Raw genomic sequence first — 115343 nt, forward strand, 5'->3', positions numbered from 1 at the left:
TAAAGGATCCTACCCCAAAAAGGGCAGTAAGCGCTAGCATAGTTACATTATATCCCAGCATTTTTCCTCCTGTCAAGAAAAAGGCCCGTTGCCACTTATCCACATCTTTGTTAAGATAATTTTGCCCCCTATCCACAGGCAAGGAGGTTTTCACCTTTGCCACCCATGAACTTACATGCCGCGTGGCAACAAGCTCTTCAGCTGCTAGAACAGCAGCTTCCGCCTCGAACCATAGAAGTATGGTTCCGCCAGGCGCGCCCTTTAGCTTTAAAGCAACACACATTTATCTTGGGCGTGCCCAATGAATTCGCCCGGGATTACATCCAGAGCCGTTTTTCTCCTTTACTCCAGGCCACCCTGGAAAGAATATTCCAGCGCTACGTCAACGTGCAGCTTATAGCCCTGCCCCCTGGAGAAGAGGAAACCTCCTTTTTCTTAGGGGCGACGGCGGTACCCGATAACGAAGAACTTTGCTATCTTAATCCTAAATACACCTTTGACACCTTTGTAGTAGGGAATAGTAACCGCTTCGCCCACGCAGCCTGCCTAGCCGTGGCCCAAGCCCCAGCTAAAGCTTATAACCCCTTATTTATCTATGGAGGGGTAGGGCTAGGGAAAACCCACCTCATGCAGGCCATCGGCCATTATGTACGCCAGCATATGCCCCATTACCGGGTCATGTACGTTTCTTCGGAAAAGTTCACGAACGAACTTATTAATGCCATCCACGATAATGATACGGTGGCCTTCCGTAATAAATACCGTAATATTGATGTTCTGCTCATCGACGATATACAGTTTTTAGCTGGTAAAGAGCGAACCCAAGAAGAGTTTTTCCATACCTTTAACGCCCTGTACGAGGCTAGCAAACAGATCATAATATCCAGCGACCGGCCACCTAAAGAGATCCCTACCCTAGAGGAAAGACTCCGCTCCCGCTTTGAATGGGGATTAATCACCGATATCCAACCTCCCGATCTAGAAACCAGGGTGGCTATTTTAAGAAAAAAAGCTTCCTTAGAAAATCTATACCTTCCCGACGAGATTATGCTTTTTATCGCCCAAAAAGTAGATTCTAACATCCGGGAACTAGAGGGGGCCTTCATCCGGGTAGCCGCTTATGCTGCCTTCACGGAACAGGAACTCACTTTGGAAACTGTGGAAAAGATCCTTAAGGAAGCCCTGAACCTAGCTAAACCTAAACCTATAACCGTCCATCTTATCCAAGAAAAAGTCGCTGCCTACTTTAATCTCAAAGTGGAAGATTTTAAATCGAAAAGGAGAACGCGGGACCTAGCTTATCCCCGCCAGATAGCCATGTACCTGGCCCGGGAACTTACAGATACCTCTTTACCCAAGATCGGTGAAGCCTTCGGTGGCCGGGACCATACTACAGTTCTTCATGCCTGGGAAAAAATTAGCCAGGATCTCCAAGAAGATCCTGAGTTACAACAGACTATAGAGCACCTGATACAGCAAATAAAGCAAGGATAAATAAACACCATTACTCACAGCCCTCTCTCTATTCTTAACAAGCCTTTAGGAGCTATCATCCACATCTCCACAAGTTTATATTACGATCACTACTAGAAACAATATCACTAATAATGAGGAGAAGAAAAACATAGAGGAGGTCTAAAACCCTGTGCGGGTAACTTGTCCCCAACCTTTACTTCTTAGCGCTGTACAAAAAGTTCATCGGGCTATAACTCAAAACAGCCCCCTACCTGCTCTAAGCGGAATACTTATTAAAGCACAAGCTGGACGTTTATCCTTCCACGCTACAGATTTAGAGATAGGGATTCTTTTCAATGTAGAGGCCGAAGTAGAAGAAGAGGGAGAACTTTTAATACCTGCGCGGCTGCTTACGGATATAGTACGGCATCTTCCTCCCGTAACTGTACACATTGACGGTGTAGCTGGTGGAGTGGTGACCCTTTCTTATCAGCAATCGCGGGTAGAGCTTTATAGTCTGGACCCAGGGCAATTTCCAGCCCTTCCAGAAAAAGAAGGAAGTATTTCCTTCCGTTTACCTATAGAAACTTTTAAAGAAGCCATAAAAAGGGTAGGTATAGCTACGGGAAGCGAAGATCTCCGGAGCATTTATCATGGCATTTTATGGGAGATAGACCCGGCTTCAGGCGAGTTTACCATGGTGGCTACAGATACCCACCGTCTGGCCCTGCAGCGCGGGAAGGTGGTCGTGCTGGAAGGTAAAGGTGAGGCTGCTCCCATAATCCCCCACCGGACCCTGGCTGAGCTGGCCCGGCTCCTGGGTAGTGAAGGTGAAGAAGAAGTTACTTTTACCTTGGGTCCCAGTCAGGTCTTCGCAGCGGCCGAAAATCTAAACTTCTATGGCCGGCTGCTTAATGGCCAGTTTCCTCCCTATCGCCAGGTGTTACCCTCTACCTTCGCTACGGAAGTTATAGTAGAAGCGCAAGAACTTACCCTAGCGGTGGAGCGGGCCTTAGTTTTAGCTCGTGACGATAGCCGTTTACGTTCTCCTATTATTCGTCTCCAGGTAAGGGAAGATTTAAAACTTTCCACCCAGGCCCCTGAAGTTGGCCAGCTAGAGGAGGAACTGGTAGCGGAAGTTTCCGGCCCCGGCTTGGAAGTAGCCTTAAATGGCAAGTATCTACTAAGCGCCTTAAAGGTGATCGATGAAGATAAGGTTATTTTAAAATTTAACGAGCCTTTAAAACCCATTGTTGTACAGGGTCTAGGCTATGAGGATTATTTTTGCTTGATTTTACCGATTAGAGTTGGGTAAAAATAAAAATGCAGGCGGTCTTTTTATCTGAACTTGTACTTAAGGATTTCCGTAATTTCCGGGAAGCTCAAGTTTCCTTTGCCCCTGGCCTCAACATCCTGGTGGGACCGAACGGCACTGGAAAAACCAATCTTTTGGAAGCTATAGGATATCTCTCTTTGGCCCGCTCTTTCCGCTATCATCCTGACCGGGAGCTTAGGAGTTGGGGTTGTGAGGAGTTTAGGATCCAGGGTACAGTATGGCGGGGAAGCCAGAAATTACAAGTGGATATACTATATCGGCCAGGACAGAAAGAATTAATGATTAATGGGAACCGCCAGCGGCTGCTAGATCTTTTGGGGTTATTCTTGACCGTCACCTTTGGGCCTGATGATCTCTATTTAGTCAAGGGCCCGCCAGCCCTACGTCGTAAGTTTTTGGATCGCGAGCTTTGTCAGATAGACCGTGCTTATGCCCAGCATCTTTGGGCTTACCACCGGGTTCTTCTTCAACGGAATGCTATTCTTAAGCAGGTAGCCGCCGGTAAAGTTCCCGTAGGAGATGTAGATCCTTGGAATGTCCAGCTTATCACCTTAGCCTTACCCATAATGGAACGCCGAAGGAGTTTTCTAGAACGACTTAACACTCTGGCTTCTTATTTTTATGCTCATCTGGCTCCTAAACAAAATGTGAGGTTAATTTACTCCCCCAGCCTGCCTTTAGGAGAAGATTGCTTAAGTAAGCTAACTTCCTCTCTAGAGAAGGAAGTGGCTGCTGGGGCTACCCTTTGGGGACCCCAGCGGGATGACTTTGTATTTTACCTAAACGGTCGTCCTGCCCGTCACTCCGCTTCCCAGGGCGAGCAGCGCTCTCTGGTTTTGGTCCTTAAACTGGCAGAAGTGGTTTATTTCAGCGAAGTATTAGGAATAAGACCCTGCCTTTTGTTAGACGATGTTTTTTCGGAGCTGGATAAAAAAAGGCAGGAACTGCTCCTTAAGTTGTTAAGTGAAGAAGGGCAAAGCTTTATAACCACAACTGAACTGGCTTCCCTACCCCAAGAAATAGTAAATAAAGGTAAAATCCTCGCCTTTCCTTTTAGATAGCTTTAAAGTTTTAACTATAAGACTTTTAAGGAAGGTGGCTTTTAATGTACCTTCATATAGGTGGGGAGATAGTTATACCTTTACGGGAGATAGTGGCCATTTTAGATTATGAAAAGGCCCTGCGCTCCCCAGCCAACAAGGAATTCTTAAGCAGTAAAGCTAAAGCCCCTCAAGGGGTAAAATCTTGTATAGTTACCAAGGATAATAAAGTATTTTACTCTCCCATATCCTCCTTAACCTTAGCCCGCAGGGCGGAAAGCTTCACCCATAGGTACATTGCGGCTGAAAATTACTTATGATATATTTGCCCTGGAAAAGTTCAATTTAGGAGGTTTTAATTTAGGAGGCAGGAGATGGAGGAAAGGGAAAACAAAAACCTTTACGACGCAAGCCAAATAGAGGTATTAGAGGGACTAGAGGCTGTAAGGCGTAGGCCCGGAATGTACATCGGGAACACCGGCGTACGGGGCTTGCACCAGCTTGTGTTTGAGCTAGTGGATAATAGCGTAGATGAGGCCCTGGCGGGGTTCTGCGATGAGATCCGGGTTATCCTTCACCGCGATGGCCGAGTAACCGTAGAGGATAACGGCCGGGGTATTCCTGTGGATATTCATGAGAAGACAGGGTTGCCAGGGGTAGAGGTAGCCCTTACCATGCTCCACGCGGGGGGAAAGTTTGGGGGCAACGGGTATAAGGTTTCCGGTGGCCTCCACGGTGTAGGGCTTTCCGTAGTTAACGCCCTTTCTGCTGAACTTAAGGTTAAGGTGAAGAGGGAAGGTAAAATATTTGAACAGCTTTACCGGCGGGGACAAAAGGTAACTGAGCTTAAAGCCACCGGAAAGGCTGAAGGAACAGGGACTATAGTAACCTTCCGTCCCGACCCCTTAATCTTTGAGACAGTGGAGTTCGATCCAGAGATAATAGGCCGCAGGCTGGAGGAGCTAGCTTTCCTTAACCGTGGCTTAAAGATCATCTTCCAAGATGAAATCCGGGACCGCAAACAAGTCTACCAGCATGAAGGTGGCCTAGTCGATTTTGTCCGGTATTTAAATAAAAATAAAAACGTACTCCATCCCCAGCCCATATACTTTAGCGCCACCAGGGAGGATGTCCAGGTGGAGGTGGCGCTCCAATATAACGATGGGTATAATGAGCTTATTTTATCCTATGCGAACAATATCCGTACCACAGAAGGCGGCAGCCATGAGATAGGATTTAAAGCAGCTTTAACCCGTATAATTAACGAGTACGGCCGCCGCTTTAATATTTTAAAAGAGGGCGAGTTAAGCCTTTCGGGTGAAGATGTACGGGAGGGTTTGGCTGCTGTAGTAAGTGTCAAGGTGAAGGAGCCCCAGTTTGAAGGCCAGACCAAGACGAAGCTGGGTAATACAGAAGTGCGGGGTATTGTGGAGGCTGTGGTGGGTGAATATTTGGGCGCCTACCTGGAAGAGAATCCTCCGCTAGCTAGGCGTATCCTGGAGAAAGCTTTGACTGCTGCCCGGGCCAGGGAGGCAGCCCGCAAGGCGCGGGAATTGACTAGACGTAAGAGCGCCTTAGAAATTATAGCCCTTCCTGGCAAGCTAGCCGACTGCACGAGTAGAGATCCGGCAGTGACAGAAATATTCTTGGTAGAAGGGGATTCGGCGGGTGGTTCGGCCAAGCAGGGCCGGGATCGGCGCTTCCAGGCTATATTACCCTTACGGGGTAAGATCCTTAATGTAGAGAAGGCGCGCATGGATAAGATTTTAAATAATGAAGAAATCAGGGCTATCATAACTGCCCTGGGCACAGGTATAGGTGATGATTTCAATATTGAAAAGCTCCGCTATCATAAAACCATCCTTATGGCTGATGCCGATGTAGATGGTTCCCATATCCGTACCTTGCTTTTGACCTTCTTCTACCGTTATATGCGGCCCTTGATCGAAAAGGGATACGTTTATATAGCCCAGCCTCCCCTCTATAGGGTGTCCCGGGGTAAGGAGACCCATTATCTTTATAGCGATCAGGCCCTAGAGAATTTTTTAGCCTCCCGGGATGGGGAACGCTGGGAGGTCCAGCGTTACAAAGGTTTGGGTGAAATGAATCCTGAGCAGTTGTGGGAGACTACTATGAATCCAGCCACCCGTACCCTCCTTAAAGTTACCCTGGAGGATGCGGTGGCAGCGGACGAGATCTTCGACATTCTCATGGGGGATAGAGTGGAACCCCGCCGTGAATTCATTCAGAAACATGCCCATGAGGTACGGAACCTAGATATTTAAGCTTCTAAAGCTAAAGGAGGGTTTAAGTCTTTGCTAGCGGAACCCACCGGCCTCATCTTGCCGGTAAGGATCGAGGAAGAAATGAAGCGCTCCTATATCGATTACGCCATGAGCGTAATTGTAGGGCGCGCTTTACCCGATGTGAGGGATGGTCTAAAGCCCGTACACCGGCGCATCCTTTATGCCATGTATGAGGCTAATATGACTCCGGACAAGCCCTATAAAAAGTCAGCCCGGGTGGTGGGTGATGTCCTGGCCCGTTATCATCCCCATGGCGATGCTGCGGTGTACGAGAGCATGGTGCGGCTGGCCCAGGATTTTGCTAGCCGTTATCCTTTGGTGGATGGCCAAGGAAACTTCGGATCCTTAGATGGGGATTCCCCGGCGGCTATGCGCTATACCGAGGCCAGGCTATCGAGCCTCGCCATGGCCATGCTGCAGGATATTGAGAAAGATACCGTGGATTTCATCCCCAACTATGACGGGACCTTAAAAGAGCCTGTGGTGCTTCCTGCCCGCATCCCTAATCTTTTAATAAACGGCTCGGCAGGGATCGCCGTAGGTATGGCCACCAATATCCCTCCCCATAATTTAGGGGAGATAATCGATGCCTTAGTTTTACTTATAGACCAGCCGGGGGCAGGGCTAAAGGAGATTTTGAACGTAGTTAAGGGCCCTGATTTCCCCACCGGCGGCTTAATCATCGGCCGGGAGGGGATACGTAACGCTTATCGTACTGGCCGGGGCACCATCAAAATACGGGCCCGGGCCGAGATAGAGCAGGTGGGTGGCAAAAGCCAAATTGTTATCACAGAAGTACCCTACCAGGTTAACAAAGCCCGTCTTATAGAGACTATAGCTGAGCTGGTAAGGGAGAAAAAAATAGAAGGGATAACTGACCTGCGGGATGAATCCGACCGCACGGGACTAAGGGTGGTAATTGAACTTAAAAAGGATGCCCAGCCTAAGGTCATCTTAAACCAGTTATATAAGCATACCCAGATGCAGGAGAATTTCGGAGTTATTATGCTAGCCCTGGTGGACGGCCGGCCCCAGATCCTTAACCTAAAGGAGATGCTAGAACATTATCTTAAGCATCAGAAGGAGATAGTTACCCGCCGTAGCCGCTACCTTTTAAACCAAGCCGAGGCCCGAGCCCATATTGTAGAGGGGTTAAGGATCGCTCTAAAGTTTTTGGATGCGGTCATCCAAACCATAAGAAGATCTCCTGATGTAGAGGCTGCTCGCCGCGCTTTGATGGATAAATTTTCTTTAAGCGAAAAGCAAGCCCAGGCTATTTTGGATATGCGCCTGCAGAGGCTTACGGCTTTGGAGCGGGAGAAGTTAGAAGAAGAGTACCGAGAACTTATGGAGAAAATAAGTTACTTTAAAGAGGTCTTGGCGGACGAATCTAAGGTGCTAGCCATTGTGCGGGAGGAGCTTTTAGAGATTAAGGCAAAATTTGCGGATCCTCGCCGTACCCAGATAGTAGATGAAGAGGAGCCTTTAGAGGCTGAAGATTTTATACCCCGGGAGGAAGTGGTTATTACTGTTACCCACCGGGGTTATATTAAACGCCTTCCCTTGGATACCTATAGAAGCCAGAGGAGGGGTGGCCGCGGTATCCAGGCTTTAACCACACGGGAGGAGGATTTTGTAGAGCATTTAACCGTAACCACTACTCACCACTACCTCCTCCTCTTTACTAACCAGGGTAAGGTCTACCGCCTTAAAGCCTTTGATGTTCCTGAAGCTAACCGCCAGGCCCGAGGTACAGCCCTGGTTAATTTGATCTATATAAATCAGGGAGAAAGGATAACAGCCCTTATAAGCGTAGAAAGTTTTGAGGAAGAAGCTTACCTTTTCCTGGCTACCCGCCAGGGCACCGTTAAAAAGACACCCTTAAGGGAGTACAATACTTCCCGGCGCGATGGGATAATTGCCTTGAACCTGGATGAAGGTGACGAGCTCATCGGCGTAGAGCTTACCCGCGGGAAGGACGAGATTATTTTAGGCACCCGGCAAGGCAAGGTAATACGCTTTTCTGAGGAGGAAGTACGGCCCATGGGCCGGGCCACCCGGGGTGTGCGCGGGATAGCCCTGGAAGGTGAGGATGAGGTAGTAGGTATGGTTAAAGTAAAGCCTTTTGCTGATTTGGTCTTGGTGTCGGAGAGGGGCTTCGGTAAGCGTACCCCTTTAGAAGAATACCGGGGCCAGGGTAGGGCTGGCAAGGGCTTGCTAGCCCTTAAAGTGAGCGAGAAGACGGGCCCCTTGGTGGCCTTGGCTGTGGTCCGGGAAGAAGATGAGCTTATGCTTATTACTGCTGAAGGCCTGCTTATTCGCCTTAGCGTAGAGGATATCCCCCGCCAGGGGCGCTATACTCGAGGGGTTACCCTTATGCGGTTAGAGGAAAAGGATAAGGTTATGGCTGTGGCTCGCCTTTAGAAAAATTTAATTCTAGCTTTAAAAATTAATTTCTAATAAAAAGGCCTTGCAGTAGCTTAAAGCCTGGTGTAAGATCACATAGAGCCAGGTTTGAAAGGAGGGGAAACCTATGGCTTTACTGGAGAAACCTAATGGGGAGGGGAATGGGGTCCAAAAAGGAACTTGGGTCGTAAAAAAAGGCCTGGCGGAGATGCTTAAAGGTGGCGTAATAATGGATGTCACCACCCCTGAGCAGGCTAAAATTGCGGAAGAAGCTGGGGCTTGCGCTGTTATGGCTTTAGAGAGGGTCCCCGCCGACATCCGGGCTTCCGGCGGAGTAGCCCGCATGGCCGATCCTACAGTAATCCTAAGGATTATGGAAGCGGTGACCATTCCAGTAATGGCCAAGGTGCGTATTGGCCACTTTGTAGAGGCCCAAATTTTAGAGGCTTTAGGTGTAGATTATATCGATGAGAGCGAGGTATTAACCCCGGCCGATGAGGAATTCCACATAAATAAACATGCCTTTAAAGTTCCCTTCGTGTGCGGAGCCCGGAATCTAGGTGAAGCCCTCCGGCGGATCGGGGAAGGGGCGGCTATGATCCGCACTAAGGGCGAGGCGGGAACTGGAAATGTGGTGGAAGCTGTCCGGCATATGCGCCTTATTATGAGCGAGATAAGGCGCCTGCAAAACCTCCCTGAAGAAGAGGTTATGACTTTTGCTAAAAATATCCAGGCACCCTATGAACTGGTAATGGAGACGAGGAGGCTGGGCCGGTTGCCGGTGGTGAACTTCGCCGCTGGTGGTATAGCCACCCCGGCTGATGCCGCCCTTATGATGCAGCTCGGGGCGGACGGTATTTTCGTAGGTTCTGGTATTTTTAAGTCCTCGGATCCTATGAAGCGGGCCCGCGCTATTGTAGCGGCTACGACTTATTATAATGACCCCCATGTACTAGCAGAAGTTTCTAAAGATCTAGGTGAGCCCATGCCCGGGATCGATGTGGCCACCTTACGGCCAGAACAGCGCCTCCAGGAACGCGGGTGGTAAGGAATCTTTTGGGGTTAGAAACTTGGGTTTAAGGGGAATTTGTAGCAGTTCTAGGAGGAAGAATAGTCATGCTGATAGGTGTTCTAGCGTTACAAGGGGCCTTTCGTGAGCACATAGTGGCCTTAGAGCGTTGCGGAGTTAAGGGTAAAGAAATACGAAAAAAAGAGCAGTTAAATGGCCTAGATGGCTTGATAATCCCTGGGGGTGAAAGCACCACCATCGGAAGGTTAATGGTGGATTTTGAGCTCCTTAATCCTATCCGCTACCTTATGGAGGAGGGCCTTCCTGTTTTCGGTACCTGCGCTGGCCTGGTGGTCCTCTGTAAAGAAATTGTAGGGAGCCAGCAGCCGCGGCTAGGGCTCCTTAACGCCCGGGTCCGCCGTAACGCCTTCGGACGCCAAGTAGACAGCTTTGAAGCCTATCTGGATGTACCCCTTTTGGGACCCCCACCCTTCCGGGGTGTGTTTATCCGGGCACCTTATTTAGAAGAAATATGGCCTCCGGCTGAAGCGCTGGCCACCTTTGAAGGTAAAATCGTGGCTGCCCGGCAGGACAAAATTTTGGCCACGGCTTTTCACCCAGAATTGACCGCGGACGACCGTTTTCATAGATATTTTATAAGCACTGTGGCTGGCTAGAAAGTAATAGGGGAGAAGGAAAGAATTCTCCAAGCTGTAACCTCAAGGAGGAGGGTATTTGAAAGCACTATTAACACGCAGCATAGAGATCCTTAAAAAGCATCAAGCTTGGACGGGAGCCTTCCCTGCTGCTCCTTATTTTCCTCCCTACCGGTATGTGTGGTTGCGGGATGGTACTTTTGTGGCCTGGGCCTTAGACTGGGTGGGGGAAAGGGAGGCGGCAGGGGCTTTTTATTCTTTTATGAGCCGTACGATTTTAAAGCATAGCTATAAAATAGAACGTGCTTTAAAGAGAGCTACAGAGGGGTATCCATTAGATGATGCCACTTGCCTTCACACCCGCTATACCTTAAAGGGAGAAGAAGGGCAGGAGCCTTGGGGCAATTTCCAGTTAGATGGGTATGGTACTTTCCTCTGGGGGCTGGCGCATCATCTACGTGCTGGGGGGAGGGGAAGGGAAGAATATATAAAGGTGATCGCAGAAGTAACCCGCTATCTTTGTGGCCTATGGAAAATCCCTTGCCTGGACTGCTGGGAGGAGAGGGGGGATCGCCTTCATCCTTCCACTCTAGCTGCCATCTATGGAGGTTTAAAGGCTGTTTTGGACTGGCTTCCCCTTAACCTAAAGGAGAAAGCCCAGGAAGTTCTTATAGCGTTGCCAGAGGTGGTAAAAAAGGAATTTGTGGTAGATGGGCACCTGGTAAAGGAGGCTTATTCGCCCGAAGTGGATGGCAACCTCCTATGGTTAGCCATACCCTATGGTGTACTGGATCTAGAGGAACCTGTTTTTATTGCTACTGTGCAGAAAATCGAGGAGGACTTGCGCGGCGGGGGAGTTAAGCGGTATCGGGGGGATACCTTTTATGGGGGCGGGGAATGGGTTTTGCTTACTGCCTGGTTGGCCTGGTATTACCGGCTTAGGGGAAAAGAAGAGGAAGCACGGGAACTTTTAAGTTGGATAGAGGCCCAGGCCGATGAGGAAGGCCAGCTGCCGGAACAAGTACCCAGTAACTTGACTTCTGAGGAACATTATTATTACTGGATAGAACGCTGGGGTCCTATAGCGAGGCCTCTCCTTTGGTCCCATGCCATGTATATAGCAGCCCGGCTTCCCGTCTTAGTTCCCGTTTGCAGTTGACGCTAGCCAGATGCTCTTGGGTTCCTTGCCTAGAAAACAAAAGTTATGTTACAATACTTTCTAAAGTGGAGCTTTCCTGGGGGTGGATCGGGCCTGGTGGCCTGCCTGGACTTCAAATCCAGCTGGCGCGCGGGGGAGACCCCGGGCGCGGTGGGTTCGATTCCCACACACTCCCGCCATAATGTAAAGCTCACTGGGTTTATTTAGGGGAAGGATTTCTAAAGGGCAGGGAGAGTTTTTAAGGAAAAAGTGCGGTAAAGGATAAGGGAGGAGGTTATTTTTGTGCCTGTTATAACTAAAGATATGAGCATCACGGAAGTGGTCAGCAGATACCCCCAGACGGTTCCCGTATTCATGGAGCACGGGATGGGATGTTTAGGTTGTGTGGCTGCTCGATTTGAAAACATCGAACAGGGCGCCCGGGCCCACGGCATCGATGTAGACAAGTTAATAGAAGATCTTAATAAGGTAGTGGCGGAGGAAAGGGATTCCAGAGATAACGCGTAAACTTAAATACTTTAGAGTCGCTCTTGCTCGCAGTTAAGGGAACGGGGTCAAGAGCGATTTTTTATTGTGGGCTAACTTGGAGGTAAAGTTACAGTGAGCTGCCCCCCAGATAAGCCTTTCTGCGAACTCATTGCCGCTTTGGGTACGGTCTTAGATATGGAAGATGAGACTAAATTATACCATGCTTGGCGTGTGGCCCTGGTAGCCCAAAAATTGGCCCAGGATCTTTTACCCCAGGAAGAAGCCCTTGTATTTTATGCAGCCCTCCTCCATGATGTGGGAGGTATAGGTTTACCCGATCATATTGTCCATAAGGCCGTACAACCAAGAGCGGAAGATGATCCTGAGATCCGCCAGCATCCCCAACGTGGAGCAGAAATGGTGCGGCTTCTACCAGTTTTAGGCCCTTTGCTTGCCCCTATGGTAGAGCAGCACCATGAACACTGGGATGGGTCTGGCTATCCCCGGGGGCTTAAAAACGGGGAGATCCATCCCGGTGCCCTGCTTATAAGTATTAGCGACATATTCGATTTGCGCTTGCGGGTGGCCAAGGTAAAAGCCTGGGAAAAAATAAGGCCGGCGATGGCGGCCCTTTCTGGTAAGGTGTACCCGCCGGAGCTCTGGGAAGCCTTTGACCGGTTAATGGGTTCTGCCTTTTGGGAAGAGGTAGCCACCGATTCGAATATAGAAGCGCACATGGAGGCTATCCATCAAGCTTTACCCCCTGTAGAAGGTATGTCCGGTGATTTTTTAAAGGCCACCATTTCCCTTTTTGCTAATATTATCGATGCCAAGCACGCTTATACAGGTGGGCATTCCCACCGGGTGGCCGCTTATGCCCTGAAACTAGCTAAAGCTCTGGGGCTTAAAGAGGAGGAGAGGGAGAAACTGGAGATAGCTAGTTTATTGCACGATTTCGGGAAAGTGGCTGTTCCTCGCTCGGTCCTGGATAAGCCTGGTCCTTTAGACCCTCATGAGCTTGAGGTGGTAAGGCGGCACCCCACACGTACCATAGCCTTGCTTAAGCAAGTCTCCGGCCTAAGGGAATTAGCCGAGATAGCGGGGTTACATCACGAAAGGTATGATGGGAAGGGATACCCCTACGGCTTAAAAGGAGAAGAAATACCCTTACCCTCCCGTATCCTCGCTGTGGCAGATGCCTTTGACGCCATGACCTCACGGCGTCCCTACCAGCCTATCCGGACACCCCAGGAAGCCTTGGAACGCCTCCGTCAAGGAGCAGGGACCCAATTCGATCCTCAGGTAGTGGAGGTAGCCCAGGTACTCGTAGAGAATAAGGGATGAGGTGGAGAAATTGAAGCGCCTGGCCCGCAAAATGGCTGTTAATATTACTGGTTGGATATTTTTTGTTTTATTTTTTATCTATTGGGCCATACGTTTTATCCTAGGGCCCCAGGGCCAGGGGATCCCCCTTATCCTTTCTGGCCAGGGGTGGGTATTCCTTATAGGCTTCTTGCTGGTAATAGGTGTGGGGGTTTACCGGCTTTGCTGCAACTTTTTATCCCCTCTAGAGGCTATGCTCCCTATAACCCGCAAGATAGCTGCTGGTGACCTAGAACAGCGCATCGAGGTAGAGAGGGATGATGAGCTGGGGATTTTAGCCAAACACCTTAATGATATGGTGGACCGCCTCCGTAACAACATCCGGGAGATTTCGGGTGAAAGGAATAAAATTAAGGCTATATTAGCTAGTCTTACGGATGCCGTAGTGGCAGTGGACCAGGTGGGCCGGGTGATGTTTGTGAACCCTGCAGCAGAAGAGATGCTTAAGAAAAGAGAGGACGAGGTGGTGCGCAAGTATCTTCTGGAGGTGATCCGTAACCATGAGATGGATAGCCTCGCCAAGGATATTTTGGATAAAGGGGAGACACGGGAGGCTGAACTTCGTTTATTTCCAACCTCTTCCCGGGTATTTAAAGTCCACGGTGCTCCCATAACTACTGAACAGGGCAGGATAGTAGGGGCAGTTCTTTCCATCCGGGATATTACGGAACTGAGGCGTTTGGAACAGATGCGCACTGAATTTGTGGCCAATGTATCCCACGAGCTTAGAACCCCCTTGACTTCTATCCGGGGTTTTGTAGAGACCTTGCTAGAAGGGGCCCTGGAGGATGAGAAGATAAGCCGCCGCTTTTTAACCATCATAAATAGTGAGGCCCAGCGTTTGCAGCAGTTAATAGAGGATCTCCTCACCCTTTCCCGGCTTGAACACCAGAAACCAGAAAAGGTGGTTAAGGGAGCCTCTCTAAAGGAAACCTTAAGCCGGGTCCTGGAGGTGGTAGGGCCCCTGGCACAGGACAAAGGAGTGGAACTTAAAGTAGAACTTCCTCCCGACCTTCCCCTTTTGAAGTTCCCGGAAAACTTTCTAGAACAGGTTCTCCTTAACCTTTTAGATAACGGGATCAAATATACTCCGAGGGGTGGTTCGGTAACTGTAGCTGCAGAGCGGGAAGGATCTAAGATACGGGTGGAGGTGCGGGATACCGGCATAGGGATCCCGAAGGAAAGCTTGCCTCGGGTCTTTGAACGGTTTTACCGGGTGGATAAGGCCCGTTCCCGGGAACTTGGGGGTACAGGCTTGGGGTTATCTATTGTAAAGCATATGGTAGAATCCCATGGTGGGACGGTAGGAGTCCATAGTCAAGTAGGGCAAGGTAGTACCTTTTACTTTATACTCCCTATAGCCGAAGGGGAGGAAGGGGGTGAAGGAGTTACGAGAAGGTAAGGTAGTGGGGACTTTAGGAGGGTCCCGGGAGATAGTTTACCGTCGGGTGGTGGATGAGAAGGGTAGGGTTACTTTACCCACTGAAATGAGGCAGCAACTAGAGATCCGGGCGGGGGAAGAAGTAGAGTTTCTCCTCCGGGAGGACGGACAGTGGTATATCCGCAAGGGATTCCCCCAGCGGGCTTGCACTTTTTGCGGTTGTGAGGTGGATTTAATACAGGTTTGGGGGCAGACCCTCTGTCGCCGCTGCGCTAAAAAATATCTGTATCTTTTAGCCCGGGAGCTAGAACTGGATATTTTTGTGGGAAAGAGTGGGAATCTACCAGATTAAGGAGGATTTTGGCTAACGGCGTCGAACAAATTTACCACCACAAAAAAAATCTCGAAATAAGAGCTGCTTCAGGGTAAACCTGTCGAAAGGCAGGGGCACAAAGCCATGGGTCTAAGGCTTTTCCCTTTAAGGGGTTAGCTCCTCTAAAGGGAGGCTATGATCGCCAGGCTGCCAGCTCTTAAGGGGTATAAGTGACCCTGGCGAGCCTTGCTCTGAAGCAAGGTTATTTTGTTTTATTAAAAAGAATTTAAGAGAGGATGTCCTTAAGTGGACGCCTACGCCGTTAGCGCATTGCTTGAGGATTTGTTTAGACATTCGCGCCTCACTTACTACCATTGCCTGCATGTAGCCGTTACTGCTCGCCAGGTAGCCATGGAGCTTGGATTAGAGTACCAAGAAGTGGAGAAGATTTTTTTAGGCGCTCTATTTCACGATATCGGCAAACTCAAAATTCCCCGGGCTATATTACATAAGAAGGGTCAGCTTACCCCTGCGGAGTGGGAAAAGATGTATAAACACCCGGAGGAAGGGTGCCACCTTCTACCGGATACCTTTCCTTGGCAGCCTATTAAGGAAATAATCCTTTACCACCATGAAAGATGGGATGGTAGGGGTTATTATGGGCTATCCCGCACGAAGATACCCCTAGGAGCTAGGATAATAGCCCTGGCTGATGCCTTTGACGCCATGACCTCACGGCGGCCTTACCAAGAAGCCCGCGGCTTAAGCGCAGCCCTGCGGGAGCTAGAGGAATGTAGTGGTAGCCAATTTGATCCTCAAGTTGTAGAGGCCTTTTTTTCCCTTACTGCAGGGTTCCTTAAGGGCCGGCAGGTCTTAAGACCGGAAAAAATTAATCTGATCTTAAACGTAACAACACGGAAACTTAACAGTAATGAGTTATGATATCAATGAACAGCCCGCTAGCCCTTTACTACAAGCGTCCTCTGACCTCCTTTTTTATATAAACCTTAAGCTTAGCCCAGAGATTTCTCTGGGCGTTTTTTTACCTTGCCAAAACAAAAGCAAAGAAGGCCGCGATCTTGCGGCCTTCCTTTTAAAGAGCCCATAAGGACCTTAACACCGGCTAACACACATCCCTACAGAGCCCATACCAGCCTTTCGGCGGGTATAGACCCTTACGGAACCTATGCTAACCTTAGCTCGACAATTTAAAGTACCTGAGAAGCCGAACAAGGTCTCTCGATCTTGTTCGACCTCTAGCCTTTAAAGGTTGCCTGCGGCACCTTAAATTGTCTTAGCTCGACCAAGGATCATCCTTGCCGACCTGCCCCTAATCCTTCGGACTAGGGGCAAGCCTTGACGGACTTATCCTTGATCTTCCCGCCAGCCGGTACCGAGCCTTTTTGACCCGGTACCGACCTTTGGCCGGAGATGGCCGAGCCCTTGCGGACCCGGCCATCTCCTGGGCTCGGCCCTTATGGACCCTGACGCTATTATTATTACCCGGAGCATAGGATAATATTTATTCTAAAGCAAAATCTCTTTGCTAAATTTTTGTTAAACAGAAGGACAAGGTATTGTCTTTGCGCTATACTTGTAGATAGAAAATCGCATTTAAAAGTAAAGGAGCGGAAAAAGATGTATTGCGAGGCCGATCTTCATACCCACACTATAGCCAGCGGCCACGCTTATAGCACAGTTAAGGAGCTTGCGGAAGCAGCCCAGGCCAAGGGGTTAAAAATGATAGCCATCACCGATCACGGCCTGGCTATGCCCGGAGGACCCCATGAATATTATTTCCACAATTTAATTTCGTTACCCCGTAAAATAGGGGAAGTAGAGATATTAAGGGGGGTAGAGGCTAATATTATCGATGAAGAAGGCCACTTGGATATACCGGAAAACCTTTTAGAAAAGCTCGATATAGTGCTCGCTGGCTTTCATGTAGCTACAGGCTTTGATGGCCGTTCCCAAGAAGAATACACCCGTGCAGCTTTGGCTGTCTTGGCCAATCCCCACGTACATGTTCTGGTCCATCCAGGGAATCCGGATTTTCCCTTGGATCTGGAGGCTATCGCCCAGGCCGCAGCAGCTAACCGTAAGGCCCTAGAATTTAACAATAATTCCTTTTTCTATAGTCGCCCGGGGAGCCTACCCCGTTGCCAACTCTTGGCCCAGTTAGCTAAGAAATATAAGGCTCCTGTAGTATTATCTAGCGATGCCCATGTATTTACGGCTGTGGGTAATTTCATGCGGGCCTGGCAGGTAGTGCGGGGTGCAGGAATAAACGAGGACCAGATACTTAACCTTACGGTTACCAGGGTAAAGGAATTTTTAGGCTGGCACCGGCGTCGGCCGCGGGCTGGACAGGGCGCCTAAAGGGGGATGTCCGTACTGGCCAAGGTAAAGGTTAAATTTATCTGCCAGGTTTGTGGTTATGAAAGCGCAAGCTGGCTTGGGCGTTGCCCGGCCTGTGGGTCTTGGGATACGCTGGTCCCGGAAACGCAGCCTATAACTTCACGTATGGGCCTTAAAGGTAGTCCCCAACCGGTAGGTACACCTCCTGTGGCTTTGACGGAGGCCCCGCGACTAGAGGGTGAGCGCCTCTGTACTGGCCTTAAAGAATGGGATCGTGTCTTAGGCGGGGGTTTAGTACCCGGTTCCCTGGTCCTGGTGGGAGGCGCGCCTGGGATAGGGAAATCTACCCTCCTTCTGCAGCTGGCTTATGCTGTAGCTAACCAGTGGGGGCCAGTGCTTTACGTTTCCGGGGAGGAGTCTTTAGCCCAAACCCGCCTACGGGCTGAACGCCTGGGGACGCTATCTTCTTCCATTTATTTGCTTTCCGAAACCAGCGTCCCGGCTATCCTGGAACAGGCAGAAATGTTAAAGCCTGTGCTTTTGATTGTGGATTCCATCCAGACGGTCTTTATCCCGGAAATACCAGTGGCCCCTGGAAGCGTCTCCCAGGTGCGCGAAAGTGCTGCTGCTTTCCTTAGGGCAGCTAAAATGGGAGGCCCTGCTATAATCTTGATAGGACATATAACTAAAGATGGGTTGCTGGCTGGCCCTAAGGTTCTAGAACACCTTGTGGATTGTGTTTTGTATTTAGATGGGGAGGGCTTGCAGGCGTACCGGCTTCTAAGGGCAGTAAAAAATCGGTTTGGTTCTACTAATGAGATAGGGGTTTTTGCCATGACCTCCCAGGGCCTCATGGAAGTCCCTAACCCTTCGGAAATACTTTTGGCCGAGCGCCCCTGGGGGGTAGCCGGGTCAGTGGTTACAGCCTGCCTGGAAGGTACCCGGCCCTTACTCCTGGAGATACAGGCCCTGGTGAGCCGGACAAGTTTTGGGCATCCCCGGCGCTTGACCACAGGGTTAGATTATAACCGAGCTTCCCTCTTGATCGCTGTATTGGAAAAGAGGGCCCAGCTCCCCTTGGGTCTGTGCGATATTTACCTCAATGTAGCTGGGGGAATAAGCATCGATGAGCCAGCGGCTGATCTTGCTGTTTGCCTAGCTATAGCCTCAAGTTTAAAGGAGATAGCTGTGGATGCGCGGCTCTTGGTACTAGGGGAGGTGGGTCTGGCCGGGGAAGTCCGGGCCGTCCCTCAGGTGGAAAAGAGGCTGGAGGAAGCCCGGCGGCTAGGTTTTTCTCACTTTATCCTTCCTGAAGGGAACCGCAAGGCTTGGGAGGGTAGCCAGGGGGAAGTGTTCTTTGTACGCAGCGTAACCCAGGCTTTAGAGCTGGCTTTTGTCCAGGCCGGGTAGGCAAGTTTGCTAGTGAACTTTGCCAGTCTTGCAAATATCTGTTATAATCAAGACCGGACGAAGGGGCTGGTATAATGTGGTGGCCGGTGAGGAATAATCCAGGGGAAGGAGAACTTTATTAGCTTAAAGAAGGTGAGGATAAAATGCTGTACATGTTACTTCGGGGTATAATATCCCTGATGGGGGGGGCCCTGGGGTTCGCCCTGGCTCAAACTGCTTTGAGGTGGTGGGTTACTGGACCCCCGGGAGCCAAGCAATCTCTGGTAGCCCTTGTTACCCTTCTGGCCGCCCTAGCCGGCTTCATCTTGTCCCGGTATCTGATCGAGGCTACCTTGCAAATTGTACGCCGCCTGGAAAATAAGCTTCAGCGTCTTTCTGCTCAAGAAATAGTAAGCGGCGCCATGGGACTCATCCTTGGACTTATCATCGCTAATTTGCTGGGGGCCTCTTTTATACACCTGCCTTGGATAGGCCCTTACATCCCCATGGCGGCGAGTATATTATTTGGCTATCTAGGCTGGAGCCTGGGAACTAAAAGGAGAGAGGAAATCTGGAGTTTGTTTTCCATTTTCCCTAAGCTAAGTTCTAAGGATAAGGCCAAAGGAGGGGCTTCCAGCCCAGGGGCCAAGATTCTAGATACGAGCGTTATAATCGATGGCCGTATCGCTGACATTATCCGTACGGGCTTTCTGGAAGGTACCATCATTGTTCCCAGCTTCGTACTAGAAGAACTTCGCCATATAGCTGATTCTTCAGATATACTTAAGCGGAACCGGGGCCGGCGGGGACTAGATATGTTAAATAAGATCCGGAAGGAGCTAGGCGTTAATGTAAAAATTTACGAAGAAGATTTTGAGGATATTACAGAGGTGGATACTAAACTTGTACGTTTGGCCCAGAAGCTTAAGGCTCCTATTTTAACTAATGATTATAATCTAAACAAGGTAGCTGAGCTCCATGGTGTGAAGGTGCTAAATATTAATGAACTGGCCAACGCGGTAAAACCCATAGTACTACCTGGTGAGGAAATGACCGTGCAGGTTATAAAGGATGGGAAAGAAGCGGGCCAGGGGGTGGGTTACTTAGACGATGGTACCATGATAGTGGTGGAGAACGGGCGACGCTTCATGGGCCAGTCCATAGCTGTACTGGTGACTAGTGTCTTGCAAACCTCGGCAGGCAGGATGATCTTTGCCCGGCCTAAGGTCCTCGAACGTAAGAACAACCACCAGCCCCTGGAGCGGGGAGAATATCAATGCCTTTCTTAACCGCCCTGGTGGCGGCAGCAGGGCGGGGGCGGCGATTGGGTCTGGGGTATAATAAGGTTTTTTTGCCCCTTAAAGGCCGTCCTCTTTTGAGCTATAGCCTGGAGGTCTTGGGAAGATCCCCTCTTGTACAGGCTGTTATAGTAGTCACCACCCCTGAAGATGTGGACAGGTGTTGGGCCATAATAGGTCCCCAGTATGCTAAAGGGATCCGGGTGGTGGAAGGGGGAAAAGAAAGGCAGGATTCCGTAGGCAAGGGACTAAAAGCCCTACCCCCGGAGACTGAATTTGTAGCTATCCACGATGCAGCCCGGCCCTTGCTTACGGAAGAGCTTTTAGCTAAGGTAGTGAAAGCAGCCTTGGAGACGGGGGCGGCTATAGCAGCTGTTCCCGTGCAGGATACCATCAAACGGTGCGGGGCAGCTGAGCTAGTAGAAAGGACAGTTAACCGGGAGGGCCTCTGGGCCGCTCAGACACCCCAGGTGTTCCGACGGGATTGGTTGGAAGAAGCCCATCGACGGGCTAGAGCGGAAGGATGGCGGGCTACCGATGATGCATCTTTAGTAGAAAGGTGCGGTTATCCAGTTAAGCTGGTACCTGGGGATTATGCTAATATTAAAATAACTACCCCTGTAGATCTAGTGCTGGCCACCGCCCTTTTGGAGGCCCGAGAGAAGATAAAAATAGAGTAGGGGCCTTGGCCGGAAAGGTGAGGAACTTTATGCGTATAGGTTTGGGCTTTGATGTACATCCTTTAGTGGAAGGCCGTGAACTCATCCTAGGGGGCATAAAAGTGCCTTATGAGCGGGGTTTGGATGGGCATTCGGATGCCGATGTTCTTCTTCACGCCTTGGTCGATGCTTTACTCGGGGCAGCGGCTCTGGGGGATATCGGTCAGTATTTCCCTCCCCAGGATCCCCAGTGGTTAGGGATTTCGAGCCTTGTTCTTCTTAAAGAGGTTTGGGATAAAGTTAGCCGGTTGGGTTACCGGGTGGGTAATGTGGATGCAGTATTAGTGGCCGAGCGCCCACGTCTTGCTCCTTATCTTCCCGCTATGCGGGAAAATATTGCTCGGGTTTTGGAAGTTGGGCTGGAACAGGTGGGGTTAAAGGCTACTACTACAGAAGGGTTAGGCTTTACGGGACGGGGCGAGGGGATAGCTGCTTTTGTTACCGTCCTCCTCTTTCTTGACAAGGAGATCCCGCGCGATTTATAATGGGCAAGGAAAAGGTTAAAAGGCAAGGAACGGGCAAAGTAGACGCCCCCGCCTCCTCCAGAGAGGGGTCGCCGTGGGCTGGAAGCGGCCTTAGGTAGGCAGGCGTTGAAGTGCGCCCGGGAGCTGGGTGGCCGAAAGGTTAGAAGCTTAGTAGGCTACCACGGGTTCGCCCCGTTAGAGGCGAAGGCGCTTTTCTTGCGCCAAAAGAGGGGGAAGGCAGATTTTAGGTTGCCTTCCAAGCAGGGTGGGACCGCGGAGGCCCTCCGCCCCTGAGGGGTGGAGGGCCTTATTTAGCTAGGATGTTTTTTAAGTAAATTTAGAGGGGTGGGGCTATGTGGAGGCAAATTAAGCGGGATATCCAGGTGATTTTTGAACGGGATCCTGCAGCGCGTAGCGTGCTGGAGGTCATTTTATGCTATCCTGGATTCCATGCCATCCTCCTTCACCGTATAGCCCATTTTTTCTGGCGTAAAGGTTTTAAACTTTTGGCCCGGCTCATCTCCCAATTTAACCGTTTCTTAACAGGGATTGAGATCCATCCTGGTGCCCGTATAGGGAAAGGGCTGTTTATCGATCATGGTATGGGTGTGGTCATAGGGGAGACGGCTGAGATAGGGGATAATGTTACCCTCTATCAAGGGGTAACCCTGGGGGGGACAGGTAAGGAGAAGGGCAAGCGCCATCCCACTATTGGCAATAATGTGGTCATAGGAGCTGGAGCCAAGGTATTGGGCAATATTTGCATTGGGGATAACGTAAAAATAGGTGCGGGTTCGGTGGTGCTGCGGGACGTGCCTGCCAATTGTACTGTGGTGGGGGTCCCGGGTAAAATTGTGGTCCGCGATGGCCGCAATATTGCGGATGCTCAAGTTTCGGAGATCGATCTTCGCCACGAGGACTTGCCGGACCCCGTGGCGGAGATGCTCCTTTGCTTGCAGCGCCAGATACAACGCTTGGAACGCCGGATAGAGGAACTGGAGGGTAAAAGCCTTGAGCTTACATCTTTACAACACGCTGACGGGCTGCAAGGAAAAGTTCGTACCTCGTGAACCTGGCCGGGTAACCATGTACGTGTGCGGTCCCACTACTTATAACTATATCCACCTGGGTAATGCCCGGCCTTTGGTGGTTTTTGATACTTTGCGCCGGTATTTAGAATACAAGGGTTACCGGGTATTTTATATTCAAAATTTCACCGATATTGATGATAAAATTATTAAGCGAGCCCAGGAAGAAGGGCGCACCGCGAATGAGGTGGCCGCCCAGTATATTGAGGAATATTTTAAGGACGCTGATGCCTTAAACGTCCGGCGGGCTGATTTTTATCCCCGGGTGACTGACCATATCAAGGATATTATAGCGGCGGTGGAGGGTCTGTTGCGCTCAGGGTACGCTTACAATATAGAGGGGGATATCTACTTTGCGGTGGAAAAGTTCCCAGGTTACGGGAAATTATCCCACCGCCGGCCTGAAGAAATGCTGGCTGGTGCCCGGGTGGAGGTGGATACACGCAAAAAAAATGCCCTAGACTTTGCCTTGTGGAAAAAGAGCCGGCCAGGGGAACCAGCCTGGGAGAGCCCTTGGGGGCTGGGAAGGCCCGGTTGGCATATTGAGTGTTCTACCATGGCCCTTAAATACTTGGGCCCTAATTTCGATATTCATGGGGGAGGAGCGGATCTCATCTTTCCCCACCACGAAAATGAGATAGCCCAGGCTGAGGCCTGGACAGGGCAGCCGCTAGCTCGTTTTTGGCTGCATAATGGATTTATCACGGTAAATCAGGAGAAGATGTCCAAGTCCCGGGGTAACTTCTTCCTTGTGCGGGAAATACTTGCCCGCTTTTCTCCCCAAGCGGTGCGCTTGTATCTTCTTAGTACCCATTACCGCAGCCCTTTAGATTTTGCCGATGAGTACCTGGAAGAGGCCGAAAGGAGCTTTGAGCGTTTAGCTAATGCCCGGATAGCCTTAACTCAAGCTTTAGAACGCATCAAGAAGGAGGAAGAAGCTTATAGGGAGGCTGTTGCTAGGGAGGAAGACCCTAAAGCCGTAAGGTTAAAAATACGTGTGCAGGAACTGCGAGATCAATTTGAGGAAGCTTTAGATGATGATTTTAATACCGCCCAAGGTATGGCTATATTGTATGAACTAGTACGGGAGATCAATAGCTATTTGCATAAAGGCGAGCTAGGCCCTGGGGCGGGTGAGGCTTTGAAGTTGGCTTCTTTTGCCTTAGAGGAATTGGGAGAGGGGGTTTTGGGCCTTTTTGGTCCTGCCAAATTAAGTGCTGATGACCGTTTAGTACAAGGTCTGATAGAATTGATAATAGAGCTACGGCAAGAAGCTCGGCAGAAGAAAGACTGGGTTACGGCTGATTACCTGCGGGAGCGCTTAAAGGCCTTAGGGATTATGGTAGAAGATACCCCCCATGGCCCGCGCTGGAAGATAAAGCGGTCTAATTAATTTTGAAGTAAGGAGAGAAAGCAGGTTGCGGGTGGAACTTATAGCTTATACCCCTGAGCCGGAAAAAATAGTAGCTGCTGCTGCACGTATTTGTTATTCCCAGCGGGGGGCAGCTGAAATCTTGGAAAACATGGAAGATAAAGAGGTGGATAGGCTCATCAAGCTCCTTTTATCTTGCGGCCATGAGTCCCCGGTGGAACACGTTACCTTTACCTTCGCTATAGAAGGGGTAAGCCGCGCTTTATCTCACCAACTTGTCCGGCATCGTATAGCCTCTTATTCCCAGCGTTCCCAGCGTTATGTTTCTGAGGAAAATTTTCCATACATCGTGCCGCCCAGCATAAATGGGGAACCGGAGGCCTTAGAGATCTTTGAAAATTGCTTATCCCAGATAAGGGAAGCTTATGCCCGCCTGACAAAGCTTGTTCCCCGGGAAGATGCCCGTTATATTTTGCCCCAGGCGTGCGAGACCAAGCTCATATGCACTTTTAACGCCCGTAGCTTATTTAATTTTTTCCGCTTACGCTGCTGTTCCCGGGCCCAATGGGAGATACGGGCGCTGGCCCTTAAAATGAGGGAGGTTGTGCGGCAGGTGGCTCCTCGGCTATTCGCCAAGGCTGGACCCAATTGCGAAGTTTTAGGGATATGTTATGAAGGCCCCTTTAGCTGCGGCCGGGCTCCGGTAGTTAAGTCTAGGGGAGAAATAGAAGAAGAATAAGAAAGCCAAGAAACGGGGTTTGGCCAAAAGGGATATCCAAGGGAAAAGTTTGGCAGTCGGCAGAAGGGGCAGGAGAAAAAAGGTTGGCTGCGAGGGATCTTTAAGGAAAGGGGATGCTCCAGACAAAAGGGAAGCAGGAGATGAAATTTTATGGAAGAACTGCTGGCTGGCCGTCAGGCGGTGCGGGAGGCGCTTAAGGCCGGGCGTCCCCTGCACAAGATCCTAATAGCTGAAGGCACCAAGGGTGCCCTCCTTAACGAGATTCAGTTCCTAGCCAAGGAGCGAGGGGTACCTGTTTTAAAGGTAGAACGCAAGGCACTGGATAGGTTGTCCAGAACCGCCCCCCATCAGGGAGTAGTAGCCCTGGCCGCTGCTAAGGAATATGCTGAACTAGAGGATCTGATAAAGGCAACCCAAGCCCAAGAGGAGCCTGCCTTTTTAGTTATGCTAGATGGGGTAGAGGACCCTCAAAACCTGGGGGCTATCTTGCGCTTAGCTGACGCCTGTGGGGTACAAGGGGTGATAATTCCACGCCGACGTAGCGCTGGACTCTCCGCTGCCGTGGCCCGTGCTTCGGCTGGGGCCCTTGAGTATGTTCCTGTGGCCCGGGTAACTAATCTTCATCAGGCTGTGGATACCTTAAGGGAGGCTGGTATGTGGATTATAGGCGCGGAGGGGGATGGAGAAACCCTGGCCTTTGAGGCTGACTTTACAGTACCCTTGGTCCTGATCTTGGGGGGTGAAGGTAAGGGGCTTTCTCCTTTATTAAGGAAGCATTGTGATCTAGTAGTGCGGCTTCCCTTATTAGGCCATGTAACTTCCCTTAATGTAGCGGCAGCTGCTGCGGCCCTCTTTTACGAGGTGGTTCGCCAGCGAAAATTTCCATCTGGCCGGGAAGAGGAGCTGGGCAAGGAAAACTAAAAAGTGTAAGTTACAAGAGAAGGAAATTTTTCGAGTCTTGCTCGAGAGCTTGATTTCCGGTATAATTAATGGTGTCGTTGGACAAGGTAAAAAGCCTCCCGAAAGATAGAGAATAGAGAGATATAGAGAAATACCCAAGAGAAATATGAGTACGGAGAAACCGGGGCGGAGGCGATGTCATGAGCGTTGATATCCAGCGCGAGGCCTTCCAAACCTACGAGGTCATGGGGGACGAGGAAGTTGTCACGCTGGCCCAAGGGGGGGACGATGTAGCCCAAGAATATTTGATAAATAAATACCGAAATTTTGTGCGGGCTAAAGCGCGGTCCTACTTTCTAGTGGGGGCCGACCGGGAAGATATCATCCAGGAAGGCATGATCGGCCTCTACAAAGCCATCCGGGATTTCCGTGGAGACAAACTCTCTTCCTTTCGTGCCTTTGCTGAATTGTGTATAACCCGGCAGATTATCACCGCCATCAAAACAGCCACCCGTCAAAAGCACATCCCTCTTAATTCCTATGTGTCCCTAAACAAGCCCGTATATGATGAGGATTCGGACCGTACCCTTTTGGATGTTATTTCCGGTTCTAGCATTGCAGATCCCGAAGAACTGATTATTAGCCGAGAAGAGTTTGACAACATAGAGGAAAAAATGGGAGAGATTTTAAGCTCGCTGGAATGGCAGGTTTTGATGTCCTATTTAGAGGGGAAGTCCTACCAGGAGATAGCTTTAGATTTAAAAAGACACGTTAAGTCCATAGATAACGCTCTGCAGAGGGTAAAACGCAAGCTGGAGCGCTATTTAGAAAAAAGGGATGGATAGGGGAAGAGGCAAAGCTTCCAAAGTACAGCAGTAGAGCGAAGGGGTAAGGCTTTGTTTAGAGGCAAGAGAAAAAATGGAAGTTCTTTAAGTCCCTTGACGAAGGGCTAGCGAGTTGCTATAATGAGTCTTGCGCTTGGCAAGAAATATTTAAGGAGGGGTACCCAAGCTGGCCAAAGGGGGCAGACTGTAAATCTGCTGGCGATGCCTTCGCTGGTTCGAATCCAGCCCCCTCCACCAAGAGAGCAAACAAATAAGGAAAGAAAAGATAAAGACCAAGTTTTCGTTGCGGGGTGGAGCAGCGGGTAGCTCGTCGGGCTCATAACCCGAAGGTCGTTGGTTCAAATCCAACCCCCGCAACCATGCCCATATAGCTCAGTGGGTAGAGCGTCGCCTTGGTAAGGCGGAGGTCACCGGTTCAATCCCGGTTATGGGCTCCAAAGTTGGCCCCGGGGAAGTCCCCGGGGTTTAATCTTTTAAAACGAGGTGAAGGGCAATTGGCCTTAACTTGCGGAATAATTGGTCTACCCTTGGTGGGGAAGACCACCCTGTTTAACCTCCTTACCTGGTCCCAGGTGGATACTTCTACCTTTGTGGGCAAGACTAAGACCAACGTTCGGACGGCCCCCATCCCCGATCCACGGCTCGATTTTTTGGCTTCCCTTTACCGGCCTCGTAAAGTAACCCCAGCTACACTGGAGGTCATCGATGTTCCAGGATTTACGCCAGGTGCCGGTGCGGCTTTTTTGGCGGCAGTACGGGAGGTGGATGCCCTAATCCATGTAGTGCGGGCTTTCCGGCGGGAGGATATTCCTCATGTAGCGGGGGAAGTTAACCCAGCCCGGGATTTGGATACTGTTAATACGGAGCTTATCCTGGCTGATCTTGAGCTTGTGGAAACTAGGCTTGAACGGATAGCGACCAGTAAGAAAATTAAGGGGGAACTTCTGGCCGAGCAGAAAGCCTTGGAACGCTGTAAGTTCGCCTTGGAGGAAGAGCGGCCCTTAGTAGAAGCTGGTTTGACTAGGGAAGAATGGCAGGCTTTGCGGCACATTGAATTTTTGACTACTAAGCCCATGATCATTGTGGTCAATATTGATGAAGACCAGCTCAAGAAAGGGGATTATGAGGGTCGGGCGGGGGTAGAAGCCTATACTTCGGCCCGGGGACTCCCTGTTTTAACCTTGTGCGCTGAGCTAGAGGCGGAGATAGCGGAGCTAGATCCTACTGACCGGGAAGCGTTTTTAAAGGAGATGGGCATAGAAGAGCCCGGTATTCATCGTTTAGCCCGGGCTATATACCGGCGGCTAGGGCTTATTTCGTTCTTGACTGTCGGTGAGGAGGAAGTAAAGGCCTGGACCATCCGGGAGGGGACCCGGGCCAAAGAGGCAGCCGGGAAAGTCCACTCTGATATGGAAAGGGGTTTCATCCGGGCCGAAGTAGTGAAGTTTGAGGATCTTTTGGCCTGCGGCACTATGGCCAAAGCGAGGGAAAAGGGTTTGGTTCGCCTGGAAGGGAAAGATTATGTGGTGGCCGATGGCGATATAATTAACTTCCGGTTTAATGTGCATAAGCAATAGCAAACTTAAAACAATAGAGGGGCTAAGGAGGGTCTGGTCTTAAAGGAAAGGATGTGGGTAAGGTTTCCGTAGAGGCTTGTACCAAGGAGGAAGGTTTGGGTGAAGCTTAAAGCCTATGGTAAGGAAAATAGTTATCCTTGCGCAGAAAGTTTGGTTGTTGTGGATACCCCCCAGGCGCAAGGGTATTCTTTAGAGCAGGTTAAAAATAAGGTCATCCTGGGTGATGCCTTAAAGGTGCTTAAAAAACTTCCTTCCGAAGCAGTAGACATGGTCTTCATAGATCCCCCTTATTTTCTCCAGCTTCCTAATAAGACCTTGCGGAGGTGGAAAGTAAAGAGTTTAGTAGAGGCTGTTCAGGACGACTGGGATAAATTTAGTTCCTTTGTAGAATATGATACCTTTATGACCCAAATATTATCAGAAGCCCGGAGGGTTATGAAACCTAATGCCACCATTTGGGTGATTGCCACCTATCATAGCATCTTTCGCATCGGCAAGATAATGCAGGATTTAGGGTATTGGATACTTAATGACGTGATATGGGTAAAAACCAATCCCATGCCTAACTGGTTGGGAGTCCGCTTTACTAACGCTACAGAAACCTTAATATGGGCGGTTAAGGATAAGAAAGTCAAGAAATACACTTTTAATCGTGAGGCCGCTAAAGAATACGGGATAGGCAAGATAGGGGCCAATGTATGGGTTTTACCCATCTGTACAGGGGCCGAAAGATTAAAGGACGGGAGAGGGAAGAGGCTCCATTCTACCCAGAAGCCAGTGGAGCTCCTCCGCCGGGTCCTCTTAACTTCTACTAAGGAGGGGGACATAGTACTAGATCCCGTGGCTGGGGTAGGAACTACAGGCTATGTAGCCCGTTGTCTTAAGAGGAATTTTATCATGATCGAGATAAACCCTAGGTACGTGGAAGGGATTAAGAAAAGGTTTAGAGATATAAGCTTAGGAAATGTACCAGAGTAACCTTATAAATTTAAGGAGGATAAGAAGGAATAAAAAGGAAGGAAAGCTTAAAGCCCAGGGCGGAACCTTATGTGCACTACCTTCATAATAAAGTAACTGAAAGGAATTTGGATGGGGGGCTTTCTTATGGGAGAACTCGGTCAGGTAACTGAACAAACTGCCCGGGATCTCATAGCTGATGGGGGTTTGTTATTCCTCTTCTTGATATTGCTGCTTATTTTGTTTACCTGGCTATAAAAGTTCAATTTTGGCTGGGGAAGCTTTACTTTTAGCGGAACCCCTTGCGTTTTCTTTACCCCTATGTTAAAATCATGCCCAAAAAGAAAAGCGATAAAGTGATGAGGGGGACAGGGGCGCGGCCCAATCCGGTAAACGAGAGAGCTGGTGGCCGGTGGGAACCAGCCCGGAGGTCGTAGCCAGGCACCCCTGAGCGGCCGGTGAGAAATCTGCAAGGTAGACCTTGCAGAGCAAATCGGCCCGGGCATGCCCGTTACGCATGTAGAGGGGGTTAGGATGGGTTTAAAGAGATTTAGCCTGTCCTGGCCAAGAAGGGTGGCACCGCGGGAAGTAACTCCCGTCCCTTTGCCATGTGGAGGGACGGGAGTTTTTATTTTAATCAGATTTAATTGCGGGGAGGGAATTAGAGTATGATTGATAAGCAGATCTTGCTCTTACCTGGACCGACCCCTGTACCACCCCGGGTGGCCTTGGCTATGGCACGGCCGGCCATTAACCACCGGGGACCCGAATTTGCAGAGCTCCTTCATACGGTAACCCAGGGGCTTAAGAAGGTCTTTAAAACCAATAATGAGATAGTCATCCTTACAGCCTCAGGAACTGGGGGTATGGAGGCGGCGGTGGCCAATCTCCTTTCCCCTGGAGATAAGGCTTTGGTTATAACTATAGGAGCCTTCGGTGAACGTTTTGTTAAAATAGCGCGCCGTTTTGGTGTAGAGGCAGAGGTATTAGCTTTTCCCTATGGCCAGGCGGCAGATCCTGTGGCTATAGCGGAAAGACTGGCTCAAGATAAGGCAGGAGAGATCAAAGCCATCTTAGTCCAACATAACGAAACTTCTACGGGTGTTCTCAATGATATAGAGGCCATCAGCCGAGCTAGGGGAGATCACCCTGCCCTGCTCGTGGTGGATGCTATTAGCGGCCTGGCCGCTGCCGATCTCCGGGTGGATGAGTGGGGTATCGATGTGGCTATTGCCGGTTCCCAGAAGGCCTTTATGCTCCCGCCAGGGCTTACCATGCTTAGCTTAAGTGATAGGGCCTGGCAAGCTGTAGAAAGGTGCAGGAACAATCGCTATTACTTGGATCTTAAGGCAGCCAGGGATTATGGTATTAAAGGACAAACCCCTTATACGCCGGCAGTATCCCTGTTGTACGGGCTTAAGGAAGCCCTCGCTATGTTGGAAGAGGAGACACTAGAGGGAAGTTTCCGGCGCCACGCCTGCTTAAGGGATATGGTGCGGGCTGGTGTGAAAGCTTTGGGGCTTGAACTTTTAGCTAAAGATCAAGTGGCTTCTCCTTCAGTAACAGCAGTTAAAGTGCCCGCGGGCCTTAAACCTTCGGCTATCACTGTTCCCCTCCGGGAAAAACATGGGGTGGTAGTTGCGGGAGGCCAGGGCCAAGTAAAAGATCGGGTCTTTCGTATAGGGCACTTAGGCTATGTTAATCATATGGACATTTTGAGCGGGCTCGTAGCCTTAGAAGAGGTTCTAGTAAGCTTAGGAGTTGCTTCCCTTAGGGGTGCTGGTGTAGCTAAAGCTCTGGAAGTGTACCAAAAATGGAAGGAGGCTTAAAGTATATGAGGGTATTAGCCTTGGATGATATAGATATCCAGGGAATTAAGGTGTTAAAAGAGGCCGGGTTAGAAGTGGAAGCCCGGGGGAAGATGGCTGAAGAAGAGCTTAAAAATGTTTTGCCCGCCTTTGATGCCCTTATCGTACGTAGCGCAACTAAGGTTACAGCTTCCGCCTTGGCGGGAGCCAAGAGGCTTAGAATTATTGGGCGGGCCGGGGTAGGTATCGATAATATCGATGTAGAGGCGGCTACAGAAAAGGGGATACTGGTGGTTAATGCCCCTGAAGGCAATACAATAGCCGCAGCAGAGCACACCTTGGCCTTGATGTTAGCCCTGGCCCGGAATATTCCCCAGGCCAGCGCTCTCCTAAAGCAGGGTATATGGGAAAAAAAGAAATTTGTAGGGGTGGAGTTAAGACACAAAACCTTAGGTATTCTGGGACTGGGCAAAATCGGGAGTGAAGTGGCCCGGCGGGCCCGGGCCTTCGATATGCGCCTTTTAGCCTATGATCCTTATGTGGCGCCCGAACAGGCCGAACGCTTAGGAGTGGCCCTTTTACCGCTGGAGGAGGTGTTGAAACAGGCAGATTTTCTAACCTTACATTTACCGCTTACCCGGGATACTTACCACCTCCTGGACCGGGAGAAACTTTCCTTGCTTAAGCCTACTGCCCGGCTATTGAACGTAGCCCGGGGGGGCATAGTAGATGAGGAAGCCCTCTACGAGGCTTTAACTTCCGGCCGCCTGGCAGGTGCCGCTTTAGACGTTTTTGAAGAGGAACCCCTAACGGAAAGCCCCTTGTTTAAGTTGGACAATGTTATTGTAACTCCCCACTTGGGGGCCTCCACGGCTGAAGCCCAGGTAGCGGTGGCTGTAGAGGTAGCCCAGGATGTTGTACGTTGTCTTAAAGGTGAACCGGTACTCAATGCTGTCAATATTCCCGTAGTACGTGGGCAGGCTATGGAGACTTTGCGGCCTTATCTTAAACTTGTGGAAAGACTAGGGAGTTTTCTTTCCCAGCTTATGGAAGGGCCTATCCTGGAAGCGGAGCTTTCCACTAGTGGTGAGTTAGCCCAACACGAGCTTTCTCCCTTAACCAATGCTTTTCTGAAAGGGCTTTTGCGCCCCCTCTTAGGGGAGGCAGTGAACTATGTGAATGCGCCGGTGGTAGCCCGGAAGAGGGGTATCCGGATTAGGGAAAACAAGACCCAGGAAATGGGTTACTATACTACTCTGATAACAGCTACGGTGAAAGGCCGGCGGGAAGGCCATACAGTGGCTGGTGCGGTAAACCAACGGGGTGAACCCCGGTTGGTGGGCCTTAACGGATACAGCCTGGATGCCGAACTCGAAGGCCATATGTTGGTTGTACCCCATATAGATAAGCCCCGGATCATAGGGCCTGTAGGATTAGCCATAGGTGATTATGGCATCAATATTGCTGGTATGCAGGTGGGCCGCCGGGAAGCCGGTGGCGAGGCGGTTATGATCCTCCGTATCGATTCTGAGGTGCCCCGGGAGGTTCTGGGCGCCATCCGCCAGGTAGACGGGGTTTTGGATGTGCGGTACCTCCGCCTGTAGAAGGCTGGAGATACCGCACAACTTAACAAAAAAGCTAGAGGCGTTTTTCGAGCGAAAGCCCAAAGGCTTAGGCTTAAAGCTTTGCTTAGGTGGGGATGCGCCAGGGGGAAGGTTTCCCTAGGTATAGGGAGGATTTGCTAAAGATGGCCGGATAGTGTAATAATAGTGGGGAAGGGAGGAAGAAGTTAGTGCTAGATATTAAGCTTTTACGCCAGAATCCGGATCTTGTAGATCGGGGATTGAAACGCCGGGGTTTGGCTGCTCCCTTGGAGCATTTTCTTAAGCTAGATGCAAAGCGGCGTAATCTTTTGACCGAAGTGGAAAGGCTAAAGAATAGGAGGAATATGGTTTCGGAAGAAATAGGGAGGTTAAAGAGGGCTGGAGAGGATCCGGTAGAACTTATCCTAGAGATGCGAGAGGTTTCCCAGCGGATCAAGGTCTTGGATGAAGAGATCCGCACCATAGAAGAAGAACTGGAAAAGGAGATGCTCACCCTTCCTAACCTTCCTCATCCTTCGGTTCCCGATGGTTCCGGGGAAACGGATAATGTAGTGGTCCGTACTTGGGGGGAGAAACCGAGCTTTTCTTTTACTCCACGACCCCACTGGGAGATCGGGGAGGAGCTAGGCATTATAGACTTTGAACGGGGAAGTAAAGTTGCCGGCGCTCGCTTCGTCTTTTACCGGGGAGCCGGGGCACGTCTTGAGCGAGCCCTCATAAATTTCATGCTGGATTTGCATATAGAAAAACATGGTTATACAGAAGTATTTCCCCCCTTCTTGGTAAATAGCCAGACCATGATCGGCACTGGGCAGCTTCCTAAATTTGCTGAAGATATGTTCCATGTGACCGGTACCGATTATTACCTTATCCCCACTGCTGAAGTGCCGGTTACTAATCTTTATCGCGATGAGATTTTGGATGGGGATCTTCTCCCCATTTACCACGTAGCTTATAGCGCATGTTTCAGAGCTGAAGCTGGGGCTGCTGGCCGCGAGACGCGGGGCCTAATACGCCAGCACCAGTTTAACAAGGTAGAACTGGTCAAGTTTACGCGGCCAGAAGATTCCTATGAAGAGTTGGAAAAGATGACCCGCGACGCGGAGGAAGTCCTTAAGCTTTTGGGGTTACCTTACCGGGTAGTGGTCCTGTGCGCTGGAGATTTGGGCTTTTCGGCCGCTAAAACCTATGATCTCGAGGTCTGGTTCCCGGCCGCAGGCGTTTACCGGGAAATTTCTTCCTGCAGTAACTGTGAGGATTTCCAGGCCAGACGAGCCAATATACGTTTTCGTCCAGGCCCTAAGGAAAAACCGCGCTATGTACATACTTTGAATGGCTCGGGAGTAGCTGTAGGCCGGACATTGGCAGCAATATTAGAGAATTACCAGCAGGAGGATGGATCTGTAGTGATCCCACCTGTGCTAAGGCCCTATATGGGTGGCCAGGAAGTGATCACTAAAGAAGGCTCTTAAAAAACGTTAAGGTTCTGATGCCCTGAAGGGATAGCGAGCGGTGCCGCCTTGAGTAGGAGGGCGGTCTAGTGTTCAAAGCTTCTTTCCAGGATATACTAAGTCGGAATTGGTATCTTGTATTCTTTGTTTATGGACTGGCTTTTTTTCTTATGGGTTTTAGTATCGCTCTACAGGCTAGGCGCCCGAGCACCTTCCGGTTAGGTCAACATCTTAAACTTTTGGCCGGTTTTGGCCTCTTACATGGGGCAGCCGAGTGGGCTTATATTTTTCTTACGCCTGGGCTTGTGAACAGTGGCTGGGAAACCCTTAAAGGAGCTGTTTTGACTAGTGGCCATGCCATCCTTATTGCCCTTTCCTTCGCTTTTTTGTTTGCCTTTGGGATGGGACTTTTGGGCAGCACCTGGGGCTGGGCGCGGTGGGGGATAAAGTTGGCCTTTTTCCTTTTTGGCCTTTGGCTATGGATTTTTTTCGCTTCCCAGCCTAAAGATGCCTTCGAGATCCCTGGCTGGCTAAGCTACATGGAAATATTGAGCCGCTATCTTTTAGCCTTCCCCGGGGCTCTCCTAAGTTCTATAGGTATAATCTTGCAGCATAGCGAACTGCGGGGATTAAAGCACCCTCCTTTAGAGCGTAGCCTTAAGGGGGCTTCTTTTGCCTTTGCGCTTTATACCTTCGCTGGTGGTCTTGTGGTTCCCCCTGCTCCTTTTCCTCCCGCCAGTTTCCTCAATACCTCCCTTATGTTACACCTAGGCCTTCCTGTACAGTTCTTGCGGGCCATAGCTGGGGTATTTATGGCTTACTTTATCATCCGTAGCCTAGAGTTATATGAAGTGGAAAGCAAAAAGAAGTTAGAGAATTTGCGGCAGCGTGAGCTCCTTTGGTTAGAAAGGGAGCGCATCCGGCGGGATCTCCATGATGGTGTAACTCAAGCCATATATGGCTTGCTTTTAGGATTAGATCATGCTTTAAAGCTTTTAGACCACAATCCTACTGCCTGCCGGGATAAGCTTGAAGAGTTAAAAGTGCGGGCGGACGGGATTATAACCGAGTTACGACGGTACTTGCGGGCCATGGAGTTTTCTATAAAACTACCTGGGAGGGCTGTTACTCTTCTAGAAGATCTGCTGGCCGATTATACTGCCGCTACTAATCAGAAGCCAGTGTTTTATGTTCGGGGCCAGCAGGAAAGGGAACTTGACCCCTTTCAGAGGGAACATCTCTACCACATGGTAACTGAAATTTTAAGCAATATACAGCGCCACTCCCAAGCTACTCGTGTATGGGTTGAGTTAGATCTAGGCTCTACAGGCTTGCGCCTGTTGGTGAAGGATGACGGAGTAGGCTTTATTCCTGAGGCTAGTACTTCTCGAGGGATGGGTCTTATAAATTTGCGGGAGCGGGCAGCCCTGGCCGGGGGTTGGGTGGAGATAACCTCTGCGCCTGGAAAGGGAACGGAGATAGAACTATGGATCCCCTATGTAGCGCCGGAGAGGGGGGCGAGGCAATGGCCATCAAAGTGATGTTGGTGGAGGATCACGCCATCGTCCGGGAGGGCCTTAAAGCATTATTAGCTTCTGAAAAGGATATCGAAGTAGTAGGGGAAGCCGGAAGTTCCAGGGAAGCCCTGCAAGTAGCCATCCGGGCCCGGCCCGAAGTAGTGATTATGGATCTGCGCCTCCCTGATAGAAGCGGGATTGAGGTTACCCGCGCCTTAAAGGAAGCCTTTCCGGATATAAAAGTAGTTATTTTAAGCATGTATGATGAGGAAGAGCTGGTCATACGGGCTTTAAAATCAGGGGCTACAGGATATGTATTAAAGAGGGCCGGGGTAACCGAACTCTTAAGGGCTATACGAACTGTAAGCTCTGGAGAAGCTTACTTAGATTCTGCCATCGCTCGCCGGGTGGTGGAGGGATTACAGAAAGGTATATCTTTAGAGCAAAGGGCTGGGATGGGGCCTGAGCTTACCCCCAGGGAGGAGGAGATCCTCCGCCTAGTAGCCCAGGGGCTTACCAACCAAGAGATAGCCCAACGGCTTTTCATCAGCATAAAAACGGTCCAGGCCCATCGCGCCAACCTTATGAAAAAGCTAGGTGTTCATGATCGGGTGGATCTTGTAAAGTATGCCCTTAAGAAGGGGTTGCTCGACCTAGAAAAGGAGGATTAAAGCTAAAGGCCCGGGTTAAAATCATTATTCCCATCGGTTTAAATTATATATCCTAGATTGTATATCCTAAGGTATAAATCCTAGGTGAAATAGGATGTTGGGCTGATAGCAAGGGCTTCCTGCCTGGGTTTATAGTAAACATAGAGAGTTCAAGCACAAAATTTAAGGGGGAGGCCTCATGATAAGTCTTTTGCGTAACTTGCGCCTGGCACCGTTGTGGACGTTATTGAGGATTTGGCTAGGCTGGCAGTGGTTGGAAGCTGGATGGCATAAAATTTCAGATCCCAAGTGGATGGATGGGGGAGAAGCCCTTAAGGGGTTCTGGGCTAAGGCAGTGGGAGCTCTACCTAATACCCAGCCAGCTATTAAGTACGGTTGGTATAAGGCCTTTATCCAAGGCTTGCTGGACGGGGGCCATTATACCTGGTTTGCTAAATTGGTAGTTTTCGGTGAAATCTTAACTGGCATAGCCCTTATCTTGGGTGTGGTAACTGTTTTCGCCTTGCTAGTAGGAGCCTTCATGAATCTGAATTTCATGCTGGCGGGGTCGGCTAGCACTAACCCGGTAATGTATACCATAGCTATTTTACTTCTGTTAGCTGGACCAGCGGCCTACTACTACGGTGTAGATCGCTATCTCCTTCCCTTTTTACAGCAGTCGCGCAAAAAAGAAGTCGTGGCCAGCTAGTGTACCAAGCTAAAGTTCCCGGCTTAGGCCGGGTTTTTTTATTTATGGAGCTTTATATGCTATTCAGGATAAAAATGCGCTGTTCAGGAAGAAAGAGAAGACACCCCCAAATTATCTCCTTAAAATTTCTATGGTGGAGTAAAGCGAGGGGATAAGGAGGGCGGTAAAAGAGAAAGTCTTCAAGAAATGCTTTTAGTAAAAATTAATAGAAAAGTTTACTAGCAAATTAGCGAATTTTTAATCTTTAAGGAGGGGAGTAGAAATGAATATACTCGTACCTTTACTATTAGGCCTGTTGCTTTTCTTTTTCGGGTTCCAGTTCTATAGGAGAGCTTTAAGCCGGATCTTTGGTGAGGATGATACCCGGAAAACCCCAGCAGTTGAGCTAAATGATGGCGTGGATTATGTGCCTTCGCCTCCGCTTGTTGTTTTCTCTCACCATTTTGCGGCCATTGCAGGGGCGGGCCCTATTGTCGGGCCGGTAACAGCTATGCTTTTTGGTTACGTCCCTGTATGGCTTTGGATTGTACTGGGGGGCATCTTTTTTGGAGCCGTTCATGATTATAGCGTGCTTTTTGTTAGTCTCCGCGAAAAAGGGAAATCAGTAGCCGAGATTGCCCGCAGTACTATGGGCCGCTGGGGCTTTTCCTTCTTTATACTTTTCACTCTAGCCATGATAGTACTGGTGACTTCTGCCTTCCTTAATTTAACAGCCGTCGCCTTAACTTCCCTCGCTCCCGCCTCCGAATTGAAGGTAGATCCAGCTACTACCAGCCTCCACATAGTGATGAAAAATAATGTACCCATGGTTCAAATTGGGGGAATTGCTTCTACCTCAGTAATAGTTATGACGATTTTGGCTCCCCTGATTGGATATCTCCTCTACAAGCGCGGCATCAATACCATTCTTGCTTCCCTCCTAGCCATAGGTATCTGTATATTTTCCGTCATCGTCGGAGTTTATTATCCTGTAACTTTAGATCCTAAAACATGGATGTGGCTTCTTGCTATTTACTGCTTCTTTGCCGCCGGCATTCCGGTATGGCTGGTCCTGCAGCCGCGGGATTTTGCCAATTCTTTTATCCTTTATGCTGGCGTAATCATGCTAGCTATCGGTGTGGTTGTTGGCGGTTTGACAGGTGTGACCATTCAAGCTCCCCCGGTGAATTTAGCAGAAGGAGCTGCCAAGCTAGGTATGGTTTGGCCCTTCCTTTTCATCACCGTGGCTTGTGGGGCTATTTCAGGTTTCCATGGGTTAGTGGCCAGCGGTACAGTACCTAAACAAGTGACCAAGGAAAGCCAGGCAAGTATCATCGGCTATGGAGCTATGATTGTGGAGAGCATTTTTGCCCTCCTGGTCCTCTTAACTGCTGCGGCGGGATTAAAGTTTAGCCAATACTTAAATATCGTTTTTCCTACTTCGGGAGCCTCCAACCCCATCTTAGCCTTTGCCTTAGCTACAGGTAATTTACTCCATAATTCTCTAGGGCTACCTATTATGGTCGGTACTGTTTTTGGCATTATCCTGATTGAAGGCTTTGAAATCACCACCTTAGATGCGGCCGTAAGACTAAACCGGTATTTACTGGAAGAGTTATGGAATGTCCTATTTAATGGTAAGCCCCATCCTCTTTTCCGCTCGTATTACTTTAACGCTCTAATTGCTGTAGGCATGATGCTATATTTGGCTTATACCAACAAGTTCTTGGCCATCTGGCCTATTTTCGGGTCCGCAAACCAACTCCTAGCCGCTTTAAGCCTTATTGCTGTCTCGGTCTGGCTTTCGGTGCGGAAAAAACCCTATTGGTTTACCCTTATCCCGGCCATCTTTATGATGCTCACCACTTTACGCGGGCTTTATTCTTTGCTCCTTACCAAATACCTGCCAACCCACAATATAGCGCTCATAATTACTGATATACTCCTTATAGGCTTATCCATTGGAGTGATAATCCTCTCCGGCTACAAGTTGGTAGAGGGGCTTAAAGCGCGTAAGCCTGCTTTGGACGAAGTTGCCTAATAAGATAAGGAGAAGTAAATTCTATATAAACCCAGGATCTAAAGGAGGTATCTTAAAAATTAAAGCTGCCTGCGTTATTTTGCAGGCAGCTTTTTAGTAAAGGGTGGCCTAAAGTTTTCTTGGATGGGGTGAGGGAATAATGGGTAGTAAGTATAGCTCAGGGGTTATGGCCATTAATCTAGAGGGTAAAATCATAGTATTTAACGAGGCTGCCCAGCGCTTAGCAGGTGTAAGAGCAAGCCAGGTCCTGGGGCAACCCATAGATAAAGTTCTTCCGGGCAACCCGTTACTGGCTGTTCTTAAAACGGGAGAGCGGGTGGTAAAGGAAGAAAAAGTTAGAGATAGGATCTTGCTGCTCGAGTGTTTCCCCTTACAGGATGCCGCTGGGGAAATTATAGGAGCTGTAGAGATATTACAGGATATTACAGGAATTAAAACTCTGGAAGAAGAAGTCGCCCGCCTAAAAGAGAGGGAAAGCTTGCTAGAGGCTATAATAGATTGCACCCAAGACGCCATCTCTGTCTCTGATGCCCAAGGTAATGTTGTGCTGGTAAACCGGGCTTATACTGCCCTTACAGGGTTAAAACCGGAGGAGGTTATTGGGAAGCCGGCCACAGTAGATATTGCCGAAGGGGAGAGCATGCACCTTAAAGTAGTAAAGACGCGGCAGCCCGTATATGGTATTCCGATGAAAGTTGGCCCGCATAAGAAAGAGGTGCTGGTAAATGTAGCGCCTATCCTGGTGGCTGGACAGCTTAAAGGCAGTGTGGGGGTTATCCATGATGTCTCTGAGATCCGCCGGTTAACCCGGGAACTGGATAAGGTGAAACGCCAGCTAAGATATCTCCATGCTAAATATTCTTTTGAAGATATAATAGGTGATAGCCCTCTTATGCAGCTAGCAGTAGCTCAGGCTAAAAAAGCGGCGGGGACCTCGGCTACAATTTTATTACGCGGGGAAAGCGGTACAGGTAAAGAGCTTTTTGCCCATGCTATCCATAACGCTAGCGCGCGAAAAGAAGGGCCTTTTATCCGGGTCAACTGTGCAGCCATACCGGATAACCTATTTGAAAGCGAGCTTTTCGGGTATGTAGAAGGGGCTTTTACAGGGGCCAAAAAAGGCGGGAAACGCGGGCTCTTAGAAGAGGCTAGTGGCGGTACCATCTTTTTAGATGAGATCGCTGAGATGAGTATAGCTATGCAGAGCAAGCTCCTCCGGGTACTCCAGGAAAAAGAAATCATACGGGTAGGAGATAATAAGCCTGTTGCGATTGATGTGCGCGTCATAGCCGCGACTAATTCTAATTTAGAAAAGGCTGTGGAAGAAAAGCGGTTTCGCGAGGACCTGTACTGGCGCCTGAGCGTTTTCCCTATTTTTATCCCACCTTTGCGGCAGCGGAAAGAAGATATTCCTCGTCTGGCCCGATTTTTTGTGGATAAATATAATCATGAATATGGCCGTAATGTAAAGGAGATCTCGCCCGAAGTTTTAGATGTATTGCTTAAGTATTCCTGGCCAGGAAATGTACGGGAACTAGAAAACGTTATCGCCCGGGCTATGATAAACATGCATTATGCGGATACCGTTATAACGCTAGAGCACCTCCCGCCTTTAGAAAAAGGGGTTCCTCTAGCCTCCCCCCACCAGCCAGATAGAATGGAAAGCCTACCCGCTTTAGAAAATAGTAATTTACCCGCCCTGGTACGGGAGAAAGAAAAGGAGATTATACTAAATGCTTTGCGGCAAACTGGAGGCAATAAGACCAGGGCGGCCCGCCAGTTAGGGATACCCATCAGGACGCTGTATTATAAGCTAGAGCAGTATGGCATAAAATATAAGCATTAAAAAAAATAAGCATTAAAAGGCTGCCTTGCAAGATCTTGCAAGGTAGCCTTTTAGTTTTATCTGCAAGTTTTTGCACAAATAGATGGTTAGAAAAAGCTATTTTCCTGGGAAATCGCTTTGGCATGAAATATGCATAACAAGCAATAAAGAAAATATATTCTTTCTCTAAAAATGGGGGCGGTAAGGAAACAGTGAGACACTATTATATCCTAACCATAAATCCCGGTTCCACTTCCACTAAGATTGCTTTTTACCAGAATATAGAGCCTCTTTTTACGGAAACGATACGCCATAAAATGGATGAACTAGCCCAGTTCCCGAGGATTATTGAGCAATTACCTTTCCGCCGGGACAAGATAATGAATTTCTTAAAGGATAAGGATATTCCTCTTACCCGCCTTTCCGCTGTGGTTGGCCGGGGAGGTTTGCTTCGCCCCTTACCGAGCGGTACCTACCGGGTTAACGAAAAGATGCTTAAAGACTTGCGCGAGGGTTCTTATGGAGAGCATGCCTCTAACTTGGGGGCCTTACTGGCGGCTGAGATTGCTAGCGAAGCCGGGGTTTTAGCTTATGTTGTAGACCCGCCCTGCGTGGATGAGCTGGATCCTCTAGCCAGGGTTTCGGGTTGCCCGGAAATTGAGCGGCGTAGCCTGTTTCATGCTTTGAATGTAAAAGCGGTGGCCAGGAGAGTTTGCCGTGAATTAGGAGAACGCCTAGAAAATATTAACCTTCTTGTAGCCCATATGGGTGGCGGTATTTCCGTATGCGCCTTGAAAAGAGGAAAAGTGATTGATGTTAACAACGCTTTGGCAGAAGGACCGTTTTCGCCAGAAAGGGCGGGGGGATTACCTACCCTGGAGCTTGCGCGGCTATGTTTTTCGGGGCGTTACACTTGGGCAGAGGTATATAAGAAACTTGTGGGTCAAGGAGGTCTGGTGGCCTACCTTGGCACGCAAGATGCCACCGAAGTAGAAAAAAGAATTGAGCAGGGAGATGAAAAGGCCAGGCTTATATATGAGGCCATGGCCTACCAAGTGGCTAAAGAGCTAGGTAGCATGGCTGCGGTCCTAAAAGGGGAAGTCAGGGCTATAGTGTTCACCGGCGGGCTGGCTTATTCTTCTAGGCTGACAAGTTGGATAAAGGAGCGCGTTGAGTTTATCGCGCCAGTACTTATCTATCCCGGGGAAGACGAGATGAAGGCTTTGGCGGAAGGGGCCTTGCGGGTACTAATGGGGGAAGAAAAAGCTTTAGAGTATTGAAAGGGGGATAGAGGTTTTGCGGAGTTTTGAGGAACTAATTAAGGCGGCCCAAGATAAGGGGCCTAAAAAGGTAGTGGTGGCTGCTGCCCACGATGGGGAGGTAATACAGGCCCTTAAAAGCGCCCAGGAATTAGGGCTGGTGGAGGGTATCCTGGTAGGCGATTCTTCTCTTATCTATCAAGAAGCCCAAAAGTGGGGACTTGAGCTTAAAGAGAAGCAAGTCATTCATGAGACCGACCCTGAGGTAATCGCCAGCCGGGCTGTGGAGCTGGTCCGGTTAGGCGAAGGAGATATGCTCATGAAGGGGTTAATAGACACGGCTAAACTTATGAAAGCTGTGCTGGATAAAGATAGGGGGTTGCGGACTGGCCGGGCTTTGAGTCATGTAGCTGTTTTACAAGTAGAGGGGATTGACCGCTTTATTTTCATAACTGATAGCGGGATAAATATAGCCCCTGATCTAGCTAGGAAAGCAGAGATCATCCAAAATGCCATTGAAGTAGCCCAGGCTTTAGGGGTAAAGGAGCCTAAGGTGGCAGTTTTGACAGCTATTGAAGTAGTGAATCCTGAGATGCCGGCTACAGTAGAAGCGGCCAATTTAGCCAAAATGGCTGAGCGAGGGCAAATCAAAGGGGCTATTGTAGATGGCCCCCTGGCCCTAGATCTAGCTATTTCTCCTGAAGCTGCTAAGCATAAAAAAGTAAATAGCCCGGTGGCGGGCAAGGCTGATATCCTAGTAGTACCTTATATCGAAGTGGGTAATGTCCTTCTTAAAGCCTTAATCCATTTTGCCCGGGCCAAGGCAGCAGGGGTAGTAATGGGGGCTAAAGCACCCATTGTTTTAATGTCCAGGTCAGATGCCCACGAGACAAAAACTTACTCCCTGGCCCTGGGGTTAATGGTGGCTTAAGAGTTGGGGGTGAAACATGAAGCGAATTGTTATATTTTGGGGCGCTTATGGCAGCGGCAAGACGGAAATAGCCATTAACTATGCTTTGGAGGGAGCTAAAAAAGGGAGAAGGGTTGCCCTGGTAGACTTTGATCTGGTAACCCCTTATTTCCGGGTTAGAGATGTTTACCGTTTTTTAGAAACCAAGGGGTTGCAGGTTATAAAACCCTCTAATGGAGTATGTAATTCTGATCTACCGGTTTTTTCGCCCGAGGTTCTAGAAGCTTTATATAATCCTTACCACCAATTGATCTTTGATGTTGGGGGAGATGCTATAGGAGCTCGGCCTTTGGGTTACTTGTCTAAATTGTTGCCCAGCCAGGGTTATGAAGCTTTTTTAGTAATAAATATCAACCGCCCCCAGACAAGAGATATCCCCAGCATTAAAGCAGTTCTCCAAAATATAGAGCGGGTAAGCCGTATCAAGACTACGGGCCTGGTGAGCAATACCCATCTAGGAAACAGGACTACCCTGGCAGATATCAAAAGGGGTTATGAAACTGTGTTACAAGCCTCCCGGGAGTTGGGGATTAAGCTTGCTTTTGTGTGTATCCCAGAGTTTTTGCGGGAAGAGTTACAGAGAAGCAGCTGGCAAAAGGATTTTCAAGCGCCTGTTTTAGTTTTGCGGCGTTATTTGCTTCTACCTTGGGAGGAGGATATAAATGCAGAGGGTGATATTTGATGAGGAGAGGTGCAAAGGATGCGGCCTGTGCCAGGAGGCTTGCCCTAAAGGGTTAATTTCTATGGCTTCTAGGATTAATACCAAGGGATTTCACCCGGCTACTGTACAAGACGCATCCCAATGCACAGGCTGCGCCTTATGCGCCAGGATGTGTCCAGATGTAGCTATCGAAGTCTACCGGTAAGGGGGAACCTTTTATGACTGAGATGGTGCTAATGAAAGGGAACGAGGCTGTAGCTGAAGCTGCCATCCTGGCAGGTTGCCGGTATTATTTTGGCTATCCCATTACTCCCCAGAACGAGATAAGCGAGTATATGGCCAAAAGGATGCCCGAGGTCGGGGGGGTATTTTTACAGGCTGAGAGCGAGCTGGCCGCTATCAACATGGTTTATGGTGCGGCCGGGGCGGGCGGCCGCGTTATGACCTCTTCGTCCAGTCCGGGTATAAGCCTTATGCAAGAAGGTCTTTCTTACCTTGCGGCCGCGGAACTTCCTTGTGTGGTGATAAATATGATGCGCGGAGGGCCGGGGCTGGGGGGAATCCAGCCTTCCCAAGCGGATTATTTCCAGGCAGTTAAAGGAGGCGGCCACGGGGATTACCACCTGGTGGTGCTGGCCCCGGCTACTATCCAGGAGATGATAGATCTCACTATAGAGGCTTTCGATATAGCTGATAATTACCGGGTTCCCGTGATGGTATTAGGGGATGGGATGCTAGGCCAGATGATGGAAGCTGTAAATTTAAGGCTCCCCAGAAAAATTCCAGCTACTTCTAAGAGTTGGGCCACTACAGGAGCAAAGGGGCGTGCGCGGAATATTATTACTACCCTTTATTTAGATCCCGCTGAGCTGGAAAAGCATAACTTGCGCTTGCAGGAAAAATATGTCTGGTTAAAAGAAAGGGAAGTGCGGTACGAGGAGCTTAACTGCGAAGATGCCGAGATAATTATTGTAGCTTATGGCACTACCTCCCGTATAGCCCGGACAGCCATAAAAAATGCGCGCGCAGAAGGCATCAGAGTTGGCCTGCTACGGCCGATAACCCTGTGGCCTTTTCCTGCGAAAGCTTTTAAGGAGATACTGGAGAGGGGCGCTAAGGCTTTCCTATGCATTGAAATGAGCGCGGGCCAGATGGTGGAGGATGTTAGGCTGGCTGTGGACGGGAAGGCTCCGGTTTACTTTTATGGGCGGACGGGAGGTGTGGTCCCCAATCCGCGGGAAGTCTTAGAAGAGATTAAGAAAGTTAGCCAAGGAGAGAGGTAGAGGTAAAATGAAGAAGGTCTTTAGCCGGCCGCAGGCCATGACAGAAGAGAAGATGCATTATTGCCCGGGCTGTACCCACGGTATAGCTCACCGCCTGGTAGCAGAAGTTATCGATGAGTTAGGGATATTAGAGCGGGTGATCGGGGTAGCTTCTGTAGGCTGCTCGGTTTTAGCCTATAACTATTTTAACTGTGATTTCCAACAGGCAGCCCATGGCCGGGCTCCGGCGGTGGCTACAGGGATTAAAAGGGTCTTACCCGACCGGATAGTTTTTACCTACCAGGGTGATGGGGATCTGGCAGCCATTGGGACGGCAGAGATCATTCATGCCGCGGCCAGAGGAGAAAAAATCACGGTAGTATTTATAAATAACGCTATTTATGGCATGACAGGGGGGCAAATGGCGCCAACTACCTTACCAGGCCAGAAGACCACCACTTCGCCTTCGGGCAGGGATGTAAGCTATGCCGGGTATCCTTTAAAGGTTGCGGAAATCTTAGCAGCTTTTCCTGGGGCAGCTTACGTTGCGCGCGTTTCCCTCCATGATCCAGGAGAGATAGCTAAAGCGAGGAAAGCCTTGCTTAAGGCCTTTAAGACCCAATTAGAAGGGAAAGGATTTTCCTTAGTTGAGATTTTATCGAGTTGCCCTACCAACTGGGGGATGACACCGAAAGAGGCATTAAAATGGGTAGAAGAACATATGGTACCTTACTACCCGCTGGGAGAATTTAAGGGTTAAAAGCTTTTAAGGGGTGAAAGAAATTGGGCCAGGAGATAATTATAGCTGGTTTTGGAGGCCAGGGGATAATGGCTATGGGGAGTTTGCTAGCCTATGCCAGTATGCTAGAAAAAAAGAAAGTGTCCTGGCTACCCTCTTATGGTCCTGAAATGCGAGGAGGCACAGCCAATTGCACGGTGGTCATTTCTGAAGAAGAGATTGGCTCTCCAGTAGTAGCAGAGCCTACAGCCGTTATTGCTATGAATAGGCCCTCCTTAGATAAATTTGAACCCCTTTTAAGGCCAGGGGGGTTCTTATTTATTAATACTTCTCTTATTGATCGCGAGGCAAAGCGTCAAGATGTAAAAGTCGTACAGGTCCCAGCCACTACCATTGCTGGCGAACTCGGGAATTTAAAGGTGGCTAATATGGTTATGCTGGGGGCCTTTGTTAAAGTAACTGGGGTTGTAAGGTTTGACACCCTGCTTCTGGCTTTACAGAAGGCTCTGCCTGAGCGACACCGCCATCTTATTCCCCTAAATGAACAGGCTTTAAAGCGCGGCGCGAGTTTATGAGGTTTGTTGACAGGGTATAGCTTTTATGCTAAATTAGGTTAGGTATGCTACAGGCCAAAATGTGGAGGTGGCCATGTTGCGGGTTGGAATAACCCTAGAATGTACCGAGTGTAAGCGCCGTAACTATACCACAACCAAGAATAAACGCAACGATCCGGACCGGCTGGAACTAAGGAAATATTGTCCCTATTGCGGCAGGCATACAGTGCATAAAGAGACTAAATAAGGCAAGTTAAGTAAGGTGTGAGGACCATGGCTACCAAGTCAGTGGCCAAGCCGGCCAGCGAGAAGGCCAGGCCGGGAGAAAGGTTAGTTAAGTTTTTTAGGGGTTCCTGGGCGGAGCTTAAGAGGGTCCACTGGCCTACCCGGCGCGAGCTTGTAGTCTACACAGGAGTTGTTCTTTTGACTGTTTTTCTAGTAGGCATTTTACTTTGGATTATAGATTCCATTTACAGCTTCGTGTTTAAACTTATTTTATAGAGGGATAATTTTATGGAAAAGGCCTGGTACGTTATCCACACCTATTCCGGTTACGAAAACAAAGTTAAAGCTAATTTGGAAAAGCGTATAGAATCCATGAACATGGGCGACAAGATCTTCCGTATCGTAGTCCCTATGGAAGATGAAATCCAGGTAAAGGACGGGAAGCGGAAGATCGTTAAACGCCGTATCTACCCGGGGTATATATTAGTGGAAATGATATTGACGGATGCTTCTTGGTACGTAGTCCGGAACACCCCAGGGGTTACGGGTTTTGTAGGCGCTGGTAACAAGCCCATCCCTTTACGGGAGGAAGAGGTAAAGCAGATCCTTGAACGTACAGGCCTGGAGACACCGCGGCCGCGTATAGATGTAAGCGTGGGGGAGAATGTTAGGGTTACTAGTGGGCCTTTTGAGAATTTTATTGGTACGGTAGAAGAGGTCTATCCCGAAAAAGGGAAGCTTAAAGTTCTGGTCTCCATGTTCGGCCGGGAGACACCTATAGAGTTAGAGTTTACCCAGATAGAGAAACTGGATTAAAAGGATTTAAAGAGAGACAGGTAGGGGAAGGGCTTCGGATAAAGGAGGTGTAATTTATGGCCAAGAAGGTTATGGCGGTGGTTAAACTGCAGGTTCCGGCCGGTAAGGCCACCCCGGCTCCCCCCGTTGGTCCAGCCCTCGGCCAGCACGGGGTTAATATAATGGCCTTTGTAAAGGAGTTTAACGAGCGGACAGCTTCCCAGGCGGGATTGATAATTCCTGTGGAAATTACTATCTATGAGGACCGCTCCTTTACCTTCGTTACTAAAACCCCGCCGGCGTCTGTCCTTTTAAAGAAGGCCCTGGGGATTGAAACGGCTTCCGGGGAACCTAACCGCAAAAAGGTGGGTAAGGTATCCCGGGCTACTATCCGGGAGATAGCTGAGCTCAAGATGAAGGATCTTAATGCTAACGATATTGAAGCGGCCATGCGTATGATCGAGGGTACGGCCCGCAGCATGGGTATAGAGGTAGAAGGATGACTCTAAAAGTAAAGGGTTGCGGCAGGGACAGCCCTGCGTTTTAGGGTGGGAGGAGTATATCCGCTAGTACCACAAGGAGGAGATTCTATGCCTAAGCACGGGAAGAAATACCTAGAAGCCAAGAAATTGGTGGATCGTGGGCGCTTATATGAGCCCGCGGAAGCCATAAGCCTGGTTAAAAAGACAGCCACGGCCAAGTTCGATGAGACTGTAGAGGTAGCGCTACGCTTAGGGGTTGACCCGCGCCATGCTGACCAGCAGGTACGAGGTAGCGTAGTGTTGCCCCATGGTACCGGTAAAACGAGGCGGGTTTTGGTTTTTGCTAAAGGCGATAAGGCCAAGGAGGCCGAGGAAGCAGGAGCCGATATAGTAGGAGCCGAAGAATTGGTGGAGAAGATCCAAGATGGCTGGCTGGACTTTGATGTGGCTATAGCCACGCCGGATATGATGGGAGTGGTGGGTAAACTGGGCAGGATTTTAGGCCCTAGGGGCTTGATGCCCAACCCCAAGGCTGGTACAGTGACCATGGATGTAGCCCGGGCGGTTAAAGAAGTCAAGGCCGGTAAAATTGAATTCCGGGTGGATAAGGCGGGTATTATCCACGCTCCCATCGGAAAGGTAAGCTTTGACGAGGAAAAGTTGCGGGAAAATTTCCGGGCCCTGGTAGAGGCCGTGGTAAAGGCTAAGCCGCCTGCTGCTAAGGGCCAGTATATAAAGAGCATAAGCTTGTCCTGCACCATGGGTCCAGGTATTAAGGTGAACCCGGTTAAAGCCCTGGGCCGCCAGTAGCTTTATAACGTAGCCTATAATCATTACAAGCAAGCAACCGTAGACAGCAGGTGCTCCCTAAGGGAGCTTAAACAGGCCTGCCGAGGTTGGTAGTAGCCCTTAAAAACACTAAGGGAGGAGTGCCCCTGCTGTCGTGGCAGGGGCTTTCTATTTTATAAGGATAAAGGAGGTGAGGCCTTGAGTAAACAGCGGGAAGCCAAAGCCCTGGTGGTACAAGAAATCAAAAATAAGTTAGGGCAGTCCATAGTTTCCATTCTAGTGGACTATCGCGGTCTCAATGTAGCTGAGATGACCGGATTGCGGCGGCAGCTTCGGGCCGCTGGAGTGGAATTTAAAGTAGTAAAAAACACCCTAACACGTATTGCTTCCCGGGAATTAGGGCTTACTGAGTTGGAGCCCTATCTGGAAGGCCCTACGGCCATAGCCTTTAGTTCCCAGGATCCAGTAGCTCCAGCTAAAATACTTTCCAATATGGCTAAAACAAATGAACACTTAAAGCTTAAAGCTGGAGTGCTACAGGGTAAAGTTATCGGCCTGGACCAGATTAAAGCCTTGGCTGAGCTTCCACCCCGGGAAGAGCTTCTGGGTAAAGTGGTGGGCTCCTTACAAGCCCCCTTGTATGGGTTGGTTGGTGTGCTATCTGGACCTATCCGGAAGCTAGTTTATGCCTTGGAGGCTATCCGTAAGCAGCGGGAGGCCGCGGCTAATACTTAAGTTTACTTGGACCTTCCCCTTAAAGATTTACTAGCCAAATTAACTTTAATTCTTAAGGAGGAGTTTTCTATGAGCAAGGTAGCAGAGATAATCGAAGCCGTCAAAGGGATGACGGTTCTAGAGCTTGCCGAGTTAGTTAAAGCTTTGGAGGAGGAATTCGGTGTAACTGCCGCTGCTCCAGTAGCTATGCCGGTAGCACCGGGTGCTGCTCCGCAAGTTGCCGAGGCACCGGTTGAGGAGCAGACTGAATTTGATGTAATCCTTAAATCCGCTGGGGACAAAAAGATTAACGTTATCAAAGTAGTACGTGAGCTAACAGGGCTTGGTCTTAAAGAGGCCAAAGATTTAGTAGACGGGGCTCCCAAACCGGTGAAAGAGAAGGTCAGTAAGGAAGAAGCTGAGCGTATTAAAGCTAAGCTTGAAGAAGCAGGGGCTACAGTAGAGATAAAGTAGGCTTTAATTTTTTAGGAAATAGATTTTTAAAAGCTGGGACCGATCTTAGGAAAAGGGAGAGGTCCCAGCTTTGTATATAGGTCTTGACAGGTTTTTAACCTTATGCTAGCATTTTAAAATGCCATTATTTTAGGGTCCTGTTAGGATTAAATTTTTCCTCATAGGGCAATAATTAGTTAAGTAAGGTGGCCTTTAAAAGAAGCGAGGTCTTGATACCTTGCTTTTGTAGTTTCTTTTGAGGGGGACCGGGCTATGCCTTTTCCCATCAAAGTTGGCAAGAGAGAACGGTGGAGCTATGCTAACATTAAAGAAGTTTTAGATCTGCCTAACCTGATAGAGATCCAACGCAGGTCTTACCAGTGGTTTATTGAAGAAGGGATACGGGAGACTTTCCAGGAGATTTCCCCCATTCAGGATTTTACAGGTAATTTAATCCTCGAATTCGGGGAGCATTCCCTCGGCGAGCCCAAGTACACAGTAGAAGAATGTAAAGAGCGGGATATGACCTATGCAGCCCCTCTCCGGGTTAAAGTGCGCCTCATCAACAAGGAGACGGGGGAGGTCAAGGAACAGGAGGTTTTTATGGGGGATCTGCCCCTGATGACACCTAAAGGTACCTTCGTCATCAATGGGGCCGAAAGAGTTATTGTCAGCCAGCTTGTGCGTTCTCCTGGAGTTTATTATTCAGAAGCCGTAGACCCTTCAGGAGCCAAAATGTACACCGCCACCCTTATTCCTAACCGCGGGGCCTGGTTAGAGCTAGAGACGGATAATACAGGGAGCATTTACGTCCGTGTAGACCGTACCCGCAAGATACCTGTTACTGTTCTTCTTAAGGCCCTGGGATATAACACTAAGGCTAGGATTTTAGAGCTTTTCGATTACGATGTCCGTATCCAAACCACTCTGGAAAAGGATACTACAGATTCCGAAGAAGAAGCTCTGGTAGAGATTTATAAGCGCTTACGCCCCGGTGAACCACCTACTGTAGAGAGCGCCCGGAACCTCCTAGAATCCCTCTTTTTTGATCCTAAGCGGTATGATCTAGGCCAGGTAGGACGCTACAAACTTCATAAAAAGCTTAATCATGGCGTGCTCACGCAAGAAGTTAACGGCCGCCAGGAATACATCCGCTGCCTCACTAAAGAGGACATAGTGCATATTATTAAATACCTACTTCGCCTGATGGACGGCCAGGTGAAACCTGATGATATAGACCATCTAGGTAACCGCCGGGTTCGCTCTGTAGGGGAATTGTTGCAGAATCAATTTCGCATTGGGCTTGCCCGTATGGAGCGCGTAGTACGGGAGCGTATGACTATCCAGGACGTAGAGGCTATCACTCCCCAGGTATTAATAAATATACAGCCGGTAGTAGCGGCTGTAAAGGAATTTTTCGGGTCTAGCCAGCTATCCCAGTTTATGGATCAGACCAACCCCCTGTCAGAGCTTACCCATAAGCGCCGGCTTTCTGCCTTAGGTCCTGGGGGTTTAAGCCGGGAGCGGGCAGGTTTTGAGGTGCGCGATGTGCATACCTCCCACTACGGCCGGATGTGCCCTATCGAAACCCCGGAAGGTCCTAACATCGGGCTTATCGGTTCTTTGAGCACCTATGCCCGGGTGAACGAATTTGGTTTTATTGAGACCCCTTATCGTAAGGTAGATAAGGAGCGGGGTGTGGTCACTGATGAGGTGGTATATCTAGCCGCTGACGAAGAGGACCAGTACGTTATCGCCCAAGCTAATACGCCGGTGGATGAAGAAGGACGTTTCTTGGTGCCTAGGGTGACTGCCCGGTACCGGGGTGAGATTGTAGTGGTACCGGCTGAGCGGGTGGACCTCATGGATGTTTCACCTAAGCAGATGGTCAGCGTGGCCGCCTCCCTTATCCCCTTCCTGGAGCACGACGATGCTAACCGGGCCCTCATGGGGGCCAACATGCAGCGCCAGGCTGTACCCTTGATACGCACGGAAGCCCCCCTAGTGGGTACTGGTATGGAATGGCGAGCAGCGCGGGATTCTGGTGTAGTTGTGCTGGCTAGGAATCCCGGTGTTGTGGAACGGGTTACTTCCCAGGAAATTGTTATACGTAAGGACGATGGGACCACCGACGTATATAAGCTTCAGAAATTTGTCCGTTCTAACCAGGGGACGTGTATTAATCAGAAGCCCATTGTCCGCAAGGGCCAGAGGGTGGAAGCGGGGGAGGTTATCGCTGATGGCCCCTCTACCGACCAGGGAGAACTGGCTTTGGGTCGTAATGTCTTAGTAGCTTTTATGAGCTGGGAAGGTTATAATTACGAGGATGCCATCCTCATAAGCGAGCGCTTGGTCAAGGAGGATATTTTTACTTCCATTCATATAGAGGAATATGAATGCGAGGCCCGGGATACCAAACTGGGGCCCGAAGAAATAACCCGGGATATCCCCAACGTGGGCGAGGATGTACTAAAGGATCTAGATGAGCGGGGGATCATCCGTATCGGAGCAGAGGTGCGACCCGGGGATATTCTAGTAGGCAAGGTGACTCCTAAAGGAGAGACGGAGCTAACTGCTGAAGAGAGGCTGCTCAGGGCCATCTTTGGTGAGAAGGCCCGGGAGGTACGGGATACTTCCCTGCGGGTTCCCCATGGCGAATCTGGGAAGGTAGTGGATGTTAAGGTATTTTCCCGGGAGAACGGGGATGAACTCGCGCCTGGGGTAAATAAACTAGTGCGGGTATATGTAGCCCAGAAACGTAAGATCTCTGTAGGGGACAAAATGGCCGGCCGCCACGGTAACAAGGGTGTAATCTCCCGTATCTTGCCCGAGGAAGACATGCCCTTCTTGCCTGATGGTACGCCGGTGGATATAGTGCTTAATCCCTTGGGTGTACCTTCCCGCATGAACTTAGGCCAGATCCTGGAAACCCACCTGGGTTGGGCAGCCAAGACTTTAGGGATCCATATAGCTTGTCCAGTCTTTGACGGTGCTGATGAAGAAGAGATCAAGGAAGCTCTACGGCGGGCCGGGTTGCCCGAAGACGGTAAAACTATCCTTTATGATGGCCGGACCGGTGAACCTTTCGATCGCCCCATTACTGTGGGGTATATGTACATGCTTAAGCTTGCTCACCTCGTGGATGATAAGATCCATGCTCGCTCTACAGGGCCTTACTCCTTAGTTACTCAGCAGCCCTTGGGTGGAAAAGCCCAATTCGGTGGCCAGCGTTTTGGAGAGATGGAAGTTTGGGCCCTGGAGGCTTATGGTGCGGCCTACACCCTCCAGGAAATCCTTACAGTAAAATCCGATGATGTAGTAGGACGGGTTAAAACCTATGAAGCCATTGTAAAAGGAGAAAATGTCCCTGAGCCAGGGGTACCGGAATCCTTTAAGGTACTCATCAAAGAGCTTCAGAGCCTAGGGTTAGACGTGAAGGTACTTTCCGAAGAAAATCAGGAGATAGAGATAAAAGATGAAGATGAGGATATTACAGAGGCAGGTAAAGATCTAGGTTTAGAGCTTCACCCTGAGGAGAAGACCCTTCGGGCTGTGAGGCCGAAAGGAGAGGCGGAGGAAACCTTCGAGGATAAAGAGGAGGAAGCAGAGGAAGAACTGGATTTGGATGAACTGGAAGGGGAACTCCCTAGCCTAGAGGAAGGGGAGGAGGAGTGGGCCAAAATAGTACCCGATGGCGATCTGGATGAACTGGAGGAGGAAGAATAACTTAGGTTCCTTAAGGGCGACTAAATTTAGGTTTTTGGTCGCCGGGCCAAAGGGAATAGAGCACCCCAAAATTTTTTGGGAGGGAGTCCTGTGCTGGATGTAAGCAACTTTGAGCGTATGCGTATTGCCCTGGCCTCCCCGGAGCAGATCCGGGCCTGGTCCAGCGGAGAAGTGAAAAAGCCGGAAACCATCAATTACCGCACCTTAAAGCCTGAGCGGGATGGCCTATTCTGCGAGCGCATTTTTGGGCCTACCCGGGATTGGGAGTGTCATTGTGGAAAGTATAAAAGGGTGCGCTACAAAGGTGTGGTATGCGATCGCTGTGGGGTAGAGGTAACCCGCTCTAAGGTGCGGCGCGAGCGCTTGGGCCATATTGAGCTTGCGGCTCCCGTGTCTCATATATGGTATTTTAAAGGTATCCCTAGCCGGATGGGCCTGCTACTAGATATGTCTCCGCGGGCCTTAGAAAGGGTGCTCTATTTTGTTTCTTATATAGTGATCGATCCCGGGGATACAGGTTTAACTAAAAAGCAGCTTCTTTCCGAAGCCGAATACCGGGAATACCGCGAAAAGTACGGCAACCGGTTCAGAGCAGGTATTGGCGCGGAAGCTATAAAAGAGCTTTTACAGGAGATCGATCTCGATAAGCTGGCCGAAGAGCTGAGGCAAGAACTTAAAGAAAGCACCGGACAACGCCGTATTCGAGCTATACGGCGGCTGGAAGTGGTAGAAGCTTTCCGCCAGTCAGGGAACCGGCCGGAATGGATGATTTTGGATGTTATCCCGGTGATCCCTCCCGAGCTTAGGCCTATGGTGCAGCTGGATGGCGGCCGTTTCGCTACTTCGGACCTGAATGATCTCTACCGCCGAGTGATAAACCGGAATAACCGCTTAAAACGGCTGCTCGATTTAGGCGCCCCCGATATTATAGTGCGTAACGAGAAACGTATGCTCCAGGAGGCCGTGGATGCCCTTATTGATAATGGCCGCCGGGGTCGGCCCGTGACTGGGCCTGGTAACCGGCCTTTGAAGTCGTTAAGCGACATGCTTAAAGGCAAGCAGGGGCGCTTCCGCCAGAACCTTTTAGGGAAACGCGTGGATTACTCTGGACGCTCAGTTATTGTAGTAGGTCCCGAGCTTAAACTCCACCAGTGCGGGCTGCCTAAAGAGATGGCTTTGGAGCTTTTTAAGCCCTTTGTGATGAAAAGGCTGGTGGACAAGGGTTTTGCCCACAACATCAAGAGCGCCAAACGCATGGTGGAGCGAGTTAAAAATGAAGTCTGGGATGTGCTGGAAGAGGTTATTAAGGAGCATCCTGTGCTCCTTAACCGAGCTCCCACCCTCCACCGCTTAGGTATCCAGGCTTTTGAACCGGTACTTGTGGAGGGGCGGGCTATCCAGATCCATCCCCTGGTTTGTACGGCCTACAACGCCGACTTCGATGGTGACCAGATGGCTGTCCACGTGCCCCTTTCAGCAGAAGCCCAAGCTGAGGCTAGGCTTCTTATGCTGGCCAGCAATAATATTTTGAACCCCAAGGATGGCCGGCCAGTGGTAACCCCCACCCAAGATATAGTTCTTGGTTGTTACTGGTTAACCCTAGCCAGGCCGGGAGCTAAAGGAGAAGGACGGGTCTTTGCCAGTTACGAAGAAGCTTATATGGCTTATGTGCATAAGGTTATCGACCTCCAGGCCCTTATTAAAGTACGTATGGAAGACGGCCAGCTGGTGGAAACTACCATCGGTCGCCTCATTTTCAACAAGGAGAGTCCTATCCCTAAGGAGTTGGGCTTCTATAACTGCGAAATAGGTAAGAAACAGCTGGGTGAGATCGTAGCCCGTTGCTACCGGGAGCTAGGCACCGCAGCCACGGCTAAGATGCTGGACGGGATCAAAAGGTTGGGCTTCCATTATGCCACCCTGGCCGGCGTCACCATTGGCCTAGATGATATCCACGTGCCAGAAGAGAAGAACCAGATCTTAAGGCAGGCGGAAGAGCAGGTAGATCAAGTGGACCAGCAATATCGCAAGGGTCTGATCAGCAGTGAAGAGCGTTACCAAAAGGTTATCAAGGTATGGAACGAGGCTACAGAGGCGGTAACTAAATGCCTGGTAGATAAAATGGATAAATTAAACCCTGTATTTATGATGGCTAATTCCGGGGCCCGGGGCAATATCCAGCAGATACGGCAGCTCGCCGGTATGCGGGGCCTTATGGCCGACCCCTCTGGCCGTATCATCGATATGCCCATCAAGTCCAACTTCCGCGAGGGTCTAACGGTACTGGAGTATTTCATATCTACCCATGGAGCCCGCAAAGGCTTGGCGGATACTGCCTTGCGTACAGCCGACTCTGGCTATCTTACCCGTAGGTTGGTGGATGTAGCCCAGGATGTGATTGTACGGGAAGAAGATTGCCGTACCGAAGACTACGTGGAGATCGAAGAGCTACGGGAAGGAAACGAAGTTATCGAAAAGCTCGAGGAGCGGCTTCTGGGGCGCGTGGCTGCCCGGGATATCGTCCATCCCGAAACAGGGGAGATTATTGTCCGCCGTAACGAAGAAATTAATGAAGAAGCTGTCCATGCCATTCTGGCCGCGGGGATAAAAAAAGTTCCCGCCCGTTCAGTGCTTACTTGCCAGACTAGATATGGTGTCTGCTCTAAGTGCTATGGCCGCAACTTGGCTACGGGCAAGCTAGTAGAAATAGGGGAAGCAGTAGGCATCATCGCCGCTCAATCCATCGGTGAACCTGGTACCCAGCTTACTATGCGTACTTTCCATACTGGTGGTGTAGCTGGAGAAGATATCACCCAGGGTTTGCCGCGGGTAGAGGAACTTTTCGAGGCTCGTAAGCCCAAGGGGCAGGCCCTTATCGCCGAGGCAGCAGGTGTAGTTAAGATTAATGAAGTCAAAGGCCGGCGGGAGATCGAGATTGTGGCAGATAATGGAGAAAGATATACCTACCAGGTTCCCTATGGTTCCCGCCTCCGGGTGGAAGAAGGCCAGCGGGTAGAGCCAGGGGATGAGCTAACCGAAGGCTCGGTCAACCCCCATGACTTACTAAAGGTTAAAGGGGTACGGGGAGTACAGCTTTACCTCCTTAGGGAAGTCCAGCGGGTTTATCGCATGCAGGGCGTAGAAATAAACGATAAACACATTGAGATTATGATAAGACAGATGCTCCGCAAGGTGAAAGTAGAAGATCCTGGCGATACTAACCTTTTGCCGGGAGGCCTGGTAGATGCCTTCGAATTTGCCGATAAGAACGAGCAAGTTAAGGCTATAGGCGGTAAACCAGCGGTGGCTCGCCCGGTACTCCTGGGGATTACTAAAGCTTCCCTTACCACGGAATCCTTCTTGTCAGCGGCCTCCTTCCAAGAGACTACACGGGTACTGACGGAGGCGGCTATAAAGGGCAAGGTAGACCCCCTAATGGGTCTTAAAGAAAATGTAATTATAGGCAAGCTCATTCCAGCCGGCACAGGTATGGCCCGTTACCGGCAGATTAAGGTAATTACCCCGGAAGAACAAAGGGTGGCGGATACTGTTGACTCTGCTGCTGGAAAATGATAATATATCTAAGCGTGTGACTCCTAGGAGGGTCGAGTTGTGTCCTATGAACGGATAAGGGCAGCCAAAAAGAGGGCGGTCGGTACCAGGGAGACTACCAAGGCCGTTCAAAAGGGTCTGGCCCGGGTGGTCTTCGTAGCTCGGGATGCTGAGGCTCATGTGACTGAACCGCTCCTCTCCCTCTGCCGGGAAAAGGGTATAGAAGTTATTATGGTAGATTCCATGCGGGAGCTGGGTCGGGCCTGTGGTATCGAGGTAAGTTCAGCTTCGGCTGCCATTCTGGAAGAGTAGTAAAAGGAGTAAGAGTATAGGAGAAAGCCTGCTGGGCCAAGGAAGGAGCTTGGCCCAGCGGTTGCTAATATTCTAAGGAAGGTTCTTAGGGCGGCTTTACGGGGAAGGGGGTGCGAGGGATGCCCACCATCCAGCAGCTGGTTCGTGAAGCGCGCAAGAAAGTGGAGAAAAAATCGGGAGCGCCGGCCCTGAAGGGAGCTCCCCAGCGTCGCGGAGTATGTACCCGGGTCTACACGACCACTCCCAAGAAACCTAATTCGGCGCTGCGTAAGGTAGCCCGTGTACGGCTGACCAATGGAATTGAAGTCACGGCCTATATCCCTGGCATCGGCCATAATTTGCAGGAACACTCGGTGGTTCTGGTGCGAGGGGGCAGGGTTAAAGACTTGCCAGGTGTGAGATATCACATAATTCGCGGTGCCTTGGATGCTGCTGGGGTCCAGAATCGGCATCAAGGTCGTTCTAAGTACGGTGCTAAGCGGCCTAAGAAATAAAGGGGAAAGCCCGCTTTATTAAAACCTGGAAGGAGGGGTGAGGGTGCCGCGAAGGGGAAGTGTGCCCCGGCGAGAAGTAGAGCCTGATCCTGTTTATGGGAGCACCAAAGTAACCAAACTTATAAATCAAGTAATGCGTAGCGGTAAAAAATCTTTGGCCCAACGCATATGCTACGGTGCCTTTGATATAATCCGGCAGAAGACCGGGAAAGACCCTATGGAAGTCTTTGAGCAGGCTTTAAAAAACGTGATGCCGGTCTTGGAAACTAAAGCGCGCCGGGTAGGTGGGGCTAACTATCAGGTTCCGGTGGAGGTCCGGCCGGAGAGGCGGCAGACCTTGGCCATCCGTTGGATTGTGAACTATGCCCGAGAGCGCAGCGGGAAAAGTATGCAGGAGAAACTTGCTGCAGAACTTATAGATGCTGCTAATAACACTGGCGGTGCGGTGAAAAAGAAGGAAGACACCCATAAGATGGCCGAAGCCAACCGCGCCTTTGCCCATTATCGGTGGTAGTACGGGGTCAGGGATCCAAGTGGAGGGGAACTCCTTTAGATCCCTGGAGCCTGTGTAGCCTGATTGGAGGAGGTGAGATCATGGCACGGGAATATCCGCTAGAGAAGACGCGCAATATCGGCATTATGGCCCACATTGACGCTGGTAAGACTACCACCACCGAGAGAATCCTCTTCTACACCGGGCGTGTTCACCGGATGGGCGAGGTTCATGAAGGTACGGCTACCATGGATTGGATGGTCCAGGAGCAAGAGCGAGGCATTACTATAACTTCTGCTGCCACTACTTGCTTCTGGCGCGACTGTCGTATAAATATCATAGACACGCCAGGGCACGTGGACTTTACTGTAGAAGTGGAACGCTCCCTACGAGTGCTGGACGGTGCAGTGGCTATCTTTTGCTCTGTAGGCGGGGTAGAACCCCAGTCGGAAACTGTCTGGCGGCAGGCGGATAAATATGGCGTGCCGCGCATCGCCTATATCAACAAGATGGATCGCGTGGGAGCCGATTTCTTCCGCGCCGTTAGAGAAATAGCCGAAAAGCTAGGTGCAACACCTGTGCCTATTCAGCTTCCCATCGGGGTAGAAGATAGCTTCCGTGGCGTGGTAGATCTCATCCGCCAGAAGGCCATCTATTTCGTAGATGAACTGGGTACAGTTATAGAAGAAGGACCTGTACCACCGGAAATGGAGGAACTAGTAGCCGAGTACCGGGAAAAACTTTTAGAAGCGGTAGCGGAAAGCGATGAGGAATTGATGCTTAAGTACTTGGAGGGCGAGGAGCTTACAGAAGAGGAAATAAAGGCCGGTATTAGGAAGGCTACCATCGCCCTCAAGATGGTGCCGGTGCTTTGCGGTTCTTCCTTTAAAAATAAAGGGGTTCAGCCGCTACTGGATGCTATTGTGGATTATTTGCCTGCGCCGACGGATATCCCAGCTATTCGGGGTATAGATCCCGAGACGGGGCGAGAGGACAGGCGGCAGGCGAGCGACAACGAGCCCTTGGCTGCCCTGGCCTTTAAAATCATGGCTGATCCCTATGTGGGTAAGCTCACCTTCATCCGCGTGTACTCGGGAACCTTAAAACCCGGCACTTATGTTTACAATTCCACTAAGGGCAAACGGGAGCGCATAGGCCGTATCTTGCGTATGCATGCCAATCACCGCGAAGAGGTCGGTGAGGCCTTTGCAGGTGATATCATAGCGGCTGTGGGGTTAAAGGAGACCACTACCGGCGATACTTTATGTGACGAGCAGCATCCCATTATCTTGGAGTCTATGGACTTCCCTGAGCCGGTGATTTCTGTCGCCATCGAGCCCAAGACCAAGGCCGACCAGGAGAAGATGGGCCTGGCTCTACAGAGGCTGGCTGAAGAGGATCCCACCTTCCGTATGCATACCGATCCGGAGACTGGCCAGACCATCATTTCCGGGATGGGCGAGCTGCACCTAGAGATCATTGTGGATCGGCTTTTGAGGGAATTTAAGGTGGGGGCTAACGTGGGCAAGCCCCAGGTGGCCTACAAGGAGACCATCCGCAGGCCTGTCCGGGCGGAAGGTAAATATATCCGCCAGACAGGCGGTCGCGGTCAGTATGGTCACGTGATCCTTGAGCTGGAGCCCCTCGAGCCTGGTAAGGGTTACGAATTTGTAAACAAGATTGTGGGTGGTGTGGTCCCCAAGGAATATATCCCGGCGGTGGATGCCGGTATCCGGGAAGCTATGGAGAACGGGGTGCTCGCTGGGTATCCTCTAGTGGATATCCGAGCTACTTTGGTAGATGGCTCCTATCATGAAGTAGACTCCTCGGAGATGGCCTTTAAGATCGCGGCTTCCCAGGCCTTAAAAGACGGGGTAAAGAGGGCTAACCCGGTGCTCCTGGAGCCCATTATGAAGGTGGAAGTTACAGTGCCGGAGGAATATATGGGAGATGTAATAGGTGATCTCAACGCGCGCCGGGGCCGGATCGAAGGCATGGAACCCCGGGGCGGGGCTCAAGTTATCCGTGCTTATGTGCCCTTGGCGGAAATGTTTGGGTATGCAACAGACTTGCGTTCCCGGACCCAGGGTCGGGGCACCTATGTCATGCAATTTTCCCACTATAGCGAGGTGCCTGCTAACTTAGCCGAAGAAATTATAAAGAGGCGCCAAAGCGCGTGAACAACTCCAGCGGGTAAAGCCCGCTGGAGAACAATACTTAAAAAAGTTAGTCTATAAGGAGGAAAGAAAGTTATGGCCAAGCCCAAGTTTGAGCGGACCAAGCCGCATGTGAACGTAGGCACCATAGGGCATGTGGACCATGGGAAGACTACACTGACCGCAGCCATCACCTTCTGCCTGGCCAAGCAAGGGCTAGCTGTACCTACGGCCTATGATCAAATCGACAAAGCTCCAGAAGAAAGGGAGCGCGGCATCACCATCGCTACTGCCCATGTGGAATATGAGACCCCCAAACGGCACTACGCCCATGTTGACTGCCCAGGCCATGCCGACTATGTAAAGAACATGATAACTGGGGCGGCCCAGATGGACGGGGCTATCCTGGTGGTGTCGGCGGCGGACGGCCCCATGCCCCAGACAAGGGAACACATACTTTTAGCGCGGCAGGTCGGGGTACCCTATATCGTAGTGTTCTTGAATAAAGTGGATATGGTGGATGATCCGGAGCTTCTGGAGTTAGTAGAGATGGAGGTGCGCGAGCTTCTTACCCAGTACGAGTTCCCAGGCGATGAGGTACCAGTGGTGAAGGGTTCAGCCCTTAAGGCTATGGAGTGCGGCTGCGGCAAGAGGGAGTGCCAGTGGTGCAGCAAAATATGGGAGCTTATGGATGCTGTGGATGAGTATATCCCCACACCTCAGCGGGAAGTGGATAAGCCGTTCCTTATGCCCATTGAAGACGTGTTCAGCATCACGGGTCGCGGAACAGTTACCACAGGCCGGGTTGAGCGTGGTAAGGTCAAAGTAGGGGATGAGGTAGAGATTATAGGTTTGCGGGAGGATATCCGGAAGACAGTAGTAACTGGCGTAGAGATGTTTCGCAAGACTTTAGATGAGGCTGTAGCTGGTGACAATATCGGAACCCTCCTCCGGGGTATAGAGCGGAAGGAAGTAGAGCGGGGTATGGTCTTGGCCAAGCCGGGGACCATTAGACCCTATACCAAGTTTGAGGCTGAGGTGTACGTGCTGACTAAGGAGGAAGGAGGGCGGCATACGCCTTTCTTCAACGGTTACCGGCCGCAGTTTTATTTCCGTACCACCGACGTCACCGGCGTGGTAAAACTGCCCGAAGGGGTGGAGATGGTCATGCCGGGTGATAATATTAGGATGACCATAGAGCTTATAACTCCCATAGCCATCGAAGAAGGTTTGCGGTTCGCTATACGGGAGGGCGGACGCACCGTAGGCGCCGGAGTGGTCACTAAGATTGTAGGATAGCCCTAAAGGGTGGGGATATGTTCCCGGGAGCTGTAAGCCGGGGACATATCCCCGTTATGTGCAAGGGATGAGAAACCTCTCCGAGTAATAAGGATGGCCAGGAGGGAGGGAAAAGGCATTCATGGCTACCAAGCAAAAGATACGCATCCGCCTTAAAGCCTTTGACCATAGGATTTTAGACCAATCCTCCCAGAAGATCGTGGAGACAGCTAGGCGTACAGGTGCGGTGGTTTCCGGTCCCATTCCTTTGCCGACCAAGAGGACCCTCTTTACTGTACTGCGTTCTCCTCATATAGATAAGGACTCTAGAGAACAGTTTGAGATGCGCATCCATAAGCGGCTTATTGATATTTTGGATCCTACACCCAAGACCATCGACGCTCTCATGCGCCTGGATCTCCCGGCTGGAGTGGATATCGAGATTAAGCTTTGAGTGGGGGGTAAGTTTGGTGCAGAAAGGTATCCTTGGGAAAAAGATAGGTATGACCCAGATCTTTGATGAAACTGGGCGCGCCATTCCTGCCACGGTGATCCAGGCCGGTCCCTGTGTGGTGGTGCAAAAAAAGACCATAGCTACCGATGGCTATAATGCCTTGCAAGTGGGTTTTGAGCCTATTAAAGAGAGCCGTGTGAACAAGCCCTTACGGGGCCATTTTGCTAAGGCTAAGGTGGGTCCTTTCCGTTATCTTCGGGAACTGCGCCTGGAGAACGTGGAGGATTACCAGGTGGGTCAAGAGATAAAAGCAGACATCTTCAAACCGGGTGAGCGCGTGGACGTGACGGGTATATCTAAGGGTAAGGGCTTTGCCGGTGGTATCAAGCGGCATGGGTTCCAGCGGGGTCCCATGGCCCACGGTTCTAAATATCACCGGCGGCCAGGATCTTTAGGTGCCAAAGGGCCGGCCCGGGTGTTTAAGGGAAGAAAGCTCCCTGGGCATATGGGCATGGAGAGGGTCACGGTCCTTAATCTAGAGGTTTTAAGGAGCGACGCTCAAAGGAATCTCCTGCTGGTCAAAGGGTCGGTGCCAGGACCTAGGATGGGGCTCCTCATCATCAAGGATTCGGTCAAGGGGGGCAAATGATTATGCCTAAGGTGGCGGTGTATAACACCCAGGGCCAGCAGGTAGGCGAGATGGAGCTTGATGAACGAGTTTTCGGGGCCGAAGTTAACGAGGCGGTTCTTTTTGATGCAGTGGTGATGCAGTTAGCCAGCGAGCGGCGGGGCACGGCTTCTACTAAGGGATGGGCTGAAGTGCGGGGAGGCGGCCGTAAACCCTGGCGCCAGAAGGGTACTGGGCGTGCTCGAGCAGGAAGTATTCGGTCACCCCTATGGAGGGGTGGAGCGGTGATCTTCGGCCCCCGACCCCGGGATTATAGTTATAAATTACCCAAAAAGGTACGGCGCCTGGCCATGCGCTCTGCTCTTTCCGCCAAGGTTAAGGAAGGCAATATGATTGTGCTTGAGGATCTAAAGCTTCCTAGGCCGCGCACTAAAGATATGCTGGGGATCCTTAAGGCCCTTAAATTAGAAGATAGGAAGGCGCTGGTCGTTACGGCTGAGCCAGACAGGAACGTGGAGCTTTCCGCCCGTAACATTCCGGGAGTGACCCCTATGGCTTCCCGCGGCCTCAATGTGTATGATATCCTGGCCCACGAAAAGCTAGTCATAACGCGGGAGGCTGTAGAGCGGGTACAGGAGGTGCTGGCCTAGATGCGCGCTCCCCAGGACATCATCATCGCGCCCCTAATTACAGAAAAAACCACTAATCTTATGGCGGAAAACAAGTATACCTTTATCGTGGCCCCGGATGCCAATAAGATAGAAATAAAACAGGCCGTGGAAAAGCTCTTCAATGTAAAAGTAGAAAAGGTTAATACCCTAAAGGATCGGGGTAAGATGCGTAGGATGGGTCGCTTTGAAGGTCGCCAGTCTGACCGCAAAAAGGCTATCGTAACCTTAAAACCGGGATATAAGATACCCATTTTTGAGGGGTTGGAGTAAACATGTCTATAAAGAAGTTTAAACCGACATCGCCTGGACGTAGACAGATGACAGTTTCCACCTTTGCCGAGATAACTGCTGAAGAGCCGGAGAAATCTTTGCTGGCTCCCTTGCTTAAGAAGGCTGGACGCAACAACCAGGGCCGTATTACAGTCCGGCACAGGGGGGGCGGACATAAGCGCCTCTACCGTATCATTGATTTCAAGCGGGATAAAGATGGTATACCTGGCCGGGTGGCTACCATCGAGTACGATCCTAATCGTTCGGCTAGAATCGCCTTGATCCATTATGCCGATGGGGAGAAGAGGTATATCCTGGCTCCGGAGAACTTAAGGGTAGGCGACGTGGTAATGTCCGGACCCGACGCTGATATAAAAGTGGGCAATACCCTCCCCTTACGGAATATTCCTGTAGGCACCTTAGTTCATAACGTGGAGCTTAGACCCGGTAAAGGTGGCCAGATTGTACGGGCCGCTGGGGCAGCAGCCCAGGTGATGGCTAAAGAGGGTGATTATGCCCAGCTCCGCCTGCCTTCAGGAGAGATTAGGCTGGTGCACCTGGATTGCCGGGCTACGGTTGGCCAGGTGGGAAACTTAGATCATGAGAATATTACCATAGGTAAGGCTGGCCGGTCGCGTTGGCTAGGTATCCGCCCCAGCGTTCGTGGTGTGGTCATGAACCCGGTAGACCATCCCCATGGTGGTGGCGAGGGTAAGTCTCCTATCGGGCGTCACCCTGTAACGCCTTGGGGCAAGCCGGCCTTAGGCGTGAAAACCCGCAAGAAAAATAAGCCTTCAGATAAGCTCATTATTAAGCGGCGGAAATAGTAGAGTAAATATTTGCCCCAGCAGGCCTACCAGCGAGCAGGAAGAGGTTGTTTTTAAAGTGTATTCTCAAGTATAAGGGGGTTACGGAATGGGCAGGTCCAAAAAAAAGGGACCTTATTGTGACCCTAAGCTCCTACGGCGTATCATGGAGATGAACGAAAAAGGAGAAAAACGTGTTATAAAGACGTGGTCTCGTCGTTCCACTATCCTGCCCGAAATGGTGGGGCATACCATCGCTGTCCACGACGGCAGGAAACACGTACCCATCTATATCACAGAGGATATGGTGGGTCATAAATTAGGCGAATTTGCCCCTACCCGTATTTTCAGGGGCCATGGGGAGCATACGGAGCGTTCTACAGCGCTTAAGTAAGCTTTCTTAAGGCCTCTTATTTGGGTGGATATTGTGAAGCACTTAAGACGCGGGGGGGAAAGGGATGGAAGCTAAAGCTATAGCTAGGTATATTCGAATTTCACCCTGGCGGGCGCGTCAAGTAGTGGATCTTATCCGCGGAAAGAGCGTGCGCGAGGCAGAGGCCATCCTTTGGGCTCTACCTAAAAAGGCTTCCAGGATAGTGGCCAAGGTTTTAAAGTCTGCGGTAGCTAACGCAGAGCACAACTACAATATGGATGTCGATAAACTCGTGGTTACCCGGGCTTATGTGGACGAAGGACCGACACTTAAGCGCTACCAGCCGCGGGCCTTTGGACGTGCCGATCTACGCCGGAAGCGGACCAGCCACATCACTGTGGTGGTGGCAGAAAAGGAGGATTGATTGCGTGGGTCAAAAGGTTCATCCCAAAGGGTTGCGTCTCGGCATCATTCGGGGTTGGGATTCTCGCTGGTACGCCGGCCGGGATTATAAAAATCTCCTCCATGAAGATTTAAAGATCCGCCAATTCTTAAAGGAACGGCTGTACCAGGCGGGCGTATCCACCATCGAAATCGAACGGGCCGCTAACCGGGTTAAGGTTACCCTCCACACAGCCAAACCTGGCGTGGTCATTGGCCGTGGGGGTACGGAAGTGGAAGCCCTACGCCAGCAACTGGAAGTAATGACAGGAAAACAAGTAACTTTAAACATTGTAGAGATTAAAAAACCAGAGCTAGACGCCCAGCTGGTAGCGGAGGGCGTAGCTGCCCAGCTAGAAAAACGTGTGGCCTTTCGGAGAGCTATGAAGCAAGCTGTGAGCCGGGCCCTGCGTGCTGGAGCAGAAGGTATTAAGATAGCCGTTTCTGGGCGGTTGGCAGGCGCAGAGATTGCCCGGACGGAGTGGTACGCTGAAGGTAAGGTGCCCCTGCATACCCTACGGGCGGATATAGATTACGGGTTTGCTGAAGCTAATACTACCTATGGCAAGATCGGTGTTAAAGTATGGATCTTCAAAGGTGAAGTGTTACCTGAGAAACCATCCGAAAAAGCTAAAGGAAAGACTGGGGGACGGATAACCCATGCTGATGCCCAAGAGGGTTAAGTGGCGTAAACCCCATCGCCCCCATCCCCGGGGGAGAACCACCAAAGGTACGGAGATTACCTTCGGTGACTATGGCCTTATGGCCCTGGAGCCGGCCTGGATTACCAGCCAGCAGATTGAAGCAGCACGGGTAGCTATAACCCGCTATATAAAAAGAGGAGCCAAGGTTTGGATCAAGATCTTTCCCGACCGGCCCATCACGGCTAAGCCGGCTGAAACCCGTATGGGTAGCGGGAAAGGTTCTCCTGAGTACTGGGTGGCGGTGGTAAAACCTGGACGTATTCTTTTTGAATTGGCAGGTGTAAGTGAGGAGGTGGCCCGGGAGGCCTTTCGACTTGCCTCCCACAAGCTACCCATCAAAACCCGGTTTGTTAAGCGGGTAGGAGTGGGTGGTGTAGCCCATGAAAGCTAGGGAGCTTCGTGAACTCACCGATGAAGAGCTTAAGCGTAAAGTAGAGGACTGGAAACAGGAGCTTTTTAACCTTCGCTTCCAGCAAGCTACAGGCCAGCTGGATAATCCCATGCGGCTAAGGGAAATAAGGCGCAACATCGCTCGGGCCAAAACTATCCTGCGGGAAAGGGAGCTTAAAGCCCTTAGGGAGGGTCGCGCTTAAATACCTAAAGGTACAGGGAGGTTAGACTGTGGAGAGAGGAGCACGCAAAACCCGGGTAGGTCGGGTGGTGAGTGATAAGATGGATAAAACAGTGGTAGTAGAAGTGGAGACTGTTAAGCGCCACCCCCTGCTAGGCAAGACCATCCGACGCACAAAGCGTTTTAAAGCCCATGATGAAAATAATGAATACCGCGTTGGCGATAAAGTACTTATTATGGAAACCCGGCCTTTAAGCAAAGAAAAGAGATGGCGGGTTGTACAGCTTTTGGAACGTCCAGAATAACCCTCCTAAGGCTTAAAGCCTAGAAGCCCTAAAGAAAGGAGGTAGATGGCGGTGATACAGCAGCAATCTATCCTAAAAGTTGGTGATAATACAGGAGCTAAGAAGATCATGTGCATCCGTGTTCTGGGCGGTTCCAAACGCCGTTACGCTTCTGTGGGGGATGTCATCATTGCCTCGGTTAAAGAGGCTACTCCCGGAGGTGTGGTCAAAAAGGGCGATGTAGTGCGGGCTGTAGTGGTCCGGACGGTAAAACCCATAAGACGCGAGGACGGGTCCTATATCCGCTTTGATGAGAACGCTGCTGTTATAATTAATGAACAGGGCAACCCCCGGGGGACCCGTATATTCGGCCCGGTGGCCCGGGAGCTTAGGGAAAAGGATTTTATGAAGATCATTTCCCTAGCCCCTGAGGTTCTATAAATGCGGCCGCAAGCGAGGTGTATGGAAGTTGACTAGGCCCAAAGTACACGTCCGTAAGGGCGACACAGTAATGGTTATTACGGGTAAAGATAAAGGTAAGGTAGGAAAGGTGATCCGGGTTATCCCCGCTAAGCGTCGGGTAGTGGTGGAAGGGGTTAACATTGTAAAGAAGCATGTACGACCTAATCCTCAAAACCAGCAGGGTGGCATCATTGAAATGGAAGCCCCTCTAGATAGCAGCAATGTAATGCTGGTATGCACAAAATGCGGGCGTCCTACCCGTATAGCCCGCCGGTTCTTGGAGGATGGGACCAAGGTGCGCGCCTGCAAGAAATGCGGGGAGATTATCGACTAGTTTAAAGGGAGGGGGTGAGCCCCATGGAGATGCCAAGGCTTAAAGAGAAATACCTCAAAGAGATACGCCCGGCTATGCAGAAAAAATTTGGGTACCGCAATGTAATGGAGATACCTAAACTAGAGAAGATAGTCGTTAATATGGGTGTAGGGGAGGCCACCCAAAACCCCAAAGCCTTGGACGGCGCTGTAGAGGACCTTATGGCTATAACCGGCCAAAGGCCTGTGGTGACTAAGGCCAAAAAATCTATAGCAGCCTTCAAGCTCCGCAAGGGAACCAAGATAGGATGTAAGGTTACATTAAGGGGAGACCGGATGTACGAGTTCTTAGATCGCCTCCTCAATGTAGCCCTCCCGCGGGTGCGAGATTTTAAAGGTGTTTCCCCCCATTCTTTTGATGGTCGCGGGAACTACACCTTGGGGATAAAAGAACAGCTCATCTTTCCAGAAGTTGATTATGACAAGATAGATCAGGTTCGCGGCATGGATATAACCGTGGTTACTACGGCCAAGACGGACGAAGAGGCACGGGAACTGCTTCGCCTTTTCGGTATGCCCTTTAGGGAGAATTAAGGCTCACTACCCAGATTTTAGAAGGAGGAAAGATATGGCCAGGAAGGCTTTGATAATGAAACAACAGAAGCCGCCCAAATTTAAGGTACGGGCGCGTAACCGTTGTCAGCGGTGTGGGCGGCCTCGCGGTTACCTTCGTAAGTTTGGCCTGTGCCGGATATGCTTCCGCCAGTTGGCTCACAGGGGGGAACTCCCCGGTATAGTTAAGGCCAGCTGGTAGGGGCCGGGAAGAGAAGGAAGGGGGTAACTTTGCCTATGATGACTGATCCCATTGCGGATTTCCTCACCCGTATCCGCAACGCTAATATGGCTTATCACGAGAAAGTGGAAGTACCGGCCTCCCGGGTGAAACGGGCCATCGCCGAGATAATGAAGAATGAGGGTTATATCAAGGACTACGAATATATTGAAGACGGAAAGCAGGGGATCTTAAGGATTTACCTTAAATATGGCCCTAACAAGGAGCGAGTTATTACCGGGCTTAAACGCATAAGCCGTCCGGGGTTAAGGATATATGCCCGGAAAGATCAGCTTCCGCGGGTCCTTGGCGGTTTAGGGATTGCGGTTATCTCCACCTCCAAAGGCATTATGACCGATAAACAGGCTAGGCGTGAAGGTGTGGGTGGCGAGGTTATTTGCTATATCTGGTAGCTTAAGGAGGTGAAGAAGGGGTGTCCCGCGTCGGGAAGATGCCGGTCAAGATACCGGCAGGGGTAGAGGTTAAAATTGAAGGGAATACAGTTACTGTTAAAGGTCCTCGGGGAGAGCTTACTCGAACTTTCCCCGAACCCATAACCATAGTGCGGGAAGGAGATGTCCTTAAGGTATTACGACCTTCGGATGCCAAGCCGCATAAGGCCCTACATGGGTTATCACGGGCTTTATTGCGTAACATGGTAGAAGGTGTTACTAATGGATTTCAGAAAAGCCTTGAACTGGTAGGAGTGGGTTATCGGGCCTCCAAGCAGGGGAGGAAGTTAGTCTTAAGCGTAGGTTACTCGCACCCTGTGGAAATCGAGCCACCTCCGGGGTTAGAGATAGAAGTACCTGCACCCAATAAGATCATTGTTAAAGGCATCGATAAGGAAGCTGTAGGGAATCTAGCGGCCAACATAAGGGCTGTACGGGAGCCGGAACCCTATAAGGGCAAAGGTATTAAGTACGAAGACGAGTATATCCGCCGGAAGGTAGGAAAGACAGGCGCTAAGGGCGGCGGTAAGGGCGGCAAGAAATAGCTTTTCGCGTTCTCCTAACCTTAAAACGCAAGATAACCTAAGCTTTCAAGATAACCTAAGCTTTAGGTATACCATATAACCTCACGTGTACGGAGGTAATAAGGATATGATAAAAAAACCCATCCGGAAAGAGGTGCGAGCACGTAAGCACCTGCGTGTGCGGAAGAAGATCTTTGGCACACCGGAACGCCCCCGTCTTTCAGTTTACAGGAGCCTGCGCCATATTTACGCCCAGATAATTGACGATGTGGCTGGACATACTCTGGTGGCAGCCTCCACCCTGGACCCAGCCCTTAAGGGTTTACCTTCCACCAGTAATAAAGAAGCAGCCCGTAAGGTAGGGGAACTCCTGGCTAAAAAAGCCCTGGAACGGGGAATAAAAAAAGTTGTATTCGATCGCGGGGGCAATAAATATCATGGTCGTATTGCCGCTCTAGCTGAAGGTGCCCGCGCGGGCGGCTTGGAATTTTAAAGCTTGAAGAGGAGGGGAAGGATGGCGCGACCTCGGGTTGATGTTAAAGACAGCCATTTGGTGGAAAAGGTAGTCCAGGTGCGGCGCGTAGCGAAGGTAGTAAAAGGTGGACGCCGTTTCAATTTTTCCGCCCTTGTGGTAGTAGGCGATGGTCAGGGACGGGTGGGGGCAGCCCTGGGCAAAGCTGCCGAAGTTCCTGATGCCATCCGTAAGGGAGTAGAAAAGGCTAAGAAGAACCTGATTGAAGTTCCTTTGGCGGGGACCACTATTCCCCATGAGATCATTGGAGATTTCGGCGCCAGCAAAGTTTTGCTTAAGCCCGCCAGACCAGGTACTGGCGTTATCGCTGGAGGCGCAGTGCGAGCTGTCCTGGAGGCGGCTGGGATTCGGGATATTCTTACCAAATCCTTAGGCTCCAATAACCCTATCAATGTGGTTTATGCCACAGTCGAGGGTTTAAAAAGCCTAAAGAAACCTGAGAAGGTAGCCCAACTCAGGGGCAAGCCTTTAAAGGAAATTTTAAGGTAAGAGGGGGAAATTTACGAGTTGGGCAAGCTCAAGATCACTTTAAAAAAGAGCCTTATCGGAAGGCCAGCCCAGCAACGCCGTACAGCTGAAGCCTTAGGTTTGCGCAAGATAGGACAGCAGGTGATACAACCCGATAACCCAGCTACATGGGGACAGATAGAAAAATTATCCCATCTTGTGGAAGTAGAGGAAATTAGCGAAGATTAAAGTGTAACCTAAACTATAGGAAACCTTGATTAAAATTAAGAAAGACCTTGGTAAGAGCTAAATACTGGCTCCTACAGTGAGGTAGATGATAAGTCACAGGGGGATTTTAGCAGGGGGGTGAGGGAAGTGCGGCTGCATGAACTACGCCCGGTACCTGGGTCACGCCCTAAACCTACTCGGGTAGGCCGTGGTATAGGTTCGGGCCTAGGCAAGACTGCTGGAAGGGGACATAAGGGACAGAAGGCCCGCTCTGGCGGGGGTGTACGTCCGGGTTTTGAAGGTGGCCAGATGCCCTTAAGCCGTCGTGTACCCAAGCGGGGGTTTACTAATATATTTAAACGGAAGCTAGCCGTAGTGAATGTGGGGGATCTGGAACGCTTTGAAAGTGGAACAGTGGTTACACCGGAACTTCTCCGGGAAGCGGGTCTAGTAAAAAAAGCGCGTGATGGTGTAAAGATCTTAGGGGATGGCGAGATAACTAAACCGCTTATAGTGCGTGCCCAGGCGGCCAGCCGCCAGGCTATCGCCAAGATCGAGGCTGCAGGCGGTAGGGTAGAGGTGATTTAGGTGCTCCAAACCCTAAGAAACGCCTGGAAGCTGGAAGACCTGCGGAAGAAGATAATTTTTACCCTGCTCATGTTCCTGGTGTTCCGTTTAGGGGCCCACATACCAGTTCCCGGGGTGGATGCAGAGCTGCTTAAGAAGCTCCTGGGGACAGGTACTATTTTTGGGTTTTTTGATGTAATATCTGGTGGGGCTTTTAAGCGGTTCACGGTTTTCGCCATGGGCATTATGCCCTATATTAACGCTTCTATCATTATGCAACTCCTCACTGTGGTCATCCCTTCCTTGGAAAGGTTGGCTAAGGAAGGCCTGGATGGCCGGAAAAAGATCATCCAATACACTAGATACGGTACAGTTATCTTAAGTATGATCCAGGCCATAGGCATGTCTGTGTTACTGGCTAGGCAGGGAGTTTACGTCAAACCCAGCCTCTTAAATCATGTAGTCACGGTGATAAGCCTTACCACGGGTACCGTGTTCCTCATGTGGATGGGAGAACTCATTACTGAAAGAGGCATAGGTAACGGTATATCCCTCCTCATTTTCGCCGGTATCGTTTCCAGGCTTCCGGCCGGCGCTGTGACTCTATACCAGTATATTACTGGTGGTACTACCAATATTTTTTCCGCCTTCCTTTTTGGCCTTATCGCCGTCGGGGTTATTGCGGCGGTAGTAGCCATGCAGGAGGGCCAGCGGCGCATACCGGTGCAGTATACCAAGAGGGTGGTAGGTCGCCGGGTTTACGGAGGGCAAAGTACCCATATACCCTTGCGGGTGAACCAGGCCGGGGTTATCCCTGTGATCTTCGCCATGTCGATATTGCTTTTTCCCCAGACGTTAGCTTCGTGGTTTCCCCAAAACCGGCTGGCCCAAGCGATAGTGCACCTTTTCGATCCTCGCTCGGCCCTATATATGCTTCTGTATGCGCTTCTTATAATTTTCTTCACTTATTTCTATACCGCCGTAACCTTTAACCCCCAGGAGGTAGCAGAAAACATAAAGAAATATGGGGGATTTATCCCTGGCCTTAGACCAGGTCGACCTACGGCGGAATATATAGAGCGGATCCTCGCCCGGGTTACCCTGGCGGGAGCCATTTTCTTGGCTTTTATCGCCCTTCTACCCAACCTCATGATGGCCATTACAGGTATAAATCTCTATTTTGGAGGCACCTCTCTTCTGATTGTAGTGGGCGTGGCCCTGGAAACCATGAAACAATTAGAGGCTCAGCTTTTACTCCGCCATTACCAGGGCTTTCTAAAATAAAAATTAGGAGGTAGGGCCATGCGCCTTGTTTTACTAGGGCCGCCAGGGGCAGGTAAGGGTACTCAGGCCCAAGAGATTAGCCGCCGCCTGGAGATTCCCCATATCTCCACTGGCGACATGTTCCGTGCAGCTATAAGGAGCGGGACCGAACTAGGACGCAAAGCTAAGGAGTACTTGGAAGCGGGATTGCTGGTCCCGGATGAAGTGACTATAGGTTTAGTTAAGGACCGATTGAGCCGGCGGGACTGTGAAGGGGGTTTCTTATTAGATGGCTTTCCCCGCACCGTCCCCCAGGCGCAAGCCTTGGATGATTGGCTGGCTGAAAGGGCCTTAAAGCTAGATGCGGTTCTGGATATAGAGGCGCCCCGGGAGGTGCTCTTAATCCGACTTACAGGTCGGCGCATATGTCCCGCCTGTGGTGCCACTTATCACGTGGTTTATAACCCGCCCCAACAGCCCGGGCGATGCGATGCTTGTGGGGGCGAGCTTATCCAGCGCCAGGACGATCGGGAAGAGACTGTACGGGAACGTCTAGAGGTTTACGACCGCCAGACTTTCCCCCTTAAAGAATATTACCGGCAACGGGGAGTGCTTTACGAAATTAACGGGAACCAGGAGATCGTCCAGGTCCTTAAAGAGATCGGGGCGGTACTGGGAAGAGAGTGGGCATGATCATTTTGAAGGGCCGGCGGGAAATTGAACTTATGCGCCGAGCGGGGCGAGTGGTAGCTGAGGTTCTAGCCATCTTAGAACAGCATATTGCACCGGGAGTTACCACCTTGGAGCTTAACCGTATCGCCGAGGAAGCTTTAAGCCGCCGGGGAGCTATACCAGCCTTCAAAGGCTACCGTGGATTTCCGGCGAGCATCTGTGTAGCTATTAATCAAGAAGTTGTTCATGGGATACCTAGTTTAAAGAAACTAGCAGAAGGAGATATTATTAGTATTGACATCGGTGCGGTAATAGATGGATATTATGGAGATGCCGCGGCTACTTTTCCAGTGGGAGCCATAGATGAAGAAAAAAAGCGGCTGCTTAAGGTAACTCGGGAAGCTTTATGGCAGGGGATAAAACAAGCGGTAGTGGGGAACCGCCTTTCAGATATTTCCCATGCCATCCAGAGCTATGTAGAGAGCAATGGCTTCTCGGTAGTGAGGGATTATGTGGGCCATGGCATAGGCCGCGAGATGCATGAGGACCCGCAGGTACCTAATTTTGGTCGGCCTGGCCGTGGACCGCGACTTAGGCCAGGCATGACTTTGGCCATCGAACCCATGGTCAATGCTGGAACCCATGAGGTCCTAACCTTATCTGATGGTTGGACAGTAGTAACGGCGGATGGTAAACCGTCAGCCCATTTCGAGCATACGGTGGCGATAACCGAGGACGGGCCTGATATTCTAACCCTGTTATAAGTCTTTAGCCCGAGGTTCAAGGAGGGGAAATCTTTGTCTAAAGGGCCTACAGGGCCGACCTTGCGGGTGGGGCAACTCGTCTATTCGCGGGCTGGAAGAGACCGTGGCCGTCCTTTCCTAGTGTGGGATATCCTTTCGCCCCGGCGTATTCTTTTGGTAGATGGGAAGTTACGGAGGGTAGCTAAACCTAAACCTAAAAATATCCTCCACGTCCAGCCGGTCAATCGCTGGGCCGAGGATATTGCGTTAAAACGCGATAGAGGTGAGAGCGTAAGCGATGCTGAGGTGAGGCGGGCCATAGCGAGACTCGTGGGCGAGGAGGAAAACCTGCCTTAAGGGAAAGGAGGGGTGCAGTATTTGGCCAAAGAGGATGTAATTGAAGTAGAAGGGACTGTGGTGGAGGCTCTACCCAATGCCATGTTCAGGGTGGAGTTAGCTAACGGCCACAAGGTCCTAGCTCATGTCTCGGGTAAGATACGGATGAACTTTATCCGTATCCTACCGGGGGACCGGGTTTTAGTCGAGCTTTCACCCTATGATTTGACGCGAGGACGTATAGTCTACCGTTATAAGTAGTTTATTTGAAACAGGTAGCTAATTATAGCAGTCATTTATCTTAAAACAGGTTTTGAAGGGTGAAAGGTATTTCCTTAAAGCTTAAGCCACAAAAAGGAGTGCATTACTTTGAAAGTAAAACCTTCCGTTAAAGCCATTTGTGAAAAATGTAAAATCATAAAGCGCAAAGGCAAGGTAAGGGTAATTTGTGAAAATCCCAAGCATAAGCAGAGACAAGGTTAAGACAAGCAGGAGGTATAAAATCCGATGGCACGTATTGCGGGTGTAGACCTGCCGCGGGACAAAAGGGTAGAGATAGCCTTAACTTATATATATGGCATCGGCAGGTCCCGGGCCAAAGAGATTCTAGCCCATACCGGCATTAATCCTGATACGAGGGTTCGCGATTTGACTGAAGAAGAGGTAGCCAAGCTCCGCGATTTCATCGATAAGAATTATACTGTGGAAGGGGACTTAAGGCGTGAGGTAGCTCTAAATATTAAGCGGCTTATAGAAATCGGGTGTTACCGGGGACTTAGGCATCGCCGGGGATTGCCAGTCAGGGGCCAGAGAACCAGGACCAATGCCCGGACCAGGAAAGGACCTAGAAAGACAGTTGGTGTAAAGCGTAAGAAGAAATAAAAAGGGAGGGATTTTAAATGCCGCGGAAGGGAGGCCGTACTAGGCGGCGGGAACGCAAGCATATTGAGAGCGGCATCGCCCATATTAAATCGACCTTTAATAATACCATAGTTACCATCACTGATAAAGCGGGCAACACCATTGCCTGGGCCAGCGGTGGCACGGTCGGGTTTAAAGGAACCCGTAAGAGCACACCGTATGCAGCCCAGCTAGCCGCGGAATCAGCGGCCAAACAGGCCATGGAGTATGGGATGAAGGAAGTAGAATGTTATGTTAAGGGGCCGGGGGCGGGCCGGGAAGCAGCCATCAGATCCTTGCAGGCTGCTGGCCTAGAGGTGAGTGTAATCAAGGATGTTACTCCTATACCCCATAACGGGTGCCGTCCCCCCAAGCGCCGGAGAGTATAACTAGGAGGTGCCAACGCCTTTGGCTAGATATACAGGACCAGTATGCCGCCTTTGTCGGCGGGAAGGTATCAAACTCTATCTTAAAGGCGAGCGCTGCTACACAGATAAATGCGCCATAGCCCGCCGTCCGTATGCCCCAGGACAACACGGCCAGGAACGGAGGAAACTTTCCGAGTACGGTATAAGACTTAGGGAGAAGCAGAAGGCGCGTCGCATTTACGGAATTATGGAGCGCCAATTCCGTCGCTACTTTGAAAAGGCTGAGAAGGAGAAAGGAGTCACCGGCGAGAACCTCCTGCGCCTGCTAGAGCGGAGGTTAGATAATGTAGTCTATCGCCTGGGTTTTGCTAGCTCCCGGGCCGAGGCTCGGCAGTTAGTTAGACATGGGCATTTTACCGTTAACGGCCGTAAGGTGGATATACCTTCCTACTTGGTAGAACCTGGAGACGAGATAGCGGTGCGGGAGAAAAGTAAAGAGTCGCCCAAGTTTCAAGAGCTGGCTGCCCAGGCTGCACACCGTACCCCTCCGGCCTGGCTAGAAGTAGACGCAGCCAATCTTCGGGGTCGGGTCCTGGCGCTACCTACCCGGGACCAGATAGATGTACCCATCCAGGAACACCTTATCGTGGAGCTTTATTCTAAGTAGCCTTATGGGCTTTTGGGATAGAGCCCACGAAAAGGAGGATGGTATATGCTGGAGATAGAACGGCCTAGGCTAGAATGTGTAGAAAAGACTTCTAAGTTTGGACGCTTTGTAATCGAACCCTTGGAGAGGGGTTATGGGATTACCTTGGGTAATTCCTTACGCCGGGTACTTCTTTCTTCCTTGCCCGGGGCAGCTGTGACTTCGGTTAAAATTGAGGGGGTACTTCATGAATTCTCCACCATCCCTGGAGTGGTGGAGGACACCACAGATATTATTTTAAACCTTAAAAACCTGGCCCTTAAGATTCATAGCGACGAACCCAAGATACTGCGGATCGAAGCCGAGGGTGAAGGGGAGGTAAAGGCGGGGGATATAATAGCTGACGCCGATGTGGAGATCCTTAACCCTGAGCTTCACATAGCCACCTTAGAGAAGGACGGCCGCCTTTTTATGGAGATAACGGCCCAAAAGGGCCGTGGGTATGTTCCGGCCGAGAAAAATAAAAGGGACGATCACGTGATAGGCGTGATCCCGGTGGATTCCCTTTATTCCCCGGTTCACAAAGTGAACTATATTGTGGAAAACACCCGGGTAGGGCAGGTTACCGACTACGATAAGCTAACCTTAGAAGTATGGACTAACGGGAGCCTTGCCCCTGATGAAGCTGTAAGCACAGCGGCCCAGATCTTGGTGGATTACTTCAAATTGTTTGTCGGGCTGGCCGACCGGGTAGCTCCGGAAGTCAACATAGCTCCCAAGGAAGAAGAAAAGAAAGATCGTTTGCTGGATATGACCATTGAAGAACTGGATCTCTCGGTCCGTTCCTATAACTGCCTTAAACGGGCGGGTATTAACACTGTCGGGGAGCTTATCCAGAGAACGGAAGAGGATATGATGAAAGTACGCAACCTGGGTAAAAAGTCCCTAGAGGAAGTAGTGCAGAAGCTGGCTGAGCTGGGTCTAAAACTACGGAGCCCAGATGAGTAAATTTAAGGAAGGGGCTTAAAGGAGGGATACCCATGGGTTACCGGAAGTTAGGGCGACGGTCGGACCATCGAAAGATGCTTTTACGCAACATCGTTACTTCCTTATTACGGGAAGGGCGGCTAACTACTACCGAACCCCGGGCTAAGGAGCTACGGCGTATTGCCGATGAGATGATTACCCTAGCCAAAAGAGGGGATCTCCATGCCCGGCGTCAAGCTTTGGCTTATCTATTGGATGAAGATGTGGTTACCAAACTATTTAGGGAGATCGGGCCGCGCTATGCCGGGCGGCAGGGGGGATACACGCGCTTAGTAAAGATCGGTTACCGCCGTGGGGATGGAGCTCCTTTGGTTATGGTAGAGCTGGTTTAGGGTATAAGAGATGCTCTGCTTTAGAGGGGTAAGTTTTTCTTACCCAGGGGTTCCACGTCCAGCCCTGCAGGACGTCACCTTCACCCTGGCCCCTGGGGAGTTTGTGGTGGTTATGGGGCCCAATGGCTCTGGCAAGTCTACCTTGACTCGCCTGGGTAACGGTCTCTTGCTGCCCGCGCAAGGCGAGGTCGTGGTGGATGGTCTCAACACTAAGGACCCTGCGGCCCTCCCCCGGGTACGCCAGAGGGTAGGCCTGGTCTTCCAGGATCCTGACAACCAAATGGTGGCGGCCACGGTGGAAGAGGATGTGGCCTTCGGACCTGAAAACCTGGGCCTGCCGCCCGAGGAAATAAAGCGCCGTGTAGAGGAAGCCCTGGATACTTTAGGCATTGCCAACCTCCGTCACCGCCCTCCCCACCGCTTATCTGGAGGCCAGAAACAGAAAGTAGCTCTAGCAGGGATCTTAGCCATGGAACCACAATATATTCTTCTCGATGAAGCCACGGCCATGCTGGACCCTCGCTCGCGAGAGGAAGTACTGGGGCTTCTTAATTTTTTATGTCGGGAGCAAGGGATAGGTCTCCTCTTGGTCACTCACCTACCGGAGGAAGCTTTGGTGGCTGATAGGGTAGTGGTTCTCTATGAGGGGGTTATTTGGAAAGAGGGAACACCAGAAGAGGTCTTTAGCCAACCTGAAGAGTTAGTGGAAAGGGGGCTAGAGGCCCCCCAGACAGTTCTCCTAGCCCAAAGATTAGCCCGGAGGGGTTTAAAATTGCCCTATAAAGCTTTAAGGCCCGAAGAGCTGGCCCAAGCTTTATGGACCTTGGCTGTAGGCGACATCTCAAGGCCAAATACCTTTTAAAAGGAGAGGCTATATTAAAGAGGTAGATGGATAATTGCCATGGAAATCCTTTTGAGAGGAGTAAGCTTTAGCTATCAAATTGGTGGGCAAGATTTTCCGGCTTTAAAGGACATTAACCTTATTATCCATCCTGGAGAACTGTTGGCTATTACTGGAGAAGGAGGATCGGGCAAGTCCACCTTAGCCCAAATTATAGCTGGCCTCTTAAAACCTACCCAGGGGCAGGTATACTGGAATGGGCGGCCCCTTTGGGACTCTAAAAAAGGCAAGCGACGCCTTACCTGGCGCGGGAAAGTGGGTTTAGCCTTTCAGCAACCCGAACAGCAGCTCTTTGCTGAAACGGTGGCTGAGGATGTGGCCTTTGGTCCCCGGAATTTAGGCTTACCCCCGGAGGAAGTAGAAAAGAGGGTTAAGGAAGCTTTAAAGAGAGTAGGGCTAGATGAGGAGGTATCTGGCCGTTCCCCTTTCACTTTAAGCGGAGGGCAGAAAAGGCGCGCAGCCTTGGCTGGCATTTTAGCCCTGGATCCTGAGATCCTTATACTAGATGAACCCACAGCAGGCCTAGATCCGGGGGGGCGGCGCCAGATTATCCATATAATCCGGGAGTTTCATAGCCATCGAGGGAAAACCGTGATCCTTATCTCCCACAATATGGCTGAAGTTTCTGTCCTAGCCCAGAGGATGATTGTCCTGCACCAAGGCCAGATGGTTTTAAGCGGGACACCAGCCGAAGTTTTTGCCCAGGGTGAGCGGTTAGGGGAGTGGGGATTGGTCCCTCCACCCCTTACTCAGGTGTTACTTGAGCTTAACCGAAGGGGAGCGAGCTTAAACTTGGCTGCCTTTACCTTAAAGGAAGTAGAGGAAGAGATATGGCGCTGGCTTTCCTACCGAGGGAGGTCTACTTTAGTCCGGCCAGGCTAGGTGAGTGACAAGGTATTCTGGTGGGCTAAGGGAGGGAGAGAGCAGTTTTAGAACTAGGCCATTACCTGCCAGGAGACAGTTTCTTTCACCGGTTAGATCCTAGAACAAAAATCCTGGGCCTCTTTTTATATGGGGTAGGAATTTTAGGCGCGCCAGGCCCGGTAGGCACCTATTTCCTGGGCTCCCTTAGCCTCATAGCTACGGGTGCCAGTGGTTTACCTGTGCGCTTTCTCTGGCGTCAGCTTAAACCTTTAATCTTTTTTCTGGTGGCAATCCTTACCCTGGAAGCTCTTCTTATCCCAGGGATTGAGTTAGTTCATATGGGTCCCCTGGTGATAAGCCGCGAGGGATTATACCAAGGCTTAACTGCAGCAGGCAGGGTGCTTTTTCTTTTGGTAGCCGCTTTCCTTCTTACAGCTACTACTTCACCCCTTAACCTGGCCCGGGGCCTGCAACACCTTTTACAACCCGGACGCAAACTTAAACTACCGGCGGAAGAGTTATCCTTAATGCTTACCTTAGCCTTAAGATTTGTACCTACCCTGCTAGAAGAAGCTGAGCGCATAAGTAAGGCCCAGGCAGCGAGGGGTTTCAGCTTAGAGGGAGAAAACTTATTTAAAAAAGGCATGGGCCTCCTTCCCCTTCTGGTGCCCCTATTTGTGAGTACCTTAAAAAGGGCAGAAGATCTAGCCCAAGCCCTGGAGGCCCGAGGATACCAGCCCGGTTCAGTCCGCACTCAAATACGGCCACTAAAGATGCGTTGGCCAGATTATCTATTCCTAGCGGTCAATTTCCTTTTGGCTGGCCTGGCCTTGATTTGGCACTAGGCGAGGGAGGGACAGTGCGCTACCTAAAGATCACCTTGGCCTATGAGGGGACAGCCTACGCTGGATGGCAAGTACAACCGGGTACCCATGGCCCTACCATCCAGGGCAAGGTGGAGGAAGCCCTGGCCTCTTTAACAGGAGAAAGGATCCGGGTGGTGGCCGCGGGACGAACAGACGCTGGCGTTCACGCCCGGGGTCAGGTTATAAGTTTTGCCACCCATAGCCGCATACCTGTAGATCGTTGGCCCTGGGCCCTCAATAGTGTATTACCGGAAGATATTATAGCTTTGGAGGCGGTTGAAGTAGGGCCGGATTTCCATGCCCGTTTTTCAGCTAAAAGCAAAACCTATCGCTATACTATAGATAATGGAATTTTTCCCGACGTTTTCCAGCGCAGGTTCGCCTGGCACGTTCGCCATCCTCTAGACCTTCAAGCCATGGAAAGGGCGGCCCTCTACCTTAAAGGGCGGCATGATTTTCGTTCCTTTGCCGCAGCCGGCCGTCCCGTTAAGAGTTTTGAAAGGGAAATTAAGGATGTATGCTGGTTAAAGGAGGGTCCTTTTATCCATTTTGATATTACTGCCGATGGCTTCCTCTATCATATGGTCCGCATTATAGTAGGTACCTTAGTAGAAATAGGCCTGGGGCGCCGCCAGCCTGAAGACATGGGAATCATCCTAGCCAGCCGCAAACGTTCTTTAGCTGGACCAACAGCTCCGGCCCACGGCCTTTGTCTTATGCGGGTAGATTACTAAATTAAGTTGACTTTGGCCTTAGCCTTCCCGTAAAATTAAGCTGGGTTGCTAAAGGGAAATTCCCAGCCTGGGGTAAAGGAAGGAGGGAGAAAATGACTACCTACATGGCCAAACCTCAAGAGATTAAGCGGAAATGGTACATTATAGATGCAGCAGGTAAGACCCTGGGCAGGGTTGCGGCTACTGCTGCTTCTATCCTGCGAGGAAAACATAAGCCCATCTTTACCCCCCATGTAGATACTGGTGATCATGTAATAGTGATTAATGCGGAAAAGGTGAGGCTCACGGGCAAAAAACTTCTTAAGAAAGAGTACATCACCCATTCAGGCTACCCTGGGGGGCTTAAACGCATAAATTACGCTACCCTGCTCAAAACCCATCCTGAACGGGCTATTGAGAAAGCTATATGGGGAATGCTCCCCCATAACCGCCTGGGGAGGAAGATTTTTAAAAAACTCCGGGTATATAGAGGAAGCACCCATCCCCACGAGGCCCAGAAACCAGAAATATGGCCTTTAGAAGGGTAAATTAGATAAGGTAAATAAGGGGCAATAAAAATACGGACAAATAAAAGCGAGCTAAGTTGTTAATAGAATAAAGGCAAGTAAGGTGTGATGGGTATAACCTTCTAGTAAAGATGTAGGGGAAACGTAAAGGGTTAATCAGGAAGAAGACTATTTTTAAGCGAAAGGAGGGGAGGGGTTGGCGCAGGTGCAATTTTATGGTACCGGCCGGCGGAAGACGGCAGTGGCTAGGGTTCGTCTTATACCAGGCCAAGGGCGGATCTTAATCAATGACAAACCGCCTGCAGAATACTTTGGCCAGCAGATACTGGCTGATATGATACGTAAACCGTTGGAAATCACCAACACCTTGGATCGTTTCGATGTCTTAGCCAAAGTAGAAGGAGGGGGTATAACCGGGCAAGCAGGGGCTGTTCGCTTGGGTATAGCTCGGGCCCTCCTCCAAGCTGATGAATCCTTGCGCCCCATCTTACGGCAGGCCGGTTTCCTCACCCGGGATCCGCGGATGAAGGAACGGCGCAAGTATGGGCTAAAGAAAGCCCGCAAGGCACCCCAGTTCTCTAAGCGTTAACGCTAACGGTTACCCTAGGAAATGTACTTTAAGAGTGCTGAGGTGGTAAAAGAATATGCATATCCTAACAATAGTACAACCCCGACTCCAGGACACCCTAGCTAAGGGTGGCTGTGGTAATTGTCACGTTTCCTGCCAGTCGGCCTGCAAGACCTCTATAACCGTAAGCCACCAGCCTTGCGAAAGGGAAAAACAGCAGTAAATTCTTTTATTCAGTCAAAAACCTATCCGGGGTAACCATTTAGTTGTTGCATGGGCTATAGAATACCTCAGCTTGAAGGTATAGACTGGCAGGCAGATATCCATCTATTTACCTGCAATGGGCTCCACCTTCTTTTGGATGTTAATAGTGGAGCCCTGCACATTTTGGATGATGTAGCTAAAGAGGTTTTAGGGGAGCTTAAGGAAGTAGCTGCTGGTAGCGAGGGTATCCCTTCGCTACCCCAGGCAACTAAAATATTTGGACCTCGCCCGGTTAGCGAGGTATTGGAGGAGCTAGCCCGTTGTCAGGAAGAGGGTACCCTTTTTACCCAGGATAGAGTGGCGGGCTGGTATCATCCCCCTGAACCCCTTCTCCAGGGATTATGCCTCCATGTATCCCATGATTGTAATATGCGCTGCCGGTATTGCTTTGCTGGAGGAGGATCCTTTGGGGGGAAGCGTAACTTAATGCCACTAAGCATTGGTAAGGCGGCCATAGATTTTCTCTTAACTGCTTCGGGACCGCGCAAGCGGGTGGAAGTGGATTTTTTCGGGGGCGAACCCCTTTTAAATTTCCCGGTGGTAAGGGAACTAGTGTTTTATGGCCGTTCTAGAGCCCATGCATTAGGCAAAGAGATACGGTTTACCCTTACCACCAACGGCTTGGCCTTGGATAAAGAGATGGGTGACTTTTTAAACCGCGAGGGGATAAGTGTAATTTTAAGCCTCGACGGCCGGCCGGAAACCAATGATCGGTATCGTCGAACATACCGTGGTGGGGGTACCTATCATATTGTCCTTCCCAGGATAAAGGATTTCCTAAAAAGTCGGGGTTACAGAGATTATTGGATAAGGGGTACCTATACCCGGGATAACCTAGATTTCACCAACGATGTGGCCTATCTGGTAGCCCTCGGCTTTCAATTTATTTCCCTGGAACCAGTGGTGGCCTCCCCTGGGGTGCCCTATAGCTTGCGGACGGAAGATGTGAGCGCTATCAAGAAGGAATACCAAAGGCTAGCTTCTTTCTACTTCGAGGCCCGTTCTAGGGGCCATCCCTTTGAATTTTTCCATTTTAATCTAGACCTTAATGGAGGTCCTTGCTTAACGAAAAGGTTACATGGCTGCGGTGCTGGAGTTTCCTATTTAGCTGTTAGTCCGGAAGGGGATCTTTACCCTTGCCACCAGTTGGTAGGCCAGGAACATTTTCGTCTGGGTCATGTAGAAACAGGTATTCAAAGGGAAGAACTTCAGGAAGAATTCCGCCAAGCCCATGTATATAATAAACCCCGTTGCCTTCGCTGTTGGGCCCGCTTTTATTGTAGTGGTGGCTGCCATGCTGCTGCAATAGCTGCTAATAACTCTTTAAGGGAACCCGATCCTGTGGCCTGTGCTATCCAGCAAGCCCGTCTGGAAGCAGCCCTTTATGTTTTGGCGAGAACCAGGATAAATTTTCCCTTACAAGCAGGATCTAGCCAGCATTAAGTCGAATAATTTAATTTTGGGAACGGTTTTTGTTAGCTCAATAAAAGTAAAGGAGCTTCTCATGCCGTAAATTACGGCACCACGAAGGATGAAAATGGTATCTTCGAAGGAGGTGTGGCATGCCACCGCACGGCCTAAGAAGGGACGGGCTTCAGGTATTGTATAGGGGGTTTTTAGCCTGGTGGCAAGGACTACCCAGGACGGCTGGTTATTTTATCCATGGTTTCCTCCCTAAACTAAGGGGGGTAGGAGCCTGGTGGCGGCAACCGCAAGGGCGGTTTATATTTTTTAAAGGTGTGTTAGTTATTACTAGTATACTATTAACCTTAGGAGTCTGGCGTTACTTTACGGCTCCGAATGCTTGGGCGGTTATCCTGGCCGGGGAAAGGATAGGCATAGTCGCTAGCCAAGAGGAAGCTGGGAAAGCCCTAGAAAAGGTTAAGGAGGCCCTTGAATCTGCTGGCTACCAAGGGGTTGAGCTCGCGTCTCAAGTAGAATATGTTCCTGTGCGGGTGGGTCGGGAGAGAATAAATACTGAAACAGAATTAGAAGAGATTTTAGCTCAAAAAGTTGCCTTTCGCGTTTTAGCTACTGAAATAAGGATTAATGATATGCCCATAGCCCTGGTAAAGGATAACGAAACAGCGCAGAAGGTCTTAGAAGAGCTCAAAAAGGCTTATACTCCTGGGGAAGGTCAGGTAGAAGAGATTAAGTTTAAGGAACATGTTACCCTAGTCCAGCGATTAGCCTTCCCAGAGGAAGTGTTGCCCTTCAAACAAGCCGTGGCTAAGCTTTTAGGAGGAGCAGAAACAAGGGAGTACACAGTGCAAGAAGGGGACTCCTTATGGAGTATTGCCCAGAAATACGGTTTAACAGTTGAGCAGCTAAGGTCGGATAATCCCCAGGTCCAAGGCGAACGCCTGGATATCGGCCAGGTACTTAAGGTACGTACTGCGAGCCCTTTGGTCCATGTAGTAGCCATCTACCGCCAAGAGGTGGTAGAAAATATACCCTATGGGACAGAAACCCGCTCCAATCCTGAGCTGTGGCGGGGGGAGGAAAGGGTAAAACAGGAAGGAGAGGAAGGACAAAAGAAAGTTACTTACCGGTTGGTGGCTGAAAACGGCCAAGTTATACAGAAAGAAACAATAAGCAGTGAAGTAATAAAAGAACCTGTGCCCCGCGTTGTAGAAAGGGGTACTCGAGTACGGGTTGCCCTAGCCTCCCGTGGGGGAGGTTCTGGACGGTTAGCGTGGCCTATCTATGGATACATCACCTCAGGCTTCGGGTATCGCGGGCGAGAATTTCATACTGGAATAGATATAGGAGCCTCCTATGGTTCTCCAGTGGGAGCGGCAGAAGCAGGTAGGGTAATTTATGTAGGTTATGATGGCGGTTACGGGCGTACAGTACTGATAGATCACGGTGGAGGTTTAGTTACCCGGTATTCCCATCTTTCAGGTTATAATGTAGAAGTAGGCCAGGAGGTTTCCCGCGGAGAAGTTATTGGCTATGTGGGAGCCTCGGGAAGGGCTACAGGGCCTCACCTCCACTTTGAGGTTATAATAAACGGTGAACCCCGAAACCCGCTTAACTACTTACGTTAGCGTACTAGCTCGTCTTCTAAATCCTTAAGGGTTTTCCTGCCCAAATGTACTGGCAACTACGGACCCGGTCTTACAAGACCGGGTTTTCGATTATGCCTCCTTATACTCCCCAACCTTCTGTGCTTTTCCTTAATCTCCTTGTGCTTTCTCAAACTATAGCGTATAATTGATCCAGTTCAACTAATGGATAGCATAAACAGTGCATGAAAGCAAGAAAGATGGGTAGAAGGCGGGAATCTCCCTGGCAATCAAGGTCAGCTACATATGTAAAAAATAGGCCAAGAAATATTGCCTTCAAAGGAGGAAGATTATCATGAGCTATGACCTCATAATTATTGGGGGTGGTCCGGCTGGCCTCACCGCTGGTTTATACGGCGCAAGAGGCGGCCTTAATACCCTTATAATAGAGAGGGGAGCACCAGGAGGGCAGGCCGGGCAGACGGATAGGATAGAAAATTACCCTGGTTTTCCAGAAGGTATCAGCGGGCTGGACCTGGCGTTTAAATTTGCTGAACAAGCAGAGCGACATGGAGCCCGTCTGGAGATGGGAACAGTAGAAAAGGTAGACTTTACAGGAGAACTAAAACGGGTTTGGACAGGTGAAACAGAATATACTGGTCGCGCTGTTATCATAGCCACGGGGTCTAGCCCCCGGCCTTTGCAGGTACCGGGTGAAGAAACCTTACGGGGACGGGGGGTATCCTATTGTGCTACTTGTGATGGAGCCTTTTTCCGGGGTAAAAAGGTAGCTGTGGTAGGAGGTGGAGATTCCGCTGTAGAAGAAGCCCTCTTCCTTACTCGTTTTGCCGATCAGGTCACCATTATCCACCGACGGGATAAGCTACGGGCTATACAGGTACTGCAAAAGAGGGCCCAAGAGAATCCTAAGATAAACTTCTATTGGAATACAGTAGTAGAAGCCATCCTAGGGGAGAATAAAGTAGAAGCCTTGCGGCTTAAAGATGTGGTTTCGGGGGCTGTACGAGAAGAACCCTTTGATGGCATTTTTATCTTTATAGGCTTAAAACCCAATACCGAGTTTTTGGGAGATGCGGTAACCTTAGACGAGAACGGATACATCGTTACCCGGGAGGATTTGGCCACTTCGGCTCCAGGAGTTTTTGCCGCCGGGGATGTCCGGGCCAAGGCTTTCCGGCAAGTAGCTACGGCTGTTGGCGACGGGGCGGCTGCCGCCATGGCCGCCCAAAAGTACCTAGCCGAGATGTTCCTGAAATAAAAGCTTTCATACTTCCAAGCCCCGGCTAGGCTTTCGTCAGTGAAAACTGGGGATAACCCAGGGAACCCGTCCCTTGACTTTGAAGTGGGGGGCGAGTATAATTTCTTTAGGTATACCCCTGGAGGGTATATAAACGGTATGCCGAAGGAGCGAAAGGGGGAAACTTATGGGCTGCTGTAGTTCGGCCATCCGTTCGGTCATCCGGCAGATAACGTTGAAGATAGAAGGGATGACCTGTGAGCACTGTAAAAGAAGTGTGGAGGCGGCCCTACAGAAGTTAGGAGGAGTAAAAGAGGTCGCGGTGGATCTGGCGGCTGGCGAAGCAGCGGTGACTTATAATCCGGGCCAGGTTACTGTCGAAGAACTAAAGAAAGCAGTGAGGCAAGCTGGGTATGATGTTATAGGTATTGTACCTTAATAAAAAAGTATTTTATCGGCCTGGGTAGCCTAAGAAGCCCAGGCTTTTTCTTTTTATTTACAGTAAAGGAATTTTATTGGCTTACTTTTTCCTTCTATTTACAGTGAAGGGCCTGGCCGGGCTATAGTATAATCGGGGAGGAACCTGGAGGAAGAGTTGGGGTGAGGAGAGTTGGTTTACCTCGAGCGGATAGCTGTGGGTACTATCTGCGTGGCCGTATTAATACTTGCTACCTGGGGCTTCCCGCGGCTTTATGGCGCTTTACCTATTTTAACTTACAAACCATTAAATACTTTAGCTCGTTACTATACCGAGTGGCAGACGCGTGGGTGGCTGGTCAGTGAAAGCCAGCATTTTCGGGCTAAATACCTAGCACCGGACGTTGGTATAGTGGATTTAGTTTTGGATGCTGCGGAGGAACAATATTATCCTACTACCACCCTTTTAGGTTTTCAGGATTCTGGGAAAACTTTAATATTAATCTATCCAGATCGGCAGAGCCTAGCTCAGCCCTTTGGGTGGGCGAACAACGAGGAAGCTATGGGAGTATACTGGGCAGGGGTTATTCGGATTGTGTCCCCCCGGGATTGGGTACAACCGGCAGAGGAATTCGAGATAGCCTTTAAGACTCAGGGGCCGGTAGTCCACGAATTAGCCCATCTCTTAGTGGATAGGCTGGCCAAAGGGAATTATCCCCGCTGGCTGACAGAGGGTATTGCCCAACAAGTAGAAAAGCAAATTACAGGGTATGAGCTTCCCGGCCCGGAACCGGAGGAGATCCTGGCATGGTATTCCTTAGAAGAGATGGACAAAAGCTTTGACCGTCTTCCTGATCAAACCCTAGCTTATCGCCAATCCATGATTATGGTAGGCCGGTTACTGGAGAAGATCGGCTGGGAGGGGATAAGGGAGATTCTTAAGCTTCTTGGATCTGGGCGTTCCCTGGAGGAAGCCCTTTACTTAGTGGCTGGGATGCGGGTTGAGGAATTATTGCCCTCCTTCACACTTTCTCCATAAATCCTTCACCCCTTTTTCATACGCATTTGCTATTATATAACCAGATACCCCTGTGGGGTACACGGAGGTTACGGGAGGCGAGCCCTAGAGGCCTTTCCCGTAACCACGGGTAAAATGAAAAAAGAATAGAGTGGGGAAGGGGTGAGGGCGGTGCTAAGGAAGAAGTACATGCTAAGGCCAGTGGCCCATTGTGAGGGCGGTCACTGTAATTAGCCCCGCCAGGTTACGAGTGTGTAACACGTAACGTGGTGGGGCCTGGTTTTAGTTTCCTTATACAGGGTAAACTTTAGCCTTTCTGTGTTAGCCTCCCTGTGGGAGAAAGGGAGGCCTTTTTATTTTAGATGGGCTTTCTTATCAGGGGTAAGGATAAATAAGAGCCCTTCCGGCAATCCTTAAGGAAGAGAGGAGGGATTATATAATGGGTACTATTTTCGAACAAGGCCGGAAGGGGAAGTATGCAGAAATACGGCGATGGCTAGCCCTATCCTTACTTCTATTTTTTAGCGCTTTAGGTGGAGGCCTCCTAGGGGTTTTAGTAGGCCCTCGCTTGTATGCTAAACCCTTACCCCCTAGTGTAACCCCACCTCCCTTACCTCTAGCCCAACCCCCGCACTTGGCTGGCGAGCCCTCGCCAGTAGTGGCTGTAGCTAAGCAGGTGGGACCAGCAGTGGTCGGTATCACTGCTCTGGTAGGCCATGATTTCCTAGACCGGGGTTCTGTGAGACAGGGTTCGGGGATTATTTTCGATGGCTCTAACGGATACATCGTCACCAATAACCATGTTATCGCTGGTGCTGGCCGGATAACCGTGAGCCTAGACCGCGACCAAGTGTTGCCGGCTGAAGTAGTAGGCAGGGATGTGCGGAGCGACCTGGCTGTTTTGCGGGTCAAGGCCGGTGGTCTTCCTACTGCCCGGTTAGGAGATTCTTCTGGGCTACAAGTTGGAGAAACGGTAGTGGCTATAGGCAACCCGTTGGGTCGGGAGTTTGCTCGCTCTGTTACGGTAGGGGTTATAAGTGCCTTAAACCGGGAAATCACGGTTGGGAGCCAAGATGGAAGACAAATTACCCTCCGGGTTCTACAGACAGATGCGCCTATTAATCCGGGTAATAGCGGAGGAGCCTTGGTTAATATGCGAGGAGAAGTAATAGGTATTAACAGTGTAAAAATCGCTACCACCGGCGTAGAAGGGATGGGGTTTGCTATACCCATTAATGATGCCCGGCCTATCCTTGAACAGCTTATCCACCAGGGCTACGTCAGCCGGCCGTTCCTGGGCGTGTATAACCTAAAAGAGATTACGCCTGAGATGGCTGGATGGTATAATATACCTGCAGGGTTATTTATAGGAGGGGTCCTTCCCCATAGCCCAGCCTCCAAGGCTGGTGTGCGAGTAGAGGATATTATTACCAAAATAGATGGCGAGCAAGTTCTAACCTACGGCGATCTAGAGCGCGCCCTAGGGAGAAAAAAACCTGGGGAAGAGGTAACCCTTACCCTATATCGCAGGCCCAAGGGAGAAATAACAGTAACCGTAACCTTAGGTGAGCTACCCCGGGATTAACCCTTAAGGTTGACCCCCTAAAAATTGGTTAAAATGTATAGTAAAAAGATGTAAACGTATAGAAAGATGTAAACGTATAGAAGGAATATAAAATATAAAGTAAAGTTTAAGCTTTAGGGGCGGAGAAAATAAAAAATCTCTGCCAAATTTAAGGGGTAAAACGGTGGAAGTATATATTGTGGCCGTTGGTAAAATCCGGGAAAAGTTCATTATTGCCGGTATCGAGGAGTATTCCCGACGCCTAAGGCCGTATTTAAAGTTAGAAATACGGGAGGGGACTGAGGAGAAGATACCCCGTCATCCCTCGCCTGGTCAGGTGGAGCGGATTTTAGCTATAGAGGGGCGTTCTCTCCTTAATCTTTTGCCCTCTACTGCCTATGTGGTAGCCCTAGATAGGGAGGGGCAGATGTTTTCCTCAGAAGAGCTAGCTAAGTGGCTGGGAGAGCTAGTCCTTCGAGGTTATAACCAGATAGCTTTCCTCATAGGTGGCACCTTAGGTTTAAGCCCCGAAGTTTTAGCCCGCGCCCACTTTAAATTATCTTTTTCTCGTTTTACTTTTCCCCATCAACTTATGCGTCTACTTCTCCTAGAACAACTATACAGGGCTTGTAAAATCCAGCGGGGCGAACCCTATCATTGGTAGCGGTTAATCTACCGCATTATAAAAGAAAGCCTATTACGTTCGGAGGATACTTACTTTGGAGGGGACTTAATTTAAACCTGTTTAAAAAGTGTCCTACAGGGCCAACTTTAGCTCTGCCTTGAAAATAACGTTTCTCCCCTCTAAAAAAGAACCTCTAATGGTAAAAGAGAAAACCGCGACACACAGGACCCAAGGAAGGCTCTCCCATGGTTTCGTTGACAGTAGAAAAGTTATATGTTATACTGAACTTGCAATGGCGCGGAGGGGTGTCCGAGCGGCTTAAGGAGCCGGACTTGAAATCCGGTGATGCCCGTCCAGGGCACCGTGGGTTCAAATCCCACTCCCTCCGCCAGGGAAGGCGTGGAGAGATGGCCGAGTAGGTCGAAGGCGGTCGCCTGCTAAGCGATTGTACAGGCCTCAAAGCCTGTACCGCGGGTTCGAATCCCGCTCTCTCCGCCATAAAATGGAAAGCATCCCTCGAGGGATGCTTTTCGTCTCCTTTTCCTTGACGGTTGCCTCTCTATTTGTTACAATTATACCTGCCAGCTGAAAGATAGAGGCCATGGCGAGCGCCCGTAGCTCAAGAGGATAGAGTAACTGGCTACGAACCAGGAGGTTGGAGGTTCGAGTCCTCCCGGGCGCGCCATTTTTTAATGACTTTAGGAGTGCGTCCGTAGCTCAGAAGGATAGAGCAGCGGTTTCCTAAACCGCGAGCCGGGGGTTCGAGTCCCCCCGGGCGCACCATTAGTATATCGTGTCACAATTTATAGGCAAACGCTTATAGACCATATTAGAGGATGATGTTTGTTATATAGAGTATAGCTTGTATAGAATATAGCTTGGCGGAGGTTCATAAACTTTAGCTTACGGAGGCCCGTGCTCGATCACCATTTTTACATGGGGCTGGCGTTGGTAGAGGCGCATAAAGCCCTAGAGCTAGGAGAAGTTCCCGTGGGAGCTGTAGTGGTGCAGGAGGATGGAGAGGTTCTGGCTTGTGCCCATAACCGGCGCGAAACAGAACAAGATCCGACTGCCCATGCTGAAATTCTAGTTCTCCGCCAAGCGGCGAGAAAACTAAACACGTGGCGCCTAGACGGGGTTACAGTATATGTGACGTTAGAGCCGTGCCCTATGTGTGCAGGGGCTTTAGTCCAGGCGAGAGTGAAACGTCTAGTGTATGGTGCTCCAGATGTGCGGGGAGGAGCAGTAGATTCTGTATTTCATGTAGTGGAGCACCCTGGCCTTAACCACAGGGTAGAGGTAATAGCCGGGGTGCGGGAAGAAGAATGCCGCTTGCTCCTGCAGGGGTTTTTCCAGGAATTGCGGAGAGGGATTGGGTCACGGAGAGATGGCCGAGTGGATAAAGGCGCTCGACTCGAAATCGAGTAGGCGGCTAAAGGGTCGCCTCGTGGGTTCGAATCCCACTCTCTCCGCCAATTCCATATGAAATTCTCTGATGAGGGCAGCTACCAGCGCGGAGAGATGGCTGAGCTGGCTGAAGGCACTCGCCTGGAAAGCGAGTAGACGGGTGGAAAGCCTGTCTCGCGGGTTCGAATCCCGCTCTCTCCGCCATTTTTTATATATCTTGCCAGATGGACCGTGCTAGATGGGGAGGTAGCGGTGCCCTGTAACCCGCAATCCGCTATAGCGGGGTTGAATTCCCACTGGCGGGCCTTGCCTGTGGGGCCTGCCCGGTGTTAGGGATGAGGAGAGCCGGGTCCTGCGCGGCGAGAACTCATGAACCCCGTCAGGTCCGGAAGGAAGCAGCGGTAAGTGAGCCATCTCGGGTGCCGCAGGAGAGCCTGGCTGGAGTTACCGGCACCGGTAACGCCCGGAGGTCAGGTTCAACAGTGGGTGCACGGTCTATCTCCTATAACATAGGATAAGGGCTTCCGACGGGCGAGTGGAGCCCTTTTTCTGTATCTAGGGCGGTGGGCAGAAGTATGTCCCAATATCTAGCCCTATATCGACAGTGGCGACCCCAGACCTTCCAAGAAGTAGTGGGCCAGGAGCATATTACCTATACCTTGCGTAATGCTGTGCGGACAGGCCGGTTAGTACATGCTTACTTGTTTTGCGGCCCCCGGGGTACGGGAAAAACCAGCACGGCTAAAATTTTGGCCAAGGCTGCGAATTGCAGACAGCCCCAGGACGGTGAACCATGTAATTCTTGCCTCAATTGCCGCCGGATAACTGAGGGGTTATCCTTAGATGTACTAGAGATCGACGCTGCCTCCAACCGAGGTATAGATGAGATCCGGCAGCTTAAGGAAGGGGTCCAACTGGGCCCTGTAGAGGGTAAATATAAGATTTACATAATTGATGAAGTTCATATGCTCACTACCGAGGCCTTCAATGCCCTCCTAAAAACTTTAGAGGAGCCACCACCCCACGTTATCTTTATCTTAGCCACTACTGAGCCGCGCAAAGTTCTGCCTACTATTATTTCTCGGTGCCAGCGTTTCGACTTTCAGGCTTTAAAGGTAGATATCATCCTTAAGAGGCTACAAGAGGTTGTCCAAGCTAGCAATGTAGAAATAGAGCTTCAAGCTTTACAGTTGCTTGCGCGGAAAGCAGGTGGTGGCCTACGAGATGCCTTAAGCCTGCTGGATCAGATCTTATCTTCTACCCAGGGGCGGATTACTGCTGAACAAGTAGCTACCCTCCTCGGTGTACCCCGAGAGGATGCTCTTAAAGAGTTGATCAAGGCCCTTCTTAGGGAAGATGGGAGCAAGATACTGCACGTGGTAGATCAGGTTTTGCGGGAGGGGATAGAACCGCGGCGGCTGCTGGAGGAGCTTTTAGACTGGTGTCGTAATCTTCTCTTATTAAAGTTAGATCCTAACCTAAAAGAATTAGTTAATTTACCCGAGGAGACAATTGGCTTAATTCAGGAATTGGATAATACCTTGGAGGCTAAGCGGCTTTTCCGGGTTATAGAAAAACTTCAAAGTGCTACAGGAGAATTAAGATATAGTTTCCAGCCCCGAATATCCCTAGAGATGGCCCTCTTGGGGGTGATCATGGAAAAAGTTCCCGAAGGAAGCGAAGAACTGGCATCCCGAATAGAAAAGTTGGAGGAACGCTTAGAACGGTTGGAGAAATTATTAGCTACCCGGGAACTTACTTCAACTATATCTTCTAAAGCTGTTAGTTCCTCCAAGGGGATTGAAGCTCCCCAGACCAGTCCTGCCTCAGCCTGGACAGCGGTTTCTGGTAGCTTCTCCGTAACTCCGACAGGGGAGACGAGAGTAGAGCTTCGGACGCCGCGGGAGGGCAAAAAAAGGGATGCTTCTTTAGAGACAGGGCTCTCAAGGAGCGGGTCCGAAACCGCAGTAACTTCTGAGACGGCGAAGCAGGAAGGGCAGCAATATCTTACCATAGAGGAAGTAAGACGGCTTTGGCCTCAAATTTTGCAAGCAGCTCGCCAAAGGAGCATACATTTGCAGGCTTACTTAAAAGGAGGTAAGCCTCTTGCCCTGGAAGGCTCCCGCCTTATTCTTTCTTTCCATGCTGCGTTTCACCGCAGTATGCTAGAACAGCCTGCTCACCGTCAGGCAGTGCAGGAGATCCTGCAGCAGGTCTTAGGTCAACCCTTGGAGATAGTTATGGTGGACGGGGCGGGCCAGGAAGAGCCGAAAGAGGCGAAGATTCCGGATGCTACCCTTAAGAAACTCATCGATTACTTCGGCCAGGATAAAGTTGAAATTAAAGATTAGGAGTGGGAATTATGGGTATGGGCAATATGGGCAAAGTCATGAAGCAGGTACAAAAGATGCAGAGCCAGCTGGCCAAGATTCAAGAAGAGCTGGCCCAGCGCACAGTGGAGGCCACCTCAGGTGGCGGGGCTGTGCGGGTAATAGTAAACGGGAAGCAGGAGATTGTAAGCCTCCATATAAGTCCTGAGGCTATAGACCCAGAGGATGTAGAAATGCTGCAGGATCTTATAGTGGCGGCGGTTAATGAAGCTCTACGTCGCTCCCAGGAAATGATGGCCAGTGAAATGGCTAAAATAACCGGCCAACTTAAGCTACCGGGCTTATTTTAACCTCGTTAACTTTTATAAGTTTAGGGTTTATTCCTCCAGGGAGTGATGCCCTTGCTTTACTATACCGAGCCGGTAGCTAGGCTCATCCAGGAGTTAAATAAGTTGCCGGGTGTGGGCCCCAAAACAGCCCAACGCCTGGCTTTTCATATTTTGCATAGCCCTTTAGAAGAGGTCAGGGCCCTAGCTACAGCTATTTTGGAGGCTAGGGAAAAAATTCGCTACTGTTCTATTTGTGGCCACCTTACGCAAGAAGATCCTTGTCAGCTCTGTAGAGACGAAAGCCGGGATCCTTCCGTAATCTGTGTGGTGGAGGAAGTGCGGGATCTGGTGGCCTTAGAAAAGACGCGCCAGTTCCGTGGACGTTATCACGTGCTTCATGGAGCCCTTTCTCCTGCGGAGGGGATTGGCCCAGAAAAACTACGCATTAAGGAACTCCTTAAACGCTTAGAAGATAAAACTGTGCAAGAAGTGATCTTAGCCACCAACGCTGATGTAGAGGGAGAGGCTACTGCCCTGTACCTGGCCAAAATTCTTAAGCCTTTAGGCCTTAAGGTAACCCGATTGGCCTACGGTCTTCCGGTAGGGGGCGATTTGGAGTACGCTGATGAAGTCACCTTAGCCCGGGCTTTAAGCGGCCGGCGGGAAATGGAGTAAAAAGGCAAGAAATGGCCACCTCTTGCATAAGCTATTTCCAGAGGTATGCCAGGGAGGTGGCTTTTATGTCTGTGCCCCTTAAGGCTAGGGTTGCGGAAGTGGAAGACCTGGTTGCCGCCCTTAAGGAGGCCCGGGAGGAATGGTTAGCAGCTCAAAGCCTCTTTGCTGAGGTGAGCGAGCCGGATCTGGTAGACCAGGTTATCTATCGTCTCCAGGCAGCGGAACGCAAGTATATGTATCTATGGAAGGAACTCCAACAGAAATGGACAAGGAGTGGCTAAGGATGGCTGCTGACATAATACAGCTTATCTTGGCCTTACTTTTCTTAGGATTTCTGCTCTATCTTATTGGGGGTCTTCTTCTTAAACCGTTAAAATTGGCCTTTAAAATAGCAGTAAATTCGCTTTTTGGGTTGCTTTTACTATGGGTTTTTAACTTTATAGGGGGCTATTTCAGCTTTACCATTCCCCTAAACTGGTTAACAATCCTTATTGCCGGATTCTTAGGTATTCCAGGGCTCCTTTTGCTTATTTTTTTCCGCCTTGTGCTTTAACCAGCATGGGCTGCCTCCTAAAGCATCTATCTACCTGCTCTTACCGCGGGCTTCTACTGACCAAAGGTCTACTACTTTATTCTCTCGTACTACAACTACGGTGTCGCATAAGTTGACTACCGGGCAGGCATGGTTAGGAATGATCTCTAATTTTTCCCCTAAGCGTAAGTTTGCATTCGGGGGCAAGGAGATTATCCCGTGTTCTTCGGAGAGACGTTCCAAGACGTAACCCGCGCGTCCCTTTATAAGGCCGAAGCCCTGGACGGCTGCTGTTCCGTGGGCACCTCGATCCAGGGCCAGCACCTTGCTTCCTGCATCTATAACTGCGCGATCCCGAGCCGGTCGACTTATCACCGTGGCTATCACCGTTAAGGCGCACTGTTCTTCCTCCGCTACTCCCAGGGCCACCTGCACGGCATCATAAAATACATAATTTCCTGGCCTGATTTCTGTAACCCCAGGTACCTTTCCTGCATACCGGGCTGTGGGCGTGGAACCTACACTAACCACCTGGCAAGGCAACCCCCAGCGCCGGAGTCTTTCCGCTGCTTCACTTAAGATTTCACCTTCTTCTTGTCCGATACGAGCTACTTCCTCTAAGTTTCGGGCGGCATAAGCATGGCCAGCGTGGGTCATGAGGCCTTCTAGTTCTAAACCTGGGAGGCTGGCCACGGTTTTAGCCAAATCTATTACAGGTTGACCTGGTAAAACACCACATCTCTGTAGGCCTGTATCTACCTCTATAAGCACTGGAATTTTCTTACCTCGAGAATGAGCTACTTGGGAGAGAAAAGCAGCATTATCCGCATTATCTATAGCGCAAGCTAGCTTAACCTTTTCGCTTAAATGTAAGAGTTTTTGTATTTTCTCTGGAGTTACTACTTGGTTGGCTACCAATATATCTTGGCAGCCGCTCTCTAACATAACTTCAGCTTCGCTAAGCTTTGCTACAGCCAGGCCGCAAGCCCCAGCCTTAAGCTGGCGCCGGGCGATGGACAACATCTTATGGGCTTTGACGTGAGGACGCAAGGATACCCCGACTTGAGCAGCAAAGGTGGCCATATCTTGGATGTTACGTTCTAGCTTAGTTAGATCCACCACCACTGCTGGGGTATCTATTTCCCACTTGTTAGAGCCAATTCGGGCTGGGGTATGGTTTAGAGCCATTTTGCTTTTCCCGCCCCTTCTAACCGAACTAGGACAGGCGAGGCGCAAGCCGGAGTGCTTCGAGAAGATACCTTTAGGTTTCCAGCTCCTTTAGCACCTCTTCTAGCTTATAGTAGGCAAGCCCGTGAGCCTCAGCTACTCCAGGGTTGGTGATCCTCCCCAGGACCACGTTTACACCTTTGGCTAGGGCCGGATCTTCCTTTACCGCCTGTATCCAGCCTTTATTGGCCAGGGCTAGTACGTAGGGGAGGGTAGCGTGAGTTAAGGCCAGGGTAGAGGTGCGCGGAACAGCTCCAGGCATATTGGCTACGGCGTAATGGACTACCCCGTGTTTGATGTAAATAGGATCCTCGTGCGTGGTGGGATGATCGATAGTCTCTACACATCCTCCCTGGTCCACTGCTACATCAACTATTACGCTGCCTGGTTCCATGGAACGGACCATCTCTTCTGTAACGAGACGGGGGGCCCGGGCTCCAGGAATGAGGACAGCACCTATCACCAGGTCGGCGCTCTGTACAGCGGTGGCGATATTTAAATGATTAGAAGCCAGAGTCTCGATCTGGCCATGGAACACATCATCTAAATAACGTAGACGGTCCAAGTTTTTATCTATCACCGTTACCCTGGCTCCCATGCCTACGGCTCGCTTTAAGGCGCTGGTGCCAACAGTACCGCCGCCTAAGATGACCACATGGGCTGGTGGTACTCCAGCCACACCTCCCAGGAGGATGCCCTTGCCCTGGCGAGGTTTCTCTAGGAAGCTAGCTCCTACTTGGATGCTCATACGCCCAGCTACTTCGCTCATGGGCGTAAGGAGAGGAAGGGAGCCGTTGGGGAGCTCTACTGTCTCATAGGCTATAGCGGTTACCTGCTTTTCGGCTAAAACTTTAGTAAGTTCAGGTTCAGCGGCCAGATGGAGGTAAGTGAAGAGCACCAACCCCGGCTTAAAATAATTATATTCTACTGGCAGGGGTTCCTTTACCTTCACTATCATATCGGCCTCAGCCCAGACCTGGCTGGCCTCCGTAAGTATCTGGGCTCCTGCCTGGTGGTAATCCTTATCGCTAAATCCGCTTCCTTCGCCTGCACCCCTTTCCACTATTACTTGATGGCCTGCCCTTACCAGGGCATCCACCCCGGCCGGAGTTAGTCCCACGCGGTGCTCCTGGGGTTTAATCTCCCGCGGTAAGCCTATGATCATACCTTTACCACCTTCCCGGAAATAATGCGTTTTAGCCCAAAACTTTAATTTAGAAGTCTTTCACTTTTGGGCTATTAGCAAATTTGGTGCCACAATTTACACCTTACTAAATCTTTCTTGGAGATAATCGGGAAGCACTACCAATTCTTGAGGTCACGATCAGTGATGACATTGCTAGATCTTTCTAAGATCGCTGGGAAGGTGGCAAATTTTATTTCCACTGGCCGCTAGTCTTGCCAGAGATGCGGTAACGCCGCATCTTGTTTATTATGGTGGTGTGGGACACACCTAGGATTTTAGCCGCCTTGCGAACGCTACCCCCTTGGTTTAAAGCTTCGATGACAGCCTGCCTTTCTATCTCCTCCATGGCCCTTTTTAACCCGCTAGGGCTTTTGGAGGCCAAATTTTTTTCCGGTAGTATAATATTCTCGGGTTCTATTCTTTCCCCCTGGGCCAAATTCATTGCCCGCTCAATCACATTTTCTAATTCCCGCACATTGCCCGGCCAGTCGTAATCGTAAAGTCGCCTTAAAGCAGCCTCGGAGAGGCTCCGGACGTTTTTGCCCAGGCGCTGGTTAAATTTTTGGATAAAATGCCAGGCAAGGGCAGGAATATCTTCTTTCCGCTCCCTTAAGGGAGGAAGATATAGAGGTATTACGTTTAAGCGGTAGAAAAGATCTTCTCGGAAACTACCTTCAGCCACCATTTCTTCTAAGTTGCGGTTAGTAGCGGCGATAACCCGCACATCTACTTTGTTTTCCAGCATTTCGCCCAGCCGGCGCACACATCCCTCCTGGAGGACGCGCAAAAGCTTGGCTTGTACATAGGGAGGTATCTCGGCTATCTCATCCAGGAAAATGGTCCCCTGATGGGCAAACTCAAAAAGCCCCTGGCGGCCGCCCTTTAAAGCGCCGGTAAAGGTGCCGTTGGCGTAGCCGAAGAGCTCGCTCTCTAATAAAGTATCTGGGATAGCCGCGCAGTTTACCACTACAAAAGGGTTATCCCGGCGGGGGCTGGCCATGTGGATAGCCCGGGCGAAAAGCTCCTTGCCCGTACCGCTTTCCCCGCGGATAAGGATGGTCGAATCGCTTTTAGCTACCGTTTTAGCTAAGGCAACCACTTCCGCCATCTTTTGGCTGGCGTAGATTATTTCCTCAAAGGTTATCATTACTGGCTGAGTGAGGGACTGGACCAGGCGCCTAACTTGGGACATTTTTTCAAAAGTGATCATGGCCCCGGCAGGTTTGCCCTCTTCGTCTACCAAGGGCTGGCTCTTGACCAGGCAGCGCAGGCGGCCATAAGGAGTGGAAAGGAGGATTTCCTGCTGGCTTAGGCGCCCTACACCCAGGGAAGTTAATATTTCCCGGGGAAAGCCCAGGTGCTTTAGAGAATTGCCTATCAAGGAATGGCCCAACCCCAGTATCTCAGCTGCCTTGCGGTTGCAAAGGCTCACCGTGCCCCTTGCATCTACCACTAGTATGCCTTCTTCTACCGTGTCGAGGATGGCCCGCAGCCGCTGCTGGGCCAGTTCGTGGGGAAGCCACTCCACGGGAGTTACTTCTAGAACATTCGCTATAGTTTGTACCCTTTTTAACATATTCTCTAGCACTGTGGGGGAAACCTGGTCAACCTGGATGTGCATTTCACCCGGCTTTACTTCTAAGGAGAGGATATTGGCTCCGTGACCTGATACTACTTCGGCTACATCTCGCACCATGCCTACGCGGTCTTCAAACCGTATCCGGAAGCGGAAGCGGTTCACCCTTTTTCACCCCCCCTTTTTAATTTTAGTTTTCTTCGTTGAACTTTGATTTTCCTACCCCGGAGCAAAAAATTGTAACCTGTCCTCTAGTCCTTAACCTATGCATTATTTGTGCCAGGTAAGAACTGAAGCATAGGCTGGGAAGAGGGGGGCTTCCAGAGAAAAAGAATGTATAAAAAAATCTTGCCACTGGCAATTTTTCTTTCCGACACTTCTCCCATAACCCTGGGCTGCCTTGCCGGATTTCCCTTAGCTACCTTGGTGAAAGCTACTTTTAAGAGGCTGGCATATATTTTGCATAAAATTTTTTATGACAGAAAAATCTGGGGCGGAAGCCAAAAGTTCCAATCTTAGCAAAAGGGGAGGAGAAGGCGTGCAAGCGTTAGAGGCATTTTTGGGGAAGGTAAGCGACTTTGTATGGGGTCCCCCGATGCTCGTTTTACTCGTCGGCACTCACCTGTTTTTGACTTTTCGCTTAGGGATCCAACGATATTTGGGCAAGGCTATTAAACTCTCTTTTACGCGTACCAGAGAAGGTGAAGGGGATATAAGCCACTTTGGCGCTTTGACTACTGCTCTGGCGGCTACCATCGGTACTGGCAATATTGTAGGTGTGGCCACAGCAGTAGCAGCCGGTGGGCCAGGGGCTGTCTTCTGGCTTTGGATAACCGGGGTGTTTGGCATAGCTACCAAATATGGAGAGGCGCTCTTAGCTGTTAAATATCGTATTACTAATGAGCGAGGGGAAATGGCTGGTGGCCCCATGTATGTGCTGGAGCGGGGCTTGAAGATGCGCTGGCTAGGCATCCTTTTTGCCCTCTTTACTGCCATAGCAGGGTTTGGCATAGGGTGTTCAGTACAGGCCAATTCCATAGCTGAAATGTTAAAGACGACTTTTGCTATACCAGGATGGATAACAGGGTTAATCCTGTCTTTTTTAACTGCCCTGGTCATCATCGGCGGGATTAAATCAATAGCCCGGGTCTGTGAGCTTTTGGTACCTTTTGTGGCAGTATTCTACATCTTGGGCTGCCTGGCTATATTGCTCGCCAATTACCAGGCTATACCGGCCACCATCGCTCTTATAGTAAAAAGTGCCTTTACCGGGCAGGCAGCTGTGGGCGGTTTTGCCGGGGCTACAGTTATGGCTGCCATGCGGTATGGCGTGGCGCGGGGATTGTTTTGTAACGAATCGGGCTTGGGTAGTGCTCCTATTGTAGCCGCAGCCGCTCAGACCACCAACCCAGTCCGGCAGGCCCTTGTTTCTAGCACTGGGACTTTTTGGGATACAGTGGTAGTTTGCGCCCTGACAGGGCTGGTCTTGGTTAATACGGGAAGCTGGACTACGGGCCTGGCAGGTGCCGCTCTTACCAAACAGGCCTTTAACACCTTAGGTATTATAGGTCCTCTTACTTTAAGCGTGGGCTTGCTTACTTTTGTTTATTCCACCATCCTGGGTTGGTCCTATTATTGTGAGAAAGCAGTGGAATACCTTTTCGGTACTAAAGCCATCTATCCTTACCGCTGGCTCTGGGTTATAATGGTGTTCGTGGGATGTGTAGTAACCTTAAAGGTAGTATGGTCCTTTGCCGATATTGCCAATGCACTAATGGCTATTCCTAACCTCATCGCTTTACTTGCGCTAAACCGGGTGCTGGTGGAGGAAACACGTAAGTATCTGTGGGAAGGGAATTCTTAAAGGCTAGTGGGGCTGGGGCAGCACCGGCCAGCAAGTAAAAGTTATGGGAAACAAAAGCTTCCGCCCCAGACTTTAGCGGCAGTAGCCGAAAATTTTGGGCGTGGGCTGGGTTTTGTAAGGCCCACGATTTATTTTTATACTAAGGAGGGTGAAAAGACGGTGAAAAGGGAATTTCCTTTGGCTCGGTCGTGGGCCGAAGTGGATTTAGGCTTAATCCGCCATAACTTCCGGGAGATTAAGAAGCGCTTATCCCCCCAAGTTAGATTCATGGCCGTGGTAAAGGCTGATGCTTATGGCCATGGGGCGGCGGAAGTGGCTCGGGCTACCCTAGAAGAAGGAGCCGCTTTCTTAGGTGTGGCAACCGTAGAGGAGGCGCTAGCCTTAAGGCAGGCAGGCTTTAAAACCCCTATTCTCCTCTTAGGTCCTCCTCCGCTAGAGGCCGCAGGATCAGTGGTGGAGCAGGATATAGCGGCCACTATCTTTTCTTTACCTCAAGCTGAAGCTTTAGCTAGAGAAGCTTTTCGGCAGAAGAAGATAGCCAAAGTCCATATTAAGGTAGATACTGGTATGGGTAGGATAGGCTTAAGAGGAGCTGAGGAGGTACTTTCTTTCTGCCGTAAAATAGCGGAATGGCCTTTATTTATCGAAGGTATTTTTACCCATTTTGCCTGTGCCGATGAAGTAGAAAAAGCTAAAACTGCCCAGCAGCTAGAAGGATTCTTAAGGGTGATAAAGAAGTTAGAAGAAGAAGGGTTAAATATTCCTTTAAAGCATGCTGCCAACAGCGCAGCTACTTTAGAGTACCCGCCTTCCCACCTGGATATGGTACGGGTGGGGATAGCCCTTTACGGGTATCATCCCCGGCCGGGGGCTTCTGGTATAAACTTAAAGCCTGCTTTAACCTGGAAGGCGAAGATAACCCAGGTAAAGCGCGTACCCCCCGGTACACCTATAAGCTACGGGTGGACTTATAAATCTTCAGGGGAAGAAATTATTGCCACCGTCCCCGTGGGATATGCCGATGGATACCGGCGTATTTTGTCCAACCGGGGATGGGTTTTAGTGCAGGGGAAAAGGGCACCGGTGGTGGGGCGGGTATGTATGGACCAGTTCATGATCCGCCTGGAAGAAGAAGTAGCTCCAGGGACGGAGGTAATCCTTTTAGGAAGGCAGGGAGAGGAAGCTATTACAGCGGATGAGATGGCGAGTTGGCTAGATACCATTAGCTATGAAGTCCTAACTTCCATAGGGCGCCGAGTTCCCCGGGTGTATAAAAGTTAAGCCTGAAAGGCGCCTTTGGGGAGACAGGGATCTTAAAAAGCTTTTAAGGAGGGAAGTAAATTTACATGTATCGCTGGGTAGCTGTACTTTTAGGGATGGGCTTTTTAGCTTTTATTTTGGCACAAGATGCGGCTTGGGCCTCGGAAACAGTGGAATTAGGGTATCTTCTTCCCCTCTGGAGCGTACTTCCTTTCGTAGGCATGCTTCTTTCCATAGCTATTTGCCCTTTGGTGAACTCCCACTGGTGGGAGCATAATATGGGAAGGGTGAGCGCTTTTTGGGCGCTAGTCTTTTTTATACCCTTCTTAATTGCTTTTGGGCCTAAGACTGCTTTTCTTAAGGCTATAGAAGTTTATCTCCTTGACTACCTGCCCTTTATTATTCTTCTCTTTGGGCTTTTTGTCGTATCCGGGGGTCTTATTTTACGGGGTACCTTAAGGGGCACACCAACAGTTAATACAGTGCTTTTACTTTTGGGAACCCTTTTAGCTAGCTGGATTGGTACCACCGGAGCTTCCATGCTCATGATAAGGCCGGTGATCCGGGCTAACGAGTGGCGCCGCTACAAGGCTCACATTATTATTTTCTTTATCTTCCTGGTTTCCAATATCGGAGGAGCCCTTACCCCCTTGGGTGATCCGCCTTTGTTCTTAGGTTTTTTACGCGGTGTCCCCTTCTTTTGGACCATGCGGCTTATAGTCCCCATGGGCTTTAATGTTGTCATCCTCTTGGCCCTTTATTACTGCCTGGATACTTATTACTATGGCAAAGAGAACGTTCCGGTTGACGCCTCTAAAAATTTATCCCTCCGGGTGGAAGGCCTAAAGAATCTATTCTACCTGGGCCTTATTGTGGGGGCTGTCATTTTAAGTGGTTTCCTGGCTAAGCACCCAGCCTTTGCTGACCTTAAAACAGGAGAGCTTTACGGCCTACCGGTGCTCAAAATAGGAGAGGAAACCATAGTGCTCCCCTACATTAATATCATCCGGGATCTCTCTATTCTCCTGGCGGCCTACCTCTCCCTTAAGACTACGCCTCAAATTATCCGCCGGGACAACCGCTTTACCTGGGGGCCTATCAAGGAAGTGGCTACCCTCTTTGCGGGCATATTCATGACTATGATACCTGCTTTAGCTATTCTCCATGCCCGCGGAGCGGAACTAGGGCTTACCAAACCTGCCCACTTCTTCTGGGCCACGGGAGCTTTGTCCAGCTTCCTGGATAACGCGCCTACTTACCTGGTATTCCTCACCACGGCCACCAGCTTAGGAGCCACGGCCGGGGTCCCGACTACCTTGGGGCTGGTAGATCCCCGGATGCTAATGGCTGTATCCTGCGGGGCCGTTTTCATGGGGGCCAACACCTACATCGGCAATGCCCCCAACTTTATGGTGCGCTCCATTGCCGAAGAGAACAAGATCCGCATGCCGAGCTTTTTCGGCTATATGGGATGGTCCCTGGCCATTTTGATACCGTTATTCATCTTAGATACCCTGATCTTTTTCCGCTAAATTTGAGGGACACTAGCATAGCGTGTACTTTTCCTGAAGCTTTAGGCTAAAACGTACGGCCTTGGGGACCTTTTAGACTTCTGCCAAGGCTATATATGGGTTTTTCCCTTAGTTGGGGCTATGGAGAAGGGGAAATCGCCTGAAAAGCAAAGCGGAAGTGAAGATGGAGTGGAGATGGTGTGGAGAGGGCCACAGGGAGGCGGCGGAAGAATTTTTCCGCCGCCTTGCCGTTAATGCTTAAAACTTTTTTATACCCTTTCCGAGGCTTTGTTATACCTTTCTACCCTGAAGCGAGCTTCTGGTAAAGGGCAAGCCTCTCTTTGGCCTCTTCCTCGGCCTTTTTAAAGAGCTGTTCGGCCCTGTCCGGGAACAAGTTCTTAAGGGCGGTGAACCTTATCTCGCCCCGGAGGAACTCCTGGAAGTCCAGGGTAGGCGGCTTAGAGTCGAGGATAAAGGGATTCTGACCTTGCCTGGCTAGTTCTGGGTTATACCGGTATAGCGGCCAGTAGCCAGCTTCCACCGCCCGTTTGCCCTCCCGCTGGCTCTTGCTCATATCGATACCGTGGTTTATACACGGAGCATAGGCGATGATGAGGGAGGGGCCGTTGTAGCTTTCCGCCTCTATTAGAGCCTTTATAAGCTGATTGGGGTTCGCCCCCATGCATACGGAGGCTACATAGACGTAGCCATAGGACATGGCCATAAGCCCCAAGTCTTTCTTCCTAGTATTTTTACCAGCAGCGGCGAAGCGGGCTGTGGCTCCTGTGGGGGTGGCTTTGGAGGACTGGCCCCCGGTATTGGAGTAAACCTCGGTATCCAGCACCAAGATATTGACATTGGCGCCGCTGGCCAGGACATGGTCTAATCCCCCATAGCCGATGTCATAAGCCCACCCGTCGCCACCTATGATCCAGATGGATTTCTTGGTGAGATAATCTTTAAGGTTATCGATGGCTCTTAAGATCTCTTTCAGCTCATCTTTAGCTAAAGACATCTCCCGCTTAAGGAGCGCTTTAATCCGGTTGCCGGTTTCCTGGGAGAGGATAGCATCTTCCTTGCCGGAGAGCCACTCTTTACAGGCTATCCGGAACTCGGGGGTAACCCCAAATGCCAGGGCTTTTTCTACTAGTAGAGCTAGCTCCTCCCGCCGCTGCTCCACGGCTAAGCTTATACCATACCCGAACTCGGCGTTATCCTCAAAGAGGGAGTTATGCCACGCTGGGCCAAAGCCTTCACTATTCACTGTATAGGGGCAGCTGGGGGCGCTTCCACCCCAGATGGAGGAGCAACCGGTAGCATTGGCTATGATCATCCGGTCACCGAAGAGCTGGGTGATAAGCTTCACGTAAGGCGTCTCCCCGCAGCCAGCGCAAGCCCCAGAGAACTCTAGCAAAGGTTTCCGGAACTGGCTACCCCTAATTGTAGCCGGGTTGATGTTTACTTTCACTTCCGGGAGGCTTTCAGCGAAGGCGTAGTTTACCTTTTCTATCTCTACGGCCTCCTCCAGGGGCACCATGGTCAAAGCCTTCGTCTTAGCCGGGCACACATCTACACAATTGCCACATCCAGTGCAGTCCAGGGGCGAAACTTGGATACGGAACAAAAGCCCAGAGAGCTCCTTACCGCTGGCCTTAATGGTTGTGAAGGTGACTGGAGCACTGTTTAAGCTGTCTGGCCGAGCCAAGTATGGCCGGATGGCCGCATGGGGGCAAACGAGGGAGCACTGGTTACACTGGATACAGTTTTCCGGCAGCCAGCGCGGTATTTCCACAGCGATACCGCGTTTTTCGTATTTAGTGGTCCCTACAGGGAAGAACCCGCCAGGTGTAAAGGCGCTAACGGGTAGCTCGTCCCCTTTAAGGGCCAGCATAGGCCGCATTACCTTCCGTACAAATTCTGGCTCACTTTCTTGGGTTGCTGCAACTTGGGCGCGGGTATCCGAACCAGTGTTGGTACCACTTACTCCTTCGGTTGACACAGGCACAACCTTAGCCAGGGTTGCTTCGGCCTGGTCCGGCTCATCCGATGCTTCGGCCCAGGATGCCGGGTAGCGAATTTCCTCCAGAGCCTCGGTAGCCCGGTCTACCGCGGCCCAGTTCATCTGAACGATTTTATCGCCCTTCTTACCATAGGTCTTGGCAATGGATTCCTTAATATACTTAAAAGCCTCCTCTGGCGGTATAATATTGGCTATCTTAAAGAAGGCCGCTTGCATAATGACGTTAATACGGTTACCTAAGCCTACCTCCCCAGCAATTTTCACAGCGTCGATGTTGTAGAACTTTAATTTCTTTCGGGCGATGGTCCGCTTCATCTTAGCGGGGAGCTTCTTTTCCATTTCCTCCAGGGTCCACGGTGAGTTAAGGAGGAAAATACCTCCCTCCTTTATCCCTTCCAATAAGTCGTACCGGCCTACATAGGAAGGGTTGTGGCAGGCGATGAGATCAGCCCGGTCTATAAGATAGGCTGACTTGATGGGAGTAGGCCCGAAACGCAGGTGGGATATGGTTACCCCACCCGATTTCTTAGCATCGTACTCGAAATAACCCTGGGCGTACAAGTCAGTATGGTCGCCGATTATCTTAATAGAATTCTTGTTGGCGCCCACAGTCCCATCGGACCCCAGCCCAAAGAACTTGCAGCGATAGACGCCCTTAGGAGCCGTATCGATATATTCCTTGATTTCTAGGGAAGTGTGGGTCACATCATCCGTAATACCCACGGTGAAGTGATTCTTGGGCCGGTCCTCCCCCAGGTTGTCGAAGACAGCCTTCACCATAGAAGGCGAAAATTCCTTGGAACCCAGGCCGTAGCGACCCCCTACTACTAGAATGTGGCTTTTACCGTTTTCGGCTAGCACTGTAGCTACATCCTGGTACAGAGGCTCACCCAAGGCACCGGGTTCCTTAGTGCGATCCAGCACTGCTATACGCTGCACAGTAGGCGGCAAGGCCTTTAGGAAGTGCTCGGCTGAGAAGGGGCGGTATAGACGTACTTTGATAAGCCCCACCTTTTCCCCCCGTTCTACTAAATAATCCACTGTTTCCTCCACCACGTCGCAAGATGAACCCATGCATACGATGATGCGCTCGGCATTCGGTGCACCCACGTAATCGAAGAGGTGGTAACGTCGGCCGGTAAGTTCACCCACCTGCTCCATTACTTCCGACACTATACCGGGGACAGCCAGGTAATAGGGATTGGCTGCCTCCCGCCCCTGGAAGAAGATGTCAGGGCTCTGGGAGGTACCGGCCTGGTGGGGATGCTCGGGGTTGAGAGCCCGGCGGCGGAAGCGCTCTATAGCTTCCCAATCTACCAGCTTAGCCATATCTTCATAGGGTATGACATTGATCTTCTGTACCTCATGGGAGGTGCGGAAGCCGTCGAAAAAGTGCAAGAAAGGAACACTGGCCTTTAAGGTAGCCAGATGGGCTACCAGAGCTAGGTCCATGACCTCCTGTACCGAACCGGAAGCCAACAAAGCAAAGCCAGTCTGCCGGGTGGCCATGACGTCTGAATGATCTCCGAAGATGGACAAGGCGTGGGTGGCTACAGCCCGTGCTGCTACATGAAACACACATGGCCATAGCTCACCTGCTATCTTGTACATGTTGGGGATCATGAGCAGTAATCCTTGGGAAGCGGTGAAGGTGGTGGTCAGGGCTCCCCCCGCCAGGGAACCGTGTACAGCCCCGGCAGCTCCGGCTTCCGACTGCATTTCTATCACTTTTAAGGGGCGGCCGAAGATATTCTTCCGGCCCTGGGCTGCCCACTCATCGCACACTTCAGCCATGGGGGAAGAAGGTGTAATAGGATAGATGGCTGCTACTTCGGACATACCATAGGCCACATGGGCAGCAGCTGTGTTGCCGTCAAAGGTTTCTTTAATCATAGGATATCCTCCCTTTTTATTCCTTCATTATCCTTTATTATCCTTTGTTGGGGTACCATGAAGTTACAAGGCTTTAGTCCATATATACCCCTTATGTCGCTAATTTCAAATCCTTTATAGCGGGACAATCTGCTTATTAAAAAGTAAAAACTAGAACCGTTAAACCCTAAGTGCTTTATTTGTTATATGTGCTAAACCCTTAATTACTCTATCACTATATACGCCGTTCGTCAATTGCCTGTATACATTATACAAAAATCAGACTGCCAGATGGTCTGACCTCCTGATGGGTACACCTAAAAATTGTTGACAGGCTTCTGGTCTGATGGTATACTCTCATATAAAGAGTTAAGCTTTGCTATCAGGGGAGGGGACGAAGTGCGCATCGTCTTCTTAGGGCAGGCCCCTTTTGGTCGGGACTGCTTAAAGGCATTGGTTGATCAAGGTGAAAAAATTGTCGGAGTATTAACAATCCCTGATCAACCCGGCCAAAAGGCTCCTAACCCCGTCAAAGAGTTAGCTTTAGAGTTAGGCTTACCATTACTTCAGCCTCCACGCCTTAAAGACCAAGCCGTTATAGATTGGGTAGCTTCTCTAAAACCCGACCTTCTCGTCTTAGCCTATGTTACCCAATTTGTCCCCAAGGCCATGATCGATTTGGCTACTTACGGTGGCATTAACTTTCATCCCTCCTTGCTTCCCAAGTACCGTGGTGGTAGTGCCATGAACTGGGCTATCATCAACGGTGAAACCGAGACAGGGATTACCATCCACCAGATCGATGAGGGTGTAGACTCAGGCCCTATTATCCTGCAGGAAAAGGTGCCCATTGATCCTGATGACAGCGTAAAAACCCTTTACTTTGGTAAGATCTATCCCCTGGGTGTAAAGATGGTAGCTGAGGCGGTACGGTTAATCCGGGAGGGGAAAGCCCAACCTATACCGCAAGATGAAAGCCAGGCTACCTTCCAGCCTGTCATAAAGGAAAAGGATGTGGGGATAGATTGGACTAAGCCTACCCAGACTATTTACAACCTCATCCGGGGCTCTGATCCCACCCCAGGGGCCTGGTGCCTTTTCCGTGGTGAGAAATTAAAAATTTGGGAAGCCAAGCCCTCCTCTGGTCGGGGAACACCGGGAGAAGTCCTCTCCTTGCTTGATGACGGCTTTGTAGTAGCCACAGCCGATGGGGCTATCCTTGCTCGCCGGGTACAATATGGTGGAGGAGGTAAAGTGCCTGCAGCTGAGTGGGCTAAGGAACAAGGCTTGCAAGTAGGCGATATCCTAGAGTCTGGCCAACCTGGATAAGGCAGAAAAATGAGGGCTAACTTAATTGGTAGGAGTGCATAGGGCTAGAGCTCATATGGTTAAAGTTATTTCTAAAAATGGACAGGTGGCTTTAGGAAGTAAAAGAAATTAAAAAATGGATGGTAGCGAGCGGGTATCCTTTTAGTTAGAGGGATATACCCTAGGGGAATAAACAAATGGGTGGTATGTGGGTATTTTTGCCATTTTCATCCTCTATTGGTGTTAAATGTTATAATATGAGACCTGTATTAAAACTAACAGGAAGCCTAGGTAGGAGGTGAGAAGGAAGGAGGGCTTAGATACTTTTCAATACTTGTGAAATGTTGCACATTATTACACAAAAAGAGAGGGGGATAATACTTATGCCCAAGATGGTAGAGATACGCTGGCATGCCCGCGGTGGGCAAGGGGCAGTATTGGCTTCGCGGTATCTGGCTGCCTCGGCTATCCGGGAGAACCTTTACTTCCAAGCTTTTCCCCAATTCGGGACAGAGAGAATGGGTGCACCCATTGTAGCTTACACCCGCATAAGCGATGCTCCCATCAACTTGCGGTGCGCCATTGAAGAGCCGGATATGGTGGTGGTGCTGGATCCCACCCTTCTTAAAGCAGTTAACGTAACGGCCAACTTAAAAGAAGGGGGCAGCATAATCGCCAATTATCCGGGGACACCAAAAGAGCTGGCCCAGGAGCTAAACGTGGATGGAAAGTTTAAAGTTTATGCGGTGGACGCTTACAAGATTTCTACCGAGGAACTGGGCCGTCCTATCCCCAATACCCCCATGGTAGGGGCCTTGGCTCGGGTTTTAGGGCTTATCTCCTTGGATAATATCCTGGCCGAGTTTGAAGAGCAGTTCAGCCACCGCTTTAAGCCGGAAATAGTGCAGAAGAACTTGAAGGCTGTCCGGCGGGCCTATGAGGAGGTGCAGGGAATATGACCGTCCAGATCAACGATACCATCCGCAAATTAGACAAAAAATCCTTCCCCGCTTGGTATGAGATCCCGCTCGGGGGGACCTTAGTCTCCGAAGGCTCTACCGATTACCACACTGGTAGCTGGCGGACCAAGCGGCCCATATGGAATGCTGAGGAATGTTCCCACTGTATGATATGTTGGATCTACTGCCCGGAGACGGCCATCAAGGTGGAAGGCGGGAAAGTTACTGGGATCGATACTACCCTGTGCAAGGGTTGCGGTATATGTGCCAATGAATGCCCGCGGGAAAATGCCATGACTATGGCCGAGGGCGGCGAATATTAAAAGGGAGGGAAAAGGAGCATGAGGAAAACCATCGGGCTAACTGGTGACGGTGCTGCGGCGGAGGCCATGCGCCAGATCGACCCTGATGTGGTGGCAGCCTATCCCATCACGCCACAGACAGAGATCGTAGAACGTTTTGCTGAGTTTGTGGCGGAGGGCTCGGTGCATACCGAGCTAGTTACGGTAGAAAGCGAGCACAGCGCCATGAGCGCCTGCTGCGGCTCCTCTGCTGCAGGTGCGCGCACCATAACCTGTACTTCTTCCCAGGGTTTGGCTCTAATGCATGAAATGCTTTATATCGCTGCTGGGAACCGGCTTCCCATTGTGATGATCAATGTAAACCGTACCCTTTCCGCTCCTATCAACATTCACAACGATCAAAGCGATAGCCTGGGTTCTCGGGACGCTGGCTGGATCCAGCTATACTGTGAGGGAGCCCAGGAAGTTTACGATACCGTTATTCAGGCCGTCCGCATTGCCGAAGATCGCTCAGTTATGTTGCCTGTTATGGTGTGTCTAGATGGCTTCGTGGTAAGCCATAATGTGGAACCCATCAATGTGCTGGATGATCAGGAAGTTAAGGACTTTATCGGCGAGTTCCGGCCAGTGATCAACCTCTTGGACACGGAAAATCCCATTTCCATGGGGAATCTCACCTTGCCGGACTATTTCTTCGAGCATAAGTATGCCCAGGCTTATGCCTTGGAGCAATCTAAGGCTGTTATAGCTAAAGTGGATAAGGAGTTCGGAGAAAGATTTGGCCGCAGCTACGGTATAGTTGAGGGTTACCGGATGGAAGATGCTGAGATAGCCATCGTAACCTTGGGATCCATGGTAGGTACAGCTCGGGTAGTAGCTGACGACCTCCGGGAGCAGGGTGTGAAAGCTGGGGTCCTCAAGATCCGCTGCTATCGGCCTTTCCCCATTGAGGAAGTGGCAGAGGCCCTAAAAGGGGTTAAGGCGGCCGCAGTTATGGAGAAGGCCCTCTCTCCTGGCGCTCCCGGACCAGCCGTGTTCAGCGATGTGTTAGGTGCCCTATATCATAAGGGCCTACATGTTAACCTTATAAGCTATGTGGCCGGTCTGGGCGGGCGCGATGTGCCAGCGAAGAGCATCCGTAAGGTATATGAGCACCTGCAGAAGATAGCTGCTTTAGGTAAAGTTGATCGCATCCTTAATTACCTCGACCTAAGGGGGTGGCAATAATGGCAAGTTTAAGGGAGCTTAGCCAAAAGGAAGTTCTTTTCACTGGCGGTCACCGTTTGTGCGCTGGGTGCCCGGCGCCTATCATAGTTAAGCAAATTTTGCTGGCCGCTCCCCATGCGCCTATAGTAGTAAATCCTACTTGCTGCCTGGAGATCTCCTCGGCGGTCTTCCCCTACACCGCCTGGAAGGTGCCTTACTACCATAATGCTTTTGAAAACGCGGCTGCTGTAGCTTCCGGGATCGATGCCGCCATCAACGCTTTGCGCCGGCGCGGTAAACTGGACGAGAGCAAAAAGTTCAGCGTGATCGTTATTGGTGGTGACGGCGGGACTTATGATATCGGCTTCCAGGCCTTATCTGGAATGCTTGAGCGGGGTCACCGGGTCCTGTATGTCTGCTACGATAACGGAGCTTATATGAATACTGGAATCCAGCGCTCAGGGGCTACACCCTATGGTGCCTGGACTACCACCAGCCATGTGGGTGAGGCTCAGAAGGGTAAGCAGCAACACCGGAAGGATTTGGCCTGGATTGCGGCAGCCCACGGGGCCTATGTGGCCAACGCTTCCCTGCACAATTGGAGGGACCTGATGCGCAAAGTAGAGAAGGCCTTAAACTACGACGGACCCTCCTTCATTAACGTACAAGCTCCTTGCCCGCGCGGGTGGCGCTTCCCCGAAAGCAAAACAGTGGAGATCGCCCGCCTGGGTACAGAATGCTGCTTCTACCCCCTGTATGAGGTAGAGGATAAGGGCCGGAAGTGGATTATAAACTATGTACCCAAAAATAAAATACCTGTAGCAGAATACCTTAAGCCCCAGGGGCGCTTCGCCCACTTCTTCCAGAAAGGGAACGAATACCTGATCGAAGAATTCCAGGCTGAAGTAGATCGGCGCTGGGAGCATCTCCAGCGGCTGGCTAAAATGAGCGAGGAACTTTAAGTTCCCTTAAATTGCTTTATTCCCCTGCTTCCTGGAAGGTGTAGGGAGCCTTGCAGGGAGCAGGGGAACAGTGATTTTATAGGAGATAATTTATTTTGGCCTACTGGTTAGACCATAAGACGGCCAGATGAGGCGAAAAAAGGAAACCCTAAAGGGTAAAAGACTTATAGGAGCCTATAGCGAGCGGAGAAAAGGAAAACCAGGCTTTGACTATTTTGCCTAAAGATTAATAAAATGGAGGAAGGGGGAGTATATCCAAAACAAAGTATACCGAAACATAAATCTAAATACAAAGAAAGAGACAGGAAATAGAAGTAAAGTTTCAGTAAGCTTAGTAATTTTTTGTCAAGGGCAGGGGGCTTAAAACCTATGTTAGACAAAGACACTTTAAAGGAACTTATCCGCATAGTCGGACGGGAAAATGTGTTGACCTCAGAAGTTTCCCTGGCTACCTATATGTATGATGCTACCCTACTTTACGGTAAGCCCGATGTGGTCGTCTTTGTGGAGAATGCCCAACAGATAGCTTCTATATTAAAATTGGCCAACTCTAAGGGTATCCCGGTTACTCCGCGAGGAGCTGGTATGGGCTTAAGCGGGGGGACTGTCCCCCACCGGGGTGGTATTGTAATAGTCATGACCCGTATGAATCGCATTTTAGAAATAGATCCCCAGAATCGGGTGGCTGTAGTGGAACCTGGGGTCACTAACATGGAGCTACAGAAAGCAGTAGCGCCCTATGGGTTGATGTATGTGCCTGACCCGGCCAGCCAGAAGGTCTCTACCATGGGGGGCAATTTTGGGGAAAACGCTGGTGGTATGCGGGGTATCAAATACGGGGTCACTAAAGACCATATCCTAGGTGTGGAGCTGGTCCTGCCTACAGGGGATATAGTAAGAATAGGGGGTAAGTGGGAGCCCATTGTACCAGAGTTAAACTTGCTGGCCTTACTTATAGGCTCAGAAGGCACTTTAGGTATAGCCACTCAAATTATAGTTCGCCTCCTCCCCTTGCCCCGGGCTGTTAAAACTTTACTTGCTGTTTACAATACTTTGGAAGAAGCTGGCAACTCCGTTTCCCAGATTGTAGCCCAAGGTATTATCCCTACCACCTTAGAATTGATGGATAACAAGGTTATCCAAGCTGTAGAGGAATGGTTACACATAGGGCTCCCCTTAGAGGCAGGCGCTGTCCTCCTCATTGAAGTTGATGGCTGGGGTCCGGAGCTTGAGCGGCAGGCGGAGAAGATAAAGGAAATATGCCAGGCTAATGGAGCTACCCAGGTTCAATTAGCAAGGGATGCCGCAGAGAGAGACAACTTGTGGCTTGCTCGCCGTTCAGCTATCGGAGCTATGGCCAGGCTAAGACCCTCCTATGATCTAGAAGATGCCACTGTCCCCCGCTCGCGGCTTCCCGAGATGCTCCGGCGGGTGGAGGCTATAGCTGAAAAATACCGTATCCCCATCGGGATGCTAGCCCATGCTGGTGACGGCAACCTCCATCCCTTAGTGCTCTTTGATGAACGGGACCAGGAAGAGATGGAGCGGGTGCATAGGACGCGGGAAGAGATTTTCCGGGCCGCTCTAGAGCTAGGAGGGACTCTCTCAGGTGAGCATGGCATAGGTTTAGGCAAGTTAGATTTTATGCCCCTGGCCTTCACCCCTGCTGAACTGGATTTTATGCGCCGTGAACGCCGCGCCTTTGACCCCAACGGGATATTAAACCCGGGCAAGTTCATCCCGGAATCCCCGCAAGGAATTTAATAAACGAGGGGTAAGCAGGCTAGTAGACCTTCAACATTCTTTGAGGAGGTTTAAGGATGCGACCGACCTTCATAAAAGAGCTAGAGGACATATTAGGACCTGCCCGGGTTCGGCAGGATATGGCTGCTCGTCAGGCGGCAGCCCTGGACCTTGAGTTCTTGCCTGAGATAGTAGTATTTCCCCAAGATAGCGAGCAAGTAGCCCGGGTGGTCTCTTTAGCTGGTGAAGAAGGTATCCCTCTCATCCCCTGGGGAGCCGGGAATCAGGCCTTTAGGGGACTTTTACCCCTACGCGGAGGTATAGCTATAAACTTGACGGGCTTGCAAAGGGTACTGGAGTTTGACCAGGATAACCAGACAGCCTATGTGGAAGCGGGGTTATCTCTTGCCCAGCTTAAAGAGACCTTTGCTGCCGGTCGGCTTTTTCTCCCCTTGGATCCCGTAGAGGGGGAGACCTGCACTTTGGGTGGATGTATCGCCAGCAATGCTTCTGGGCCCCGGAAATTGGGTTATGGTTCTACTAAGGATTACCTTCTGGGGTTGGAAGTAGTCCTTCCTACAGGTGAAATAGTACGGACCGGGGGAAAAACTGTCAAGAACGTCCAGGATTATGATAATACCCGTTTCTTAGCTGGGTCGTGGGGTACTTTAGGTATTATAACTAAGGCTATGGTAAAGCTTAAGCCTCTGCCGGAAAAGGAGGCTACTATGGTCTTAGGCTTTACCACACTGGATGAGGCTTGCGAAGCAGCCTATACTTTGCGGCAAGAATGGGGCCCGGTAGCCTTAGAACTTTTGGATAGCCAGAGCTTGGCCGCCCTCGAAAGAACAGGGTGTCCTCTTCCGGGCCAAGGGAAGGAGAGGTTACTGGTAGCCTTTGCTGGTTTTACTGAGGCTGTGGATTGGCAGGTGGACCAGGTATTGATGGGCTTTAAAGGAAAGGCCCAGATTAACATATATACGGGTACAGAAGCCCAGGCTGTTTGGGAGGCTAGGCGCAAAGTTTTTGCAGCTTTCTCAGGTGAGAAGGGAGCCCTCTTAGGACAAGTTTCCCTTCCCTTTACTAGTACGGCCAACTTTATTTGCGAGGCAGGTAAGTTTATCTTTTCCCAGGGCTTAAAGGCGGGGATGGTAGCCCACTTTGGTAATGGTCATGTACACATTTTCTTGGAGCATCCGCCAGCAGCTTACCTTGAGGTGCGGGAGTTTTTAAGCGTGTTTGAGGAGCAAGCCATGAAGGAAGGAGGCCTTTTCCTGGTGGATAACGTCTGGGATCTAGAGAGCATCAGGAAGAAGGTAGAGAACCGAGGGGCTGCTCTCCTTCCCCTCCTTAAACGTATAAAGGAAGCCTTGGATCCTAAGGGGATCTTGGCTCCCAATAGCAAGGTTATCGCTTACGCTTTGGCTCCCCAAAGGTAAAAGAATTAAAAAAGTGCCCGGGCGGAAAGGAGAAGCTAGAATGGTTAAAGCGTTAAGGGAT

123 protein-coding genes, 10 tRNA genes, 1 other RNA gene, 1 riboswitch and 2 other annotated features (1 of these 137 running past the window's edge) are annotated in these 115343 nt (G+C 50.4%); of the genes, 130 read left to right on the forward strand and 4 right to left on the reverse strand.

All coding sequences use genetic code 11. The features are described 5' to 3' along the window. The first annotated feature begins 165 nt into the window (after positions 1–165). The 119 genes from dnaA (at position 166) to B9A14_RS00580 (ending at position 94868) form a co-directional block, all read left to right on the forward strand. Positions 166–1494: a chromosomal replication initiator protein DnaA gene (dnaA, locus tag B9A14_RS00005; protein ID WP_084666963.1), complete on the forward strand. Its 1329-nt coding sequence runs from the start codon at positions 166–168 to the stop codon at positions 1492–1494. Between the two features lie 151 nt (positions 1495–1645). Continuing rightward, positions 1646–2770 (forward strand): DNA polymerase III subunit beta, encoded by a 1125-nt coding sequence (gene dnaN, locus B9A14_RS00010; RefSeq protein WP_084662926.1) that lies wholly within the window; start codon positions 1646–1648, stop codon positions 2768–2770. 8 nt (positions 2771–2778) lie between these two features. Further along, positions 2779–3852 carry a DNA replication/repair protein RecF gene (gene recF / locus B9A14_RS00015; protein WP_084662927.1) on the forward strand — a complete coding sequence of 358 codons (1074 nt, stop codon included), beginning with the start codon at positions 2779–2781 and terminating at the stop codon, positions 3850–3852. A 44-nt stretch (positions 3853–3896) separates the two neighbouring features. After that, a complete protein-coding gene (gene remB, locus B9A14_RS00020) occupies positions 3897–4151 on the forward strand; it encodes an extracellular matrix regulator RemB (protein ID WP_084662928.1) in 255 nt (84 codons plus the stop codon). A 54-nt stretch (positions 4152–4205) separates the two neighbouring features. Further along, complete coding sequence (gene gyrB, locus B9A14_RS00025; protein ID WP_084662929.1) at positions 4206–6116, forward strand: DNA topoisomerase (ATP-hydrolyzing) subunit B; 1911 nt, start codon at positions 4206–4208, stop codon at positions 6114–6116. A 30-nt stretch (positions 6117–6146) separates the two neighbouring features. Beyond that, on the forward strand, positions 6147–8561 hold the full coding sequence (gene gyrA / locus B9A14_RS00030; RefSeq protein WP_269456748.1) for a DNA gyrase subunit A: 2415 nt from the start codon (positions 6147–6149) through the stop codon (positions 8559–8561). 109 nt (positions 8562–8670) lie between these two features. Then, positions 8671–9591: a pyridoxal 5'-phosphate synthase lyase subunit PdxS gene (gene pdxS, locus B9A14_RS00035; protein WP_084662930.1), complete on the forward strand. Its 921-nt coding sequence runs from the start codon at positions 8671–8673 to the stop codon at positions 9589–9591. 68 nt (positions 9592–9659) lie between these two features. Beyond that, the gene (gene pdxT / locus B9A14_RS00040) at positions 9660–10229 is read left to right on the forward strand and encodes a pyridoxal 5'-phosphate synthase glutaminase subunit PdxT (protein WP_084662931.1); all 570 of its coding nucleotides are present in this window, start codon (positions 9660–9662) and stop codon (positions 10227–10229) included. Positions 10230–10287: 58 nt separating this feature from the next. Then, entirely contained in the window at positions 10288–11367 is a 1080-nt protein-coding gene (locus B9A14_RS00045; protein ID WP_084662932.1) for a glycoside hydrolase family 15 protein, read from the forward strand. A 78-nt stretch (positions 11368–11445) separates the two neighbouring features. Then, positions 11446–11546 (forward strand) — tRNA-Sec (locus tag B9A14_RS16850). A gap of 124 nt (positions 11547–11670) precedes the next feature. After that, a complete protein-coding gene (locus B9A14_RS00050; protein WP_084666965.1) occupies positions 11671–11874 on the forward strand; it encodes a DUF1858 domain-containing protein in 204 nt (67 codons plus the stop codon). A gap of 93 nt (positions 11875–11967) precedes the next feature. Next, positions 11968–13179, forward strand: a complete 1212-nt coding sequence (locus B9A14_RS00055; protein ID WP_084662933.1) for an HD-GYP domain-containing protein — start codon at positions 11968–11970, stop codon at positions 13177–13179. Between the two features lie 31 nt (positions 13180–13210). Then, positions 13211–14620, forward strand: a complete 1410-nt coding sequence (pnpS, locus tag B9A14_RS00060) for a two-component system histidine kinase PnpS (RefSeq protein ID WP_157110002.1) — start codon at positions 13211–13213, stop codon at positions 14618–14620. Then, positions 14598–14951: an AbrB/MazE/SpoVT family DNA-binding domain-containing protein gene (locus tag B9A14_RS00065; protein WP_084662935.1), complete on the forward strand. Its 354-nt coding sequence runs from the start codon at positions 14598–14600 to the stop codon at positions 14949–14951. The genes pnpS and B9A14_RS00065 overlap by 23 nt, the downstream gene beginning before the upstream one ends. A gap of 62 nt (positions 14952–15013) precedes the next feature. Next, a riboswitch (cyclic di-GMP riboswitch) is annotated at positions 15014–15127 on the forward strand. Between the two features lie 91 nt (positions 15128–15218). Continuing rightward, positions 15219–15854 carry an HD-GYP domain-containing protein gene (locus B9A14_RS00070; RefSeq protein ID WP_084662936.1) on the forward strand — a complete coding sequence of 212 codons (636 nt, stop codon included), beginning with the start codon at positions 15219–15221 and terminating at the stop codon, positions 15852–15854. A 696-nt stretch (positions 15855–16550) separates the two neighbouring features. Next, positions 16551–17291 carry a phosphatase gene (locus B9A14_RS00075; protein ID WP_084662937.1) on the forward strand — a complete coding sequence of 247 codons (741 nt, stop codon included), beginning with the start codon at positions 16551–16553 and terminating at the stop codon, positions 17289–17291. A 15-nt stretch (positions 17292–17306) separates the two neighbouring features. Continuing rightward, a complete protein-coding gene (gene radA, locus B9A14_RS00080; RefSeq protein ID WP_084666966.1) occupies positions 17307–18680 on the forward strand; it encodes a DNA repair protein RadA in 1374 nt (457 codons plus the stop codon). 143 nt (positions 18681–18823) lie between these two features. Further along, entirely contained in the window at positions 18824–19948 is a 1125-nt protein-coding gene (locus B9A14_RS00085; protein WP_084662938.1) for a PIN/TRAM domain-containing protein, read from the forward strand. After that, positions 19936–20637: a 2-C-methyl-D-erythritol 4-phosphate cytidylyltransferase gene (ispD, locus tag B9A14_RS00090; protein WP_084662939.1), complete on the forward strand. Its 702-nt coding sequence runs from the start codon at positions 19936–19938 to the stop codon at positions 20635–20637. The genes B9A14_RS00085 and ispD overlap by 13 nt, the downstream gene beginning before the upstream one ends. Before the next feature lie 29 nt (positions 20638–20666). Next, positions 20667–21161 (forward strand): 2-C-methyl-D-erythritol 2,4-cyclodiphosphate synthase, encoded by a 495-nt coding sequence (gene ispF / locus B9A14_RS00095; protein ID WP_084662940.1) that lies wholly within the window; start codon positions 20667–20669, stop codon positions 21159–21161. A 16-nt stretch (positions 21162–21177) separates the two neighbouring features. After that, positions 21178–21435, forward strand: a binding site (T-box leader). 58 nt (positions 21436–21493) lie between these two features. Continuing rightward, positions 21494–22210, forward strand: coding sequence for a serine O-acetyltransferase (gene cysE / locus B9A14_RS00100; RefSeq protein WP_084662941.1), 717 nt, complete (start codon positions 21494–21496; stop codon positions 22208–22210). Continuing rightward, positions 22152–23621 (forward strand): cysteine--tRNA ligase, encoded by a 1470-nt coding sequence (gene cysS / locus B9A14_RS00105; protein WP_084662942.1) that lies wholly within the window; start codon positions 22152–22154, stop codon positions 23619–23621. Before cysE ends, cysS begins: the two co-directional genes overlap by 59 nt. A 25-nt stretch (positions 23622–23646) precedes the next feature. After that, positions 23647–24339, forward strand: coding sequence for an FAD-dependent thymidylate synthase (thyX, locus tag B9A14_RS00110; protein ID WP_084662943.1), 693 nt, complete (start codon positions 23647–23649; stop codon positions 24337–24339). 150 nt (positions 24340–24489) lie between these two features. Beyond that, positions 24490–25260 (forward strand): 23S rRNA (guanosine(2251)-2'-O)-methyltransferase RlmB, encoded by a 771-nt coding sequence (rlmB, locus tag B9A14_RS00115; protein ID WP_084662944.1) that lies wholly within the window; start codon positions 24490–24492, stop codon positions 25258–25260. Between the two features lie 179 nt (positions 25261–25439). Continuing rightward, on the forward strand, positions 25440–26084 hold the full coding sequence (sigH, locus tag B9A14_RS00120; protein WP_084662945.1) for an RNA polymerase sporulation sigma factor SigH: 645 nt from the start codon (positions 25440–25442) through the stop codon (positions 26082–26084). A 151-nt stretch (positions 26085–26235) separates the two neighbouring features. Next, positions 26236–26321: transfer RNA gene (locus B9A14_RS00125), tRNA-Tyr, on the forward strand. A 47-nt stretch (positions 26322–26368) separates the two neighbouring features. Continuing rightward, a tRNA-Met gene (locus tag B9A14_RS00130) sits at positions 26369–26444 on the forward strand. A 1-nt stretch (position 26445) separates the two neighbouring features. Then, a tRNA-Thr gene (locus tag B9A14_RS00135) sits at positions 26446–26521 on the forward strand. A gap of 57 nt (positions 26522–26578) precedes the next feature. Then, complete coding sequence (gene ychF, locus B9A14_RS00140) at positions 26579–27661, forward strand: redox-regulated ATPase YchF (protein ID WP_084666967.1); 1083 nt, start codon at positions 26579–26581, stop codon at positions 27659–27661. Between the two features lie 99 nt (positions 27662–27760). Beyond that, positions 27761–28639: a DNA-methyltransferase gene (locus B9A14_RS00145; protein WP_084662946.1), complete on the forward strand. Its 879-nt coding sequence runs from the start codon at positions 27761–27763 to the stop codon at positions 28637–28639. 281 nt (positions 28640–28920) lie between these two features. Then, positions 28921–29055 (forward strand): hypothetical protein, encoded by a 135-nt coding sequence (locus tag B9A14_RS17855; protein WP_269456749.1) that lies wholly within the window; start codon positions 28921–28923, stop codon positions 29053–29055. 231 nt (positions 29056–29286) lie between these two features. Further along, the gene (locus B9A14_RS00150; protein ID WP_084662947.1) at positions 29287–30447 is read left to right on the forward strand and encodes a pyridoxal-phosphate-dependent aminotransferase family protein; all 1161 of its coding nucleotides are present in this window, start codon (positions 29287–29289) and stop codon (positions 30445–30447) included. Positions 30448–30452: 5 nt separating this feature from the next. Further along, positions 30453–32030 (forward strand): phosphoglycerate dehydrogenase, encoded by a 1578-nt coding sequence (gene serA, locus B9A14_RS00155; RefSeq protein ID WP_084662948.1) that lies wholly within the window; start codon positions 30453–30455, stop codon positions 32028–32030. Positions 32031–32218: 188 nt separating this feature from the next. Beyond that, the gene (serS, locus tag B9A14_RS00160) at positions 32219–33502 is read left to right on the forward strand and encodes a serine--tRNA ligase (RefSeq protein ID WP_084662949.1); all 1284 of its coding nucleotides are present in this window, start codon (positions 32219–32221) and stop codon (positions 33500–33502) included. Between the two features lie 68 nt (positions 33503–33570). Further along, complete coding sequence (locus B9A14_RS00165; protein WP_084662950.1) at positions 33571–35022, forward strand: sensor histidine kinase; 1452 nt, start codon at positions 33571–33573, stop codon at positions 35020–35022. After that, positions 35007–35669: a response regulator gene (locus B9A14_RS00170; protein ID WP_084662951.1), complete on the forward strand. Its 663-nt coding sequence runs from the start codon at positions 35007–35009 to the stop codon at positions 35667–35669. The genes B9A14_RS00165 and B9A14_RS00170 overlap by 16 nt, the downstream gene beginning before the upstream one ends. 178 nt (positions 35670–35847) lie before the next feature. Beyond that, complete coding sequence (locus tag B9A14_RS00175) at positions 35848–36357, forward strand: TQO small subunit DoxD (RefSeq protein ID WP_084662952.1); 510 nt, start codon at positions 35848–35850, stop codon at positions 36355–36357. Between the two features lie 262 nt (positions 36358–36619). Beyond that, positions 36620–38377, forward strand: coding sequence for a carbon starvation CstA family protein (locus B9A14_RS00180; protein ID WP_084662953.1), 1758 nt, complete (start codon positions 36620–36622; stop codon positions 38375–38377). A 139-nt stretch (positions 38378–38516) separates the two neighbouring features. Continuing rightward, positions 38517–40223 carry a sigma-54 interaction domain-containing protein gene (locus B9A14_RS00185; protein WP_084662954.1) on the forward strand — a complete coding sequence of 569 codons (1707 nt, stop codon included), beginning with the start codon at positions 38517–38519 and terminating at the stop codon, positions 40221–40223. 191 nt (positions 40224–40414) lie between these two features. Then, positions 40415–41482, forward strand: coding sequence for a butyrate kinase (gene buk, locus B9A14_RS00190; RefSeq protein WP_084662955.1), 1068 nt, complete (start codon positions 40415–40417; stop codon positions 41480–41482). A 16-nt stretch (positions 41483–41498) separates the two neighbouring features. After that, complete coding sequence (locus B9A14_RS00195; RefSeq protein WP_197686538.1) at positions 41499–42392, forward strand: phosphate butyryltransferase; 894 nt, start codon at positions 41499–41501, stop codon at positions 42390–42392. A gap of 16 nt (positions 42393–42408) precedes the next feature. Beyond that, complete coding sequence (locus tag B9A14_RS16855; RefSeq protein WP_157109714.1) at positions 42409–43113, forward strand: hypothetical protein; 705 nt, start codon at positions 42409–42411, stop codon at positions 43111–43113. Then, complete coding sequence (locus B9A14_RS00200) at positions 43094–43297, forward strand: 4Fe-4S dicluster domain-containing protein (RefSeq protein ID WP_084662957.1); 204 nt, start codon at positions 43094–43096, stop codon at positions 43295–43297. The genes B9A14_RS16855 and B9A14_RS00200 overlap by 20 nt, the downstream gene beginning before the upstream one ends. Positions 43298–43310: 13 nt before the next feature. Next, positions 43311–44375 carry a 3-methyl-2-oxobutanoate dehydrogenase subunit VorB gene (locus tag B9A14_RS00205; protein ID WP_084662958.1) on the forward strand — a complete coding sequence of 355 codons (1065 nt, stop codon included), beginning with the start codon at positions 43311–43313 and terminating at the stop codon, positions 44373–44375. 7 nt (positions 44376–44382) lie between these two features. After that, positions 44383–45114 carry a thiamine pyrophosphate-dependent enzyme gene (locus tag B9A14_RS00210; RefSeq protein WP_084662959.1) on the forward strand — a complete coding sequence of 244 codons (732 nt, stop codon included), beginning with the start codon at positions 44383–44385 and terminating at the stop codon, positions 45112–45114. Positions 45115–45137: 23 nt separating this feature from the next. Beyond that, positions 45138–45668 carry a 2-oxoacid:ferredoxin oxidoreductase subunit gamma family protein gene (locus B9A14_RS00215; RefSeq protein ID WP_084662960.1) on the forward strand — a complete coding sequence of 177 codons (531 nt, stop codon included), beginning with the start codon at positions 45138–45140 and terminating at the stop codon, positions 45666–45668. Between the two features lie 76 nt (positions 45669–45744). Further along, the gene (gene rpmG / locus B9A14_RS00220) at positions 45745–45894 is read left to right on the forward strand and encodes a 50S ribosomal protein L33 (protein ID WP_084666968.1); all 150 of its coding nucleotides are present in this window, start codon (positions 45745–45747) and stop codon (positions 45892–45894) included. 26 nt (positions 45895–45920) lie between these two features. Beyond that, positions 45921–46148: a preprotein translocase subunit SecE gene (gene secE, locus B9A14_RS00225; protein WP_084662961.1), complete on the forward strand. Its 228-nt coding sequence runs from the start codon at positions 45921–45923 to the stop codon at positions 46146–46148. 12 nt (positions 46149–46160) lie between these two features. Beyond that, entirely contained in the window at positions 46161–46688 is a 528-nt protein-coding gene (gene nusG / locus B9A14_RS00230) for a transcription termination/antitermination protein NusG (protein WP_084662962.1), read from the forward strand. A gap of 56 nt (positions 46689–46744) precedes the next feature. After that, the gene (rplK, locus tag B9A14_RS00235; protein WP_084662963.1) at positions 46745–47170 is read left to right on the forward strand and encodes a 50S ribosomal protein L11; all 426 of its coding nucleotides are present in this window, start codon (positions 46745–46747) and stop codon (positions 47168–47170) included. Between the two features lie 87 nt (positions 47171–47257). Then, entirely contained in the window at positions 47258–47959 is a 702-nt protein-coding gene (gene rplA / locus B9A14_RS00240) for a 50S ribosomal protein L1 (RefSeq protein ID WP_084662964.1), read from the forward strand. Between the two features lie 19 nt (positions 47960–47978). Continuing rightward, positions 47979–48118, forward strand: a sequence feature (ribosomal protein L10 leader region). Between the two features lie 18 nt (positions 48119–48136). Next, the gene (gene rplJ / locus B9A14_RS00245; RefSeq protein WP_084662965.1) at positions 48137–48673 is read left to right on the forward strand and encodes a 50S ribosomal protein L10; all 537 of its coding nucleotides are present in this window, start codon (positions 48137–48139) and stop codon (positions 48671–48673) included. Positions 48674–48742: 69 nt separating this feature from the next. Further along, positions 48743–49126, forward strand: a complete 384-nt coding sequence (gene rplL / locus B9A14_RS00250) for a 50S ribosomal protein L7/L12 (protein ID WP_084666969.1) — start codon at positions 48743–48745, stop codon at positions 49124–49126. 252 nt (positions 49127–49378) lie between these two features. Then, positions 49379–52831 carry a DNA-directed RNA polymerase subunit beta gene (gene rpoB / locus B9A14_RS00255; RefSeq protein ID WP_084662966.1) on the forward strand — a complete coding sequence of 1151 codons (3453 nt, stop codon included), beginning with the start codon at positions 49379–49381 and terminating at the stop codon, positions 52829–52831. 90 nt (positions 52832–52921) lie between these two features. Beyond that, positions 52922–56404 carry a DNA-directed RNA polymerase subunit beta' gene (gene rpoC / locus B9A14_RS00260; protein WP_084662967.1) on the forward strand — a complete coding sequence of 1161 codons (3483 nt, stop codon included), beginning with the start codon at positions 52922–52924 and terminating at the stop codon, positions 56402–56404. 39 nt (positions 56405–56443) lie between these two features. After that, complete coding sequence (locus B9A14_RS00265; RefSeq protein WP_084662968.1) at positions 56444–56695, forward strand: ribosomal L7Ae/L30e/S12e/Gadd45 family protein; 252 nt, start codon at positions 56444–56446, stop codon at positions 56693–56695. 119 nt (positions 56696–56814) lie between these two features. Continuing rightward, a complete protein-coding gene (rpsL, locus tag B9A14_RS00270; protein WP_084662969.1) occupies positions 56815–57189 on the forward strand; it encodes a 30S ribosomal protein S12 in 375 nt (124 codons plus the stop codon). 43 nt (positions 57190–57232) lie between these two features. After that, on the forward strand, positions 57233–57703 hold the full coding sequence (gene rpsG, locus B9A14_RS00275) for a 30S ribosomal protein S7 (RefSeq protein ID WP_084662970.1): 471 nt from the start codon (positions 57233–57235) through the stop codon (positions 57701–57703). An 80-nt stretch (positions 57704–57783) separates the two neighbouring features. Next, positions 57784–59862 (forward strand): elongation factor G, encoded by a 2079-nt coding sequence (gene fusA / locus B9A14_RS00280; protein ID WP_084662971.1) that lies wholly within the window; start codon positions 57784–57786, stop codon positions 59860–59862. 72 nt (positions 59863–59934) lie between these two features. After that, positions 59935–61137 (forward strand): elongation factor Tu, encoded by a 1203-nt coding sequence (gene tuf, locus B9A14_RS00285; RefSeq protein WP_084662972.1) that lies wholly within the window; start codon positions 59935–59937, stop codon positions 61135–61137. A 121-nt stretch (positions 61138–61258) separates the two neighbouring features. Next, positions 61259–61570, forward strand: a complete 312-nt coding sequence (gene rpsJ / locus B9A14_RS00290) for a 30S ribosomal protein S10 (protein WP_084662973.1) — start codon at positions 61259–61261, stop codon at positions 61568–61570. 16 nt (positions 61571–61586) lie between these two features. Beyond that, positions 61587–62219: a 50S ribosomal protein L3 gene (gene rplC / locus B9A14_RS00295; RefSeq protein ID WP_084662974.1), complete on the forward strand. Its 633-nt coding sequence runs from the start codon at positions 61587–61589 to the stop codon at positions 62217–62219. A gap of 2 nt (positions 62220–62221) precedes the next feature. Continuing rightward, entirely contained in the window at positions 62222–62848 is a 627-nt protein-coding gene (rplD, locus tag B9A14_RS00300; RefSeq protein WP_084662975.1) for a 50S ribosomal protein L4, read from the forward strand. Next, a complete protein-coding gene (gene rplW, locus B9A14_RS00305; protein WP_084662976.1) occupies positions 62849–63139 on the forward strand; it encodes a 50S ribosomal protein L23 in 291 nt (96 codons plus the stop codon). A gap of 2 nt (positions 63140–63141) precedes the next feature. Next, complete coding sequence (gene rplB, locus B9A14_RS00310) at positions 63142–63966, forward strand: 50S ribosomal protein L2 (RefSeq protein WP_084662977.1); 825 nt, start codon at positions 63142–63144, stop codon at positions 63964–63966. Between the two features lie 88 nt (positions 63967–64054). Beyond that, positions 64055–64339, forward strand: a complete 285-nt coding sequence (gene rpsS, locus B9A14_RS00315) for a 30S ribosomal protein S19 (RefSeq protein ID WP_084662978.1) — start codon at positions 64055–64057, stop codon at positions 64337–64339. 64 nt (positions 64340–64403) lie between these two features. Then, a complete protein-coding gene (rplV, locus tag B9A14_RS00320) occupies positions 64404–64742 on the forward strand; it encodes a 50S ribosomal protein L22 (protein ID WP_084662979.1) in 339 nt (112 codons plus the stop codon). A gap of 4 nt (positions 64743–64746) precedes the next feature. Further along, positions 64747–65442 (forward strand): 30S ribosomal protein S3, encoded by a 696-nt coding sequence (gene rpsC, locus B9A14_RS00325; protein WP_084662980.1) that lies wholly within the window; start codon positions 64747–64749, stop codon positions 65440–65442. Next, positions 65420–65854 carry a 50S ribosomal protein L16 gene (gene rplP / locus B9A14_RS00330; protein ID WP_084662981.1) on the forward strand — a complete coding sequence of 145 codons (435 nt, stop codon included), beginning with the start codon at positions 65420–65422 and terminating at the stop codon, positions 65852–65854. Before rpsC ends, rplP begins: the two co-directional genes overlap by 23 nt. Continuing rightward, the gene (gene rpmC / locus B9A14_RS00335; RefSeq protein WP_084662982.1) at positions 65844–66056 is read left to right on the forward strand and encodes a 50S ribosomal protein L29; all 213 of its coding nucleotides are present in this window, start codon (positions 65844–65846) and stop codon (positions 66054–66056) included. The genes rplP and rpmC overlap by 11 nt, the downstream gene beginning before the upstream one ends. A 28-nt stretch (positions 66057–66084) precedes the next feature. Beyond that, positions 66085–66339 (forward strand): 30S ribosomal protein S17, encoded by a 255-nt coding sequence (gene rpsQ, locus B9A14_RS00340; protein WP_084662983.1) that lies wholly within the window; start codon positions 66085–66087, stop codon positions 66337–66339. A gap of 51 nt (positions 66340–66390) precedes the next feature. Further along, positions 66391–66759 (forward strand): 50S ribosomal protein L14, encoded by a 369-nt coding sequence (gene rplN / locus B9A14_RS00345; protein WP_084662984.1) that lies wholly within the window; start codon positions 66391–66393, stop codon positions 66757–66759. Positions 66760–66787: 28 nt separating this feature from the next. Further along, positions 66788–67114, forward strand: a complete 327-nt coding sequence (gene rplX, locus B9A14_RS00350; protein ID WP_084662985.1) for a 50S ribosomal protein L24 — start codon at positions 66788–66790, stop codon at positions 67112–67114. Between the two features lie 29 nt (positions 67115–67143). After that, complete coding sequence (gene rplE, locus B9A14_RS00355) at positions 67144–67686, forward strand: 50S ribosomal protein L5 (protein WP_084666970.1); 543 nt, start codon at positions 67144–67146, stop codon at positions 67684–67686. Positions 67687–67720: 34 nt separating this feature from the next. Next, positions 67721–67906, forward strand: coding sequence for a type Z 30S ribosomal protein S14 (locus B9A14_RS00360; RefSeq protein WP_084662986.1), 186 nt, complete (start codon positions 67721–67723; stop codon positions 67904–67906). 38 nt (positions 67907–67944) lie between these two features. Beyond that, positions 67945–68337 carry a 30S ribosomal protein S8 gene (rpsH, locus tag B9A14_RS00365; protein WP_157110003.1) on the forward strand — a complete coding sequence of 131 codons (393 nt, stop codon included), beginning with the start codon at positions 67945–67947 and terminating at the stop codon, positions 68335–68337. 20 nt (positions 68338–68357) lie between these two features. Next, entirely contained in the window at positions 68358–68921 is a 564-nt protein-coding gene (gene rplF / locus B9A14_RS00370; protein ID WP_084662988.1) for a 50S ribosomal protein L6, read from the forward strand. Positions 68922–69027: 106 nt separating this feature from the next. Beyond that, complete coding sequence (gene rplR / locus B9A14_RS00375) at positions 69028–69393, forward strand: 50S ribosomal protein L18 (protein WP_084662989.1); 366 nt, start codon at positions 69028–69030, stop codon at positions 69391–69393. 21 nt (positions 69394–69414) lie between these two features. After that, complete coding sequence (rpsE, locus tag B9A14_RS00380; RefSeq protein WP_084662990.1) at positions 69415–69921, forward strand: 30S ribosomal protein S5; 507 nt, start codon at positions 69415–69417, stop codon at positions 69919–69921. Between the two features lie 18 nt (positions 69922–69939). Then, positions 69940–70128, forward strand: coding sequence for a 50S ribosomal protein L30 (gene rpmD / locus B9A14_RS00385; protein ID WP_084662991.1), 189 nt, complete (start codon positions 69940–69942; stop codon positions 70126–70128). Positions 70129–70254: 126 nt separating this feature from the next. Continuing rightward, positions 70255–70695, forward strand: coding sequence for a 50S ribosomal protein L15 (rplO, locus tag B9A14_RS00390; RefSeq protein WP_084666971.1), 441 nt, complete (start codon positions 70255–70257; stop codon positions 70693–70695). After that, positions 70696–71958 carry a preprotein translocase subunit SecY gene (gene secY, locus B9A14_RS00395; RefSeq protein ID WP_084662992.1) on the forward strand — a complete coding sequence of 421 codons (1263 nt, stop codon included), beginning with the start codon at positions 70696–70698 and terminating at the stop codon, positions 71956–71958. A gap of 18 nt (positions 71959–71976) precedes the next feature. Then, the gene (locus B9A14_RS00400) at positions 71977–72630 is read left to right on the forward strand and encodes an adenylate kinase (protein WP_084662993.1); all 654 of its coding nucleotides are present in this window, start codon (positions 71977–71979) and stop codon (positions 72628–72630) included. Continuing rightward, positions 72627–73373 (forward strand): type I methionyl aminopeptidase, encoded by a 747-nt coding sequence (map, locus tag B9A14_RS00405; protein ID WP_084662994.1) that lies wholly within the window; start codon positions 72627–72629, stop codon positions 73371–73373. The genes B9A14_RS00400 and map overlap by 4 nt, the downstream gene beginning before the upstream one ends. 33 nt (positions 73374–73406) lie before the next feature. Beyond that, a complete protein-coding gene (locus B9A14_RS00410) occupies positions 73407–73709 on the forward strand; it encodes a KOW domain-containing RNA-binding protein (protein ID WP_197686539.1) in 303 nt (100 codons plus the stop codon). Positions 73710–73730: 21 nt separating this feature from the next. Further along, positions 73731–73949, forward strand: a complete 219-nt coding sequence (gene infA / locus B9A14_RS00415) for a translation initiation factor IF-1 (protein WP_084662995.1) — start codon at positions 73731–73733, stop codon at positions 73947–73949. 108 nt (positions 73950–74057) lie between these two features. Then, a complete protein-coding gene (gene rpmJ, locus B9A14_RS00420; RefSeq protein ID WP_084662996.1) occupies positions 74058–74171 on the forward strand; it encodes a 50S ribosomal protein L36 in 114 nt (37 codons plus the stop codon). Between the two features lie 24 nt (positions 74172–74195). Continuing rightward, complete coding sequence (rpsM, locus tag B9A14_RS00425; RefSeq protein WP_084662997.1) at positions 74196–74570, forward strand: 30S ribosomal protein S13; 375 nt, start codon at positions 74196–74198, stop codon at positions 74568–74570. 17 nt (positions 74571–74587) lie between these two features. Continuing rightward, positions 74588–74977 carry a 30S ribosomal protein S11 gene (gene rpsK, locus B9A14_RS00430; protein ID WP_084662998.1) on the forward strand — a complete coding sequence of 130 codons (390 nt, stop codon included), beginning with the start codon at positions 74588–74590 and terminating at the stop codon, positions 74975–74977. A gap of 19 nt (positions 74978–74996) precedes the next feature. Then, the gene (rpsD, locus tag B9A14_RS00435; RefSeq protein WP_084662999.1) at positions 74997–75623 is read left to right on the forward strand and encodes a 30S ribosomal protein S4; all 627 of its coding nucleotides are present in this window, start codon (positions 74997–74999) and stop codon (positions 75621–75623) included. Between the two features lie 45 nt (positions 75624–75668). Continuing rightward, positions 75669–76610: a DNA-directed RNA polymerase subunit alpha gene (locus B9A14_RS00440; RefSeq protein ID WP_084663000.1), complete on the forward strand. Its 942-nt coding sequence runs from the start codon at positions 75669–75671 to the stop codon at positions 76608–76610. Between the two features lie 32 nt (positions 76611–76642). Beyond that, on the forward strand, positions 76643–76981 hold the full coding sequence (gene rplQ, locus B9A14_RS00445; RefSeq protein ID WP_084663001.1) for a 50S ribosomal protein L17: 339 nt from the start codon (positions 76643–76645) through the stop codon (positions 76979–76981). Positions 76982–76991: 10 nt separating this feature from the next. Then, on the forward strand, positions 76992–77843 hold the full coding sequence (locus tag B9A14_RS00450) for an energy-coupling factor transporter ATPase (RefSeq protein ID WP_084663002.1): 852 nt from the start codon (positions 76992–76994) through the stop codon (positions 77841–77843). A gap of 39 nt (positions 77844–77882) precedes the next feature. Next, a complete protein-coding gene (locus tag B9A14_RS00455) occupies positions 77883–78764 on the forward strand; it encodes an energy-coupling factor transporter ATPase (RefSeq protein WP_084663003.1) in 882 nt (293 codons plus the stop codon). Positions 78765–78829: 65 nt separating this feature from the next. Continuing rightward, entirely contained in the window at positions 78830–79591 is a 762-nt protein-coding gene (locus B9A14_RS00460; protein WP_084663004.1) for an energy-coupling factor transporter transmembrane component T family protein, read from the forward strand. Positions 79592–79605: 14 nt separating this feature from the next. Continuing rightward, entirely contained in the window at positions 79606–80346 is a 741-nt protein-coding gene (gene truA / locus B9A14_RS00465) for a tRNA pseudouridine(38-40) synthase TruA (RefSeq protein WP_084663005.1), read from the forward strand. Positions 80347–80438: 92 nt separating this feature from the next. Beyond that, complete coding sequence (gene rplM, locus B9A14_RS00470; protein ID WP_084663006.1) at positions 80439–80873, forward strand: 50S ribosomal protein L13; 435 nt, start codon at positions 80439–80441, stop codon at positions 80871–80873. A 175-nt stretch (positions 80874–81048) separates the two neighbouring features. After that, the gene (gene rpsI, locus B9A14_RS00475) at positions 81049–81441 is read left to right on the forward strand and encodes a 30S ribosomal protein S9 (protein ID WP_084663007.1); all 393 of its coding nucleotides are present in this window, start codon (positions 81049–81051) and stop codon (positions 81439–81441) included. 55 nt (positions 81442–81496) lie between these two features. After that, on the forward strand, positions 81497–81643 hold the full coding sequence (gene scfA / locus B9A14_RS00480; RefSeq protein WP_084663008.1) for a six-cysteine ranthipeptide SCIFF: 147 nt from the start codon (positions 81497–81499) through the stop codon (positions 81641–81643). A gap of 50 nt (positions 81644–81693) precedes the next feature. Continuing rightward, entirely contained in the window at positions 81694–83127 is a 1434-nt protein-coding gene (gene scfB / locus B9A14_RS00485; RefSeq protein ID WP_084663009.1) for a thioether cross-link-forming SCIFF peptide maturase, read from the forward strand. A gap of 119 nt (positions 83128–83246) precedes the next feature. Then, complete coding sequence (locus tag B9A14_RS00490; RefSeq protein WP_084663010.1) at positions 83247–84734, forward strand: M23 family metallopeptidase; 1488 nt, start codon at positions 83247–83249, stop codon at positions 84732–84734. Positions 84735–85047: 313 nt separating this feature from the next. Next, positions 85048–85971 (forward strand): thioredoxin-disulfide reductase, encoded by a 924-nt coding sequence (gene trxB / locus B9A14_RS00495; RefSeq protein ID WP_084663011.1) that lies wholly within the window; start codon positions 85048–85050, stop codon positions 85969–85971. 166 nt (positions 85972–86137) lie between these two features. Then, entirely contained in the window at positions 86138–86389 is a 252-nt protein-coding gene (locus tag B9A14_RS00500) for a heavy-metal-associated domain-containing protein (RefSeq protein ID WP_084663012.1), read from the forward strand. 171 nt (positions 86390–86560) lie between these two features. Further along, positions 86561–87406: a peptidase MA family metallohydrolase gene (locus tag B9A14_RS00505; protein ID WP_084663013.1), complete on the forward strand. Its 846-nt coding sequence runs from the start codon at positions 86561–86563 to the stop codon at positions 87404–87406. Positions 87407–87824: 418 nt separating this feature from the next. Continuing rightward, positions 87825–88970, forward strand: coding sequence for a S1C family serine protease (locus B9A14_RS00510; protein ID WP_084663014.1), 1146 nt, complete (start codon positions 87825–87827; stop codon positions 88968–88970). Between the two features lie 163 nt (positions 88971–89133). After that, positions 89134–89613 (forward strand): 23S rRNA (pseudouridine(1915)-N(3))-methyltransferase RlmH, encoded by a 480-nt coding sequence (gene rlmH, locus B9A14_RS00515; RefSeq protein WP_084663015.1) that lies wholly within the window; start codon positions 89134–89136, stop codon positions 89611–89613. Between the two features lie 260 nt (positions 89614–89873). Next, positions 89874–89965 (forward strand) — tRNA-Ser (locus B9A14_RS00520). Between the two features lie 10 nt (positions 89966–89975). After that, positions 89976–90072: transfer RNA gene (locus B9A14_RS00525), tRNA-Ser, on the forward strand. Positions 90073–90182: 110 nt separating this feature from the next. Further along, positions 90183–90259, forward strand: a tRNA-Arg gene (locus tag B9A14_RS00530). Between the two features lie 21 nt (positions 90260–90280). Then, positions 90281–90357, forward strand: a tRNA-Arg gene (locus B9A14_RS00535). Between the two features lie 132 nt (positions 90358–90489). After that, positions 90490–91002, forward strand: a complete 513-nt coding sequence (gene tadA, locus B9A14_RS00540; RefSeq protein ID WP_084666973.1) for a tRNA adenosine(34) deaminase TadA — start codon at positions 90490–90492, stop codon at positions 91000–91002. After that, positions 90956–91049: transfer RNA gene (locus B9A14_RS00545), tRNA-Ser, on the forward strand. Before tadA ends, B9A14_RS00545 begins: the two co-directional genes overlap by 47 nt. Before the next feature lie 40 nt (positions 91050–91089). Then, positions 91090–91185, forward strand: a tRNA-Ser gene (locus B9A14_RS00550). Positions 91186–91210: 25 nt separating this feature from the next. After that, an RNA gene (ffs, locus tag B9A14_RS00555) (signal recognition particle sRNA large type) lies at positions 91211–91475 on the forward strand. An 81-nt stretch (positions 91476–91556) separates the two neighbouring features. After that, entirely contained in the window at positions 91557–93332 is a 1776-nt protein-coding gene (dnaX, locus tag B9A14_RS00560) for a DNA polymerase III subunit gamma/tau (protein WP_084663016.1), read from the forward strand. 11 nt (positions 93333–93343) lie between these two features. Next, positions 93344–93661, forward strand: coding sequence for a YbaB/EbfC family nucleoid-associated protein (locus B9A14_RS00565; RefSeq protein WP_157109715.1), 318 nt, complete (start codon positions 93344–93346; stop codon positions 93659–93661). 51 nt (positions 93662–93712) lie between these two features. Continuing rightward, complete coding sequence (gene recR / locus B9A14_RS00570; protein ID WP_172838998.1) at positions 93713–94315, forward strand: recombination mediator RecR; 603 nt, start codon at positions 93713–93715, stop codon at positions 94313–94315. Between the two features lie 65 nt (positions 94316–94380). Beyond that, complete coding sequence (locus B9A14_RS00575; protein WP_157109716.1) at positions 94381–94596, forward strand: YaaL family protein; 216 nt, start codon at positions 94381–94383, stop codon at positions 94594–94596. Next, on the forward strand, positions 94578–94868 hold the full coding sequence (locus tag B9A14_RS00580; protein WP_231967858.1) for a pro-sigmaK processing inhibitor BofA family protein: 291 nt from the start codon (positions 94578–94580) through the stop codon (positions 94866–94868). Before B9A14_RS00575 ends, B9A14_RS00580 begins: the two co-directional genes overlap by 19 nt. Before the next feature lie 30 nt (positions 94869–94898). Here B9A14_RS00580 and B9A14_RS00585 read toward each other — a convergent pair whose 3' ends face one another. The 3 genes from B9A14_RS00585 to B9A14_RS00595 all read right to left on the reverse strand — a co-directional run bounded on the left by B9A14_RS00585 (position 94899) and on the right by B9A14_RS00595 (position 99001). Next, positions 94899–96035 (reverse strand): alanine racemase, encoded by a 1137-nt coding sequence (locus B9A14_RS00585; RefSeq protein WP_084663020.1) that lies wholly within the window; start codon positions 96033–96035, stop codon positions 94899–94901. Positions 96036–96108: 73 nt separating this feature from the next. Continuing rightward, entirely contained in the window at positions 96109–97239 is a 1131-nt protein-coding gene (gene ald, locus B9A14_RS00590) for an alanine dehydrogenase (RefSeq protein WP_084663021.1), read from the reverse strand. A gap of 211 nt (positions 97240–97450) precedes the next feature. Further along, on the reverse strand, positions 97451–99001 hold the full coding sequence (locus B9A14_RS00595; protein ID WP_231967859.1) for a sigma 54-interacting transcriptional regulator: 1551 nt from the start codon (positions 98999–99001) through the stop codon (positions 97451–97453). A 373-nt stretch (positions 99002–99374) separates the two neighbouring features. Between B9A14_RS00595 and B9A14_RS00605 the strand changes: the two genes are divergently transcribed. The 3 genes from B9A14_RS00605 (at position 99375) to B9A14_RS00615 (ending at position 103492) form a co-directional block, all read left to right on the forward strand. Then, positions 99375–100700, forward strand: coding sequence for an alanine/glycine:cation symporter family protein (locus tag B9A14_RS00605; RefSeq protein ID WP_231967860.1), 1326 nt, complete (start codon positions 99375–99377; stop codon positions 100698–100700). Between the two features lie 159 nt (positions 100701–100859). Then, positions 100860–101981 carry an alanine racemase gene (alr, locus tag B9A14_RS00610; protein ID WP_084666976.1) on the forward strand — a complete coding sequence of 374 codons (1122 nt, stop codon included), beginning with the start codon at positions 100860–100862 and terminating at the stop codon, positions 101979–101981. Positions 101982–102046: 65 nt separating this feature from the next. Beyond that, the gene (locus B9A14_RS00615; protein WP_084663024.1) at positions 102047–103492 is read left to right on the forward strand and encodes a sodium:proton antiporter; all 1446 of its coding nucleotides are present in this window, start codon (positions 102047–102049) and stop codon (positions 103490–103492) included. A gap of 280 nt (positions 103493–103772) precedes the next feature. On the opposite strand, the gene nifJ is transcribed toward B9A14_RS00615, so the two are convergent. Then, entirely contained in the window at positions 103773–107384 is a 3612-nt protein-coding gene (nifJ, locus tag B9A14_RS00620) for a pyruvate:ferredoxin (flavodoxin) oxidoreductase (RefSeq protein WP_084663025.1), read from the reverse strand. A 378-nt stretch (positions 107385–107762) separates the two neighbouring features. Between nifJ and fmt the strand changes: the two genes are divergently transcribed. The 8 genes from fmt to B9A14_RS00660 form a co-directional block, all read left to right on the forward strand. Beyond that, complete coding sequence (gene fmt, locus B9A14_RS00625; RefSeq protein ID WP_172838999.1) at positions 107763–108692, forward strand: methionyl-tRNA formyltransferase; 930 nt, start codon at positions 107763–107765, stop codon at positions 108690–108692. A 362-nt stretch (positions 108693–109054) separates the two neighbouring features. Next, complete coding sequence (locus tag B9A14_RS00630; RefSeq protein ID WP_084666977.1) at positions 109055–109630, forward strand: 2-oxoacid:acceptor oxidoreductase subunit gamma family protein; 576 nt, start codon at positions 109055–109057, stop codon at positions 109628–109630. Next, positions 109627–109953 (forward strand): 4Fe-4S binding protein, encoded by a 327-nt coding sequence (locus B9A14_RS00635; protein ID WP_084663027.1) that lies wholly within the window; start codon positions 109627–109629, stop codon positions 109951–109953. Before B9A14_RS00630 ends, B9A14_RS00635 begins: the two co-directional genes overlap by 4 nt. 18 nt (positions 109954–109971) lie before the next feature. After that, a complete protein-coding gene (locus B9A14_RS00640; RefSeq protein WP_084663028.1) occupies positions 109972–111159 on the forward strand; it encodes a transketolase C-terminal domain-containing protein in 1188 nt (395 codons plus the stop codon). Beyond that, a complete protein-coding gene (locus tag B9A14_RS00645) occupies positions 111159–112100 on the forward strand; it encodes a thiamine pyrophosphate-dependent enzyme (protein WP_084663029.1) in 942 nt (313 codons plus the stop codon). The genes B9A14_RS00640 and B9A14_RS00645 overlap by 1 nt, the downstream gene beginning before the upstream one ends. 369 nt (positions 112101–112469) lie before the next feature. After that, positions 112470–113864, forward strand: coding sequence for an FAD-binding oxidoreductase (locus tag B9A14_RS00650; RefSeq protein ID WP_084663030.1), 1395 nt, complete (start codon positions 112470–112472; stop codon positions 113862–113864). Positions 113865–113920: 56 nt separating this feature from the next. Beyond that, a complete protein-coding gene (locus B9A14_RS00655; RefSeq protein ID WP_084663031.1) occupies positions 113921–115282 on the forward strand; it encodes an FAD-binding oxidoreductase in 1362 nt (453 codons plus the stop codon). Positions 115283–115322: 40 nt separating this feature from the next. Continuing rightward, a protein-coding gene (locus B9A14_RS00660; protein WP_084663032.1) for a (Fe-S)-binding protein crosses the window boundary here: on the forward strand, positions 115323–115343 show its beginning. It continues 1254 nt past the right edge of the window; only the first 21 of its 1275 coding nucleotides appear in the window; its start codon is at positions 115323–115325; the stop codon falls past the right edge of the window.

The organism is Thermanaeromonas toyohensis ToBE (assembly GCF_900176005.1).
Classification (GTDB): Bacteria; Bacillota; DSM-521; order Neomoorellales; family Neomoorellaceae; genus Thermanaeromonas; species Thermanaeromonas toyohensis.

What these genes read in the sequence shown, in the direction of transcription:
- tuf (WP_084662972.1), top strand. Translation starts at nt 59,935, where the DNA reads ATGGCCAAGCCCAAGTTTGAGCGGACCAAGCCGCATGTGAACGTAGGC.
- scfA (WP_084663008.1), top strand. Translation starts at nt 81,497, where the DNA reads ATGCATATCCTAACAATAGTACAACCCCGACTCCAGGACACCCTAGCT.
- B9A14_RS00565 (WP_157109715.1), top strand. Translation starts at nt 93,344, where the DNA reads ATGGGTATGGGCAATATGGGCAAAGTCATGAAGCAGGTACAAAAGATG.
- B9A14_RS00645 (WP_084663029.1), top strand. Translation starts at nt 111,159, where the DNA reads ATGGCAAGTTTAAGGGAGCTTAGCCAAAAGGAAGTTCTTTTCACTGGC.
- B9A14_RS00580 (WP_231967858.1), top strand. Translation starts at nt 94,578, where the DNA reads ATGGACAAGGAGTGGCTAAGGATGGCTGCTGACATAATACAGCTTATC.
- B9A14_RS00510 (WP_084663014.1), top strand. Translation starts at nt 87,825, where the DNA reads ATGGGTACTATTTTCGAACAAGGCCGGAAGGGGAAGTATGCAGAAATA.
- B9A14_RS00630 (WP_084666977.1), top strand. Translation starts at nt 109,055, where the DNA reads ATGCCCAAGATGGTAGAGATACGCTGGCATGCCCGCGGTGGGCAAGGG.
- serA (WP_084662948.1), top strand. Translation starts at nt 30,453, where the DNA reads ATGAGGGTATTAGCCTTGGATGATATAGATATCCAGGGAATTAAGGTG.
- B9A14_RS00500 (WP_084663012.1), top strand. Translation starts at nt 86,138, where the DNA reads ATGGGCTGCTGTAGTTCGGCCATCCGTTCGGTCATCCGGCAGATAACG.
- B9A14_RS00575 (WP_157109716.1), top strand. Translation starts at nt 94,381, where the DNA reads ATGTCTGTGCCCCTTAAGGCTAGGGTTGCGGAAGTGGAAGACCTGGTT.
- B9A14_RS00650 (WP_084663030.1), top strand. Translation starts at nt 112,470, where the DNA reads ATGTTAGACAAAGACACTTTAAAGGAACTTATCCGCATAGTCGGACGG.
- rpsM (WP_084662997.1), top strand. Translation starts at nt 74,196, where the DNA reads ATGGCACGTATTGCGGGTGTAGACCTGCCGCGGGACAAAAGGGTAGAG.
- fusA (WP_084662971.1), top strand. Translation starts at nt 57,784, where the DNA reads ATGGCACGGGAATATCCGCTAGAGAAGACGCGCAATATCGGCATTATG.
- rplP (WP_084662981.1), top strand. Translation starts at nt 65,420, where the DNA reads ATGCTGATGCCCAAGAGGGTTAAGTGGCGTAAACCCCATCGCCCCCAT.
- rplD (WP_084662975.1), top strand. Translation starts at nt 62,222, where the DNA reads ATGCCTAAGGTGGCGGTGTATAACACCCAGGGCCAGCAGGTAGGCGAG.
- secE (WP_084662961.1), top strand. Translation starts at nt 45,921, where the DNA reads ATGGCTACCAAGTCAGTGGCCAAGCCGGCCAGCGAGAAGGCCAGGCCG.
- B9A14_RS00455 (WP_084663003.1), top strand. Translation starts at nt 77,883, where the DNA reads ATGGAAATCCTTTTGAGAGGAGTAAGCTTTAGCTATCAAATTGGTGGG.
- dnaX (WP_084663016.1), top strand. Translation starts at nt 91,557, where the DNA reads ATGTCCCAATATCTAGCCCTATATCGACAGTGGCGACCCCAGACCTTC.
- B9A14_RS00075 (WP_084662937.1), top strand. Translation starts at nt 16,551, where the DNA reads ATGTATTGCGAGGCCGATCTTCATACCCACACTATAGCCAGCGGCCAC.
- B9A14_RS00490 (WP_084663010.1), top strand. Translation starts at nt 83,247, where the DNA reads ATGCCACCGCACGGCCTAAGAAGGGACGGGCTTCAGGTATTGTATAGG.
- B9A14_RS00615 (WP_084663024.1), top strand. Translation starts at nt 102,047, where the DNA reads ATGTATCGCTGGGTAGCTGTACTTTTAGGGATGGGCTTTTTAGCTTTT.
- B9A14_RS00635 (WP_084663027.1), top strand. Translation starts at nt 109,627, where the DNA reads ATGACCGTCCAGATCAACGATACCATCCGCAAATTAGACAAAAAATCC.
- ald (WP_084663021.1), bottom strand. Translation starts at nt 97,239, where the DNA reads ATGATCATAGGCTTACCGCGGGAGATTAAACCCCAGGAGCACCGCGTG.
- rplA (WP_084662964.1), top strand. Translation starts at nt 47,258, where the DNA reads ATGCCTAAGCACGGGAAGAAATACCTAGAAGCCAAGAAATTGGTGGAT.
- B9A14_RS00085 (WP_084662938.1), top strand. Translation starts at nt 18,824, where the DNA reads ATGCTGTACATGTTACTTCGGGGTATAATATCCCTGATGGGGGGGGCC.
- rlmB (WP_084662944.1), top strand. Translation starts at nt 24,490, where the DNA reads ATGGAAGAACTGCTGGCTGGCCGTCAGGCGGTGCGGGAGGCGCTTAAG.
- rplB (WP_084662977.1), top strand. Translation starts at nt 63,142, where the DNA reads ATGTCTATAAAGAAGTTTAAACCGACATCGCCTGGACGTAGACAGATG.
- B9A14_RS16855 (WP_157109714.1), top strand. Translation starts at nt 42,409, where the DNA reads ATGAAGCGAATTGTTATATTTTGGGGCGCTTATGGCAGCGGCAAGACG.
- cysE (WP_084662941.1), top strand. Translation starts at nt 21,494, where the DNA reads ATGTGGAGGCAAATTAAGCGGGATATCCAGGTGATTTTTGAACGGGAT.
- rplL (WP_084666969.1), top strand. Translation starts at nt 48,743, where the DNA reads ATGAGCAAGGTAGCAGAGATAATCGAAGCCGTCAAAGGGATGACGGTT.
- scfB (WP_084663009.1), top strand. Translation starts at nt 81,694, where the DNA reads ATGGGCTATAGAATACCTCAGCTTGAAGGTATAGACTGGCAGGCAGAT.
- B9A14_RS00185 (WP_084662954.1), top strand. Translation starts at nt 38,517, where the DNA reads ATGGGTAGTAAGTATAGCTCAGGGGTTATGGCCATTAATCTAGAGGGT.
- B9A14_RS00150 (WP_084662947.1), top strand. Translation starts at nt 29,287, where the DNA reads ATGATTGATAAGCAGATCTTGCTCTTACCTGGACCGACCCCTGTACCA.
- B9A14_RS00050 (WP_084666965.1), top strand. Translation starts at nt 11,671, where the DNA reads ATGAGCATCACGGAAGTGGTCAGCAGATACCCCCAGACGGTTCCCGTA.
- rplW (WP_084662976.1), top strand. Translation starts at nt 62,849, where the DNA reads ATGCGCGCTCCCCAGGACATCATCATCGCGCCCCTAATTACAGAAAAA.
- rpoB (WP_084662966.1), top strand. Translation starts at nt 49,379, where the DNA reads ATGCCTTTTCCCATCAAAGTTGGCAAGAGAGAACGGTGGAGCTATGCT.
- nusG (WP_084662962.1), top strand. Translation starts at nt 46,161, where the DNA reads ATGGAAAAGGCCTGGTACGTTATCCACACCTATTCCGGTTACGAAAAC.
- rplR (WP_084662989.1), top strand. Translation starts at nt 69,028, where the DNA reads ATGATAAAAAAACCCATCCGGAAAGAGGTGCGAGCACGTAAGCACCTG.
- gyrB (WP_084662929.1), top strand. Translation starts at nt 4,206, where the DNA reads ATGGAGGAAAGGGAAAACAAAAACCTTTACGACGCAAGCCAAATAGAG.
- B9A14_RS00205 (WP_084662958.1), top strand. Translation starts at nt 43,311, where the DNA reads ATGACTGAGATGGTGCTAATGAAAGGGAACGAGGCTGTAGCTGAAGCT.
- pnpS (WP_157110002.1), top strand. Translation starts at nt 13,211, where the DNA reads ATGGCTGTTAATATTACTGGTTGGATATTTTTTGTTTTATTTTTTATC.
- rpsH (WP_157110003.1), top strand. Translation starts at nt 67,945, where the DNA reads ATGACTGATCCCATTGCGGATTTCCTCACCCGTATCCGCAACGCTAAT.
- nifJ (WP_084663025.1), bottom strand. Translation starts at nt 107,384, where the DNA reads ATGATTAAAGAAACCTTTGACGGCAACACAGCTGCTGCCCATGTGGCC.
- B9A14_RS00360 (WP_084662986.1), top strand. Translation starts at nt 67,721, where the DNA reads ATGGCCAGGAAGGCTTTGATAATGAAACAACAGAAGCCGCCCAAATTT.
- ispF (WP_084662940.1), top strand. Translation starts at nt 20,667, where the DNA reads ATGCGTATAGGTTTGGGCTTTGATGTACATCCTTTAGTGGAAGGCCGT.
- B9A14_RS00655 (WP_084663031.1), top strand. Translation starts at nt 113,921, where the DNA reads ATGCGACCGACCTTCATAAAAGAGCTAGAGGACATATTAGGACCTGCC.
- B9A14_RS00180 (WP_084662953.1), top strand. Translation starts at nt 36,620, where the DNA reads ATGAATATACTCGTACCTTTACTATTAGGCCTGTTGCTTTTCTTTTTC.
- B9A14_RS00400 (WP_084662993.1), top strand. Translation starts at nt 71,977, where the DNA reads ATGCGCCTTGTTTTACTAGGGCCGCCAGGGGCAGGTAAGGGTACTCAG.
- sigH (WP_084662945.1), top strand. Translation starts at nt 25,440, where the DNA reads ATGAGCGTTGATATCCAGCGCGAGGCCTTCCAAACCTACGAGGTCATG.
- rpmC (WP_084662982.1), top strand. Translation starts at nt 65,844, where the DNA reads ATGAAAGCTAGGGAGCTTCGTGAACTCACCGATGAAGAGCTTAAGCGT.
- rplV (WP_084662979.1), top strand. Translation starts at nt 64,404, where the DNA reads ATGGAAGCTAAAGCTATAGCTAGGTATATTCGAATTTCACCCTGGCGG.
- B9A14_RS00640 (WP_084663028.1), top strand. Translation starts at nt 109,972, where the DNA reads ATGAGGAAAACCATCGGGCTAACTGGTGACGGTGCTGCGGCGGAGGCC.
- rpsJ (WP_084662973.1), top strand. Translation starts at nt 61,259, where the DNA reads ATGGCTACCAAGCAAAAGATACGCATCCGCCTTAAAGCCTTTGACCAT.
- ispD (WP_084662939.1), top strand. Translation starts at nt 19,936, where the DNA reads ATGCCTTTCTTAACCGCCCTGGTGGCGGCAGCAGGGCGGGGGCGGCGA.
- B9A14_RS00450 (WP_084663002.1), top strand. Translation starts at nt 76,992, where the DNA reads ATGCTCTGCTTTAGAGGGGTAAGTTTTTCTTACCCAGGGGTTCCACGT.
- rplM (WP_084663006.1), top strand. Translation starts at nt 80,439, where the DNA reads ATGACTACCTACATGGCCAAACCTCAAGAGATTAAGCGGAAATGGTAC.
- map (WP_084662994.1), top strand. Translation starts at nt 72,627, where the DNA reads ATGATCATTTTGAAGGGCCGGCGGGAAATTGAACTTATGCGCCGAGCG.
- trxB (WP_084663011.1), top strand. Translation starts at nt 85,048, where the DNA reads ATGAGCTATGACCTCATAATTATTGGGGGTGGTCCGGCTGGCCTCACC.
- B9A14_RS00200 (WP_084662957.1), top strand. Translation starts at nt 43,094, where the DNA reads ATGCAGAGGGTGATATTTGATGAGGAGAGGTGCAAAGGATGCGGCCTG.
- dnaA (WP_084666963.1), top strand. Translation starts at nt 166, where the DNA reads ATGAACTTACATGCCGCGTGGCAACAAGCTCTTCAGCTGCTAGAACAG.
- rpsK (WP_084662998.1), top strand. Translation starts at nt 74,588, where the DNA reads ATGCCGCGGAAGGGAGGCCGTACTAGGCGGCGGGAACGCAAGCATATT.
- pdxS (WP_084662930.1), top strand. Translation starts at nt 8,671, where the DNA reads ATGGCTTTACTGGAGAAACCTAATGGGGAGGGGAATGGGGTCCAAAAA.
- pdxT (WP_084662931.1), top strand. Translation starts at nt 9,660, where the DNA reads ATGCTGATAGGTGTTCTAGCGTTACAAGGGGCCTTTCGTGAGCACATA.
- B9A14_RS00585 (WP_084663020.1), bottom strand. Translation starts at nt 96,035, where the DNA reads ATGGCTCTAAACCATACCCCAGCCCGAATTGGCTCTAACAAGTGGGAA.
- B9A14_RS00210 (WP_084662959.1), top strand. Translation starts at nt 44,383, where the DNA reads ATGAAGAAGGTCTTTAGCCGGCCGCAGGCCATGACAGAAGAGAAGATG.
- B9A14_RS00175 (WP_084662952.1), top strand. Translation starts at nt 35,848, where the DNA reads ATGATAAGTCTTTTGCGTAACTTGCGCCTGGCACCGTTGTGGACGTTA.
- remB (WP_084662928.1), top strand. Translation starts at nt 3,897, where the DNA reads ATGTACCTTCATATAGGTGGGGAGATAGTTATACCTTTACGGGAGATA.
- rplK (WP_084662963.1), top strand. Translation starts at nt 46,745, where the DNA reads ATGGCCAAGAAGGTTATGGCGGTGGTTAAACTGCAGGTTCCGGCCGGT.
- rpsE (WP_084662990.1), top strand. Translation starts at nt 69,415, where the DNA reads ATGGCGCGACCTCGGGTTGATGTTAAAGACAGCCATTTGGTGGAAAAG.
- B9A14_RS00440 (WP_084663000.1), top strand. Translation starts at nt 75,669, where the DNA reads ATGCTGGAGATAGAACGGCCTAGGCTAGAATGTGTAGAAAAGACTTCT.
- rpsL (WP_084662969.1), top strand. Translation starts at nt 56,815, where the DNA reads ATGCCCACCATCCAGCAGCTGGTTCGTGAAGCGCGCAAGAAAGTGGAG.
- B9A14_RS00170 (WP_084662951.1), top strand. Translation starts at nt 35,007, where the DNA reads ATGGCCATCAAAGTGATGTTGGTGGAGGATCACGCCATCGTCCGGGAG.
- rplE (WP_084666970.1), top strand. Translation starts at nt 67,144, where the DNA reads ATGCCAAGGCTTAAAGAGAAATACCTCAAAGAGATACGCCCGGCTATG.
- rpsS (WP_084662978.1), top strand. Translation starts at nt 64,055, where the DNA reads ATGGGCAGGTCCAAAAAAAAGGGACCTTATTGTGACCCTAAGCTCCTA.
- recF (WP_084662927.1), top strand. Translation starts at nt 2,779, where the DNA reads ATGCAGGCGGTCTTTTTATCTGAACTTGTACTTAAGGATTTCCGTAAT.
- rplQ (WP_084663001.1), top strand. Translation starts at nt 76,643, where the DNA reads ATGGGTTACCGGAAGTTAGGGCGACGGTCGGACCATCGAAAGATGCTT.